This window comes from Anabaena sp. FACHB-595, from assembly GCF_048568275.1.
GTDB lineage: Bacteria > Cyanobacteriota > Cyanobacteriia > Cyanobacteriales > Nostocaceae > Trichormus.
This window is the reverse complement of record NZ_CP183473.1, coordinates 6,173,187-6,288,529: the sequence shown is the minus strand read 5'-3', so window position 1 is coordinate 6,288,529 and position 115,343 is coordinate 6,173,187. Positions and strand designations below refer to the sequence as shown.

Here is a 115,343-nt window from a genome sequence, read left to right as displayed (position 1 = left end):
GCAGTTCTTGAGAAAGTTTTCTGAGAAATTTGTTGGTCAGGCTTTCTCGCTGTTCTAATTTTTTCAGTCGTGCTTGGTTCGTTGCGTCTAACTTTGCTTGGCGAATGGCGATCGCACATAAATTTGCTAAAGTTTGTACTAGGCAGATTTCTGATTGACTGAGCATTTGTTGTATGGGTCGAATCAGCCACAAATTACCCAGCATCCCTTGAGCATCGAAAATGGGACAAGCCAGTTGGGTAATTACCAATAATTGAGGATGCCAACCTGGGACAATTTCTATGGTTTGGAAATGCTGTTTTTGCAATAGTGGTTGATAGATTTCGCTAAAGTCCGCAATTTGTCTAGTTAGTCCCTGGTATGTTGGTTGGTTAGCTGCATATTCACAAACTACACTAACTGCGGTGCAGTCGGTGTTATAAAGTTCGATATAGCAAGACTCTAGTTGGAATAAATTGGCTAATTCTTGAGTGACTGTTGCTAAAACTTGCGTTTCGTCGCTGTAATCACGGGTTTTCTCTGTAATATCTAAAACTAGTGCTTGAAATTTGTCTGACTGCTTTACTTGGGCTTGCTGCTCATGTTTGTGTGTTGCTAGCTTGGTTTGCAGTTGTTTTAGTTGCTGTTGTAGTTTCGTATTTTGAATGGCTATACCCAACTGTGTTGCTAGTTGCTTGAGTAAGTCAATTTCTATTTGCTGCCATTGGTGTGGTTCATCGCAGTATTGGGCAATTAATAGCCCCCACAAGTCTGATTTTAAGGCTATTGGCACAACTATATTAGCCCTCACCTGCATGGAGGCGAGGAAATCTCTTTGGCAAGGTTTCACTCCTGCTGCATAGATATCTTCAATAATTTCTAGACAACATCGCCCTTGACGTTCCTTGTATTTACCTGTGAAGCAAGGATCTCGGAAGTGTTTCCCCAAGAGGGAAACATTGGGCAATATAGTTGATTCGGCAACAATTGCACCATTATTATCAGATTTGATTTGATAAATCAGAATGCGATCGCATTTTAAACACTGTCGTAAATCTTTGGCGGTTTGATAAAGGATTGTTTCTAAATCCAAAGATTCCTGAATTCTTTGGGCAATTGCGCCTAAAATCTGCGCGCCTTCTGCTTGAATTTCTCTGGCTTGTGCTGTTTGTTTTACCGCCGTGATATTACTACTAGTGCCAATCAATCGATAAATTTTGGAATTAGTATCTCGTAGTGGCGTAAGCGTTGTACTCCACCAAGTGCTTACTCCCTGAAACTGCAAGCATTGTTCGTAGGAAATCGTTTTGCCAAAGCGTACACAGTCAGCATAATGCTGACGCACTTTAGCCGCGTCAACTGCTGTTAAAATATCTTCTGGTTTTTTGCCCCGCAAATCTTCTGACCTAATGCCTACCCATCTTTCATGGGTGGGATTGAGTGCTACATACTGAAAATCTCCATCTTGCAGAACATCCACCACAAATATAGATGTCTGCACAGAATCATACATACTCAGTAATAACTGTTCACCACTGTTTTGTTCATCTACCTCTGTCCCAAAAAGAATATGCGGATGCGACTGTTGCTTCAACTTGATGGCTGAATCTACTGGGTTGATATTCATGCGAGAGTCCCTGTCTGGTTTTACTGGCTCGTGTAGGCGCGTTCTCTCGGAATTTCATGGTAGAAAATGCTTTTTAGCGCCTAAAGTGAAATTTAGTTCGACTTTGCTTGTGATATTTTGCCCTATCTTTATTTCTTACCAGAAATCTAGAAAAGTAGATAGCAATAAGATTAAAAAATCCTGCTTGGTGAAGGTGAAAACGCATTTGCAGGCTAGTGTAATTTTACTGAAACTTATTATTAAGATTTAATTAAGATTGTTGCATAAGCTTAATGCAATTCAAACAGTAAATTAATTAACGTTATATTTCTTAATAAAGTCATGATTGCTTAACTTAAATAGGACTTATGCACCCATATTTTTTGTTAAGAGTGGGTGTAAGGGTGTGAGAGTTTTAAACCCCCATCCCCCTATACCCCTATACCCCTATCCAACCTGTAGGCGTTAATACCTGTGAGTATAGCGACTACGAGCCAAGTGATAGCTAATCCGGCGACTTCACCTAAAAACAAGTGCGTGAGGCGGCGGAGGATAAACCCTATAGTAGTACCTATGGGGATAGCGATCGCCCAACTAAAAGAATTAACTAATATCCATTGCCAAGTCCATGAAATTGGCTGACGAATTGCCAACCATTGGGCTATTCCCAATGACAGACCGCCAACAACACCAATTTTTGCCCCATACAGGAGACGTAGAGGGAGAAATTCACCAGAAGGTACAACCCAACCAATCGCGCCGATACCGATAGCTGTAATTATTACCCAAGCTGCCAAGGTGAAAGAAACCCACCTGAATATAAAAATATTTTCTCGAAGGATTAAACTTTGAGGTATGGCGATCGCTAATCCACCAATGGCAGCTTGTACAATGCCAATCTCTGACTGTTCCCCAACTTCCACCCAAAACAAACTACCCAAAAACCCGCCAAAAGTGGCTATAGTCCACAGCAAGATAAATTTTAACGGTGTTTTCATGGGGATAATTGGGGAGTAGGAATGAGGAAAGAGGCTTTTTATCCTTCACCCTGCCTTTTGCTTTCCCTCACTGGTGCTAACGGCCTAGCGGCTTTAGCCGTAAACATTTTTTGAAATACTTGACGGCGGTATGGGGGTGATTCTGGGGTGATGTAACCCCACAGACTTTCCCAGTAAAAGAAAGAGATACCAAAAAAAGAGCGATCGCGTACAGCTTGTACTTGTTCTCTAATTTGCTCAATCTTAACAGGACTTCGCAAGGTTCCTGTGGATATGCCAATAGCTACGGGAATTTGAGTACGGGCAAGCTTGACCGCAGGCTGTTCTAATTCGTACACAAAGCTACTTTTATCATTGCGATACACCTGCAAAATCAATTCATCCACTAAACCTGTCTTTATCCAATTTGCCCAATCTTGCAAATAATACTTGTAGGCGAAAGCTTGCGAATTGGGAGAAAGAGATACCTTAACACTGGGTTTAATCTCTTTCACTACTTGAGAGACTTGTGTCATGAAACGAGTAATCTTGTTAGCACGCCACTTCATCCATTCCGCATCCAAATGGTTGCGAGGGGGGCTTTTACCTTTATGTTCTTTTTGATAAAGTTCAGTTGTATATGGATCATAGCCAAACTGTACTGGCATTCCAAAATGATCATCAACTTGAATGCCATCGATATGATAATTAGTAACAACTTCTGAAATTAGCGATAGGATAAACTTCTGTACCTCTGGGTGTAAAGGGTTGAGCCAAACTAACTTATTTGTAGGGTCGTTGTCACTTTCTTCTGGTAGCATTTCACTAATAGTGATCACTCCGCCCTGACCATTTGTTAACCACTCAGGATGTCGCTTTGCTATCACTGAATCCGGTGGTGCCATAAAACCATATTCAAACCAGGGAATAACACTTAAATTTTTTGGTTTAGCAAGTGCAACTATCTTTGCCAAAACATCCTGTCCTCCGTGGACGAAGTTCAGCAAGGGTTGAGTATCAGAACCCGTAACAGATTTAGCTGTACTGCTTTTATAAAAGGTATAGCCTCGGTTCCAAACTACAGGATAAATTGTATTAAAGTTCAGTGCGGATAGTTGGTCAATAGCACGATTGATACCCCAAGGTACAAACAGTACACCACTAGCAACATTAGTCAGCCAAACTCCACGAATTTCTGTTGTAGTTGGTAGATTGCTTTTTTGTTCATAGTTAGAAAATGAAGGAACAGATAATCCTGTTAGATACAACAGCAGTTGCACAAACAGCAAGTAAGAAAAAAAAAGTTTAGCCAACCGATTCATTTGGAAGCTTGACTTCGCTCGGAAGAAGTAATGGGAGTTACGGAATAAGTTAGTATACCCCCGTAATATATAAAAATAACGTTATGTATGTATCAATAATCAAATTTATAAATAAAAAATCAGTATTTTAAGAACTGGTGATGGGTAATAGGTAATCGGTAATTGACTAAAATTTACTCCCAATTACCAATTACCAATTACCAAATCTTAAGAAAACATCTATTAAAACCTTTCCACTCCTTCCAACTGCTTATGATTAGCTACGTTAGCCGCTTCGCCACAAGTGCGCGGTGTGGGGAATATCTTTCCCGGATTAGCCAAACCTTGGGGGTTAAATACCTGCCGTACCCACTGCATTGTTTCTAAATCAGCATCACTAAACATATCAGGCATATAACATTTTTTATCTGCCCCAATCCCATGTTCTCCAGAAATGCTACCGCCGACTCTCACACAAAGTTTGAGAATTTCTCCTCCCAATTCCTCGACTTTCTCCAATGCACCAGGAATGGCATTATCAAACAAAATCAACGGATGCAGATTACCATCACCAGCATGAAAAACATTGGCAATTGGATAACCAAATTTTTGACTCAACACCTCAATTTCCTGCAACACATAAGGTAATTGAGTCCGAGGAATTACCCCATCCTGCACATAATAATCTGGGCTTAAATGACCAGCCGCAGCAAAAGCCGCCTTACGCCCTTTCCATAATTTCAATCTCATTTCTGGGTCACTAGCAGAAGTCACACTACGCGCCCCATTCTGTTTACAAATATCTATAACGCGTTGTTTATTCACCGCAACTTCAACTTCTAAACCATCAATTTCTACTAACAAAATTGCTGTTGCATCACGCGGATAACAATTAGTAGCAACAACATCTTCCACCGCGTTAATACTAACGTTATCCATCATTTCCATCCCACCAGGAATTATCCCCGCGCTGATGATGTCGGAAACGGTCGCCCCAGCCGCTTCCACACTGGTAAAGTCTGCTAATAACACACAAATCGATTCTGCACTTTTGAGAATCCGCAAGGTAATTTCTGTAGCAATCCCTAAAGTACCCTCCGAACCGACAAATATACCAGTTAAGTCATAACCAGGACTTTCGGGAATTTGTCCACCTAAATCAACTATTTCTCCTTCCGGCGTGACAATTTTCAAACCCAAAACGTGATTTGTTGTGACACCATACTTCAAACAATGCACCCCACCAGAGTTTTCCGCAACGTTACCCCCAATGGAACAGATAATCTGACTAGAAGGGTCTGGCGCATAATAAAATCCAGCACCACTAACAGTCTGTGTCACCCAACTGTTAATTACCCCTGGTTGTACAATAATACGCTGATTATCTAAGTCAACGCTCAGAATTTGTCGCATTAAAGAAGTAACAATTAAAACTGAATCTTCCGATGGTAAAGCACCACCAGATAAGCCAGTCCCAGAACCCCGTGCAATGAAGGGGACAGAATACTGATTACATATTTTCACTACCGCCGCCACTTGTTCCGTAGTTCTAGGTAAAACCGCTACAGCCGGACGTTGGCGATAGCTAGTTAAACCATCACACTCATAGGTGATAAGTTCCTCACGGCGTTGGACTACACCATTTTTACCCAGGACAGCCTCAAATGCTTTGATAATGGGTTTCCAGTTACGTTGTTTTTTATCTTGGTCTTGGATAAGCATAGATTTTTATTTAACTACTGAGTGGAGGAGCTTACTTACTATTGTTGCAAGAATAGCAGTTTCAAGGGGTGAAGAGGCGATCGCCTACAGTCAGTCTCAGACCATCACCCCAAGATATTCAACTGCCCACCAATCTATTAACCTAGAAATAACGCTCTTAGATAGTGGATAAATTTATGGTTGAGCAACTTCTCATAAATAATGATGATTTCTATGTGCCAGATGCCAACCTGCTAGTTACAGAAGATGATACACCTGTGGATAATTTCGCATCTGCCAAACAACAACGCCTATTAGTCGGCTCTCTTTATAGTTCTTTACAAAACCAACCTTTTTTGGCTGAAGCCAATGTCGGTATATATCACACAGATAAACAGCCGCCAATTGTACCCGATGTTTTCCTGAGTTTGGATGTCGAAATTCCTGACAATTGGTGGGAGAAACAAAATCGTTGTTATATGGTTTGGCGATTTGGTAAACCCCCAGAAGTTGTGATAGAAATTGTCTCCAATACAGAAGGTGAGGAACTTAGTAAAAAGTTGCAAATTTATGAACAAATGCGCGCAAGTTACTACATTGTTTATGATTCTACTCAGCAATTAGGAGAGAAAATACTGCGAGTCTATGAACTTAGGGGAAGACGTTATTTTGAAACTTCAGAAAGTTGGTTAGAACAAGTTGGTTTAGGTGTCACTTTCTGGGAAGGTGAGTTTGAAGGTCGGCAGGATACTTGGTTACGTTGGTGCTATCAAGATGGTAATGTTTTGTTGACAGGAGATGAACGTGCTGAACAAGAAAGACAACGTGCTGAACAGGAAAGACAACGTGCTGAACAAGCAGAAACACGCGCTCAATTATTGGCTGAAAGGTTAAGGGCTATGGGTATTGATCCTGATATTATATAGACGCATTTCGTGAATGTACGGTTTAATGGAGACGTTTCGTGAAACGTCTCTACGGTTGTTGTATGTGCTGGCAAACAATATCTAATAAATCAGGATGATCTGCATTAAACCACTCAATTTGGGGAGATGCTCTAAACCAGGTGCGTTGGCGTTTGGCAAATTGTCGTGTATGCAAAACAGTTAATTCTTTGGCTGCTTCTAAGGAAATTTCCCCAGTTAAATATTGCTTTATTTCTTGATAACCTAAAGTATTTAACAAGGGTAACTCAGCACCATATTTTTGGCAAAGATATTCAACTTCTCCAACTAAGCCATCTGTTATCATTTGCTCAGTGCGTTTGTGAATCCGCTCAGTCAGTCTTTCCATTTCACAATCTAACCCAATCTGTAAAATTGGGTAATCTGGCGGATTCTCTCCTTGCTGTGCCGATATGGGAATGCCAGTAATGTAAAAAACTTCTACTGCGCGTAAAGTTCGCACAGGGTCATTGGGATGAATTTTTTGGGCAGCAATGGGATCAACTTGTTGTAATATGCCGTAGAGTGTAGTTTGACCTAGAGAGGCGAGTTGCGATCGCAATTCATAATTCGGCGCAACCCTGGGGATCTTCATCCCTTGCACAATAGAACGTATATATAAACCTGTGCCTCCCACTAACAATAGCGGCGAGACTGGCAAAGAATTAATCAATGCTTGTGCCTGTTCTTGATAATCTGCAACTGTCATCGTCTCTCTAGGAGCGCAGATATCTATTAAATAATGAGGGACGGCTCTTTGTTCTGCTAGCGTTGGTTTCGCTGTACCAATATCAAATTCACGATACACTTGACGAGAATCAGCACTCAGAATCACAGAACCCAGCCGCATAGCTAAGTTCAAAGCCAAACCAGATTTACCTGTCGCCGTAGCACCACAAATTACGATTAATTTAGTCATTGGTCAGTTGTCAGTTGTCAATAGTTTTTCCCTACTCCCCTGCTCCCCATCAACACTTTTGTGCTAAGATTCTTAAGCATTTTGCTCTTTTTAGATTTTGAGCGATTTTACAGACGATAGATGAAATTGTGTTCGGAGACTAAACACTACAAAGTCTTAATCTCTTCTACTCAAAACTTGTTGAGTATGTTATAAATCGGTGAAATTTGCAATAGTAAGGCGATTAATTCAAAAAACTTATGGGGTTACATCCCCTATATAAACTTCTCACAAAAATGCCCTACAGTCGCCGTTAAGGCTTTTGTGTTAGAATTTTGGAGTGATTTGACTTTTTAGCCTTTGGGCGATTTCAACCCCACGCATCAGGAGAATATTCATGACGAGCAGTTACAGTGCCGATCAGATTCAAGTTCTGGAAGGTCTGGAAGCCGTCCGTAAACGACCGGGGATGTACATCGGTTCTACCGGGCCGCGAGGACTCCACCATCTAGTTTATGAGGTGGTAGACAACTCTATCGATGAAGCATTGGCAGGTTACTGCACTCATATAGAGGTGGAGATAAATGCCGATGGTTCCGTGGCTGTCACAGATGATGGGCGCGGTATTCCTATCGATACTCACTCGCGGACGGGGAAATCCGCTTTGGAAACCGTGATGACAGTACTACACGCCGGGGGTAAGTTTGGCGGTGGTGGTTACAAAGTTTCTGGAGGACTGCACGGGGTTGGTATTTCTGTAGTTAACGCCTTATCAGAAGTTGTAGAAGTTACAGTCTGGCGAGATAAAAAAGTTCATACCCAGCGCTACGAACGAGGTGTTCCGGTTACTGAACTCATCACAAATCCTTATAAAGAAGCGAGAACGGGAACATCTGTCACCTTCAAACCGGATACTCAAATCTTTACTAATAGTATTGAATTTGATTACATCACCCTATCAGGTCGCTTGCGTGAGTTGGCGTATCTGAATGCAGGAGTGAAGATTACTTTTACTGACAACCGTTTAGAACTGCTCAAAAGCGATACACCTAAAGTAGAAAGCTACGAATACAAGGGTGGTATCAAAGAGTATATTGCTTACATGAACCGTGATAAGCAACCACTACATGAAGAAATCATCTATGTGCAGGGAGAACGCAACAACGTACAGATAGAAGTCTCCTTGCAGTGGTGTACTGATGCTTATACAGATAACGTACTGGGTTTTGCCAATAATATCCGTACTATAGATGGCGGTACACACCTAGAAGGGTTGAAGGCTGTTCTGACTCGCACATTAAATACGATCGCCCGCAAGCGCAATAAAATTAAAGAACATGAACCCAACCTTAGTGGTGAACACGTCCGCGAAGGTTTAACCGCAGTCATTTCTGTTAAAGTCCCAGACCCAGAATTTGAAGGACAAACCAAAACCAAACTAGGTAACACTGAAGTCCGGGGTATTGTTGACTCTTTGGTAGGGGAAGTCCTCACCGAGTACTTAGAATTTCACCCTGGTATCGCTGACTCAATTTTAGATAAAGCCATCCAAGCTTTCAAAGCCGCAGAAGCAGCACGCCACGCACGGGAGTTAGTGCGACGTAAATCAGTACTAGAATCTTCCCCATTACCCGGTAAATTAGCAGATTGCAGTTCCCGCGACCCCAGCGAATCAGAAATTTACATTGTGGAAGGTGACTCAGCCGGTGGTAGCGCCAAACAAGGACGTGATCGCCGCACCCAAGCCATCCTCCCCCTACGTGGTAAAATCCTCAACATAGAAAAAACTGACGATTCCAAAATCTATAAAAATAATGAAATTCAGGCGTTAATTACCGCCCTGGGTTTAGGAGTCAAAGGTGAAGAATTCGACTCCACCCAACTACGCTATCACCGCATCATCATCATGACCGATGCTGACGTGGATGGGGCGCATATCCGCACATTAATATTGACCTTCTTTTATCGCTACCAGCGAGCGCTGATTGAACAAGGTTTCATCTACATTGCTTGCCCCCCACTATATAAAGTAGAACGGGGACGCAATTATGAGTATTGTTACAGTGAGCGTGAACTACAACAAGCGATCGCCAAATTCCCAGCAAATGCCAACTACACCATTCAACGCTTCAAAGGTTTGGGTGAAATGATGCCAGAACAACTCTGGACAACCACTATGAATCCGGAAACTCGCACCCTCAAGCGAGTGGAAATCGAAGACGCAGCAGAGGCCGATCGCATCTTTACAATTTTAATGGGCGATCGGGTTGCACCCAGACGCGAATTTATTGAAACCTACGGTTCTAAACTTAACCTCACGGATTTAGATATCTAATCGGTCACAAGTTTGAATATTTGAGATAACAATGGGTAATTGATTTTAAACAATTACCCATTCTCTTTACAAAACAAAATTCATACAAAACACACGCAGGGTGAGCATTGCCCACCGTATCTCAGTTTTGGTCAGCATTGCTCACCCTATAGATATTTAGATATTTATACGCAAGCACAGGCTATGCCAACAATAATCAAATCAGATGCCTATAGTTCTCAATCCCTAATGCTCAATCTCCAAACTACGCCATTAGGATGAGGGAACGCCACATAAATTCCAAGACTATTGTCATTAATTCTTTATCTAAATAAAGTCACAATAAAACCATGCCAGCAACTAACAGCTTGCTAGGAAAAAGTTTTTGCAATATTTTCGGTGCGATTAGTCTAACAGCGCTATCTGCCTGCGCTCAACCGACTACAGAAATCCCCACCGCCACAGTTCCCCCTGATGCGTCAACTCCCGTATCAACGGTTCCTCCTCTCACCCCAACTCCTAGCCCCACAACACCAAATAACACCACTGAGAATCGTAATCTAGCAGAACTCGCAAATTCGGCAGCAAATCAAGGACAGTTTGCAACATTAATACAGGCAGTAAAAGCCGCAGGTTTAACTGATCAGTTAGCCGCCCCAGGGCCTTATACCGTATTTGCTCCTACAGACGCTGCTTTCGCTGCTTTACCAAAAAACACCTTAAATAACCTTCTTCAACCAGCCAACAAACAGCAATTAGTGAAACTTTTGGCCTATCACGTCATTCCTGGCAGTTTTACTTCCAACCAACTCAAATCTGGACAAGTCAAAACAGTTGAAGGTAGCCCCGTTAACATCAACGTTGACCCTACCAATAACACTGTTACCGTCAACGGCGCTAGAGTAACTCAAGCAGATATACCAGCTAGTAACGGCATCGTTCATGTCGTAGACCAAGTTATTTTGCCCCCCAATGTTCCCAACAATGCCAACACAACACCGACACCACAATAGGTAATCAAGGGGCAGAGGTGGCAGAGGAAGTATAGAAATCAACTTTTATCAGTACACTGCTCATCGCCCTGCTACCTCTTTGAGCGCGACTATAACCCCAGGGCTTACAGCACTCATCACTTCCTACCAATCCTGTATAGAAAATTTTTTTGTCTTTTTATTAGTTCGAGAAAAATGTTTGATAGGATACATAAAGAATATTAAGCACAATCATCACTTTTTCTGCATACACCGATGCACAAAATTTACTCAATGCCAAGTATATTATACGATTATTGTAAGTTTTTTATCACTGATCTAAGTAATATAGATAAATATCAAGTTTGTGAGTTATGGGTTGATGCCAGCCACAGACCAAAAAAGTATTTGTTAAGCTTGTAGAACAAAGCTCAATCTCTTCTTGTTTGTAACGTGAGCCTGACTATGCTTAAGGATTGAATCTCACAAGATAATAAATCCTGTTGAGAACTAACGTAGTCTATTTCACACCTTCCTCATATCAAGTCAAACAGTTAAAAGTCTCCAATCTAATCATTTCACTTGACTTCTACTTACAATAGGACATTCCTCGCATTAGATAATATCCTGCTACTAGGCGGCTGCTATATTACTATTTCGTCTTTGAAAAGGTTACATATTTTGTCTGTATTCGATAAAGTTTTGCCTTAAGTAGACAAATATCTGTAATTTTAAATGTCAAAGTCCTTTTGAATTGATTAAAATATCGTTGGATACAATAACAAGAGTTTGTCAAGATTCAGAGGTTGAAAATCTCGGCGATACGCTAATGTGTGAATAAGACCAAATTTGTGAAATCTCAACCGCTAGTCCTTTGGATAGTATGCTCATAGCTTTTACTACGAGCTAGCGGTGATGAACACGTAAAAAGTTAAGTTTCTGAAAAGAAGGATCATCTCTCTGGCTATATGCACATTGTTGGAAGACCTATTCAATTCTCCGGACTAATTTATTTATGAAGGAAATGTAAAAATGGGTGCGTTCATAATTCTTGCCTCAGTTAACTTGAAGTACACTGTTTCTAAGTAATTTATGTTTCACACAATACCAGAAATTGTATGAAGGCAACTTTAATTTCCTGAAAATGTAAAGATAATGCCACAGCAATTGCAAGAAGCTTTAGAGAAAATTTAAGGGGATTACTACCATTTACAATATCTTTTTGATATTGGAGCCTTGACCCTACTTAATCAGTTCATGATTAACACACAAAAAGAGTGCAATTTCTGTGAAACAGGCTACAATCGGAAGAGTCTTTATAGGAAAATATGCCGACAGTCATAAATCATTTTTTATGAAGAGGTAAATTTTTTTATCAAGGCCAGTTTTTTTAGACAAGCCAGTTAAAAGTGATATGCGAAGGCAACACTTTTGGTTTGTACTCAAATGAGTAAGTCAGCATTTAATGTGACTTTTCACTCTCAGCCAGAAGTTTCTCTTTTATGAGGAACAAAACGTCCGAAAAAGATTAGGGAAATGAACTGAAAACCCTATCTTCGGTTGTTAACTAGCTCATTTTAAAAAGAGCAGTAAAACCATCTTGAGTAATTGATTCTGCAAGGAGCATGAGGAACGCGGCATGAACCAGGCTAACAACGTACTCGATAGCATTTATCAGCCTGACCTAGAAATAATGAATCAGCCTGAAATCGAGTTAGATGACCTCCTCATTGAAGAAGATGAGGATTTGTTGCTCGCTGATGATGGCGACATTGATGAGTTTTTAGAGCCTCAGACTGATGAGGACGACGCAAAGTCTGGAAAAGCCGCTAAGTCGCGTCGTCGGACACAAAGCAAGAAAAAGCACTACACAGAAGATTCTATTCGTCTGTATTTGCAAGAAATTGGTCGAATTCGTTTGTTGCGGGCAGATGAAGAAATTGAACTTGCTAGAAAAATCGCTGACTTATTAGAATTAGAACGGGTGCGGGAGCGACTGTCAGAAAAGTTAGAACGTGATCCCCGTGACAGTGAGTGGGCAGAAGCCGTACAATTACCCTTGCCAGCTTTTCGTTATCGCTTGCACATTGGCCGCAGAGCAAAAGATAAAATGGTGCAATCAAACTTGCGCCTTGTGGTTTCAATTGCCAAGAAGTATATGAATCGTGGTTTATCATTCCAGGATTTGATTCAGGAAGGTAGCCTTGGTTTGATTCGTGCGGCTGAGAAGTTCGACCATGAGAAAGGTTATAAATTCTCCACCTACGCTACTTGGTGGATTCGCCAGGCAATCACTAGAGCGATCGCCGACCAATCCCGCACTATCCGCCTACCAGTCCACCTCTACGAAACCATCTCCCGGATTAAGAAAACCACCAAGTTGCTGTCTCAAGAAATGGGACGCAAACCTACGGAAGAAGAAATCGCTACTCGCATGGAAATGACCATCGAGAAACTGCGGTTCATCGCTAAATCTGCTCAATTACCAATTTCATTAGAAACACCCATTGGTAAAGAAGAAGATTCCCGTTTAGGTGATTTTATCGAATCTGATGGCGAAACCCCAGAAGACCAAGTTTCTAAAAACCTGTTACGGGAAGATTTAGAAAAAGTCCTCGATAGCCTCAGCCCTCGTGAACGCGATGTTCTCCGTCTACGCTACGGTTTAGATGACGGGCGGATGAAGACCTTAGAGGAAATTGGACAAATCTTCAATGTCACCCGCGAACGGATTCGGCAAATTGAAGCCAAAGCTCTCCGTAAATTGCGCCACCCCAACCGCAACAGTGTTCTGAAAGAATATATTCGCTAGTCAGTTGTCAGTGTTCGGTTGTTTTTACTATTGACCACTGACAAATAACTTAAAAACCTGGAGGTACAAATGTACTGCCAGGTTTTTTGTTTATCTTTTATTATCTATATTTTCTAGGAATTACAGAATGCCCCAGAAATGTAGGAAGCCTTGGCCAGAGAACAGTTCGATTAATGTGGCTGCTAAAAAGCCAATCATTGCTAGGCGACCGTTCCAGATTTCAGCCTGGGGAGTAAAGCCCCAGCGCCAAGAATTGCGGTCTTCAACTACTGAAGCAGAGATTTTTGTTGTGTCTGTCATGGGTGGCACTCCAAATTAATTTTGATAAGGATTATTGCCGTATGTAAACTAATATAACAATATTTTTTAGAAATGCAACATTTATTTATAATTTTGTTGCCATAAGTTAATTACTATAGTTTTTTTCCTGAAAAATCCCTGACTACGCCTATCTAAAGATAGATGTACACCAGAATTACAACAAAATAGATGTTTACATAAACAATTGAGAGTATTTATCAATTATTTTAGCAGTAAAGTAGTTGTATTCCCATAAAATAGGTATTTACCTGGCTATGGACTTCTAATGAATAGTTAAGCTCTTAAGAAGATTTAGCAATAAATGCAGACATGAAAACTGGAGATTTTATAGTTACGAGAGCGATCGCTATTTTCAGCCACCAAAAAATCAGCGTTCATACAAAGTTTTAAACCATTTGACAAATGTCTGTGCTTTTGGATGCTGGGGATTTAAGATTTTATACGTTATAGCCTGATGTAGTTGTCTTCCTGGTTCTTCCTGCCATGTCAACCAAGTGTGAATTTTGGCTTTATTACTAAGAGCAGCTATAGGGCGATCGCTCACTCTACTCCACCAGGGGCAATTTTCCCTTGCGGCTCTGCAACCTCAAACTTATACCTTGTTATATAAATCCTGTAAGGTAATCTCAAAGGGTACCGTTACAAGTGCGATCGCTTCATCTTCTTCATTGTATTCACGCAGGTTCCATTGCTTTTTCCCAGTCTTAGAAAACTGCTCTACACGAATCTGGTTTTGGTCAATTAACAAATACTTTCCTCCTGCCTTCCTCGATAAATCGAATTAAGAATTAGGATTTATCCCCACAACCTTCTCCCCGCTTTGCCATTTAATCGATTGTGGGCATCTTCTAATAAAGAAGGAATATCTAAATTTTCTGGACACCGGGGTAAACAATCACCGCATTCTGTACAACGGTTAGCTTTCATACCTGGGAACCAATGACCAGCATTTTCAAACATTCCGTAACGGTATTGTCCGTAATCTGTCATGTTGTATGCCACTGCCAAATTCCGTAACCTAAGAACTTCAGGAATATTGATATTTTCTGGACAGGGTAAACAAGCATAGCACTGGCTACACTGTTGAGTTTCTAAAACTGATTTTTGATGATTTTGTAAGCGTTGAAAAACGGCAATTTCTGCTGATGTTAGCTCGCCATAATTATCAGCAACTTGTAAGGGTTCCACCAGTTCTTTTGGAGTCGCTGGCCCTACACTCAAGGTAGTAATCCGTTGATCACTTAGTAAAAATCTATAGTTTAATTCTAAAGGCGAAAAGGGCTGACACAAATCTTGGAGAGTTTGGGGTGCCGTGTACAGTTTTCCTCCCTTATCGGCTGGGGAGATAATAAAAATGCCCATATCTTTTTCAGATGCTAGCTTGATGGCTGGGGCATTTCTTTGAAAGAAATAGTAATAATGGAGGTTAACGAATTCAAAAAAATCTGTGTTAATTGCTGCTTGAATTACCTCTAATGATCCGTGGGTAGAGAAGCCAACGTGTCTAATTCGTCTGTCGTTAATCGCTTCCTCGACAGCTTTCATACAGCCACCTTTGGCTTGTACCCACTCCAGATGTTCCCAAGTATTTAAGCCGTGAATTCCTAAACAATCCAGATAATCTAAATTCAATCGTTCTAGGGATTCATCGATGTACCGACGCATACTTTCAGCATCAGATGTTGGTGGAATTTTGGTAGTTACGTAAAGTTGGGAACGAGCTACAGATAAACCGACTTTGATTGCTTGGCCAAAATACTCCTCACTTTTACCATAACCTCTGGCTGTTTCTATATGATTAATTCCTAGCGCTAAAGCTGTGGCAATAGTTTGCTGCACATTTTCGCTATCAGCCAAGTAGCGCATTGTCCCTAAAGAAAAAACCGAGAGGTACAGATTAGTTTTGCCAAAGCGTCGGTAGAGCATAGTTTGAGAGCAGTACAGCCCTGTGGGCATAGTGCGCTTAGATCGATATCGATAGCAGAATGTTCAGCTCGTTCTGATTCCTGAGTATTAGGTGATGAATCTTCTCTCTAAAAGAGTTAAGTACTAACAAAAATTAGTACCAGAAAATTGCCTTTTTATGCCAATTCTTGCGTCTTTTTTCCTGAATATTCCCCAATTTATGGCTCAACACTTTGTCTAACTGTCACCATTACCAAAGCGCTTAATTAAATCCTCAGGACGAAGATTGGAAATAAATTCCCGAAAGGCTTCTTGTTCTGCTTCATCAGCATCACGGTCTACAGGAATGGAAGCATCAGCTATTACTTCTTCCATAACCCAAATGGGGGTATTTGTACGGAGAGCAACGGCGATCGCATCACTGGGGCGTGCATCGATTTCTTTTTTGATTTCACCTTGCTGGACAATTAAGGCTGCATAAAATGTATCTTTTTGCAAGGAATGAATAATTACCTTTTCTAGAGTCATGTTCCACGTCTCCAGAATATTGACAATCAGGTCATGGGTTAAGGGACGGGGAGGCTTTTGATTCTCCAGTGCGCCCATAATAGCCCTGGCCTGTTCTTGACCAATATAAATTGGTAATGCTCGGCGATCAGAAGCGTCTTTCAACAAGACGATGGGGCTGCGGGTTATGGCATCTAATGCTATGCCAGCGACTTTCATTTCAATCATTGACTAAGCCTCTATCATCCTTTGAGTTATTAAGGCTAAGTGATAAATAATACCCATTATTGGGTAAGTAAAACCAGGAATAAACATAGTCATTGTTTTCTATAATTGCCTCTATTAAACTCCGAACTGGTTGTGAACACCAGAGTAATGGAAAATGGGTCTTTGTAGACAATAACCTTCTTAACCAAGTATGCCTTGTGAAAGATGTAATTGTGTTAATAACCTTATAATAAATAAAGTCAGAAAATATACTCAGAATTTTTGCCATTCTTGTGAGAATTACCAGTGGATTTTCGGCAAAATTAAGTAATAAATAAAGTTAGTTTTACAAAAAAGCCGTGTTTACAGGATTAGTACAAGCATTAGGAACAATCAAACCTTTAGGGGGCGATTCTTGGCAGATTACTTGTGTAAGTCAGTCATTATCAATTATGCAGGATCTGGCTTATGGTGACAGTGTTGCGGTAGATGGTGTTTGCCTAACAGTAGAAGAAATTTTAAAAGATGGGTTTATCGCCTCAGCTTCTCCCGAAACCCTGCGCCGCACCACTCTAGGAACTGAGCAAACACAACAAGGATACGTCAATCTAGAAACTTCCTTAAGAGTTGGTGGCAAAGTCGGCGGTCACTTTGTCATGGGTCATGTAGATGGCGTAGGTCAATTGCTAGGGTTTGAACAGACAGCCAGTTCTTGGGAAATGACCTTTACTGCACCGGAAGCGATCGCACGTTACATTGTCCCCAAGGGTAGCATTACTGTCAATGGCATTAGTCTCACTGTAGCTGCCTACGAGCCTGAATTATCTCAGTTTACCGTGGCAGTTATTCCTCTTACTTACGCTGAGACTAATCTTCGCTATCTTGTCCCTGGCAGCTTGGTAAATTTGGAAGGGGATATCTTAGGCAAGTACGTCGAGAAATTTCTCCAACCCGGTCAACGTCATGCCACAGATAAGGATATTACGCCTGCTTTTCTTTTAGAACATGGGTATTCGTAATTTGTAATTCACAGACTTGCAAGGACTGGGGTATGGGAGTATTAACTATCCCAGTCCCCAGTCCCCAGTCCCCAGTACCTAATCCCTAATAGCTCGCGCTGTACGTGAATTGTTGAGCAATTGGCTGAGGGCAATCTGTAGTTGTACACCAGGGTCAACAGCCACCCATCCGTTTTGTGTCAGGTGGCGCACTTCAAAGTGGAGGTGAGGGCCTGTGGAGTTACCAGTGCTACCGACTCGTCCAATTACGGTTCCTGGTTCTACCCATTGTCCTGGTTGGACTAGTAATTCTGACAAATGCCCGTAAAGGGTTTGTTGAGCAGAACCATGATTGAGGATGACGGTTAAACCATAACCACCAAGCCAATCAGAAGTGGCTACTTGACCTCTGGCGGCTGCTAAAACAGGTGTACCTGTAGGCGCACCTAAATCAGTGCCGGCGTGGAAGCGTTGATTACCTGTGATGGGGTGGATGCGCCAACCGAACATAGAAGTGATGGGAGAAGCTACAGCCAAAGGATAAACCATGCCTGTACCACGATAAGCGATGGTATTGGCGTAAGGAATTTGTGGTAATACCGATGCCAAGGGAATGTCGTAAGCTACGGTGCTGACGCGAGGAGCAAGGTTACCCTGTGCCATTGGTGGGGGTAGTGTGCCACCACTGGGAGCAATGGGAGTTGCGCTAACTGTTGTCGTGCTGACGAAATTGCCGGGGTTAGGAATAAAGCGATTGGGGCGATATGCCGCTTTAGTGGAGCCAGCAGCAGCGACCCCAGAATTGCCCCATCTAGCGTTGTTATTAGTAGCTAGTAGTCGCCGGGCTGGGGGTACAGTAGCTAACTGAGCATTTTGACTTTTTCTGAGCCAAGAGGGGGATGATTTGCCACTGGAATTGGCTACGCGCTGGTTATCCGCAGGCTTCGCACAGGCGTTACCAATTCCTTGTCCTGAAGACAGCACAGTACGACAACCACTGGAGCGTTCTGTAATGATTACAGAATTTGGCGCTTGATAAGTACCCGCAGTTTTATCACTGTAATCGTTTGGGTCAATGTAGGCGTTGTTAAAATCTCTGGTTTGCTCTGCCGTAACACCATTATTGGCAGGTTTGGCAAAGGCTGGAAGTTTATCTCTGAGGGAAGGTGTAGGAGCTGCTACTTCTGGGTCTTTGGTAGGGTTAACTCGTGGAGTTTCCGCAACCTTGGGTTTAACTTCTGGGTTTTTAGTGGGAGCAACGCGAGAAGTTTCTACCTGTGGTTGGGACTGTCTCACACTAAACACAGGTTCCGTAGACTCAGGTTTGGGTTGAGACCGTCTGGTTTCAGCTACTTCTGGCTTACGCAATCTTTGTTTGAGTGAGGCTCGCCGTTGGGAAAATTTGGGCTGAGTTGGTGATGCTTCCGGTATAACAATATCTTTTTTGACAGTAATTGTGCCTGCTGTGGGCTGGGCATTTTCAATAGTAGGAACAATGTTATCTATGGATGTTTCCGTTTGGGCAACTACTAATCCACCACTAAGAAGACTAACACTACTCAACAAACACAGACTTTTTGCTGGTAAGGTATAAGCTAGACGTTTTGTTGTCAAACCTTGTTGCTGTGGTTGGTGCAAATGGTTATGGGCAGAGTTATGGCGCTGCGTCATTTGTTCTCTCTTTTATGTTTAATTTTGCTAAACAGATGATGACAGTGGTTTGTCTAGCCCAAAGAGCGATTTTTTAAACAAACCTAATATGTACCTAAAGACCTACGATAACCCAAACTAATTGTACCGGGTTCTAAATAAAGTTCTGGTGCTTTGATGTCAGTTACGCAATCTGTTTCTAAAGACACGCGTAAATCTCCCTGCGGCGTAACTCCCACTACAATACCGGAAAGATCATTGACGTGTACGCGATCGCCCATATTCACCAATAATTCTGAATAGCGAGACAAGAGTATGCTAATTCCTTCTTGGAAAAGGCACGCCATACCGGACTCTATTCCTAGTAAAACCTTACTGGTGAGGGTTTCCAGACAAGATATAGGTTTATGTGTTTGGTCAGCCTGCCATGATTCTAAGTTAATTCCCGTCTCTGGTACTGCATTTGCCCAGTTAATACCCACACCAACCACCGCTTGGGAAATCTGACCTTGGCTGACTTTTGTTTCTGTTAAAATTCCCCCTAATTTACGTCCCTCCAAAACTAAATCATTCGGCCATTTAATCCCCACATTCACCCCAGATTCCCGTAATTGACAGGCAATCCCCCAAGCAGTAGCTAAAGTTATTTGATAACTGGCATTTGCGTCTACCTTGGGAGTGAGTGCGACAGAAACATATAATCCCCCAGTTGGCGAAACCCACTGACGGCCCCATTGTCCCCGTCCGGTTGTCTGTTGTGTGGCAATAACTACGGAACCTGTAACTGCACCTTGGTCGATTAATCCCCAAAGAGTTTTGTTAGTTGAGGCGACAGTAGAAAAAATATGCAGCGAAAATGGTAAATAGCCATACTTCCGCTCTGTTTGCAGCGCAGTTTCTAATTTTTGTTGATTAAATTCCCCAGCCATTAACCGAAATCCCGTTGATCAAGTTAGCATTAATTGGCTGATGAGTGATTTTCTGTTTAGGTTTGGTTCAAGATGCACACTTGGCACTGGCACAATTGGGAAGGACTACCTTACCTGAGTTGTAGTCTCTTAAAAGATTGGCAACACGGCTTTTTTACACAGCAATTTTGGCCGCGATCGCCCCATGAATTAACAAAGGTGCTGCACCCAGAAGCATTAGCATATCGCTTGAAGCAGGTGCATGGCAATACTGTTCTCACGCCGCAAGAAGTTGACAATCACAGTGATGGCAATACTGATGATTCGGCTTTAGCCTCTGCTGATGGTTTGGTGAGTCAGCAACCCTTACAAGCGATCTGGGTAGCCAGTGCCGATTGTACACCCGTGTTGATTGGAGACGTGGAAACTGGGCAAGTCGCCGCACTCCATGCCGGTTGGCGGGGTACAGCCCAGAAAATTGTCCCCCAGGCGATCGCCCGGATGCAAACACACGGCACTCAGTTAGCCGATTTACGCATTGCAATGGGGCCAGCCATCGCCGGTGAGGTTTACCAAGTTTCTGTCAATGTCGCCGCCGAAATTGGGGCTAGTATTACATCACATGAAGACGCTCACACAATCATCAACTCATTACATGAGCTACCCCATTCACCCTTGCTAGCTGACCCAGAACCAGGAAGGGTGAGGGTTGATGTCAGACGAGTCAATGCTTTGCAGCTAGAAAACTTAGGTATTAGCGTAGAGCAAATAGCGATCGCACCTTATTGTACATACCAAACCCCAGAGCATTTCTTCTCTTATCGTCGTGAAAAACAGAAAAAAGTGCAGTGGTCAGGGATTGTTAGTCATTAGTTTAGTGGTCAGTGGTCAGTGGTTAGTGGTCAGTGGTCAGTTGCTAATAGTTTTCTTTTCTCTCTCTCCTACCAATCCTTAACCCCTTTTAGACTTTACCAACTAAATGATTACTCACAGAATTAGTTGCGGATAACTTTCTACCATAGTAAATGGCGGCAAAAGCCGTGAGATTCATAAATAAGCTATAAATAGCCGCAGGAATCGCCATATCTTCGTTTTGTAGCAGTCCAGCCGTGATGGCGATCGCTAGTGTACCGTTTTGAATTCCCACTTCAATAGCGACACAAATTTGCTGAGGGATGTTGAGTTTGAAGAATTTACTCATACACCATCCCGACAACATGGCGAGGATATTCAAAATTACTACTCCCACACCCACTTGCACAATAAAGCCAGGGATACGGTTCCATTCACGAATTACAAGGATCAAAATAATTAAAGCCAAAAAGGCGATCGCCAAGCGATTAGTTGCTTTTTCTAAGCGCAAAGCTGTTGCGGGAAAGATGCGCTTGATATACATTCCCAACCCAATCGGCACAATTGTAATTAAAAATATTTGTAGCATTGTGGAACCAATGGGTAAGGCGATCGCTGCCGTTTGTCCCAAAAAATGCTGGAGTGCTAAATTGGCAAATATAGGAATGGTAAATATTGTAACCATACTGCTGACAACAGTCAGGGTCACCGACAATGCCACATCACCTTGAGCGAGGTAGGTAATCATATTCGATGAAGGGCCGCCTGGACACAAAGACAAGATGACCAATCCCACAGCAATTTCTGGCTGCATCGGCACAACTTTAGCAACTAAAAAGCCCATGATTGGTAAAAGAATTAGCTGAGTTGCCGAACCAATCGAGACTGCTTTAGGATATTTAGTGATACGTTTAAAGTCTTCTATTTGCAAAGATAGCCCCATTCCCAGCATGATAATCGCTAGGGCTAAAGGCAAAATCACATTAGTAAACACATTTGCCTGCATAAACCTGAATTTTCACCTTATAACTGCAATATTTGAGATACATCAGCAGTTTACAGTAGTTTGTAATCCAGGTATCTGGGAAAGGAAACAGGAATTTTTACTGTTGGCTAAAAATGAAAAATGCTGTTTGAAATAGTCCGACTATTAAGCCTAATATTCCACCTAAACTAACAATTGCCTGTAATTCGTTTTTCACAATTCCCTCAATTGCTGCCTCTAAATCAGCAGGTGAAGTTGATTTTACGCGGTCAACAATTACCTGATCTATAGACAAAATAGGAATTACCTGGGCAACAATAGCCTCTAAATCTTTTTCTAGGTATCGTTCTAAAATTAGAGCTAATTCCTGGCTGACGACTTCTAAAGAACTGATAACCACTGGTGAATTACTCAGACGATTTAACAGCAATTCGGCGATATTTTCCCAGTTGATAGAATCTGTTAATCCTTGTAGTAAGTCGCTACCACTGGTTTGAACATATTGACGAACAGTTTCTCTTGTGGTTTTTCGCAGTTGTCTGACTGTACCAATGGGTAAATTTTGCAATGTTAAATTCTGCAAGATTTTTCTGAAGCGATCGCGCATCTGCAAATCTTGAATTAATTCTGTTAAACGATTGTTAGTCGCTTCTTTTTCATCTAGACAAAAGGTACGTAACCTTGTAAGTGTGTTACGTAAACCAAACAGATTTGCTACTACCCAATAAGTACCACTGGTTTTTTCCCGGAAACTTTCGTCAATAATTTGAATTGTGCGATCGGTTAAGAAATCTACAATCGCTTGCCGGATAACATCTGGCGGCAAAACAACTTCTAAGAACCAATCGGCTAGTCTGCTGGCTTGTTCTTCACTGAGTTGTAATTCCAGGAGGATCTGATCAAAAATCTGATTAATTTGTGCTTCTAAAAAATCTTCTCTTCTTGCCAACACCTTGAGTAAGCGAGGCAATGATTCCCCTATCAAATCCCGCAAAATACCCGCTACAATTTTGGCGCTTTTCTTATCTGTATCGGTTTTAATTTGATCTATGGCAAGTTGCAACAACCAGAGAATAGCACCTTGTACACGCTCGGTTTTCAATAAACGCCGTGCCAGTTTTTGCAATTCATCGGGTGTCAGTAGTGACCCCATGATTGTATCGGAAATATTCTTTGCCAAACGTTCCTGGTTGCGAGGAATCAATCCGGGTGTGAATGGCACTCTTCGTCCCCCAATATAAATTGCTCGGTAGGGACGAAATAGCATTTTGATAGCTATATCATTCGTGAAATAGCCAATAATTCCACCCAATATTGGGGGAGATACATACAGCCAAAGATGTGACCAATTCACTGTTTTTTTTGGATTAGGAATGGGTATTGGGTATTGGGTACTGGGTACTTGGTTACTGGGTAATAGTTTGTCTAACCATTAATTACCAATTACCAATCACCAATTACCAATCACCCTTCAGGTTCGCCAGTTCCCTACGAAGGGAAACCCTTCTACAGGACTGGACTCACCAATTACCAATTACCAATTACCTATTTACTAATTATCAATACTCCCATCATACCGTTCGCAATGGGGTAGTGTGTGGCTGAGGTAAAACCAACTTTAAGGGCTATTTCTACTTGTTCTTTGCCAATGGGGAAGCGGTCTAAGCTGGGGCTGATATAAGCATATTCTTCTTTGACTCCCAGGCGATCGGCTAGTGGTACAACTATACTATCTAAGTACCACTGCTGAAAGGTACGGAATTGTTGATTGTTGGGGCGATGAAAATCTAAGATGGCTGCTTTTGCATTGGGTTTGAGTACGCGGTGTAGTTCTTGCAGGCTACGGGGAATATCTGTAACATTTCTTAAGCCGTAGCCCATTGTTGCCGCATCAAATTGATTATCCTTAAACGGTAAATCAAGGACATTGGCTTCTACCCAAGAGATATTAGGTTGGGGGTATTGTGATTGGGCGCGTTGTTTAGCAGTTTCTAGCAGGTTAGCAGAGAAATCCACACCAGATACTTGGCCTGTTGAGCCTACACGCCGTGCTAGACGTAGGGCTAAATCTCCACTCCCGCAACATAAATCTAAGCAAGTATCTCCTGGTTTAGCCCCAGTCCATTTAATCGCCATTTCTTTCCAGATGCGATGCTGTCCTAGACTTAGCCAATCATTCAACTGGTCGTAGACGGGGGCAATACGGTCAAAAATAGCACGAATTTTGTTTGTCATTAGTCAATGGTCATTAGTCCATAGTCATTAGTCAACAGTCAACCATAAGATGAGGTAGAATGCACGATAATTATGGATATCCCAATTAAGGGTAAATCGTTAGGAAAGACTAACGCCGACGCAGTTCGCAGCTACTTGATAATTGCGAACTGCGAACTGCGAATTGGCTTGACTATCTAGGGACTATAAACTACAGCGACTACTAGTCAGGGCGATCGCTACCAGTTGGGCTGATAGATGGATGAGTGTTAATTCATCTTCCCGTAAAGAGATTGGTTGTTGCCACTGGAGGGACAGTACACCTAACATCTCATTACGGTAAGTAATGGGGATGACTACATGGGACTGAATACCGTTATCTTGATATTGGCTGATGCTGGCTAATTTGGGGTCTTTGGCAATATTGGCAGCTACCTGAATTTGACCAGTAGCGATCGCTTCGTTTGTCAGTGGGTCTTGATTTAGCCAGTTATTGACAGTGCCTTGCTGACTGTAAAAGCCTTGTATTGTGCTTAAGGTTTGCCCTTCTAACATTTGTAAAATACAAGCATTGACGGCAAAACTTTCAGCAAATGCCGTGGCAATGGGTGTCAGAATTGCTTCTAAACTATTTGAGGCTTGTGTCACCTGTACCAAAACTGTTAACAGTGACATTTGGGCATTAGCACGGCGTAGTTCCTCTGTCCTTTGCTTGAGCAAATCATAGGTTTCTGCTGCCCTCTGGACAACTGCTTTAAGTTCACCAGGGTCCCAAGGCTTAGTAATATACTTGTAGACTTGCCCAGCATTAATCGCCTCTACCAAGTCTTCAATATCCGTAAAACCAGTCAGAATGATTCTCACTGTATCGGGGAACTGAGGCACAGTTTTACTCAAAAACTCAGTTCCTTTCATTTCTGGCATTCGCTGATCGGAGATAATAACCGCTACTTCTCCTTCTGCGGCCAATACTTCTAAGGCACTTAATCCGCTATCAGCTTTGAGGACATTAAAATCTCGGCGAAAAGTGCGATAAAGCAAATCTAAATTATCTGGCTCATCATCAACTACTAAAATTTTTAGTTTTTTTGCTCGTTCTAAAGTTGCCGATTGACGGCGACCAGTCTGGATTTCGGTAACAGCATCAGCCATAAGTTACTACCTGTAAATATTTTTATATTGTTATATTCCATACAAGCTTAGTAGATTATCCTTACCAAGCCTTGCGAGAATTTGCTGATATAGTTTTTTCCCTACCGTGATGAGTAATATTCATAACTCAAAAATATATTTAGCGGTAGAGTGTAGAGATAGTTAGCTGTTAAAGATTACAATAAGATTTACTGATGCAGTATAAAGTTAAGCTGATGAGCGTTTAAATTGTGTCCTATTCAAAATTTATAATCTCAGCACTGCTACCATTTATTCTCTACGAAACGCTACAAAAACATTTTGTTGAATCTTGAATTGCAATATGACTGAATTACCACCAAACGCTCCTAATCCTGAGAATGCTACCAATGAATTGGCGCAAGAATTGTTACGAAAATTAAGACAAAAACAAGGTAATTGGGTGGAATGGGGTCAGGCGATCGCCTCTCTACAAAAATCTGGTTACAATCCTCAAGATATTTTTGAAGCAACTGGATTTGAACCAGTACAACAAAATCAGGTAATTGTTGGCTCTCAAGTTTATAATTCTTTAGAAAAATCAGGCGCATCAGCAGCTACACTGGCGCACTATGCTACACGTGGAAGTGATGTTTTATATGAACTACGTTTGCTCACCCATGAAGAACGAGCGGCGGCGGGTGATTTGACGTTTACTCATAAAGTCGATGCAGATGAAGCGCGGGAAATAGCCAAAGCGATTAAAGATTTCTCTCGTTTCCGCATTTTACCAGAAGGATTCTCTAACCATCCTGGGGATGCAGTCGCCTATCAAGCTTGGAAATTAGCACGGCAATATTCAGATTTGCAAGAGCGATCGCGTCTTATTGCTAGAGGGTTACGTTTTGCTCACAGCGAAACAGCTAGGAAACAAATCGAGCAATTACTAGTAGATTTTACGGTTGTTTCCCAGCGTCCGGCTCCTATTCCGCCCTTTTTCCGCTTCGATACAGAAGATGAATTACCACGGATTGTTCCTGTAGTAGGTCAGTTACCTTTAAAAGCCGAAGAACTCAAAGCTGTTCCCTTAGTTGAGGAAATTGAGCCATTTCGCTTAGTGAAATTTTCTGGTGAACAAGCTTGGGTGGCTTTACCTGGTTGGCAAGTTTTATTAGCAGCAGAAGACCCAGTAACGATTTTAGCAACGAGCGATCGCTTTCCTAAACAGAATCAAACTGAGCCTGGGCCTGTATTAGTAGTGGTAGATCGTTCTCAACGAGAATGGAATGATTTTAGTTATTTCGTCGTAGATCACGACGGCGAATTAGATTTTCAGTGGTTTGAAACTAAACCAGAGTTTCCCATATTGGGAAAAGTGATTATTCTGGTTCGTCCTCGGAGAATTTTAGATGAAAACGTAACTAAAGACTCTTGGCAAATTGACGAGTAATGCAGGTGACAACGTAGCCGTTCTGAATTTCATCGAGACACAAAAATTTTTGCTCACTTTGATCAACGTCACGCCTAATAAGTTTGGCAACACAACCAGAACAATCTCCTTGTTTGCATCCTGATGGTAAGCGAATACCAACTTCTGCGGCTATATCCAGAATATATTGATCGTCTGGTACTGAGATAAGGCGATCGCATTAGATCGCAATATTCATAAATCGGACTTGATAAATTGTCATCTACCAAAAGTAATCTATTGCTTCACTGCTTTCATCGACAAACTAATTCGTCTTAATTTGGCGTTGACTTCCAGCACTCTCACCTTAACTACTTGTCCCACTTTGACAACTTTCTTCGGGTCATCAACAAATCTATCAGCCAGTTGGGAGATATGCACCAAACCATCTTGATGAACGCCAATATCGACGAATGCACCAAAGTTAGCAACATTGGTGACAATCCCTTCCAATTCCATTCCCTCTTGTAAGTCGGTGATTTCTGTAATCCCTTCCTTAAAGGTGGCGTACTTAAATTCGGCGCGGGGGTCTCTCCCTGGTTTTTCTAATTCGCTGAGAATGTCCCGCAGTGTCGGTTCACCAACTGTATCAGTGACATATTTCTGCAAGTTGGCTTTTTTGAGTTTTTCGGCAATTTGCGTCACCTGATTTAAAGTTACACTTAAGTCAGAGGCGATCGCTTCCACTACTGCATAACTTTCTGGATGCACTGCTGTATTATCTAAAGGGTTCTCACCGCCACGAATCCGCAGAAACCCAGCCGCCTGTTCAAAAGCTTTCGGCCCCAACTTGGGAACCTTCAGCAGTTGCCGGCGATTTTTAAATGCTCCATACTGGTTCCGGTAAGCCACAATATTATTAGCAACTGCTGGTGTAATTCCTGAAACAAAAGTTAACAGTTCTTTGGAAGCAGTATTTAAATCTACACCCACGTAGTTAACGCAACTTTCTACAGTCTCATCTAATTTCTTCTTCAACAACTTCTGATCTACATCGTGCTGGTATTGTCCCACACCAATCGATTTCGGATCAATTTTCACCAATTCCGCTAACGGGTCTTGCAAACGCCGACCAATACTAATTGCACCCCGCACCGTCACATCTAAATCAGGAAACTCTTCCAGTGCGACTTTACTAGCCGAATATATAGATGCACCAGACTCATTTACCATCACCTTGACAGGTTTACGGTCTAGTGTTTGTAATACCTGCATAACAAACTCATCTGTTTCGCGTGATGCTGTACCGTTACCGATAGCAATTAACTCAATTTTGTATTTTTCAATCAGATTTTTAAGAGTTTGCGCCGCTTTCGTCCGTTGTTCCGCAGCTTGGTGGGGAAACACTGCTTGATATTCCAAAAATTTCCCGGTTTGGTCAATGATTGCCACTTTACAGCCAGTTCTAAAACCAGGGTCAACTGCCATCGTTGGTTTCATCCCTGCTGGTGCTGATAGCAACAATTCCCGTAAATTGATTTCAAACGTCCGAATAGACTCAACATCCGCATAGGTTTTCTTCTCCGCAATGACTTCTCCAATCAGAGAATTTTTCATCAAGCGGTTGAAAGCATCTTTGAGCATCGCCTGATAAAAATCTCGAATATTCCGGACTTTTGTTTTAATCTCCTGCGATTCTAGATAAGACAGGATCAAATCTTCCTCAAAAGTCACCTCAAACTTTAATATTCCCTCACTTTCGCCCCGACACAACGCCAGCAAATTATGCGGGGCAATATTTTTTACCTTAATTTGATAGTTGCGGTACATTTCAAATTTTGTTGTACCTTCTGGATAATCATCTTTAATGCGGGAGACAAACACCCCATCTTCCAACAGATAATCTCTAATATAAGCCCGTAACTCTGCTTTCTCCGCCACTTCTTCCGCTAAAATATCAGCCGCACCCTTAAGCGCTTCATCGGCAGTAGTTACCCCCAGCGCTTCCGAAATATATTTTGCTGCTTCTTCTGGTAATGATGTAGAAATAGGGTTCTTAGTATTTAAAGATTTAATGAAGTCTGCAAGAGGTTGTAATCCCTTCTCTCTGGCGATAGTGGCACGAGTGCGGCGCTTTTGACGATAGGGTAAGTATAAATCCTCAAGTTCAGTTTTTTGTAAACAAGAGACGATTTTCTCTTTTAGTTCATCCGTCAGTTTATTCTGTTCGGTAATAGCTTTCAAAATTACCGACTTTCTTTCTTCTAATTCTGTTAAGTAAGTATACCTATCAGACAAATCACGCAACTGCACCTCATTCATCTCACCAGTGCGTTCTTTGCGATAACGGGAAATAAAAGGAATAGTCGCACCCTCCGCCAAAAGTTCCAGCGCATTTTGCACCTGAAAGGGTTTGAGTTCTAGTTCAGTTGCCAGTAGTTGAGGAATGTTCAGCATTGGGTAATTAATGTCAGATATCTATGAATAAAGGTACTATGCTAGATGCTTGTTCTAGCATTAGCGGCAAGTATTAAGTTACTTTACCAAATGATTACGTAACATTGAGAAAAATACGGTAATTTTAAGTAGAATACTGTAACTCCGCTTGCTAAAATAAGAGATTACCCGATATACAAAAATAGCTCTCACTTCGCTTTAGTAAAAGTTTACATTTATGTGGGAAGGTAAGTAAAAATGCCCATGTTTTTTTGGTTCCCCTCGTGGCTGGTTTAGCAACTGGCTACATATCCAAAAAATGCCAAGATGAAGAAGCTTATATTATTAGTACATTTACGGTGCTGAGTTTGATTGTGAGCCTAGTCCTAGCACCTTGGCAAATACAAACACTACTCCTGATTGCAGTATTTGTTAGCACCAACAGGTTTTTAAAAAGAAGTTAGGGACTTCCAGATCAAAAAATATCCAAATTGTAGGGTGTGCTACTGGCGAGAAAACCTAGCTATACCAAGAAGTTATTCATACTGACGCACCCTACCAATTAGACTCAATATGAAGTATGAATTTCAAAATATGATGCTTCTAACTGATGCACCCTATCCCTGTGCGTCGTGAGTACATCCCCATCTATAGTTAGATTCTATCAACAAGATAGACAACATACTCGGATATACCCAGACAATACATATTTTCTCTGACTATAATATAAAGATTATAAAGAACATCTGCACAGTAAAACCCAGTTTAGTTTTCGTAACTATTCTCTTCCTAATGAACGCATAACGTAGTTGATATTACCGAAAACTAAATCTTGGCAGTTTCTGCGTAGCTACAACGTTGTGAATGTTCTGGAGGCTCTGGGATGAAGAGTATGTCAAAAACAGACAATCATTGCAAATAAAGATTTCATGAAGCAAATTCAGTACATATTGTACTGGACATACTTTATGTGCGAGTGTATCTACACACCAGCTTTATTTAATAGATATCAACTAGCTTGATAGTAAAAATATTTTCTTTGTTTTACAAAAATACTTAGCCTTTATAAATTGTAGTTACTTAAATATAGGTACACCTTTTAAATAGCCTATCTATGTTGAGCTTACCTGCTTTACTGCAAGCTATGGCTATTAGAGCTAAGTGTATTCTTACAAAGATGAGATTTTTCTAATTAAGTACAGATATCTATCATAACTCTGGTAACTTTGCCACATACCAATCTTGGTCTGGTCAAAACCTATTTTCTTTAGAGGAAAAAACTTAATGGCAAATTTGAGCATACTTAAAAACGTCGCTGCTGTGGCTGTGGCTTCTGCGGTAGCGGTAATGGCTACCACAGGAAAAGCTTCAGCAGCTGTCACCTTCAACCTGGGTGGTTCTCCTACTGAGGTCGCACCGGACTTTGAATATGTCCAAGGTAGTATTTCCTTTCTAGCAACAGGAAGCGGTGCTATATCATTACCTTTCATAGGAACAAATAGAAACGTTTATCGTTCAACCGAAGGTTTGGGGGTAACAATTACTGGATCAACCCTTGAACGCAATCAAGTTGATGGGTTTGTAGCTCCCGAAACACTAAACTTCGCTTTTAACCAAACTGTAAGGCTGCTCTCGGTCGGCTTCACTAGAGTTGGTAGCGGACTTATCATAAATGATGATTTCACTTTCCTAAAAAATGGTATCGTAGTATCTACCCAGGATATTCCTGGGGGCAATTCAAATGATACTGGCACTGGTACATTCACTTTTAACCCTGTTCAAGTTGGTAACTCTTTTGGATTCAGAGCAGGTCAGCTCAATGATGACTTTTACGTCAGCAGTCTCACTGTTGAGACTGTTCCCGAACCAATCACTATGGCAGGACTCGCTCTAGGTTCTGGGTTTGGTGTACTACTCCGCAGAAAATACAAAAAGTCTGCAACTGTCTCTAACCAGTTGAGCAGTTAATTCTTCAGATGACAAGCGAAACATACAAGCTAAAGCCTTACTGCATAAGGTGAATCTAATGATTAAAAATTAGACTCCCTTCTTGTGGGCAATAGTCATAACGTAACCGCTTATTATCTACATCAAGAGTTCAGTTTCCATCGAACGGATGGTTTTTAAAGTTGTTCCCCTGACTCGCTTCATTCAATTATTCCCAAAGTTTTGTCGTAACCATTTAACACCTTCAACAAATAAGGTGTTATCAAAATATCACTCAACTTGTTCAAGATTCACCTATTTCCTTGAATAAGAAACATAAAAATGTTGTAAACCAATGATTTAAATACAATAATGATCGATACTTTTTACAGAAAGTATTAGGTAAGGGATTATACTAATTTTTAATCATTGTTAATTTTAAACTTGTGACTTGTAGTGACGCGGTATAAGTTGGGTTGTGGTGAAAACTGATGTCTATTTTCATATGAACGGAAAACACAACGCCAGTCATAAACTTATGATGGTGTGAGTAGTGTTCAGAATTCGCTCTTATAGTTTGTGAGAAATTATCATAAAGTTGTGAAAGAGGAAAAAAATTTTAAATTTACAAAAAGCGTAATTTATATCTCTAACTTAGTTCATGATATAAGACCATGCAAAATAGGATATCAACATCACTAAATAATGCTGAATTCTGGCTGTTGGGCATAGCAGCCTCATTAATAGTAATTAACTTAACACTAGTTTGGCGAAGAGATGACCCTACAAGTTTTTACATAAATTTTCTATTTTTTATTACAATATATTCTTTCCTTAAAGAAAAATACCACATCTTAAATTTACAAAGTGGAATTTTATCTAGTTTGTTAGGTATATTGTTGATTGCAGTAGTATTTACTAGTAGTTTATTTCAAGTAAATATTGGTATATTATTCTTACTTCTTCCTTTGATATCTGGCTTTGGTCTCGCGCTACTGGCTTCTGGTTACAAGGGGCTAAGGCAATACAAAAAAGAGTTTCTAGTCTTAGGTTTTCTTACCATACGTAATTTACTGGGGTTATATCAACCAGACATATCACTTCTAACTGCTAAATTATCTACAGCCATTCTTTGGTACACAGGATTTAAAGTGAAACGTTCTGGAATCATGATTCATCTGCCAACAGGAAGTATAGAAGTATATTCTGCCTGTTCTGGTATGGACGTTATCATAGATTTATTAAGCCTAGCAGTACTATTTATTTTCATGTTTGACATAAATTTGCTACAAAAGTTTATAGTACCAATAGTAGCGGCAGTAATAGCATTTGTTGTTAATGGTTTCAGAGTTTCCTTAATGGGGATTTTAGTAGCCCAAGGTAATAAACAAGCTTTTGAATATTGGCATACAGGTGATGGTTCTCTCGTATTTTCTATGATAGCTAGTCTATTTTTCTGTTGTTTTTGCTGGTTTTTATTAAGTCAAAATGAACAAGAAAATAAAACTAATTAAAAGTTTTTAAGGTGATGCACTGGAAAGAAATTCGCATTAAATTTTTAATCTTAATCTTTGGTACAGGAATATTGATTATAGGTAAATTATTTTTATTTCCTAATTTAAATAAACCGAAAATTAACGTTTCAGTTTTTCCTGAAAAAGTTCCATTAAATGAATGGCAATTCATAGTGACGAGTCACAATAATTTACCGACTACAAATGAAGATAACCAATATCAGCTATTAGAACAAAAACATTATCGATATGTTAAAAATAACTTACCCCTAGATATCAAAATACATTATCTGGAAAACTTATACTATGCAGATATTAGTGCATACATTAAAAAAAATCTTGACATACAGTCCTCTTCTGTTATGCGCCATCAAAAGGGAATAGGTTACTACGGCTTGGGTATAGACAAACAGAAAGCTTATTTAAGTACCTGTATTAATTCACGGGGAGGAAGTACCTTTACTCATGAACAATTCCGGCACAACCGCTTTTCTCAAGATATCCAATTAGAACGTATAATACCTATTCTATTAGGTAAGGAAATGCTTTTAGACAAACGTTGTCTGTGGGTGCATTTATCAATCCCAATACGGAATTCTTCACCAGAAGAAGCCTACCAAATATTAGAGAAAGCTTGGTTTTCTTGGTACCGTTGGTGGCAACCTCGATTTCCCAAACCCTAGATTTTTACCCCAGATTTTTTGTAATTACCTTTAACTAAACTTATGGCTGAAACTGAGATTCGTGAACCTAATATCCGCGAAACTGACAACCAAGAAAAAGATATCCGTGAATTTGTTGAACTAGAATTCACCAAATTAAGTAAATTAGTAGGGACTATACAGCCTCTAATAGAGATAATTAATCTTTGGCGATTACTTGGTTATGGAATGTTGGTGTTGGCCTTGCTAGACACTATTGAAATTTTTGTGCCACCAAGCGTCATGAATCCCACTTGGGAATTTCAAACGATGGGAAGATTGGTAAACCAAGTAGGTGTCCCATTGATTGCAATGTTATTCGTATTTTCGGGTAAATTAACAAAACGAGCCAAATGGGAACCACGTATATTAAGTTTCTTATCTCATTTAACCCTATTAGTGGCTTTATTATACTTGCTACTGATTCCTTTAGGAGTAGTTAATACAGTACGTTTGTATAATACCAACTTAGAGCAAATTAGGGCTGGCTATGAGCAAAGACTATCTCAAGCTAATCAGGCTGAAAAGCAGTTGAGCCAAACTTCACCAACAGAGATTGATAGTTTAATCAAGCGTCAAGGTGGCTCATTAAATGGTAGAAATCCTGAAGATGTAAAGAATCAAATTCTTTCAGAACTAACTCAAGCCAAGCAACAACTTAAAACACAGAAGGAAACAAATCAGTCGTCAGTAACTCTAAATTTATTTAAAAATTCTGTGAAATGGAATTTAGGAGCCTTAATATCTGCGGCTTTGTTTTTTACTATTTGGAAAGAAACACGCTGGGCAAGAAAAAAAGTAGTATAGCTTTTGATGGCTGCTGATATCTCCAGTTAGGTAATGAAAATTTGCAGACATACAAACTAAACCCGCTTGCGCGGGTTTAACATTTCTAGAATAGCTAAAAAACCTAAGTAGATTCCAGCACACAATTGCCTCAGTTTCATCATAGGATATCGCATACAAAAATCGTATATCAAACTTTGCACCAGCTAATCATATATGGTAGGCAAGTAATAATACTTACAATTATGCTCCTGTATAACCTGTAACAATCCAGAGAAGCGAGCGAAAAATATCTCGAAGAATGGGAAACATAGATTCTGGTTGAGTTGCCTTAGAGGGTACAGAAACGGGAGTAAAAGCAATACCTCGACTACCAAGAACCAAAATGGCGATCGCCTTAGCTCTGGGCATATGAGATTCTGAAGTGATTAGGAATAAGTGTTGTATGTGCTGTTTTTGAAAATCCCCGACTAGAGTAGTAAAGTTAGTTACAGTGTCTGTAGCCCGGTAATCAAAGTGAAGGCGACTATTAGGGATACCTGCATTCTGGAAGATTGCCCGTGCTTTGATATAACTTATACCGGAAGAAATCCAAATTTTTAAATCTGGATAAAATTGGGCAAATAGGGCAGTGAACTTTTCTCGATTTTCGTCACCGCCAAGTGTTAGGATAGCTTGTGGAGTGGGAGTTTGATAGTAGGCGATCGCTAGTTTTGTGGGAACACTCATTAGCATTACAGCAAATAACGCTGTTAAAGCTAAAATCATATTTTTCTTGCTTTTACGAAGACAATAATATTTCACTTTTTTATATTGCTTCATATGTACTATTATCTACTTTTCAAAGAGACTTATTGTTCAGTCCATGAACAATAAATTTTCGCCCATCCGCTCGGTTTTAATCCTATTTAACTTGAGTTTAAACTTAAGAATCACATTTACGAAATAGCCAAAATTTTAAAACAAAATTTTAAAATTATTTTTTATAAAATGAGGAATTTCTAATTCCATGTTTGATAATTTTACGAATTCCATTGCGTAAGGCTGCATCTCCTTGTAATAAAATATCTCTCAACTTTTGTTCTGGTCGTCCTCTAAAAGAAGTAACGTGAAAATAATCATGTTCTTCAGCAGGCTTGGGCGAGAAATAATAGTTAGAAACGCAGCAACGCCGACCTTGATAATCAACTTTACTAACCGAGTGCCAGGATTTTTTGTTAGTGATCATAATCACCAACCGATTAAATTTACTGTGAATAGTTTTATTGCTTTGCTTTAAGCCATTATTCCATAATTCCAGATTTCCACCATATTCTTCTTTCCAATCAGGCGTAACATAATACAATAAATTCATTACACGATAGTTTTTTCTGTCTTTATCATGTGAATTATCAAGATGCGGATTGAGAAAGCAGCCATAATCCATTAAGCTAATTCCTCCAGCATAAAGGTATTCATCTGGCAATAACTGCTCAAATCCAGTGATCTTAGATATAATTTCTACTACTTGGGAATCTTGAAAAGCATAGATAATTTCTTCAAGTATTGGATGGAAATTATTCATTTGCATTCCCACATACTTATATTCTCGTAAGTCTTTCAACAGTAATAACTTTTCTTTTGGTGGAAATGCTTCATATATTTCTTTGGCATCCTTTTCATCTAACAAATCATCTATATAACAACTATGTAATGAGTTGTTATTGAAAAGTTCTCTTCTCAGATCATCTTGATTTTGATCTAATTTGTTATAAATTTGTTGTGCGTAGTCGTGCCTTGTTTTATTAACTCTTGATAAGTTATTTGACATTATTCTTATTCCGTTATAAAATCCTTACGTTTGTTACAAAAATGTTGCGTTTGCCCCGGTAAAGATTTTGTAGATACTAACCATATTTTTAATATTCAAATGGTTTTGAAAAAATATTTAGTTTCAGAAAATTGTTTTGATACAAGTGACCAAGGTATTTTGGTTTGTAAAAAATTAAATTTGACCCCAGCTATTCAAGCAAACAGTTATTACTTTGGTCATCCAGAATGGGGAAAAAGTTATTTCGCAGCCTGTCATAGAGATGAAAAATTTATAGACTTGTGGCGAGCAGTCATTGGTAGTTGGCATGACAAAATTGTTGTAGATATTGGTTGTGGCCCTGGTAATGTATATGCGTCATTAAAAGAAATTTGTGGTGAACCTCAGCTATTAATTGGCGTAGATGTATCCTATGAAGCACTAAAAATGTCTCAGCACCTTGGTTACACCCCTATATTAGCAGATGCCCAAAATCTGCCATTGATTTCAGGTTTTGCAGACATTGTTATAGCTAATGCCTGTTTACATCATTGTGATGATATGGAGAAAACATTGAGAGAAGCCGCTAGGCTAGTTCGTCCTGGCGGATTTTTGATTACTGATCACGACCCCCAACTTACTGCATATCAATTTCGAGGTTTAGGTTTTATGCTTTGGAATGTGCGTCTATCTCTGTATCGACAAATAAAAAGGGGTGGACACTCTACAAAGGAAGAACAGCTTTGGGGTTTAGCAACGGAGGTTCATCATAAACCAGGTGATGGGGTAACGCCAGAACTATACTATAAAGTACTAAAACCATTAGGGTTTAAAGTTAAACTTTATCCTCACAATCATACAGTAGGAGCAGAGGTACTAAAGGGTAATTATGGGCAATCCAGTTGGAAGTGTCGTCTGGCCCAGATATTGTCGGGAATCAATCCTGAGTTACCAGAGGCAGCATTGTCTTTAATGTGTGTTGCCCAGCTTTAAACTTTTCAAAAGTAAGCGTAAGTTAATAATATATTTAACTTTTAAATTTTTCAATATATTTAACTTTTAAATTTTTCAGCTTCTATGAGTCGAATGCTCAAGAGTATTTCTGCTAGAAGGCGTTGAAAAGCATAATACCAACCATGCCAACCGTCCAGAACTCCGCCCTTGAGAATCAGACAATAAAATAAGATAACGAATGGGGCGAGCACTTTTTGTTTACGGATGCGATCGCCTAAACTAAGTTCAGTTGCAGGAGTTTCTTGCAATTTCTTTACTTCTAACAATGTATAGCGATCCTGCGCCCACAGCCAACGACTCAAGGGTTTGCGATCGTCATGATGAATATAGGCAGACAAGTTTGCAGAATTACCTTTCAGTTGCAGAAGTTGTGTGTGTCCATCATCAACATAAGTAGCATTAGTTTTACGAAAAAGAACCTGACGGGGTGGAAGTATAGTACTAAGCATCGGTTTACCAAACACACAATACTTAAATTTGGCGAAATAACCATCAATCTGTCCATCAACTAGCAAAGCAGAAATTTCTGAAATTAACTCATTAGTGAGTACATAGTCCGCATCTAGAGAAAGTACCCACGGTGATTCAACTTGCTCTAAGCCATAATTCCACTGTCTAGTATGGGTATCAAATTCTCTTTGCAATAGATGAACCTGTGGATAGGAATGGAGAATTTCTAAAGTTTTATCAGTACTATAGCTATCAATAACTATGATTTTGATCGCCCAACTGAGTTGCTGTAGAGTACGCTCAATATTTGGTGCTTCATTATAAGTAAGAATTACAGGAGTGATGTATTTTAACATAAAATAGTCAATATTTCAGGAGCAAGTCAATAGTTATAGGTTTTCATGGAAGAATATTTTTATAAACTTCTTGCAATTGTCCAGCAACTTTATCCCATGTGTATTTCTCACATATTAGTTGACGAGCGCGATCGCCCATTTCTTTTGCTTTCTGGGGATAATCTAGAGCCTGTTGTATGGAAGCAGCGATATAATTAACATCCAACTCGGTAACATAACCAAGATTTTGCTGTGTTACCAAATTAGCTAAAGCAACACCAGGCGTAACTAAAACAGGAACACCAGCAGATAAAGCTTCTAATACGGCTACTCCAAAGTTTTCCGAGTGAGAAGTGAGGGCAAATAAGTCTGCTCCTTGTAGTAATATATCTTTAATTTCTCCTTTAACAAATCCTGTAAAACAAGTGCGGTTTTGAATGCTATGAGATACTAGAAGTGATTTAACTTCAGTCTCGTAGTCTGGAGAACCACTACCTGCTAATACAAAAGTAAAGCGATAATTAGATATTTTTTCTAAAGCTGGAATCAGATAATCTAGACCTTTTTTAGGATGTAGACGAGATAAAAATAAAATTATTGGTTCGTCTTCTGGTAAATTAAAGTGTTGTCGCAAACGCTGACGAGCATCAGGAATAATATTTGTAATAGAAAGACCATGAGGCAGGATAAAGCTTGGGGAAGTAAGGTTTAATAAAGAAGTTTCTTGCTGTTCTTGCTCGGATGTGAAATGAATATATTTACTATTGTTAAGATTAGATTTTTCTATTAGTTGCAGATAGATTTGCTTTTTAATGGCGCTTTGCTGTAATGACCATTCACAGAGTTGTCCCAAAGGGCGAACGATGTAAGGAATTTTTCTCAGCCGAGCGATCGCCATTGCTGCTGTAGAAGCATAAGAAAAGATAGCGTGGATATGCAATAGGTCATAGTTATGAATATTCTTCCACAACCAAATAGTTAACTCTTTAGAAAAGGCAAACTCTCTCAGTGAGTTGATAGCAGGAGAAAAACGAGGAAAGAACCATACTGGAACTTCTTGATAGTGGGTGTATTGACCCAAAGGAACGTTCAAAAGTTCTTTACCATTATCGTTAGTTGTGGCGATTTCAGCCTCAATATTTGCATCTCTTAAGGCTTTTACCATCTCTAGAACTGCCTGACTCGGCCCACCTCTAATTGGCGCAATAGAGGGAATCACATGGAGGACATTCATATTGTAAGTATTTACTATGCGTATGTTAGTAATAACTAATTAAGATAAAGATATCAGCTTATTGATGTCTGATAAATATTTGATAAAATTTATCGTACGGACTATTTGATTGATTGCAGTCGTTTATCCAAATATTTAGCTAGCGTAGCCTGAAAACGCTCAAAACCAAAATAATCGATTACTTTTTGACGCAGGGCATCTGGTTGATACATTAATTGATTAGGATATATACCCTGTAAAATTTGAATTAGAGTTAGAGCAATTTCCTCTACATTATCAGGGTCAACGAGTGCGCCTAATTCACCATGACAAAGGGCATCATTAGCTCCATCCTGGTTGCCTCCTAACACGGGTTTACCACAAGCTAACGCTTCTAAATAGACAATACCAAACCCTTCCCTTTTACTAGGCATTGCAAATACATCACAAAGATTGTAATAATCGCAAAGTTGCTCATCAGGAACAAATCCAGCTAAAGTAACACAATTTTGTAGCCCTTGTTGTACAATCATACTCTCAATTCTATGTTTATCATTTCCCTTGCCAACAATGACATAGTGAACATTAGGGATTAATTGACGTATATGCGGTAATGCTTGCAGAATTTGATCATATCCTTTGTAGCGTTGAGCTTCAGCTAGTCTGGCCACAGTTAAGATAATTTGTTGTTCTGGCTTTAGTTGATATTTTCTCAGTAAATAGTTAGGTTTTGGTGCTGGTTTAAAGCGACTAGATGCAAATGTATTAGGTAAGATAGAAACTTTATCAGGATTGAGACGATGTTTTTCAATTATGCGATCGCGTGTATAGTGACTGACTGCTAAAATTTGGTCGGCATGATGTAGAGATTTTTTCACTTCAGCGTTTTTTAAATCCCAAGCTTCTACTCCATGAGCGATAGTCCAGTATGGTATTCCTGCAAAGCGATTGAGCTTGTTGGCAATCACAGTGAAGTTAAGGTGACTAGCAATCACTAAATTAGGACGTTGAGTGACTCCCCATGCCATTAACTGGGTAGCAAATAAAGGCGTTCTTAGTACTAATGGCACAATCCCAGCACAATGGAACTGGGTAATGTTTTTGTTAGTAAAATTAGCTGATGATCTGCGATCGTGCATAAGAAACACTCCGTAGTTAGCATCAGGATAAATATTTTGTATGGCTTGTAGTAAAAATGCAGAATAGGTTTGGATTCCACCTTTAAATTCAAAGATATTGGGAAACCAAAGATGAAATTTAGTTTTGGGCATATTAAAACTTACGCTGTCAGTAGCGATAGCACTTTGTTTGCTAAACGTTGTCGATATAAACCCCAGTTTAATTCTTCAGCTTTGCGTCGGGCGGCTCTTCCCATGTCTGCTAATTCTTTGGGATGTGAATAACACCATTGCAGTTTTTCTTTGAGTGCTTCTACATCTCGAATGGGAATAATGAACCCATCTACTCCATCAGTAATAATATCAGGGCCTGCTGTATTATAAGTTGTAATTACAGGAATTCCACAAGACATGGCTTCTAATAGAACTAGTCCAAACCCTTCAATTAAAGAAGGAAATACTAAAACGCTAGCACTGCCGTAATACTGGTTCAGAAGTAAATGGGGAACTGACGGAACATGACGGCAAATATATTTATACTGTTCTAACCAACCGGGAGGAAAAAGATTTTGTCCCACTATGACTAATTCGGCATCCTGTAGTTTTAAGTTTTGCCAAGCTTGTAGCAAGTAATGAACACCTTTACGAGGAGAAACGCGACCTACAAATAAAGCGCGGAAGCAATCATCCGTCTTTGCTTGAGGCTGAAAATACTCTACTGGAGCACCGTAGGGAATGACACTAATTTTTTCAGCTTTGACACCAATATCTAGCAATGATTGTTTTGTTACAGAAGAAGCTACAAAAATATGATCTGCCAGTTGAATTTCCTGCTCCTTACGGTGAAGCTTCCAGATAGGTTCACGAATAGTCTGAATTACTGGAGCTAACTCTGGGAAGAGTTCAGCTTCTTGACGCATGATATTACCAGTCATCCTATAATAGGGAATAGGCAAGTCATATAAACAAATAATTCCTTTTTCTTTAGCCTTCTTAAATGTAGTTGCAGCCATATCCTCATAGCTGTATATGGCATTTATCCCTTGAAGATGGTACTTAGCGACTTTATCATCTAAAAATATATCGACCCAGCTAACTAAATCTACATCTCTAAAAAATAGAGTTTTTACTAGTTTATTTCGGGATAAAAGTATTCGTATTATTTCTCGCCAGGGATAAGTTTTAATTCTTAATCTATTATCAGAAATCCAACTTCTTCTACTTAATTCAACAGTAATTAAAGACCTTAATTTTTTAGGCAACCAATTCAAATAACACCATACACTTGTTTTTGGATTGTAAACAAAAGTACTAATTACCTCTTTTAATAAATTGGTCTCTGCTAATGCCAAAGAAGCTTGTTGAGCATTGCTAGGGTTAATTTGATGTACCAAAGAAACGCTAGGTTCAGACATAGTGTTGTTGTACCTGATGTCTATATGATAAAGACTGCCTGTATTCCAACTCTGGAAGTAGGAATATAAATCCACTGAAAAACCAATAGTAAATTCCTAACGTGTTGTTAAAGACTAACTGATTGGTTAAATTAATAGCGTGTAACAAGAAAGCAGCAAGAGCCAAGTTACGTAGGAAGGGAGTCTTCAACTTTAAAAATACTCCTAATAGAGAAAAAATCAAAATTAAACGTAGTCCGTACCAAATGATAAATCCAATTGGCCCTATTTCAAGAACTATTCGTCCCATTTCTCCTTCAGATGGTGGAGGAGATTCACCAAGAGGTAGCTTTAAAGTTTTACGTAAAGTAGAGATAGCCTGATGAGTTGCTCCAATGCCATAACTATCAAATCCTTTGTGTTGCATCGCTTGCTGAGGAGCTGTAAAAGAAGAGAAGACACGATCAACAAATGTTGATGAATCAGAAGCAGTTGTTGCACGCTTGGAAAACGCTTGTATTGCTTTGTCGAAAAATAGAGGTACTACCGTTGATATCAAAAGTATAGGGACAACAAACTGTTTAGTAGCATTAAAAGCTTTAGAAGGTTTTGTCAACCAAAGGAGGCAGAAGTATCCCAATGTAAACAGTATTTCAAATAAAAGCAAACCCCGCGCACCTGTCATAAAAGAAGTACCAACAATTAATAAGATTTCTACCAATGTCAAAAAACTCCAAATTTTTTTGTGTGGTAGGGACATAAGCGGAATCAGTATAGTCCAACAAATAGATAGATAAGTAGAATAGCCAGCAATATAGGGAAATGTACCTGTTACTCTGGGGTTTCCATCAACAACAGCGTTAGCTTCGACACCACCACCGTATACATTTATAGGGCTACTGGCAGGACTGTAGAATTGTGCGATAGCTAAAATAGAAACTGGAATTAGTAATAGTAAATAAGCGCGTAAAAATTTATATAATTCTTCCTCTGAATCAAAGAGACTAGGTAGCATCCACATCAAAGGAACATAAAACAAGTAGGCTTTTAAACCAAAGATTCCAACTATAAGTGAGCCTAAGTTAGGGTTTACGACTTGGAATATACACCAGCCTAATGACATTAATAAAGCAATATTGAAAAAAGTTAGTTTCAAAGGATATTTTGGTTCAGGACTTAGATAATACCTCAGATATGCTCCCAGAAGGATTAAATCTTTAAGAAAGTAAATCATGTCACTTGCTTGAGGTAGCACCCATTTCCGTAAAACTCCTTCTAAAACTACAACGAACAATACAGTTTTAACAGCACGCCGCCAGTTTAGAAAGGATAAACTAACAATAGCCACTACTCCTACTAAAGCGACAAGTAAAATCATTTAACTGCTGCCTCCAGGACTTTCATATATTCCTTGGCAATCGCTTTACTTGTATGACGGGCTAAATGTAATTCGGCATTGTCTCTATAGAATTTCATTTGTTCAGGATGAGTCAGTAAATTAAACAAGATATTTGTCAATTGCTCTACATTGCCGTTAGGAAATGTCAAACCACAGGAACCGATGGCATCTTTTAAGCCTCCGCCTTCTGAACCAACAACAACACAACCGCAAGCAATACCTTCTAGTGCTACCACGCCAAAAGGTTCATCATAAAGAGAAGGAATAACCATAATCTGGTGTTCATTTAGAAGACTGACTAATTCTTCTCCTACTTTAGATCCAACAAAAACAACTCGTTGATGAATGCCCAATTTTTTAGATTTTAGTTCTAGTTTCGCTTTCTCTGGCCCATCTCCAACTATAGTTAGCAGTGGACTTAATCTATACTCTGCCAGGCTTGCTAAAGATTCCAGTAATATATCTACTCCTTTTTCTGAAACCAATCGTCCAAGAAAAACAATTTCTTTATTTCTGTTAGCTTCGGGAATTATACGGAATAAATAGTCACGATATGGATTTGGTATAACAAAGGAAGGACAATTTAAATGCTCTGCGATGGCTTCACTAATGGCAATTGATACAGCGAACTGATTTATCCAACGCTTGATTTTGACAATCCAATCATTAGGATTACCACCAATTCTATTGACACTACCATCAATACGTCTTATCCACACTTGATGGCGGATGACCCAAGGTTTGTTGAAAATTAATAATGGCCAAGCTGCCCTCACACTGATGCCATTATGAAAATAAACATCACACCATTTGACAAGCTTTACTAATTTCATCCAATGAGGATTGCGGATTACTTCGAAAGGAAATGGTAAGCCATTGGCATCAAGATTATTTCCAATCGTCTGGGTAACTACTATTACTTTATGTCCCATTTGGCTAAATTGACGGGCTAATATCTCAGCATTAGTTTCACTACCACCTAAGCTTGGATAAAAGAACATAGATAATAATAGGATATTCACGATATTTTTTCGTATTTGCTTAGAATACTAAGTTAATTATCTATTCTACCAGATAAAGATTTCCATCCCCATTCGTCAAAAAGCTTAATGGCTCGTTTAGGGTCAAGAGTAGCAAGATAATTGGGAGGTTCCCATTCATGAATTAAGGTTTTTGTTGGGGATAATAGTATTGGTTTCCAAAACCCTTTCCAGATTCGGAATATTCTGTAGCCATTTTTTTCTAAAAACTCGGTTAATTGACTAGGATAACCATGATGTTCTTCAAATAAAATATCACGTATGGTTTGATGAGAAATGAAATTACCAGCCCCTTGTAAAACTTGCAATTCATGGCCTTCTACATCTATTTTTAGAATATTGATAAGTTTATATTTATCCCCTAAAACTTTTTCTAATCGTTCTAAGTATACTGGAATTTTTATGATATTGATATTGCTTTTCATATCATTATTAAAATCAACATCAATAAATGCTTCACCTCTATTTTTAGAAACTATGTTTAAATTTCAAATAGCAGAATGATTTGAAAGAGCTATATTATAGCTATTAATATTATTTATATTGTCATTTGTTCCCAAAACTCTATATTATCACTCAATTCTTTATATACTTCTGGGTTAGGTTCAAAACATAAAACTTTTCCTTTTTGACCAACTTTCATAGCCATAATGCTTGTCATATAGCCAATATTAGCACCAATGTCTATGGCTGTTTCCCCTGGACTAGTCAATCGCCAAAGTGCCTCTGTTAAACTCAAGTCATAGATTCCATATTTTGAAATTGCTTTACTAACGACATCATTGGTATCTGTTGTGATTTTAATTTTCACGTTCCAAGGTAGATGAGCTTCTTTAAAAAGATTATTTGAATTGTCCTGTAAGTTAAAAATCTTTTTAAAGATTTGAACAGGCCTAAAAATATATTCTGGTCTATTAATGTACGACTTTATTTTTTGAATATTCATATTATTCCAATATCAGACGTAATTTGTAAAGAAAATCTAAAGAGCCTTTGAGTTAGATGGACTAGACTTTAATCTAGAGACTCTCAGTCGGTGAAGACAATGGAAAAAAAGGGGAGGTCTACGGTTTCGATGGTGGCAAAAAGGTTAAAGGGAATCGTTTAACTTGAAACATCATCTGTCTGGCCCAATCAATCAGTTTTTTATGCCGAAGTTTATACTGCTGGCTGCAACGTTCTGATGGTGCAAGCACTGTTAAGAAAGGTAATGCCCAGACACGCCCAGCCCAAGAAATTTCAACTAACAGCATCATTGATAGCCATCGTAAGCCACTCGCCTTCACAACTTGACTGTTACTTGAACGTATTGGGTCTTGATATATTCCTTTCGCCTTAATTTTCTTTCCTTTACGAGGTTCAATCGTATCATCTATTCCCATGATGATTAGCCCACTCGGTAAAAACACTTTTACCATGACCATTAATAAAATTCGGCTTGCTTCTAAACTTGGCCAGACTGCACGGTTTAAGACGCGATGATAATTTTGAAAGTGTTGCTCTTGATTCATTCCCATTACTACCAGTACCGAAGTGACGGTACATTTACCTGTTGTTAAAATCGCTCCCATTAGCAAAGTTTGGACATGACACCAGACTGGCTTGGTAAAAGCTGCCGCAAACGGCAGTAGGACACTGGCGATTTCAACTGGTATTGTTGTATTCATGGGACGATACACACAATTGTCTTGCAATCTCAGTGTATTGCGCGATTCACCAGTATTTACCAAGACTGTATTTAAATGTTATGTATGCAGTAAAACCCTCATTTTTTCGTGATCGCATAACCTTGTGATAACCCGAAAGCAAAAATGGATAAAGTCGAGCTTAGGCGATTGGCTATTTAATAAATATTTACTTTACGAATCATCTCTCATAAAGATGATTTACTATTACTTAAAAATCAGCCGATTTTGATGCAGTTACTATCAAATTATCACTATAACGAACACCCCTTAGAATACCAAAAGAAAATTTTTGATAGTTTAAATGAGTTAATTTAGGAATTCTACCGAAATCTGTATATTTGAATTCTAGGTTACAAAAACCGGCTTCATTAAGAATACGCTCAATATCTTTTCTTAATAATGCTGTGATATGTGCAGGATAACAACTATCACCAAAAGCTACAAAATGTCCTTGCATTAATAATGCAAGCAAAGAACGCCAGCTTTCATTATTTGGTGTACTCAACATAAGTATTCCACCAGGACGAAGTAATCTAAACAATTCTCGTGCTACAGCCCTGGGGTTTTCTAGATGTTCGATTACTTCAACAGATACAATAACATCAAATTTCTGGCTAATTATATCTAGTGAATCATTGAGATCCCAGGTTAACCAATTTATTGAACTATCTAGTTCAATAGGAGGCTCCATGATGTCAACAGCAGTTATAGATTTAAAGCGGTTTAAACTGTGAATTCTTTGGCTTAAGTTACCAATCCCTGCTCCAAAATCTAGACAATCACCCTTGAGATTTAATTCTTCAATCAAGTGCAAGAATTTACTATATATTGGTTGACTACTAATACCACCACTGGCTAAGGCTGCACTGTGTCGTTGCTGTTTAATATTTATTCTCATCTCAATATCCTGTTAAAAATGTAATATCTTAATTAATTAAGATTTCAGCAAATGTTTTGGCTTGGATGATTAAGCTATGATTCGAGTACCAATAATAAGCATTATCAGCGATCGCTTGACTATTAAAATGTTCTTCTAATTCTTCAGATTTAGTGCTAGGAACCCAATAGTGCTTACTTGCTTCTATTCCGTCAACTATTAAGGTCTTATATTTAGAGTTGATAGGTAAAAGTCTGTGGGAACAGTAAGCCGCAAAAATACTAGATTTAGCTAAATAATCTGGATTATAGTCCGAAAAACCAGCTAGGGAGTGTTTGAGAATCTTACTAACCTTTTGAGCTGGTTGTTCTCCTACTTCTACAATTGGTACTTTGCCAATAGATGAAGGAGTAATTCCAGTTGGAACTCCAACATCCGAAATTTCCTGAATATTTAATTTCTGGCAAACATAATTCAATGTTTTTTGACAGTTTCTATAAACTCTCGCTCGTTTAGAAATGCCTCCGAAAATAACTAATCGAGGTTGACGTTTTGATAAATCAAGAGGGAATGTATCTGGTTCACCAATACTAGAGAAAACTGGTAAGAATAATACTTGATTATGTTTTCCTTTGCTAATATCAATAATTATTTCGGCATAGAGCTTTTTACTGGTAACACAGCGATCGCCCATTTGTGCCAAACGTGCTGCTAAACTTCTCTGTAAGGATGATAGCCAAAAAGCACTCGTCCAAGGCGGGCCTGAAGCAGAAATTTCGTGGAACATGGTAACGAGCGATCGCTTGGGAAATAAACTTTTACAACGCTGTAACCCATCGACTAACCAAACTGGACAGCCTCGTTGAGCATAGCCATAGCCTACATAATGTAAAAGAATGCTGGATGAGCGATTGGTTGATAATAAATCTAGCAGTGCATTAGGAGAGCGATCGCTAATTTTACTAACAGAAAAACCTTCAATTTCTGCTGCACCATTCCATATGGGATCACATACAATAAAATGAGTTTGAATCTGAAAATCTTGGCGAAGCTGACGAGCTAAATTGAGGGCATAATCCCCTACACCATCAATTGCGGGAGGAAGTCTGGTAACTATTGAAATTACAGAAGCAAAATTACTCATAATTTTTCATTTAGATAAATTTGCGTACCATTCTCCTTTACCTAAGCTCACAACAGTATATCCATAGTCTTTAAGGATTTTTTGTGCTTCTCCAGGCTCTATACCAAGTTTTGCCATCCGTACAGTATTTTCTTCAAAAAAGATGTGGTGGATACGACGCGATCGCAATAACTCTTTTGCACCTTGAAGCACCCAGGTATCTGCCCCTTCTGTATCTATTTTAAGTAGATTTATATCCGGGTAATCAGTCTTGAGAAACATCTCATCTAAAGAAATTACAGGTACTTGAATTGCATCTAACTGTTCATTAAGCAAAAGCCCTCCCCATCCACTTTGTTTTTGTGGTCCCAAATCGAAGAATAGATGACCTTTTTCTTTGCCTACAGCTATTTCGTATACTTCTACTTGACTTATAAGTTCATTGTTGGACAAATTGAGTTTCAATGCTTGTGAGTTCCTGGGTGATGCTTCAAATGCAATGACTTTATTATTGGTTCCATTGGCAGCCCAAAGGCATGAATAGTAGCCGTAGTTAGCACCTACATCTATCATCAAACCACCAGTTTTTGCTAGCTTGACAATATGCTGAGATACAGGCAATTCATAGAAGCCACAAAATGCGAGCATTTTGTGGCTTACGTCTGTTGGTATCAGATTCATTGAAATATGAGACGCAAACTCTAATTTAGCACTTGTAAATAATGGTAAATATTCATCTATTTTGTCATCCATTTTTTTGGAATAAAGCTTCCAGTATATCTTCTCTCTCAACCATAGTGGTTGAATTTTGAGCAAGTAAGGTCGATATTGAGATTTTACTGTATTCATAAATGTTTCCCTTAAAGAGTGAAGATGTCTCCTATTCACGCAATGTAAGTAGGTGGGTGGGAAAAGTCCCAAGTATGTAACGAAACATTAAGTAATAGAATTAGAGTTAAATTTAACACGTTGCGTACTGTAGTTACCTTTTTTACCCCTAGCTTCAACACCATTAATTACCGCATAAGCAAGGTCTAATTCATCATCAAATGTTTGCCCTCTGAGTTCATCTTTTTTAAGATGCTGCCATTCCAATTCAATGGGATTCATTTCCGAGCAATATTTGGGTAAAAAGAAAATGTACAAACCCATACTCTCCCATTTAGGCCAGAGTTCTTGTACCTGATGACATCGGTGTATCGGCCCGTTATCTTGGACAATTACGCGAATATGTCCGGTTTTCTGAGCATCAGCTGCTTCAATCTCCATCATCTGGATATAAGACTTCCGGTTAACGCCCCCAATGACTAAACCATAAACAAAACTGATCAAAGGTTGAAGAAATCCGATGATGCTGAGTCGGCGACCACGACGAAGAGTTTGTTCCAAACGTTTTTGTTCACCGCGAAAGTAATAGGTGTAGCCTGGTTCACTCCACAAGCAAAACCCTGATTCATCCAAATACTTGAGGTCTATTTCTCCCGTCGCTGCAAATAATTCGAGCATTTCTAGGTCAGGTTGTTTGTACTCTCGAACGGTGGGGTCTTGTTTTCTTTTGTGGCTTTTTCTGGCTCGCTTCCAATCGATCCCCTTTTTTTGAGTACCCGTCTAATTCTGTCGGGACTCAGTTTAATCGCACGTTCAGTTTCTAATTTTTGTGCCAACTGATGACTGTTGTATGTTCTTGGTTCTTTTTTCAGGCATTCTTCCAAAAATACTATGTCCTCTTCCTGCCATTTTGCTTTCCCTCCTCTGCCTGGTTGTTCCCATAGCCCTTGTAGACCATGTTTTTCCCATTTATGCAAAACTTCTCTAACTGTCTGTGAAGTCCAATTTACATGAGCCGCTATTTTTTCCACATACCAACCGTGTGCATTTAACCTAATTACTTCTGCTCGGTCTTTGACTTTCTGTGGTACATCTGCTGTTCTCAGGTTGAACAAGGTTCTATCTTCCTCAAGACTCAGGAATACTCTTAAACGAGCGCCCATATATATTAGTTACCTCGGCAGATTTATTCTCCGTCTTTACTTATCTTCACATAGTTTGGTTTTTTCGTGCCTACCTACTTATGCAAATGTTTTATAAATTGTCCAAGGTGCGCCTGAAGCAGAAACTTCGTGGAACATTTTTGCTATTATTAATTAGCTATAAAACGCCCTAAAAAACTTGATATCTTCAATTCAATTTTTCTTATAATGAATTCTAATTTAGAATATAATTTTATGGGCTTTAGAGTGTATTTCCAATACTCTTTTTCCGCCTGACGAGGCTTTTTACCTTTTATTACTTGAAAAATGGTTGAACCTTTCCAGGGCTTTTTTGCGCCTAAAGCATGAGACATCGTAAATCCTCCATATATGATGTCCATCGCCTCTTTTCCCATCAAACTGATTGGAAGGTTGTTGGACATCAAAGTAATGTTTAGAGCATCTTGATCTGTTTTATTAAACATAAATGTTCTATCTTTAATATTTGCATTATTTAAGCCTCCAATTGAGGAAGACATCAAACCTTGTATTTTGCACCAATTTTCTAAAAATTCTTTTTCAGAATTTTTAACACCGATAAATCCGCCGTTAACATAGATATCCACAGATGAATTAAAAATATATCCATATAGTTCATAAAAGTTACGCCACGCCATTCGTAAAGGGTGACTATTAGGAACAGGTGAATTTACATCCTCACACAAAGCAACACCATAAGTAACCCACTCTTCAAAGTAAGACCAACGGCATTTAATTACAATATCAGGATCAAAGTAGAATAAAGCTTCAATGTCAGGACAAAATTCCTTCCATAATCTCAACATCAGGTTAGGTTTATAATTAGTGAAGTGATCATCAGTTTCTAATTTAATAAAGCGAATCATGCAACTGTCGGCCACAAAATACTCATGATAATTTCCATATTTGTTTATGGGTTGCGCCCAAGGTGGTAATTCGCCACGATAGCCTACCCAAATAATTCCGCGAAACCCGTGATAATATAAAGAGTTTGCCAAGGCTCCTACACCGTAGTGGTAGTTACCCTCAAACAAAGTACAGACTGCTGACTGCATATTATATTTTTAGTACCATCATAATTTGCTTTAGTCTAAGTAGCTCTGTGTTAAAAGTTGTCGCTATGACAAGGCAGAGGACAGAAGGAAAGAGGTTTTCAAGCAAATTTACTTTTCGTTACATAGTTCGGTTTATTTGCATGGATCTACTTAGTATTATCTGGATTATAAATTTATATTTTTATCCTAAAAACGTCTACTTGTAAATATTATTTTTATTTTTATGCTGGTTTTGTATAAAACTCTGTCTTCAACTATTTCTTTCGTATAGACCTTTATATGCCATATAAAAATTGATAAAGAATGCAGGTATTTGAGAAAAGATATTAAAAAATATTACGCCAGTAACGGTAGAAAATCTAAAGAAAAGTATAAGTAGGACTTGAATAAGAATTGTGTTTGGAATAAATAGCCATGCTTTCTCTATCCAACCCTTTGAGGCATTAATAGACCACAGTATGTTGGCAAAAGTTTGGAGCATAGCAGCAAAAAGAAAAAAAACTACTTCTTTATGTAGATGAGAGTATTTATTGCCCAAAATCCATAGTAACTCGTCCGTGAATAAAAGAGATAGTCCCAAAATAATTAAACATAATAGGATATAATAACCCAAAATTTGCCAGTATTTATTAATTAGAATTCTATAATTCTGGCATCGTGCAAAGCTTGGCAAGACAATACTTGTCATTATTGAACTAATTAGAGAAAAAATTAATCCTAATCTACCTAAAGCACCTACTTCGGCAATACTCTGTACATTACCAAAAATACTAATTAACCAAATTGTTATCTGTCCTTGTAAACAGTAAAAAATAGTGTTTGGAGCTTGAGTTTTAATCAGTTTTATGATTTCTAATTTATCTTCTTCATTTATGGGTGCTTCAATAGCAACACTATCTTTAACATAAGACCATAAAATTAAGTTTTTTAACCATGAAGCAATAGTCGAAGAAAAGGCTGCTGTTGCAGCATTTAGAAAAGTTAGTATCCCGCCTATTAATAATATTAATCTTGAGCCGGCAGAGAGCAGATCTAAACGCTGAATTTGACCAATTTGTGAATGAAGTCTAGGTACAGTTATCAGCACTCCAATACTTAAATAAAAATAAAGCTCAATTAAAATTCCAATGATTAGTAAGATCGTATAGCTAATTGATGCTCCATTCCGGAGTAGCATCCAAAACAGAATAGGTGTGACTACTGCTGTGGCAATTATAGCTAAATATCGACGTAACGTCATTGCCGTATTAATCAGTTGCCCAAAACGATGTGGATCTTGCCAAACCCTACCGCCGATAGCAGATAATGCCGAACTAATTCCACTATCTGCCAATAAATTCATTGTCCCTTGCATCGCATTAGCTAAGGTAAGATAAGCATATTCTTCCTTGCTTAAAGTACGTACTACTAGTATGCCACTGCTTAAATTTAACGCTTGGACTATGAGTTGGACTGAAACAAATTTACTGAGTAATCTAATCCAATAAAAAGTCTTAGCAAATCTTTGTGACATTAGAAATTAACCTACCAAACCATGCAGAGTTTGTATTGGAAATACAGGTGGCAATATTCTTATGTATCTTCAGTTACGCTGAATCTGGATATTGCCTAAATAGCACTATGTAGTTTGATGGGGATACCCAAAAACCGAATAGCTTGCACTGAATTTAGAGTACAAGTGGCTAAACTTTGCCTTACGAAATTATAGATTTCATCTGACTGGTTTTTCGTCAGTACTTATAATACACTGCGAAAATCATTGAGAGCCATTGACTCTAATTTCACCTGGTCTTTAATACCTAAGTAAACTAAATTTCGGAACGGGGAGATTTGAGCATCTCGTGAAGCACTAATAACGGTGTGCTATTTATTCAAAAGGAATCGGGCTAAGTAAGCTCCATCCTGCCCTGATATTCCGTAAATGAGAGCTTTCTTCATTTAGATTATCTTATAGTTAAGAAAAAATTAAATTTGAAGATTTAACTCAGAAACTGGAAACCAGCAAGACCTTGATAATTGACATCTCTAGCACTTCTTCTAGTAAACTCACTGATAGAAGGGTTTCCCTGAGAATCAATTACTCCTGTTACCTGCTGCCATATTTCCCTCGGTGCTAAGGAAATTTCATAGGTGCGATCGCCTGACTTACAAACGTGATACCATTTGGTTTCTTGGCACTCTTCACACCAAAAAGCTTCTAGCCATTCTCCTTCTATAGCAACTGTTGTTTGATTTGCTACTAACATTAAGGCATTGCGCCGACTCATACCTCTTTGCTGTAACTGACCTGCTTGGTCAGCGAATATTCTGTATTTCTGGCTGACGCTATCAAGATAGCAGCCATGAATCGGACAATAAATCGCCCTACGTTTAGAACGTTTCCGATTTCGGTCACACCTTCTCTGCAATTCCACCTCCTGTATAGAAAAAACTATGAACAAGGAAGGCTATCTTGGAGGGACTGAGATCAATAAGACCATCAAAGCCCAACTCCTAAAAACACTGCCGAAATATTCAATTAAAATGATGAGTTTGTTGCTATTATTTTACAACTCTGGTGATCTCACAAATTAGTTTCTCTACTAGATAAAGAACTTATTAATATTGAAATAAATTCTATTTCAACCAAGCTCTTAATCTTGTATTTATCTCATGATACTTTTATACCATGTAATTAAACATTTGTGGCTTTATTTATTTCCTGTTTCTGGGGAATTATAGAACTTTAATAACCCCAATATGCCTACTTTACATTGCTTCGAGACACATGAACTACCTCATGAGAAAATAATGCCTGCTGCAACACTCGCAAGTATTGTTGAGATATAACTTTGGGTGTGAAGTGCGATCGCATATACTGACGACCTGCCTTGCCCATATCCTCACCTATTTGGGTATCACGGCTAAGAAAACGGATAAACTGTGCAAGACCTTGACTGTCGCCATTCTCAAATGAGCCACCACATTTAGCTTCAGCCATCATTTCCCTCAGATATGAAGATTGGGAGCAGATAACAGCAATTGGTCGTCCAGAAGCTAAGGCTGAGTAAAGTTTGCTAGGTACAACTAAACCCTCTGTAGTTGCATCTACACTCACCAATGATAAATCACAGGCTGTTAAGGAATAGGGCAACACTTGCTTATCTTGATAGGGCAAGAATGTAAAATTATTTAACCCTAACTTATCTACCTCCCTGATTAATTCTTCACGTTTGGCACCACCACCAATGCAAACAAACTGAATTGGTTCATTCTGCAATAGCTTGGCCGCTTCCAACATGGTGTCAATATCATGACAACGACCCATGTTCCCAGAGTAAAGCACGGTAAACTTATTAACTAAACCGTACTCGTGGGCAAACCAGTTTTCTGACTTAGGAATCGGTACGATCGCTTCCGGATTAGCCCAGCTATGTATCACCGAAATTTTGTCAGTCACCTCTGGACAATGTGCCACTATCTTTTGCTTCATCGCCGGGCTGAGTACCACAATACCTTTGGCATTCAGCCAAACCTGTCTGTTCATTGCATTCCACAAACGCACGACCAAGCTACGTTTGGAAACTACCCCCAACGCGATCGCAATATCTGGGTATAAGTCGTAGAGTACGCAGACATAAGGTAACCGGAATAGCAAGTAAGCCAAATATCCTATAATTGGCAAAAAAGGTGGGGCTGTAGTGACTAATAATATATTGTTACGCCGCCAAGCTTTGAGAATATGTAGTAAGGCACGTAGTGTATACAAAACACCATTGACAGCTTTACCACGAATTCTACCTGACCAAAGTTGAGCAGTGCGCGATCGCTGGATTCTTATCCTATCCAACCATTCAACTGCTGGAGCCGTCTGAGATTGAAAGGCATAACCAGGCTGACTGGTAAATACCTCAACATTCACTCCCTGTTGTCCTAACTGTTTCACGAGTTCCTCGATCAACTGCCCTGTAGGAGCATAATCTGGAGGAAAAAACTGAGTCATTACAGATAACTTGATGGACTTTTGAGTCTTTGGCGTTGACGTATTTTCAGCTTCTATAGGAGTAGAAATGGATTGTATAAATTTGTTATTAATCCATTCGTTTAGTCTCATCGGCTGTGTCCTATTTGGGAAGTTATAAACTTTACTGATGACACTACCGAACTGCTCAAGCCATTAATTGCAAGCATAAGAATTTAATCTGGTTTTATGACATGGAAACATCTTTGGTTTATACTTTTCCAAGTCTATAATGTGTTGATTATATACAATCTAAACAATCCAAACTTCACACATATATCCCATCAAACAGTCCATGCTACATAACCAATAATCATGAATAAAATGCTTTTTCTGCACAGGGGGAACACAAATAAAAATTACAAAAGCATTACTAATCATTCATATTCGCTACATGAAGAAGGTATTTCACTTAGTAGTTAACTATTTAGTATTGTTAAATAACTATGTCGCTAACTTCTCAGTCAATAAGGTATATAACAGGCACTATGTTTCTAGTAGAATTGACGAAAATATAGGATCATACAATGTACCGATTTTGGTTGTTATGAACCTGTTTGTATCTGCTCCAACTTTAATTTTTACTGTATTGGGGGATCTTCAGATCAATTATTTAATCTCCTTCGCGTTTTCTTGCTTAATCTAAGTGTAATCACGAGGTATACGATACCATGTTTTAAAGATGCCTGGCATCCTTCATAAAAAGTTCATCTTACTAGGATGTTTTTTAGGTGTTTCTTCATAAAAGGTATATTTTATTAAGTTGTATTAAACTTACATAGTAATCAAGTGTAGTTAAATCTTCTTAAGCGTAATCGCCTTAATTGTTTGGTAAACAACAAATAATCACCTCTTAATTCCCAGTTTTCAAGGTTGCAACTACCTTAAATAGACCAATGATGTTAACCGAATACTTATCTCTCAATGACTGATTGATTTACAATTGAAGTGTATCCAAATTAACATTCTACACGGATGATATATACTTAGAATCATTAAAACTTTATAATACGGAGTTGATATCTCAGTTAGGATATTTCCAGTGAAAGTAGTTTATTTAGATTCAGGATATCAACGTAAATAATTAGTGCAACTTAACACAGAAAATTTGTGCAGTCCGTGATTTAATGATTGGCCAAAAGTAAATATTCATATATATAACTTTACACTCGTGTAGGAAAGTAGAAAACATTTATACTACATCTTAGCCATTTTATTTCCAGATAGTTAGAACACAATGAATAAGCAATCTTACCAAACTTTAAACTCTGAACAAAATGGCAACTCTAAATCTTTCTTGCCTCAACCACAACCTGTTGCTGTTCCCTGGGGTGAAGAAAAAGACGAAAGCTTTAGCATAAGAGATTGGCTGAGTATAGTAAAACGTCGGTCGAGAGTTATCGCAGGAGTATCTATAGTAGTCATGACTATTGTGGCTGTAAACGTGATATTCCGTAAGCAGCCCATAGAATATGAAAGCAATTTTTTCATGCTAGTGGAACCAGTTAACGATGATAGCGAAGCAATAAATATAGTTAAAGAAACAAGTTCTAGTACATCGAAACTAGATTATGACAGCCAAATTTTAGTTCTTAAAAGTCCTGAAATCATGAGAAACACCCTTCAGGCGTTGAGAATTTCTTATCCAGACATCACTTACCCATCGTTGCTAGAATCTCTTACTATTAATCGGGTAGGAGAAACGAAAATCATAGAAACTCGCTATCGAGCTAATGATCCCAATGAAGTTAGCAAAGTATTAGAGCTAATTTCCAAAGATTATTTAGAATACAGCCAAGAAAGGCGACAAACTAAGTTACGTCAGGGGATTCAATTTATTGACAAACAGTTACCATCTATCCAAAAGCGAGTTGATCAAATTCAACAAGAACTGCAATTTTTTCGCCAAAAATATGATTTTAGCTCTCCAGAAAGCAAAGGAAATGCACTTGATGCACAAGCCAGTACGCTAGCTGGAACACAGCAAAGTATTAAATTACAATTGACACAAGTCCGCGACCAACTAAATCTTCTTCAAACAGAAAAAGGAAAAACAACAGTACTGAATAATGCGTCTTTGTATCAACAACTGGTGAGTCAGCTAATGCAATTAGATACTCAAATTGCTACAGAGTCAACGCTATTAGAAAGTAACAATCCTAGATTACAAACTTTGAAGGAAAAACGAGCTAGCCTCCTCCCTGTTTTACAGCAGGAAGAAAAGCGCTTTTTAGATGTGAGAGCAGCAGAATTAAGAACCCAACTGCAATCGCTAGAGTTACAAAGTGCAGAAATTGCTAAGATATCGCACCAACTTGAACAGCAACGCAAGCAAGTACCAATTTTAGCAAGACAATACACAGAAATACAGCGTAGGTTACAGTTCGCCAATGACAGTTTGAATCGTTTTTTATCAACCCGCGAAACCTTACAGATTCAAATATCCCAAACAGAACTAGGTTGGCAGTTAATTCAACCACCTTCTGAGCCAAAACTGGTGAATTCCTCTAGTAGATTACGCAGTTTAACTATAGGTCTATTCGCCAGTATAGCAGCAGGTATTGCAGTTGCTTTACTACTAGAAAAAATATCTAACACCTACAATAGCGTACTAAAACTGAAAAATAATATAAATTTTCCCTTGCTGGGAAATGTGCCTTTTGATAATGAAGTAAAAGCTCTGCAAGCTCGTACTTCTAAATCAAAGTTAGCTCGATTTAAAATATTCAATTCCTTACTAGAAGGTAGTCAAGATTCAGATGTGGCAATTACTCAAGAATATAGTAGTTATTCAACAGAATTTTTAGACGCTTTAAGGTTTCTTTATACAAATATTCAACAAATTAAACCCAAGTCCCAACTACGATCTTTAGTTGTTAGCTCGGTTATGGCTGGTGACGGAAAATCTATTGTTGCCTTTTATCTGGCTCAAACAGCCACAGCAATGGGACTGCGAGTATTACTGGTAGATGTGAACCTCCGCCAACCTATGATTCACAACTTAGCGAATTTAAAAAATTTATGGGGTTTAAGTAGTTTATTATCTACAAATTTACCAGTAAGTGAAGTTATCCATAAACTACCTTCTATGGAACAGCTATCTCTAATCACGGCTGGCCCAGTACCTGAAGACCCCATAAAACTACTGGCTTCTGAGAAAATGAGGCAATTAATGGTAGATTTTGAAAATAATTATGACCTAGTAATTTACGATGCTCCCCATTTCTTTGGGCTATCTGATGTGAGTGTCATCTCACCCTATACGGATGGGGTATTGATGGTAGTGAGAATAGGTAAAACCGATGCTTCAGTGATAGAGCAAGCTTTAGATTATTTGAAGATTTTGCCATTGAATATATTGGGTGTGGTTAGTAACAGTTAAAAATGAGGTTTATAGTTATTTTCGTTTCTACAAATTACTCAACTAAAAAAACATCTATGTCAGTGAGAGTAATTTACTTTAAGGCTTAAACACTAAAATATAGTGTTCCTAATCTGCTGAGGCATTAATAATATCGCTAATAGAATTGGGCAATACTCGGCGTTTCCCTGCGCTTCCCTTCCGGTTACTCTGAGTTTTAAAACATCGACACACCTCACTTAAATGAAAATCTCTATAAAGAATCATTAAATATCAAAAAAATTAAATATTTTTATTTGATGAATATTTGATGAAGTTGGTATCTATATCAGTTGATTCACTGGCAACAAGACTGTATGTTTATTACACACTTTTCATTCGGTTTTTGATTCTTATGAAGATCACGTCTGTTTTTTCTGCTTTATTAGCAGGATCGGGTATTGCCCTGGCTGTAAGTTCTATTAACCCTGCGGCTGCTATTACTACTACCTTCGGTTTTCAGAATATCATTGAAGGTCAACCCCCGAATGGTATTGATGGTACTGTTGCCACATCTGGAAATACTGCTGGTGATGCCTATGTCGGCAACTTCGATTTTGATGTAGTCAGTGGTAGCGGAACTGTAGATTTTAAGTTTAACAACAAATTCATAAATAGTAGCACAAAGGTTGATCAGATTGCTTTTTCCGGTACAAGTAGTCTTTTCTCTACTTATACTCCTAATGTTGGCAATTCTGGAACTGTAAGCTTTTTACCTATAACTACAGGAACTTTCCCACAGGGTAATAATATTGATCAACCTTGGACTATTGTCTTCCGTCTTAGTGCCGATGGCCCAACTAATGCGATAGATCCAAATGAAACGTTTGGTATTCGTTTCACGCTTGCAAATCCCAATACTTACCAAAGCGTTATTGAGGCTATTACTGTTGGTACGCTCAAAACAGCTATCCGCGTTCAAGCATTTTCCGGAGATGGCAGTGATGCCTTTGTTAACTCCTCTACACCTGTTCCCGAACCCATCACCATGCTTGGTCTTGGTGTAGGTACTGCTGGTTTGGGTGCATTAAAGCGCAAGTACGGCAACAAAGAAGCCAAAGCAAAAGTAGTAGTTTAATCTAGAACCAAATAGTTTTGATTAAGCCAATAACAAGGCTAGATTCTCTCAAAAGTGTGTAATTTTCTTCATAGACATCTTAATAATTAAGCCATGTCAAACTAGATAAAAACACGACTTTTAAAATTTTAGTGTATTCCCTATTTTTCTTAAACAAATTAAATATTCTTTCAAACTTAATGAATTACGCAATTAAATAATATGGCTCTTCCAGAGTGGTTATGATAAATTAATAATAAAAACAGGCCAAGACTCCTGCTATAGCAAGGTTATAGTAATACAAAATTAAAGATTTAATAAAAATACGCTTTATTTATTTGAATTCCATGCTATGTAATAATTTAAGCTGGTATTAAGTATTAATTTAACATAGCTAGTCTAGGAGAGCCAATAATATTAATCTTCGTTATTTTTTCAATGAAATCCACTTGCTCATAAATTTCAGTTAGTGAAATTTGCCAGCCAACACTTTGGATTAATAAATTAGCTGACTCACCTTCCACTTCATTCAACAACAATTTACCCGCATCTGTCTTCACATACTGCATCACACGATATTCATACTGGTCAACTAAAATATATTCTTGAAACTCTGCAATTGAGCGATAGTAAAGAAATTTATCTCCTTGGTCATAATTAATTGTAGAGTTAGATAAAACCTCCACAATTACAGAAAGATTCATCACCGTAGTGGTGTTTGCTTACATATAAACTGACTGACCTTAAATTAACATCACATCAGGATAAGTATACTGGCGATAGCGAGGTATCCATAAACAGCCCTTAATATTCTCAGCACTAAAGTGCTTACTACAAACATAACAAAACATACCAAGTAGGGAAACCAGCACCGCCTATCTGCCACCTGCGGCTTACACCGATTTGTTAGACTGTTGACACCAGGATTTTTCAGTCAAATCTCTGATAACGCCAGCAGACGAGGCTATTCATGCTTACAAGTACCCTACTTCTCTCAAACCAACTCCCTAACCTGCAATATTCTTCTACACCAGAGCGATTCGATGAAACCTGGGAAGCCCCCTTGGCAACCCTCCTGGGTTTAGGAAGAGCAGCTGGTGCTGATTTTGTTGAACTTTTTCTAGAGCGTCGCAACTATATTAGTAGTTTGGCAGAAGACGATACAATTACTAGTATTTCGCCCAGTCTAGCCACAGGTGCAGGAGTCAGAGTGTTTCGTGGCAAAGCAGATTGCTATGTCAGCACCAACGATTTATCCTTCTCTGGCTTGAAAGCAGCTTTAGAAAAAGGTCTATCTATTTTAGGCTTACAATTACCAGCACCTAACGCTTTTATCCCAGAAATTAACCTAGAACTACTCAGAGACTATGCCACCAAACGGGGTAAAGACGCTTGGCTACCTCTGTGTAGTTCTATCCGCGAAATGGGAGAAATCCTCCTTGATGGTACAGCCTACCTAAAGCAAAAAGCTAACCACATACAATCACGCCGTGCGAGCTATTTTCGGGATTGGCAAGAAGTATTAGTTGCAGCCAGTGATGGTACTTTTGCCCGTGATATTCGCTTAACTCAATCGGTGGGATTTAACCTACTGTGTGCTGATGGTGCGAACCGTGCTTCCATTGGCGAACGTGCAGGTAATACCAGCGATGCTAACTTCCTGAGGACTTGGGATTATCAACAAGCTGCCGAGCAAATCTCGGAATCTGCGGGAAAAATGCTCTACGCAGATTTTGTGGAATCAGGTACTTACCCCATCATCATGGCGAATCACTTTGGTGGTGTAATTTTCCATGAAGCTTGTGGACATTTGCTAGAAACTACACAAATCGAACGTAACACCACACCTTTTGCTGATAAGAAAGGTGAGAAAATCGCTCATGAGAGCCTAACAGCTTGGGATGAAGGACGCGCTGATAATGCCTTCGGCACAATTGACATGGATGACGAAGGTATGCCGGCCCAAAGAACTCTATTAATTGAAAAAGGTGTTTTGAAAAACTTTTTGGCAGATAGAACAGGCTCTTCCCGCACCGGACATCCCAGAACTGGTAGTGGCCGCCGCCAAAATTATACTTTTGCAGCTGCTAGCCGGATGCGTAATACTTACATCGCTACTGGTGACTACACAGTTGAAGAATTATTCGCCTCTGTAGATAAAGGTATTTACTGTAAAAAAATGGGTGGCGGTAGTGTTGGTGCTACTGGTCAATTTAACTTTAGTGTTGATGAAGCCTATTTAATTGAAAACGGTAAAATCACAAAACCGTTAAAAGGCGCAACCCTAATCGGCGAAGCTAAGGAAATTATGAATAAAATTTCCATGTGTTCCCAAGATTTGGAACTTGCGCCTGGTTTCTGCGGTTCCGTCAGTGGCAGTATTTACACCACTGTAGGACAACCCCATATCAAAGTTGATTCCATCACAGTAGGTGGACGCTAAGAATTTTAGATTTTAAATTTTGGATTTTGGGTTGTGAATAAGCAGGAGTTTAAAGCCAGTATCTGTAGGGTGGGCATTGCCCACCGTAACATGATTTTGGTGGGCAATGCCCACCCTACTAGCGCAGCAAGCTTAATTTATTGGGTCGAGTAATCATAAAATAGTTTTGTTTGGTACTAGCTAGGTTTTTTGATGCCAATGTTTTTAGGCTGATGCGCTACTACGTATATTTTTTAGGCGAAAAACTTACATCATAATATCCAAAAATCCAAAGTTTAATCTACTTATCAAAATACAAAATCTAAAATCAAAAATTCACTATGCCGAATATTAATGAAATCGCTACTTATGCCCAAGATAATGCTCAAAAGCTGGGCATCCAAAAATTTGACATTTATGGCTCAACTGTAGATGAAACTAGTGTACAAGTTGACCAAGGTGAGCCAAAACAAGTCAAGGCTTCAAATCGCTCTGGTGTAACTGTACGCGTCTGGAATGAAGACAATACCATAGGTATTACTAGCACCACAGATGTAGATCCCAAAGGATTGGAATTAGCTTTAAAAACGGCTTATGAAGCTAGTTTTTTTGGTGTGAAGGAAAATGTTCCTGATTTTAGTCCAGAGGCTACTGTTCCTCTCGCTAATACGTTAAATGAGAAAGCCCCTCAAGCTCCTGTTTCGCAGCTCATAGAAAAATTGCTAGTAGCTGAAAAAGAACTGCTGTCAGCTCATCCGGCTATCAAAGGTGTACCTTATAACGGCTTGGCACAAAGAGATATTGATCGATTTTATCTCAATAGCCAAGGTGCTTTAAGAACTGAGTCTGTTTCTTTGTCATCAGTTTATCTGTACAGCAAAACTGAAGAGGAAGGGAAAAAACCACGCAGTGCAGGTGCTTACAGAATCAACCGTAGTTTAGAAAATTTGGATATCAATGGATGTATCCGAGAAACTGCTGAGAAAACCATTAGTCATCTCAACTACGATAAAATTAAAACTGGTAAGTATCGAGTTGTTTTTTCACCGGAAGCTTTTTTAAGTTTGCTAGGGGCTTTTTCTAATTTATTTAATGCCCAAAATATCCTTGATAAACAAAGCTTATCTACTCCTGATGATTTAGGTAAGCAAATTGCTTCGCCTTTATTATCTGTTTATGATGATGCTCTACATCCTGCCAACATAGGTGCAGAAAGTTTTGATGGTGAAGGTACACCTACTCGCAAGGTGGCATTAATAGAAAATGGAATCTTAACAGGCTTTCTTCACAGTGCAGGGACTGCAAAAAGGTTAAATACTCAACCGACAGGTAATGCTAGTATTGGGGCAAAAGTTAGTGTTAGTCCTAACTTTTATCATGTGTTTAGCTCTGGGGATTCTGAGCAGAAACTTAACTTAGAAACAGCAGAAAATGTGATTTTGATCGATGATTTACACGCTCTGCACGCTGGTGTGAAATCTTTGCAAGGATCTTTTTCTCTGCCCTTTGATGGTTGGTTGATTAACAAAGGTGTCAAAACAAGTATTGAATCAGCAACAGTTGCTGGTGATTTCTTGGAACTTTTGAAATCAATTATTTACGTAGAGCCAGAAGTGGCTTTAACACCTGGTGGTGTGGCTCCAAGAATTTGGGTAGAGGAATTATCAATCACTGGCGAATAAAAGTTAGAAGTGATTTTGAGTTAATTAGTGGGGTATTTTCAACCCCACTAATTTTTTTTACAATGGCGCGTTAGGAGAACACCAAAAAATAAATTATCCCAAATTGACGGTTAGTAGTTAGTAGAGTGCGTCAGTATGATTATTTTCTTGGTACAGCTAGGTTTTCTTGCACTGACGCACCCTACATTTTGGATATTTTTTTATCTGGAAGTCCCTAGCTTGCGGTATAACACACCTTATTGGACTGACACGACTAAAATAGGACATTAGACGTAGGTTGGGTGAAGCGCAGCGCAAGCCAACATATATCATGGTGTTGGGTTACGCAAAGGCTCCACCCAACCTACATTTTCTGCTACATTTTAGCCTTGCCACCCAAGTAGTGGCGTGATCAGGCTAACTCTGTTCTTGAGGAATTTGTCCGATTTGGGCTGTGAGTTTTTCTTTATCCAATCGGCGCTTTTTAGCGTAAAGCTGAATGGTGACTGCCATAAAGATAATCAGGGCAAAAATTAGCCAAGCGGTGAGATCCGTAGGCAAGTTATTCTTAAACACAGCCAGCATCACGATAACTACTAACATCACTGTTGGTGCTTCATTCAGCGCCCGTAACTGCTGACTACTCCAGCGACATTCATCGGCGGCTAACTTCTTCATTAACCGACCGCAGTAATGATGATAACCAAGTAATAAAGCAACACACAGCAGCTTAAAGTGTAACCAACCCTGCTTTAAGACTTCTGGTTCTGTACTTACTAAACCGATCGCCATTGCTACCGTCACCAACATTCCTGGTGTAGTGATAATGTTGTAGAGGCGCTTCTCCATAATTTGATACTGATTTTTCAGTATCGTCCGTGCTGGTTCTGGTTCCTGGTTAGCCTCCACATGATAAATGAATAACCGTACCAAGTAGAACAACCCAGCGAACCAAACCACAATCCCTATAATGTGAAATGCTTTAAACCAGGAATATGCCATGAACGCAACCTGCCTTTATCTATCTGTTGTTGAATGATTGCAATTACCTTCATTATCAGGTTACGGCAAAACTCCATCCGGCATCTTGGATAGATAAAGAACTTAGGAATGGAGAGATTCAATTCCAAATTCAAACACTGCTGGGGAGTGGGGATTGTGAAATTTTCTCCTCTGCCCCTTGCCTCCTAATCAGCTTTTTGCGTATCTGCCACCTTATTTTTCGTCGGCACGACTAGCACTTTGTCAACGCGGTTGCCATCCATGTCCATGACCTCAATTCGCATACCTTGCCATTCAAAATGATCGGCGGCGGCGGGAATGCGGCCGAGATGGGTAATGACAAAACCACCAAGGGTTTGATAGCTACCTCGTTCTTCAAAGTCCCACTCCTCCAGTCCAAACAGTTCAAAAAATTCTTCCACGGCTAACATTCCATCGAGTAGCCAGGAACCGTCCTCCCGTTGCACGGCTTGAGGATCTTCTTCTCCATCAGCCGAAGGTACATCGCCAACAATTTCGCTCATGATGTCGTTTAGGGTAACTAATCCCTGAATTACGCCGTATTCATCGACGACTAGCGCCATGTGAGTGATAGTTTGCTTAAATAACTCCAAAACTTTTAAGCCACGTGTGCTTTCAGGAACAAATACAGGCTGACGCAATCCCACTGTTAAATCTAGGGAATCGCCTCTGAGACTTCTGGCGAGTAAGTCGGTGACGGGAATAATGCCTAGTACATTGTCCAATCCTCCCTGGCATACCGGATAACGGGAATAACCATTTTCACTCATTTTTTGGCGATTTTCTTCGGTTGTGTCTTCCAAATCCAGCCAGACGATATCAGGACGGGGTGTCATAAAGGAACTGACAGGGCGATCGCCTAAACGAAAAACTCGCTCTACCATGTCCTGTTCTGCTTCCTCAAAGGTTCCCGCTTCCGTACCTTGTTCTATGAGGATTTTAATTTCTTCTTCCGTGACTTGTGGTTCTAGAGAAGGTGTAATACCCATAATTCGCAGTACCATGTCGGTAGATGCACTCAACAAATGCACCGCCGGAGAAGCCAAAGTTGCTAAAGCACGCATGGGAATAGCGACAATGGCAGCAATACGTTCAGGACTGTTTAAGGCCAGACGCTTCGGCACAAGTTCACCAATAATCAGCGATAAGTAGGTAATAATTAAAACTACTATGCCGAAGGAAACTGGCTCACTGTATGGTGTTAAAAACGGTACGAGCCGCACGTAAACTGCTAGCCGGCTGGCAATTGTAGCTCCTCCAAAAGCACCAGTCAGAATACCAATCAGAGAAATACCTATTTGTACGGTAGAAAGGAAATTATTCGGGGATTCTGCCAATTTCAGCGCAGCTTTGGCCTTGGGATCTCCTTGATTCGCCAGTTGCTGTAGCCTTACCTTCCGCGCTGAGACGATCGCCATCTCCGACATGGAAAAAATGCCGTTAGCAACAATTAGTACCAAAATAATTAAAATTTCAACAGTGATGGAAGACATGATGATGAATTGCCGCTATATAGAGCGAACTTAGCTCAATCCTTAGTATCTAGTATTAAAGGTTTTCTCATAAATTCTTTAACTATACACAAAGTAGTAGGTTTTTTTTCAAGAAGGTAGAGGAGGCAGGGGAGCGGGGAGAGAATATCTTACTCAGTAATCAGCATTTTTCATGGATTCCTCAATTTGTTGAGTATTATTGTTCCACAGAAATATTAAGAGGAGTGTTTAACACTTTTAAAATAGTTGACATAGGCTACCTCTAGATTTTCTGTTCTGCAACGACTTCCTAACTTATGGCTTTTTCTTCTATTGTGCGTGCCTTGGCGCGATCGCCACTCACCACTGAATTAATTTCTAAGCTCAATCGCCAGCAAGATTTGCGATTAAATGGCATTTCCCGCCTACCAAAGGGCTTGGTGACTTCCGCTTTGGCGCAAAATTCTGGCAATAACTTATTTGTGGTTTGTGCCACTTTAGAAGAAGCCGGGCGCGCTTACGCACAGTTGGAAGCGATGGGATGGCAAACAGTACATTTTTATCCCACTTCAGAAGCCTCTCCCTACGAACCATTTGACCCGGAAACGGAAATGACTTGGGGTCAGATGCAAGTCCTTGCTGATTTGGTTAAGAGTCAACAGTCAACAGTCAACAGTCAACAGTCAACAGTCAACAGTCAACAGTCAACGGTCAACGGTCAACAGTCAACAGTCAACGGTCAACAAAATAAAATAGCCGTCGTTGCTACTGTTGGAGCCTTGCAACCCCATTTACCACCACCAGATGCTTTTATTCCTTTTTCCCTGACTCTCACGCGGGGGCTGGAATTTGATTTAGATACCTTCAGTGAGAAAATTACTATTTTGGGATATGAGCGTGTTCCCCTGGTGGAAACAGAGGGACAGTGGAGCCGCCGGGGGGATATTGTCGATGTGTTTCCAGTTTCCTCAGAGTTGCCGGTACGGTTGGAATGGTTTGGGGATGAAATTGAGCAAATCCGGGAATTTGACCCCAATACTCAACGTTCGGCGCTTGACAAAATAACGCAAATTGTGCTTACGCCTACAAGTTTTGCTCCTATTATTACGACTGCACTTGAGAATAGTGCTGAATACCAAGTGCTAAGTTCTGAGTTAAGCTCTGACTCAACACTCACAGAAGGTAGCCGGCGCTTTTTGGGGTTGGCTTTTGAGCGACCTGCATCTGTTTTGGATTATTTGTCAGAAAATACTTTAATTGCGATTGATGAGCCAGAACAGTGTCATGCTCATAGCGATCGCTGGGTGGAAAATGCAGAGGAACAATGGTCACTGGGAACGGGAGAAGCGGATTTGGGAAGTGTACAATTGCCCAAAATTCATCGGTCTTTTGAGGAATGTTTGGCTGATGTGACTCGATTTAAAACCTTATATTTATCAGAACTATCTGAAGAAAATAGCGGGGTAAATTTAGCTAGTCGGTCTGTGCCGGTGACACCCCACCAATTTGCTAAACTGGCAGACACATTAAGACAAGAGCGCGATCGCAATTTCTCGATTTGGTTAATTTCGGCTCAACCTTCCCGTTCTGTTTCTCTACTACAAGAACACGATTGTCCGGCGCAGTTTATCCCCAATCCCCGCGATTACCAAGCGATTGACAAGCTGCAAATCAACCACACCCCTGTAGCTTTGAAATATTCTGGTTTGGCGGAACTGGAAGGTTTTATTCTCCCTACCTATCGCCTAGTAGTCATCACCGACCGCGAATTTTATGGTCAACACTCCCTCGCTACACCGAGCTTTGTCCGTAAGCGTCGTCAGGCGGCTTCTAAGCAAGTTGACCCTAATAAGCTGCGTCAAGGGGATTATGTAGTTCACAGAAGTCATGGGATTGGCAAGTTTGTCAAGCTGGAGAGTCTGACAATTAATGATGAAACTCGTGATTATATTGTGGTGCAGTATGCTGACGGTCTGTTGAGGGTTGCGGCTGATCAAGTAGGTTCCTTGTCTCGGTTCCGCACGACGGGAGATAAAGCGCCGGAACTGCATAAAATGACGGGGAAAGCTTGGGACAATACCAAAAATCGTGTCCGTAAGGCGATTAAAAAATTAGCAGTAGACTTGCTGAAATTATATGCAGCGCGATCGCAACAGCAAGGTTTCGCCTATCCCCAAGATATGCCTTGGCAAGAGGAAATGGAAGATTCTTTTCCCTACCAAGCGACAACCGACCAGCTAAAAGCCGTCCAAGATGTAAAACGGGATATGGAAAGCGATCGCCCAATGGATCGTTTAGTATGTGGTGATGTGGGTTTCGGGAAAACGGAAGTGGCGATTCGCGCTATTTTCAAAGCGGTGACTTCCGGTAAACAAGTCGCCCTCCTCGCACCGACAACCATTCTCACCCAGCAACATTACCACACCCTCAAAGAACGCTTTTCCCCATACCCTGTGAATGTTGGGTTACTGAATCGTTTCCGCACAGCCGAAGAACGGCGGAATATTCAAAAGCGATTGGCGACTGGTGAGTTAGATATTGTGGTAGGGACGCACCAACTTTTAGGTAAAAGTGTCAGTTTCAAAGATTTAGGACTGTTGGTCATAGATGAGGAACAACGATTTGGGGTGAACCAGAAGGAGAAAATTAAGTCCTTGAAAACCCAAGTTGACGTATTGACTCTCTCCGCTACTCCCATTCCCCGCACCTTGTATATGTCCTTGTCTGGGATTCGGGAAATGAGTTTAATCACCACACCACCCCCTACCAGACGACCAATTAAAACCCATCTTTCCCCCAGAAACCCGGAAAGTGTACGCAGCGCTATTCGTCAAGAACTTGACCGGGGTGGGCAGGTATTTTATGTAGTTCCACGGGTTGATGGCATCGAAGAGATTACCGCCAATTTGCGAGAGATGGTTCCCGGAGCCAGATTTGCGATCGCCCACGGGCAAATGGATGAGAGCGAGTTAGAATCAACCATGCTCACTTTCAGCAATGGTGACGCAGATATTTTGGTATGTACCACAATTATTGAATCTGGCTTAGATATTCCCCGTGTCAACACCATCCTGATTGAAGATGCTCACCGCTTTGGTTTATCCCAACTTTACCAGTTACGGGGACGGGTGGGACGTGCAGGGATTCAAGCCCACGCCTGGTTATTTTACCCCAAGCAAAGAGAGTTATCTGACGCAGCCCGGCAACGATTACGAGCGATTCAGGAATTTACTCAACTTGGTTCCGGCTATCAATTAGCCATGCGCGACATGGAAATCCGGGGGGTGGGTAACTTGCTTGGTGCAGAACAATCCGGTCAAATGGAAGCAATCGGGTTTGATTTATACATGGAAATGTTGGAAGAATCAATTCGAGAAATTCGCGGTCAAGAAATTCCCAAAGTTGACGATACTCAAATTGACCTCAACCTCACCGCCTTTATCCCCGCCGATTACATTACCGACATCGACCAAAAAATGAGTGCATATCGTGCGGTAGCGGCTGCTAAGTCCAAAGACGAGTTAACCCAGATTGCAGCCGAGTGGAGCGATCGCTATGGTACTTTACCAGTCAGCGCCAATCAACTCTTGCGGGTAATGGAACTGAAACAACTAGCCAAAAAATTAGGATTTAGCCGCATCAAGCCAGAAAGTAAACAGCACGTGGTTTTAGAAACCCCAATGGAAGAACCTGCATGGAATTTACTGGCGGCGAACTTACCAGAACATCTCAAAACCCGCTTTGTTTACTCTCCTGGTAAAGTCACCGTCAGAGGTTTAGCAGTCCTCAAAGCAGATCAACAATTGCAAAGCTTGATTGATGCGTTAGGGAGAATGCAGGGAGCGATCGCAGATACAGCAGACTATACAGCTTAAATTTTTTCCTAGACTGTATCGCTAGTGTAGCTTTAAATGCGGGATGATTCCTATGGCTAAAGTCAATATTGCTAAAGGTGAAGCGGAATAAGCTACTCCCTATTTTCTAGATCGATTTTCGTCTTTCTTATTTTTTCATCACAATCTCCAAATACTTTTGTATCACCCCTACTAGGAGAGAAAGGAGGGGTGTACTGACACTAAGTAGATACCGCCGAAAAGTTTGTACATCAAAAGGCCAGATAGGGAATTCGTCAGTCATAGTGTAGAAATTACGTAGTTCTCGGACTTTTTCAGTTCTTTTTTTTAGTGTTTCTGCATCTTCTGTGAGACTACTATGAATTTGTGAATAATCTATTTGGAACTGATGAGCAATCTCGTGTAAAACTTCCTCCTTAGCCTTTTTCATGCCTCTATGAGCAGTCAGTAAAGGGCCAAAAAAACACGCTAATGATAGAAAAATATACAATATTACAATAAAATAAATATACCAGTAATCTTGCTTACTACCTTGTGTGATAGTTTGATAGCTAATGATGCTAACCCAGAAACCTAAAAGAGTGATGAGGTAGGCAGTTTTGAGTGAATAATCACTTAGGGATCGAAGACCGCCACAGCGATCCGGATGAAGGGGGTTCACATTCAGCTTTTTGTTTTTGAGAGTACTATGGAGAATCTGGATATTATTAATTAGATTCAGAATCAGCATCGTACCCATATATACAACTATCAGAGTTGCGATTGTGATGCTCAAATTTGGTAGCAATCCTGTGCTTGTCCAGCTTTTTATCAATTTTGGCTGAGTGACAAATACATAAATACTGATACTAATAGCACTAATGATTGCAAGTAAATTACGAAATTTTTTGTTATAGAGAGTTGAAGATATACGCTCAATCTTTAATCTATCAATTTCTATTACTACATTGGATTCGTCCAAATTTTTAATTACACTGCTAATTGCTTGAAAACTCCACAAATAATATCCAACTACTACTGGATTGATGAGTATCGCTGCTATCCAGGGTATGGGGTCTTGAAGTAATCCTCTAGATCCGGTTAGAGTGTTGCTTGCTATTGCAGTCAGCAGATCAAACATGACAACAATCGCCAGTGACCACAGGCCGGCACTCAGAGGAAATAAATGGAGCTTTTCTAACAGTAAATATGCAATAGCATCAGAACGACAAAGGTTGTTTGCTTCTTGGGTACGATTCATTACTTTCAGAGTCGATTGATGATTTAAATATTTTCCCGATATTATACATACTTTTTACGTATAACCACTAAAAAAGATTGAGGATAAATCTGAAATATTATCCTTTACAGACAGAATCAAAAAAATAAAATTGTTTTTCAATTGATTGCATAATTTCCTCAAAAACATCCGATAAATCCACATATTACTTTGATGTTCCAGTTAATTATGACTGCTCTATTTACCAGTTATTAACTGGGTGATGACCTCTTAGTTTTGCATTCTTCCCTAATAATCACTCACAACTTCAGAAACAAAAACTATGTTTAAACATGGCATATTAGCTTCAGTGGCAGGAAGCATAGTATTGAGCTTACTGACGACTGTTGCTGAATCGGCACAGGCATCTACTCTCGTCTTTAGTGGATCGGGAGCAACAACAACTACAGCCTTCACGGATTTTCAAACAGCGATCGGTGGTGGTAGCCGTATTGGTTGGGATGGTGTCCGTCTCGACGGTACTGATGCTAACCCTGAGACTCAAGTAATTGATCCTGGGAAGACAGTGGTGATTCCCGTCAATCGCTTCTTGGGAGCAGGTGCGCTGTTTTCTGATCCTTATGCCGTCAGTGGCGATGGGTTTGCCAGTGTCAATCCAGGTACAGCAGGGGAGTTTCCCGCCTTTAGTCCGCAAAATACGTTTGTGATGTTTGATTTTAATAACGGTCAGTTCGAGGATCGCTTTATTGAACAGAGCTTCGTGTTGCCTGGCACAACAACTGCTGCTGGGACACGAGGTTTTGGTGCCATCTTCCTTGATGTGGAAGATGCAGCTAGCAGTAGTATCGAATACTTTGGTACAACGACCAAAGGCGATAAGGTCAGTCTTGGTAAGTATTTCGTTCCTGTTGGCGCATCAGGAGAGGCTCAGTTTTTGGGAGTTCTCTTTGACCAACCGATAGTAACTGAGGTGCAACTGACAGTCGGGACAAATGCACTATTTAGCTTTGATGGCACCACTATTCAATCTTTTGGTGGTGAGGATTTAGCTAATGGTGTTGATCTCGTTAATACTGACGATTTCCTCTTTGCAACGCCAACGGCGGCAACTTTAATCTCAGTTCCAGAGCCAACCCCGCTTTCTGGATTGAGTTTAGCTATCCTGGGGATGGTGGGTTTTGTGACAAGAAAGCTAGCTAAAAGGTAAGTATTCTATCAACTCAACAATGATTCATTTCTCCGGGTAGGTAGAAACCTCAACCCTTGTGGGTGGCTACATTTAATTTTGAATTTTGTTGGCGCAGCCTTTCCGGCGGAACGCTACCGCGTTACCCGCCGGGTATTTTGAATACCGTCAAAATCCTCTGCTATGACCATCTTCGCCTATTCTTCGTCAGTAGCCGTAACAGCATAATCAGCCATTGCTTGACTACGACGACGGCTCATTTTTTGTTCGTAAGCATCGTAGGCAATGCACATCCAAATTAAGGTCATGAAGAGAATGTTTTTGTTAAAGCTCTCTGCACCATTGGGAAATAGGCTACCTGCGGGAACAATACCAAATGCGAGAATGATGCTAAATGTCATGAGAATTAATAATAAACCTGTCCACCGCACCCAATAGTTGAGGGCAAACAAGACTCCCAGGACGATTTCTGCTAAAGGTAACGACCAAGCATAAGGAACCGCTATTAACCAAGGTAGCGGCCCTACACCTTCCCATCCTGGGGGAATTCCAGGGCCAATTATTTGCAGTTTTTGAGTTATGACTGTTTGGTAGAAACCGTTAGGAACACTGAAATTTAAGTAGTTGGCAATACCGGAGAGGAAGAAGAACAAGCCGATGGTGATGCGATTGACGGTAACGGCTGTGTGGAGGTTGAGTAGGTATTTCTTCATGAATTTAGCGGCTGGGTGTTAGGTAATTGAGTAAGGTGGGAACGCCTGTCCAACTCAGGTTTTGCTGAAATTGGGCAGGTTGGGCTACTCGCCAAACTAGGGGGGTGGCAAAAATTAGTGCAGCTACGGTGGTGGCGACTCCAGACAACCAAGGTGTTTGTCCCAGCTGCATGGGGGTAACAGCACGGTGACGCTGAAATAATTCGTCTGTTAGCCACTCGGTTGTAACTTTCAGGTTGTGAGCAGAGTTGGGTAGTAGTTGTAAATATGTTCCTTCTCGAATCAAATGGCCTGCTTGTCCTTTGATTTGCACTTTGTTGAATAAGTTGGCAACACCTTCGTTGAGTCCTAGTTTCATCAAAGTGCCGCGCAGTTGGACTTGTACGGGAATGGTTGGTTTGTTTTGGCTGATTCGTTGGAGATTTTGAGCGATCGCAATTCCTTGTTGATAGGCTACTTGGGCTGTGGGTGGTTGGGGATGATCGCTATCTGTGGCACAGTCACCCGCCGCGAAGATTTCGGGAAAATTGGACAGTTGCAATGTAGGTTTTACCAGTAACCGCCCTCGATTTTGAGAAACGGGTAATTCCATTAATAAAGGATGAGGTGCAGTACCAGCAGTCCAAGCGATCGTTCCTGCCTGTAACATCTGTATTTGCCCATGTCGCCGACACTCTACACCGTCAGGGGTAATTTTCGTGACAGCAGCATCAAATAAAAAGTCCACGGGAATGAGGCGATTTTTCATGGCGCGTTCGACAGTGCAGCGCAAATGGCTATTAACATCGCCTTTGAGAATTTCCCGACTGCGGTTGACGAGGACAACATGAATTTCACTACCATCACCGCCCAACTCGTCGTACCAAATGGGGAGTAAATCGGCTAATGTACAGGCCAATTCAATACCAGATGGCCCAGCACCAATGATGGCCACAGTTAACAGTAGGCGACGACGTTCTGAGTCGGATGTTTGAATGGCTTGATATAACTTATGACGCAAGTGTTGGCGGAGTGCGATCGCCTGTTCCCCAGAAGTAAAGGGCATTGCATATTCTGCCGCTCCGGGAGTAGCAAAATAAGTTGTTTTGCTACCGAGTGCTAATATCAAGTTGCTGTAGTGGAAGGCTTGACCAGAGACGGTATCAACTCTCTGCTGATGTATATCAATCGATTGCACCGTGTCTTGGACAAACTTAACTTTGCTACCAGCTAACAGCTCTTGATAACGAGGATATACTTGTTGACTATGCAGTTCGCCGCTCAGTAATTCATACAATAATGGTTTGAAGCTAAAGCGATCGCGCTGTTCTATTAAAATAATTGGATAGGAGTAATTTTGCTGGCTTAAGTGCAGAGCCGTAAACAGTCCAGCAAAGCCACCACCCAGGATGACTGTGGGATGAGATGCTTGCTGCATAAGTGTTAACAGTTACTTTAGTGTACTGCTCTTAGTATCAGGGTATTCACTCAGTCTTAAGTGATGCAGTCCTAAAGCTTGGCTGAGAAATTCAAGGGAATTTGCAGCATATTTTTTATCACTTTCTCAGCAATAATTTAGATTGCCCAATTACTTTAGGAGTTTTATATAAAATTGATTTTCGTCAAGTATTGATCTTCCTTGAAACAAAACCTCATATTTGATAACAATAAGGAGGGTGACTTTTGAGATTGCCCAAATATGATGAATTTTGTTCTATTACTACATTAAGAAAAAATTAGCATCTAACCAAAAGAAGTTTTTTTATCTGATACGATAATCTATCTGAAGACGAGTACCTAAAACTTGCAAACTAGCTTAGGTTAAGTATAAGCTCTGCAACAAGTATTAGTTGTCGCAAGTCATTTTCATGCCTAATATTCCTATTTCTGCATTACTACGTTTTGGAATTGTCATATTTTCTGTCGCACTGGCTTGTGCGCTGATGCTATTGTTAGACCCTTGGCTAGGGATGACCAGGACTCCTTTTTTATTATTCTTTAGCGCTGTCATGCTCAGTGCTTGGTATGGGGGTTTTTGGTCAGGAATGTTAGGAACTTTCTTATCTGTAATACTCAGTAATTACTTCTTTTTTCACCCAAGATATACTCTATCTATTGATACTTATAATGTAGTTAGAATAGGGCTATTTGCTGTACAAGGATGGTTTTTCAGTTTCATCTGTGAAACCTTGAGAAATACTAAAAAGCAAGATGTAGTTAATTTACAGAAACTTAGGCAGAGCGAGGAGCGATTTCGATTAGCGTTGAGCAATTCGGATATCGTGGTTTTTCAACAGGATCGGGATTTGCGGTATCGATGGATTCATAATTATCGGGGTGTAGCCTCTGCGGAAGAAATCATTGGCAAGTCAGACAATGAATTGTTCCCCACCTCAGTGGCAGAAAAACTAACAGCAATTAAGCAAAAAGTATTAGAGAAAGATATCTCCGTCCATGAGGAAGTATCTGTAATTTTTCACGGAGAAGTAGTTTACTATGATTTGTTAGCCGAACCCCTGACCATTAATGGTCAAATTCAGGGTATTACCTGTGCAGCCGTAGACATTACTGAACGCAAGCGCTCAGAGCTAGAGAAGGCTAAATTACAGCGTAAACTCCAAAAAGCTATTCAGCAACAAGATGAATATCTGGCATTATTGAATGCTTGGCTGGCCAGCTCACCTGTAGCCCTAGCTTTTTTAGATACAAAACTACGTTACGTTTATACTAATGAAGCTCTGGCAGCAATTAACGGTATACCCCAAAGTCAACACATTGGGCGCACCTTGAGGGAAGTATTGCCAGAATGGGCAACACAACTGGAGCCTATTCTCCAACAAGTAATGGCAACCAAGGAACCACTCATAAATCAAGAAGTATGTGGTGTAACCTATCCATCGGGAGTACATCGCTGTAGCTTGGTTAACTACTATCCAGTGTGTTTACCAGATGGGAAACTGCTGGGAGTTGGGGTAACTGGTCTTGATATTACAGAACGAAAGCAAGCTGAGGATGCGCTGAGGTACATTGCTCAAACTAGTAACATACTCTCTAGTTCTTTGGATTACGAGCAAACTTTGGCAAAGATTGCGAAAATATCAGTCCCTCAACTAGCAGACTGGTGCAGTATTGATATTATCAACCAAGATGGCTCGATTCGCCGCTTACCTATTGCTCATGTAGACCCAGCAAAAGCAGAATTGGCAAGGTTGTTTCAGGAATATGCGCCAAAATCAGGGAGCGCGAGTTTAGTTGCTAAAGTATTACAAACTGGGGAACCCTTATTAGTTGCAGACATACCAGATTCTCTTTTAGCAGCAGCAACGCAAAATGAGGAACATCTGGACTTGGTGCGGCAGATAGGAATTAAATCGCTCATGTTTTTACCTTTAATAGCACATGAGCAAGTGCTGGGATGTATAACCTTTGTCAGTGCTGAATCGGGTCGTAGCTACAATCAATCCGACTTAACTTTAGCCAAAGATATTGCCTATCGTGCTGCCCTAGCGATAGAGAATGCTCAACTATATCGAGATGCTCACCAAGCTTTAAAACATTACGCTGAATCTTTGGCGCTTTTAGATGCCTTGTTGGCAGGCGCACCTGTGGCGGTCTGTTTTCTGGATAAGGAATTACGATATATCCGCATTAATCAAGTATTAGCTGATGTCAATGGCTTGAGTATAGAGGAACATCTGGGACGGAAATTTCGGGATGTTCTACCCAAGATGGCAGAGCAATTTGAAGCGCAATTACAACAAGTATTGGAGACGGGACAACCTCTGTTGAATTTGGAGGTTAGTGGTGAGGCGCTGGGAAGACCCGAAATAAATAGTTATTGGTTGGGTAATTATTACCCAGTCTACGACAGCATGGGCAAAACGGTCGGCATTGGAATTATCCTGGCAGAGGTAACAGCTACTAAGCAAGTAGAAATTGCTTTGCGAGAAAGTGAAGAACGCTTCCGAGCAATGTTTGATCAAGCAGCTGTGGGTATTACATTAGTTACGTTAGATGGTCAATTTCTGCAAAATAATCAGGCTTTATGTGACATTACCGGTTATAGTTCTGAAGAGTTAAGTCAGATGAAGTTTTCCGACATTACCCACCCTGATGATGTGGAAGCTGATTGGGTATACGCCAAGCAAGTATTAGCCAGGGAAATTAATGGTTACTCTTTAGAAAAGCGTTATCTCCGCAAAGATGGCACAACTGTTTGGGTGAATCTGACTGCATCAGCCGTGTGGAATGAGCAGGGAGAACCTAAATATGCGTTGGGTATTATTGAAGATATTAATGAGCGCAAACAAGCAGAAGCCGCACAAAACTTTTTAGTTGAAGCCAGCACTCTTTTAGCTGCTTCTTTAGATTATGAGGTTGCCCTGAATAATGTGGCTCATTTGGCAGTACCTACCATTGCTGATTGGTGTACTGTAGATATTCTCCAAGCCGACTGGTCAATTAAGCGTGTAGCGATCGCCTGTATTGACTCTGCAAAACTGGATACTATAGAAGAAATTCGCTATTCATATCCACCGGGAACCAAAGGCGAACACCCGTTTCGGGATAAACTCCTCAAAGGAGAATCTGCTTTTTATCCTGAACTGCCAAACTCGATTTTGGTAGAGATGGCAAAGGATGAACGACATCTACAATTATTGCAAAACTTGGAAATGCGATCGCTGATGGTGGTTCCCCTTTACTCACGGGAGCAAATATTTGGAGTCATTTCCTTTGTTACTAGTATTTCAGGCAGGCAATTCAAACAAACAGATTTGGCATTGGCAGAAGATATTGCCCGACGAGCAGCTACAGCCATTGAGAATGCCAGACTGTATCAGGAAACTCAGCAGGCGAAACAAGCCGCCGAGTTAGCAATGAGCCGGATGGTACGTTTACAAAGCATCACGGCATCTCTGTCCGAAGCCCTCACTCCCCAACAAGTTGCTGATGTGGTAGTAAATCAAGGATTGGCAGCTTTGGGAGCATCTGCTGGTTCTGTGGTTCTGTTAACTGAAGGCGGTACTACCCTGAAAATCATCCAAGCCATTGGCTACCCAGAATCGGTACAAGATGCGTGGGAAACTTTCCCTCTGACTGCAACTGTACCAATTGCGGAAACAGCTAGGACAGGGGAAGCGATTTTTTTAGCCAACATCGAAGAATTTGCCGCCAAATATCCGCAAATTGCTAACGTCCCTTCACTTACGGGTAATTGCGCCTTTGCTTGTATTCCTCTCATTGTCGAACAGCAGACAATTGGGGTGATGGCATTGAGCTTTGCCACAGCCCAAAAATTTAACGAAGAACAGCAAAAATTTATGTTGACATTGGGTCAACAATGCGCTCAGGCGATCGCTCGCTCTCAACTGTATGAAGCAGAAAAAAATGCCAGAGCTATAGCCGAATCCACTAACCGGATTAAAGATGAATTTTTGGCGGTTCTGTCCCATGAATTGCGTACCCCCCTCAATCCCATCATGGGTTGGGCTAAGTTACTCCGCACGCGCACATATAAGGAAGAGACGATCAAGCAAGGTTTGGAAACAATCGAGCGTAACGCCAAGTTACAAACTCAACTCATTGACGACTTATTAGATGTTTCCCGTATCTTACGCGGTAAGCTGAATTTGAATGTTTGTCTAGTAGATTTGAGAAACACAGTTCAAGCTGGGTTAGAAACAGTCCGTTTAGCCGCCGAAGCAAAATCAATAGAAATCCACACCATCTTGAGTGATGAACCTGTACAGGTGATGGGTGATGGCGATCGCTTGCAACAGGTAATCTGGAATTTAGTCTCGAATGCTGTCAAGTTTACACCCTCGGAAGGACGGGTGGATGTGCGTTTAGAACAGGTAGGTCGAGATGCCCAAATTCAAGTAATCGACACAGGTAAAGGCATTACACCAGAATTTTTACCTTATGTCTTTGAATACTTCCGTCAAGCAGATGCCAAGACAACCAGGGTATTCGGTGGCTTGGGCTTGGGATTGGCCATTGTCCACCATCTTGTAGAATTACACGGTGGTACAGTGGTCGCTGAGAGTGCCGGAGAAGACCAGGGAGCAACTTTTACTGTCAAGTTACCCTTGCATAAAAGTGCTGATTACCAAGTGCAGAGTGCTAAGTCTGCGGTTACAGAACTAGAGAATCAAGACTCACTATTGGTTGGTGTGCAGATTCTTTTAGTTGATGATCAGGAAGATGTGCGGGAATTTTTTAGCTTTGCTCTAGAACAGTGTGGTGCAAGTGTGACGGCGGTAGCATCGGCGATAGAGGCATTGGAAGCTCTAGCTCGCTCAAAGCCAGATGTACTGTTAAGTGATATTGGGATGCCACAAATTGATGGTTATATGTTGTTGCGGCAAATTAGAAAATGGTCGCCAGAACAAGGCGGACAAATTCCAGCGATCGCTCTGACTGCCTATGCTGGAGAAATTGATCAAAGACAAGCCATTGCCGCAGGCTTTCAAAAGCATATACCCAAACCAGCCGACCCAGTAGAGTTAGCTGAGGCGATCGCCCAACTCCTTAGACGCAAATAAACCTTACCGGATATTTTATTGTTCTTTGAGTTGCAAGCCTGCTTTTAGGAGATCAAAATTTTCGGGAAAATGAGTATTGCGATCGCAATCAGCTTTTTCTAATTTTGCACCCTGGAGGTTAGCTTGGCGGAGATTGGCAGACATTAATAATGCGCCTCGCAAATCAGCATCTTGCAAATCAGCTTGACTTAAATCAGCAAAGCTTAAGTCAGTTCCCCTCAGGTTGGCTCCTCTAAGATTAGCTGTACTTAAATCAGCGTAGCTAAGGTCAGAGCCTTTGATATCTACATTTTGTAAATTAGCATCACCCAATTCAGCGCGGTTAAAATCACGCCTTCCCGCAGTGTACATCTCGATGAGAGTAGCTACTGTACTAATGGGCTGTTGATAATTGACTTCAGACATAAAACAGCCGTCTTTGTTAAATCACATCAATTTATCATAGAGCTGCTGATGTGCAGAATGTTGGCAAACATGACATAAGTATTATTTATCAAGCTCATGCAGTGCGTCTCACTCAATCAACAACCTGCTCTCGCTTCTGTTAAAGGTCAAATCAAAGCCAATATACTTGCGAAAACTTCTGTGTCTGTTACAGTTCAACCAGTAGCAAAAGTTCAAGATATTAATCAAGATGTTTATTTGTAATTCTGATTAAAAAACGCAGAGCTTCATTTACTGCTTCCTCAGTAGGAAAAATTTCTGCAACATCAGGCTGTAAACCAACGGTAATCTTTTCTATCTTCTTGTGTCCATGTTCCTCTTTCCTGATAGCGTCTGACGGATGTTTCTGCTCCAAGAAACACTCTTGCAAAGACGGTTCATTTAATTTGTTAGCCAGAGCTTCCCAACTATTGACTTTCAAATTAAAGTGACCTTTGGCTTCACGTAATGTTTTAAACTGTTGTTTCAGAATATCAACGTTATAAATCTGGCTTTCTTGCTCAAGGTCTTCTTCAACCATCTCAACTACTTCGTTAATTAGTCGCTCATGATTTTGCGAAATTTGAGCAGCAGCGTCTAAAATACGGGAGGTTGCTTTTATTTGTACCTCAGTTTCTTGTTTGAGGCGATCGGCAATACTACGAATTTGATTTCCCAATGTTGCTTTGCTTTGTGTGACTGGTACTGATTTTTTACCCATAAGGATACAGCTTTACCTTATTCGGAGAGAAGGCTCCCGCCATAATCTTTGATTTGGCGGCGAGATGAATCGTTCGCGTAGCGTGTCGTAGACAGGGCAAAAAACGAGACGTTCTCCGACCATGACTGGCTACAAGCCAGTAAGGGAGAGGGAACCGTTGAGTTTTTTGCAAATCTACGTCATAATTTACATTAGCAAATGCGACGTAAATATGCTGGTATTTGAGGCAAAACTTGAGGGACTGGATGAGCAGTATCAATCGCTAGATGAGGCGATTAGAACTGCTCGTTTTGTTCGTAATAGCTGTCTGAGATACTGGATGGACAATAAAGATATAGGCAGATATGAGCTTTCCGCATATTGTGCTGTGTTAGCACAACAGTTTGAGTTTGCGAAAAATCTCAACTCGATGGCTCGTCAAGCCAGTGCAGAAAGAGCGTGGTCTGCTATTGCTCGGTTTTTTGATAACTGCAAGAAAAAGAAACCAGGAAAAAAGGGATTCCCAAAGTTCAAGAAAGAGCAAACGCACGGTTCTGTAGAGTACAAAACTTGTGGATGGCGACTTTCTGATGACCGCAGGTACATCACTTTCTCCGATGGATTTAAAGCAGGAACTTTCAAGCTTTGGGGAACCCGTGACCTGCATTTCTACCAACTTAAACAGTTTAAAAGGGTGCGGGTTGTGCGTCGTGCGGATGGCTATTATTGCCGGTTTTGCATTGACCATGAACGAGTAGAAAAGCGAAAACCAACGGGTAAAACTATTGGCATTGATGTGGGATTGAACCACTTTTATACAGATAGTAACGGGGAAACAGTCGCCAATCCTAGACATCTTCGCAAAAGTGAAAAGTCTTTGAGACGATTGCAACGCCGGATGTCTAAGACCAAAAAGGGTTCTCAAAACAGAATTAAGTTTAGAAATAAACTTGCTCGTAAGCATCTCAAAGTAAGTCGCCAGCGTAAAGACTTTGCTGTCAAGACAGCAAGGTGCGTAGTGAAGTCTAACGACCTTGTGGCGTATGAGGATTTGCAGGTGCGGAATATGGTGAAAAATCACCGCTTGGCTAAGTCGATTAGTGATGTGTCGTGGTCGCTGTTCCGGGAGTGGGTTGAGTATTTTGGTAAGGTTTTTGGCGTGGTAACTGTTGCAGTTCTGCCTCACTACACTTCGCAAAATTGCTCTAATTGTGGCGAGATTGTCAAAAAGACTCTTAGCACTAGAACCCATGTTTGTCCTCGTTGTGGGCATACCCAAGACCGGGACTGGAACGCGGCGCGGAACATATTAGAAAAAGCATTAAGTACGGCGGGTCACGTCGGAACCAACGCCTCTGGAGAGACTGATCAATACTTGAGTGAGAAAACTCCTTCAAGCAAATCAACTCGTGGAAAGAGGAAGCCCAAAGAGCGATCTTTGGAATCCCCCGCTATATCAGGTACTCCTGATTAGCGGTGGGAGGATGTGTGCGGTTCGTTTCTATGAAACATAGCGAAAGCTGTGGGGAATAGAGTCCTTGCACCGCCTTGGTCAATTAGAAATAATTTAACCTCAAAGAAAGCAAGGATAACTTCAGTATAGTGTGAGTGCGTCGCAGGACAAGTCTCACCCGTTAGGAAAGACGTGAAGCCAAAATTTGCCCACATGGACAGAGAACAAACTCTGAAAATGAAGCTGGGAGCAAAACGAGGATAACAAACCTGAGATGGGGGTAACTCGTACAGGCAGGTAGTCATGGTTAAACAGCAGTTGAACTCTCAGAAAAAGCGTCCAACCCGCATCGTCTGAACTCAAAGACGAACAACGACACAAGATAGCACCAAAAGTGTGAAAATACCCGCATCATCTTACATTCGATAGATGCTTTTCTGGGAAATCGTGGGCGAAGTGAGAGAACCTAAAACTACAAACCAACTAAACTGAGGAACGAATAAAACGGCTCTTTCAACCTCCAGCAATTAAGCTGTGGAACCCTTAAATAAGGTTTAGCGGGTAGAGTTGGTAAGATGTACTCGAAAATCTAAGAAATAAGGACTCTTAGACGACTGGGTGCGGTTTGTACAGAAAATATTCAAAGGCGTAGAGAACGTTATGACAACGGAGTTAAATCCAGTTGATAAATGGAAATCGATACCGTGGCGCAAGCTGCGGAAAATCGTATTTCGCCTACAAGTGAGAATATTCAAGGCTCAAAAGAACGGTAACACGCGCCTAGTACGCAAACTTCAGAAACTTTTATTAAGCTCTAAAGCAGCTAAATTACTCGCTATCCGGCAGGTAACGCAGCTAAATACTGGACGGAAAACCGCAGGGGTGGACGGAAAGAAAGCCCTCGAACCCTCTCAAAGATTGGCACTCTACGAAGTGCTAGTCAAGAACTGGAAACAATGGAAGCACCAGCCCTTAAAGCGAGTGTACATTCCCAAGGCAGACGGAACTAGAAGGGGATTAGGGATACCAACCATCAGCGATAGAGCATATCAATGTCTAATCAAATATGCCTTGGAACCAGCAGCAGAAGCTATGTTCAATGCCCGTTCATACGGGTTTAGACCTGGCAGAAGTTGCCACGATGTACAAAAATTATTATTCAGCAACTTAAACGGTGGGCAAGCCAACGGATTAAGTAAAAGAATATTAGAACTGGATATCGAAAGGTGTTTCGACAAGATTGACCATAAATTTTTAATGCAATCTGTCCAACTACCAAAGGCAGCAAAACAGGGAATATTTTGGGCTATTAAAGCCGGAGTCAGGGGGGAATTTCCTTCATCAGAATCCGGCACACCGCAAGGCGGCGTAATCAGTCCGTTACTGGCAAATATAGTTCTACACGGACTAGAAAATGTTGGTCACGAACTAAGATACAAAGTTAGAAGTGGGGGCAGACAAATAGACACCATCAAGGGATTCCGTTATGCGGATGATGTGGTGTTCTTACTGAAACCTGAAGACAACCCAGAAGCTCTCAGACAAAATATTGATACCTTCTTGGAAGCAAGAGGATTAAAAGTCAAAGAAGCCAAAACTAAAATTGTACATAGTACAGATAGTTTCGACTTCCTTGGGTGGAACTTTGTAGTTAAACCCAATGGTAAATTCATTTCAACACCAAGTCAAAAGGCTACAAGTAGCATCAAGGCAAAAGTCAAAGAAGTGATGAAAGACAGTTGTTTCACTCTAGAGGAACGTATCGACAAATGCGGTGCGATAGTTCGAGGGTGGAGAAACTATCATCGATTCTGTGATATGAGCCAACATAACCTATGGGCTATAGCCTATTGGACATGGAAGTTCATTCGCAAACAAGGAAGATACAACCGCGACCAAACCAATCAGGTTATACATAGAGCATTTCCCGCCGTAAAATGGGCAGCTTGCAGATTCAATAACGTAACGGAGGATAAATCCCCATACGATGGCGACTTTGTTTACTGGTCAAAACGGGAAAATGTAAACTACGACGGGGTAACGGCAAGACTTCTCAAGAAACAGAATCATAAATGTACAGAATGTAACCTATCGTTCATCTCTGGGGATATTGCAGAATTACACCACATTGATGGCAACCATGATAATTGGAAGCCTAACAATCTGGAAGTTCTACACCGAGAATGTCACCAGCATCAGACTATTCATGGTCAGGTGAGAGTCCGAACGGTGGGTTAACCCCAACCTAGTAGGTATCAAACTAGGAGCCGTGTGCAGTGAAAGTTGCACGCACGGTTCTGAAGGAGAGGTGTCCTAGAGTAATTTAGGTATCGACTCTAATCAATCAGAAAGTATCTCTTTAATAGCAAGCCAGATGCGTCTAAATTTTTGTACCAGGCCTACAGGATTGCTTGTTGTTTCTTCATCAGCCAAATCAACTAAAGATTGAATCCGATCCATACGCTCTGCTACAACGTAGAGGCTGTTGACAGCTTCTTCCTTACCAGCCAAAGATTCACGCAATAGCACAACCATTTCAGCGATTTCTCGCTTTAGTTTTTCGTTCTCGGCTTTACGACGAGTTTCCCATCCTTTAATACTAGCTTTAGAACGTCGCTCATACTTGAGTTCCGCTTTGGCTTCATTGTATAGAGTCAAATACATTTCTCGTTCAGAGTTTGTTGTCTCATATTGGGTAAATAATTCATTTGCTCTAATTTTTTCTTCGTTGTAGAGGCAGAGAGTCTGCTGATATCTTTGTTGTTCGTCGAGATAAAGCTGGTAATTTTGGGTCACGCGCTCTTTGAGATCATTAGCTTCAACTTGATAGGTTTGAAGTGTTTGCTGAACATGAACCAGTTGAGATGCTGCTTCCTCATTTTGTTTAGCAATTTCTTGCCATTCATCACGTTGGGCGCGAACCGTCATCAGTAGCTGCTTAAGCTCATGGGGTGGAGCTGGTTCTTTTCGAGGTGTGCGAGGATTATTAACTGAATTGTCATGATTAGAATCTCGACGATCCGCTCTCCGCATTCCCATAACTCAGCTTCCCAATTGAGTATTTTTATAGATAATCTTAAGAGTTAAGTATAGCTGGTATTAACTAATTCAGTATGTGATCAGGATCATCTGCTCAGAAATATTTGTGACTGCATACTTCACAGACGTTCTCTCAGCCATTTCTCATGTAGATAGCCAAAAATGTTGAAAGCTGATACAAAATTTTACATAGTTAGTTACACTAACTCCATTAAGCCCAAAATATTCAACATAACATCATCTCTTCAAACCAATGAAAATAACTGATTTTCTGACACATACAGGATTGTAAATAGCGGAATTTATCTAAAAAAGTTTTACGCTCTGGATGACCCAGCACCCATAACAACTTACTAGTTAATGTAATAACTGTGGAATCAATCGAGTATATTGCATATTTATTATGGAGTTTATTCTCAGCTTTATTTTGGACTAATTTATTTAATTTTTGGTAAATTGCTTGAAAGGGTTTTTGGCTTCGATGCAAATTTGCTTTAGAAAAAGTAGAAATATCTAACTCAAATCCTGTATTATTTAGCCTGGCAAATAAACCTCGCATACTTGTTAAGCTATTATCCAAGACGTAAGATAGCCAGAACTCAAATAACAGACGACTGTTCAATACTGGATAATCATTTTTTGGCAATCCTTTCAGGATATCTTTGACAATTTTGGGAAATTAATTTATAATCACTGTGAAATCAAAATATTGTAATATCTAGCCCAAAATTAACATATTTTGGGCTATTTTTCTCATCTTTTTCTTAACATTCAACACTTCTGCAGCAAATAGTATCCTAATATTTAATGCACCTCCAGGTAATTTTATTTTATAAATCTTATCTCCAGGTTATCAAACCTGGGTAAATTCTTTAACTGATGATATTTCTTTCTTAATAATTGGTAATTCGAGTTTGCGTTGTGGGAGCATTTCTGTATACCTATCGGTCAGAAAACGGTTGAGTTTTCTATCTAGGTTTTTCAGAAATCTTTTTAATGGCTTATTTTCATTCCCAAAGCTAACTTGACGTACAAAAGGTTTAATAATTGTTGCTACTCGTCTCACACCCAATTTTTTGTATTTAGTTTGAAAATAACCATCCTCAGATAAATTCCATTTAGCACGGATACGTTGTAAACTGGCTAAAGTCCAAGCATCACTCCAACGCAGCATATAAAAATGTAAATCGCTCCATTCTAAAGGAGGCCCTGGTACATAAGTAACTAAACTATCAGGTTCAAAATAAACTTTACCGCCTGCTTGTATGACATTCATGCAAAAATCTAGATGTTCTTTGGTGTTGAGCATTTCTTCATCTAAATAGCCAATTTGCTCAAATATTTCCCTCCGTATTAGGGTACAATGAAACTCTGCTAATTCTGTCTCAGTTTGCTGGAGTTGAGAACGCAATTCTGATACTTGATGACCTTGTTTGTACATTTTTTCTCGTAGATGTCGTCTGCCTTTGACATCAATCACGATGTGGCTTTCTCCACCTGCAAAGTGGATTCTTTCGTGTATGGGTTCTTTTTCACACATCAAAGGCCCGACTACAGTTGCACCTGTTGTTTCTGCACAATTTACTAAAGCTTGTAACCAACCAGGGGAAACTATAACGTCGTTATCAAGGAATACTAAATATTTAGTATCAACGTGACTCAAGCCAATATTCCGGGCGTGGTTGGGAGAAAGATAGTAATCTGTCCGAATTAGTTGAAAGTTCTTTTCTTGGGCTTGTTTTTGCAGATATTTTCGGACTTTAGTTGGAGAATTACCATCTACATAAATTAGCTTAAAAGGTATCTTCGTATGTTCGTAAATACTTTCTAATGATGCTTGAGTACAGCTAAAGCGTTCACGGGGAACAACGACAATTGTCACAATTGCTTCTGACATGGTTGATAATTCCTATTAGTTATAGCTGTTGACGGTTGACGGTTGACAGAATGGAAAGCCCTGAGTTGTCGGGGTTTTATCTTAGCTTGATGTCCTAATATATCTGGCTAGGGCTACTTAAATAGCCGTCAATTCTTTTGGTAGATGTTGAAAATCTTGTTGGGGTGATGCTGAATTGAGCATTTGTTGATAAATTTCCACCAATTCATCATTTAGCTTGTTCATGTCGTATTTTTCTTCAACACGTCCACGTCCAGCTTTACCCATTTTTTTCCACAATTCTGGATGTTCTATGAGATAGGTTAACTTATGAGCGATCGCCTCTGCATCTCGTTCAGGGACTAAAAACCCAGAAACCCCGTCTGTGACTAATTCAGGAATCCCCCCGTGTCTGGTACTAATCACAGGTAAACCCATCGCCATCGCTTCTTTTAAGGTGTTGACTGGTGCATCTTGATTACCATCTTTACCAGTTACACTAGGAGCCACAAAAATATGACATTTATCCAAAATATCAACAATCTCTTTTTGTTGTTTCCAGCCTAATAATTTCACATTTTGACTAAGATTTAATTCAAAAATTAGTTTTTCAAAATGTGTTTTCAGTTCTCCATCACCAATAATGTTATACTCAATATCGGGATAATTTTTTATGACTTGAGCAACAGCTTTAATTACATACTCAATCCCTTTTTTCTCTACCAAACGCCCAGTAGTAGCAATGCGGATAATACCATCATGAGGATAAGAGCGTTCTTGAAAAAAGAAACTGTTACTATCAATTCCTGAACCGTGGACATGAATTTTATCAGCATCACATCCCAACGCCACGGCTTTATCTTTAAAAAATTCGCAGTTAGCTAAGAAAAAGTCTGTTTCCTGGAATAGTTCTTGATAAACCTGTTCTCCCCATTTGGGTAAAAATTTACTAATATCTGAACCCCGGAAGGTGGAAATTAATTTACCCTCAATTAAACCAAGTTGGCGAAACCACACACCGAACACGCCCAAGGTGCTAAATTGACAGTGGATAATATCGTAAGATTTTGTTTTTAAAAATGGTAATGCTCGATAAAGCATTTTCAAGGATTTCGCCTGACTAACATAGCACGAAGTATTGAGTAATTGCAGACAGACGCTAGGGTTTTTATGAAAATTGATTAACAGTAGACTCAAGCCTTTTATCCAACGCCATAACTCATTATCTGGTCTAGTGGGAGCGTAAATTGTGCGTTCCATGAGGTGATATTGTTCGACCAAGGGATGCAATTTAGATGTATCTTGGGGAATACCATCAAGGGAGTAGATATCAACTTCATGTCCGCGTTCTATCGTACCGACAATTTGATTTAAAATGAAGGGTTCAGATAGCACAGGAAAATGGGCAACAAAAAATGCTACTTTCATATTTCGTAGTTAAATAGCGGTTAATTCTTTTGGTAGATGCTGCAAATCTTGTTGGGGTGATGCTGACTTGAGCATTTGTTGATAAATTTCCACCAATTCATCATTTAGCTTGTTCATGTCGTATTTTTCTGCAACACGTCCACGTCCAGCTTTACCCATTTCTTCCCACAATTCTGGATGCTCTATAAGATAGGTTAACTTATGAGCGATCGCCTCTGCATCTCGTTCAGGGACTAAAAACCCAGAAACCCCGTCTGTGACTAATTCAGGAATCCCCCCATGTCTGGTACTAATCACAGGTAAACCCATCGCCATCGCTTCTTTTAAGGTGTTGACTGGTGCATCTTGATTACCATCCGCAGCCGTCACACTAGGCGCGATAAAAATGTGGGTATTTTCCAGAATCTCCACAATTTCTTTTTGCTGCTTCCATCCCAATAATTTGACGATATGACCAATATTCAATTCTGTGATTAATTGTTCTAAATCTTCCTTTAAATCGCCATCGCCGATAACTTGATACTCAATATTGGGGTAAAGTTCAGCTACTTTAGCAACTGCACGAATAGCGTATTCAATCCCCTTTTTTTCTACCAATCTTCCTGTGGTCGCCACTTGTACTTTCCCATCAGCAGGAAAATAGCGAGGTTTGAAGGTGAACTTATTACAATCTAAACCAGAACCATGAATTATCAGTTTATCAGGATTGCAGCCTAAATTAATCGCGCGATCGCCAAAAAATTGACAATTTGCCAAGAAAAACTCCCCTTCCTGAAAGAGTTGCTCATAAACATCAATGCCATTTTCCTCGACATATTTACTAATATCAATCCCGCGAAAAGTCGTGATTAATTTACCAGAAATTATCCCCACTTCCCGATAGGCTAAAGCAATAGGCGCTAAAGTTCCGAATTGACAGTGAATAATATCATAAGAGCCATCTTTCAGTAACCCTACAATTCTGTAGAATGTTTTTAAAGTAGCTACTTCCTTGCCATATCTTCCCGGAATAAAAAATCGCCAAGTTTTGCAAGAACCCTGATGAATATTCCTAATGAATAAGCCAACACCTTTAAAAAAGCGCCAAATAAGATTGTTAGGAACATGAGGAGGGAAACATACACGTTCCATCAGCCGATATTCTTCCACAACCGGATGTAACTTCCCTGTATAATCCTTCGGTAAACCATTCACAGGATGAATACAAACTTCATGCCCCCTATCAATTAAACCCGTAATTTGGTTAAGAATAAAAGCCTCAGATAAAACCGGAAACCGCCAAACAATAAAAGCCACCTTCATAGTAAAACCTCCGCGTCACTCCGCGTAAACCTCCGCGATACTTTGCGTTTAAAAATTTTGCCTTTCTTCTCATTTCTCAAAAAATCCAAATGATAATTCAAATTCATCACCTCTAACTGCCCCGAAGCCAAATAACCATCAGGAAAATTAAGAATACTAATCCCACAATTTGACTGTTGAAGAGAATGATAAAACTCAGGACTTATCCCCAAAGCAGTCCCAATCAAAGCCCGATTTGTCCCCCCATGTGCAACTACCAACACAGTTTTACCTACGTTGTTTGGTAGTACTTCTCGCCAAAATTGTTGTACCCGTTGATATAAATTCAGCGCCGGATAAAACCGTGTTTTATTATCTATCTGCATCCAAAATTCATGCGGGCGCTGTTTCCAAAGTTGATATGCTTCAGGGAATATTTCCCGCACATATTGAAATGCTAATCCTTCCCAAGCAGGCATATCATTTTCTCTTAATTTTTCATCGATAAAAACTGCATTTTGGGGAAAATTAATTACCTCTAAAATTTCCTTAGCGGTTTCCTGCGCCCGCTTGAGTGAACTAACATAAACAGCATCAAAACATATTCCCTGGAGAAATTCCCCTGTAATTCGCGCATCCCTACGCCCAACTTCTGTTAATACTGACTCATCACTACTACCTTGATATAATCCCAAAGCATTAAACGTACTCTCTCCGTGGCGTAACAAAATCACGCGAGTTCCTACAGATTCTTCAAGCCTCAACTGCATAGATATCTCCTTCTGGTTCGACAATGCCTTGTATTTGATATAAAGTGGCGTAGTAACCACCCAAACGCATCAATTCTGGGTGAGTACCCTGTTCTAAAATGCTTCCACCCTCGACGTAGAGAATTATGTCTGCGTTTTCTACCGCTTTGAGGTTGTGGGAAATAATAAACGTTGTCCGCCCCTCGGTTAATTTGGCGAGTGCAGAATTGACTATATATTCACTCTTTTTATCTAAACCTGTGGTGGGTTCATCAAGAATGACTATCGGTGCTTGTCGTATTGCAGCACGAGCGATCGCAATTCTTTGTCTTTGTCCTCCTGATAGTGTACCACCGCGATCGCCCAAAATAGTATCGTAACCTTGGGGCAAATTCATGATAAATTCGTGGGCATTAGCCAGACGTGCAGCTTTTTCCACTTCCTTATCAGTAGCGCCCAATTTCCCATAGGCGATATTTTCCCTGACACTAACTGCAAATAACACACTCTCTTGTAAAACCACGCTGATTTGCTGGCGTAGAGAATTGAGAGTATATTCGCGGATGTCTTGACCATCGATTAAAATCCGCCCAGCTTCTGGGTCATAAAGCCGTAATATTAAACTGAGAAGCGTTGATTTACCGCCACCGGAAGCCCCTACTAAAGCAATTTGCTGTCCCGGTTGCACAGTCAAGCTAATATTTTTTAAAATATCTTTCCCTGTATCATAGCCAAAGAAAACATTTTCAAACCGCACTGCACCGAAGAAAGGATGGGCTGGTTTTGCCCCTGGTAAATCTTGTACATTGGGTTCATAATCCAGAATTTCTACTACTCGTTCACCGGAAGCGGTGGCTTTAGCGATTTGGCCGATTTGATTGGAGAGTTTCCGCATCGGTTCAAAAGCGTTTCGCAGATATGTCATAAATACCAACAGTTCCCCTGGTGTAAGTTCCTTGTGTAGCACCACATAAGAACCACGCCACAACACCACAGCAATGATAATTGCCATTAAAATTTGTACAGCCCTTTCTAGTGCGGCTGAAAGTCTCAGAGATTCGATGGCTTCATCTAAACTCTTTTGATTTTGAGTTGAGAAAACGCTGTGTAGCATTTCCTGAAGAGATAAGACTTGTACCACCTTAATAGCACCCATAGTTTCGCCAGTGGTTGCGGCTAAAACACCTTCAGAATCACGATGTTTTTTGGCAAACTTACGAATGCGGCTAATCATCTGACTAGTCAACAAAAATAACAATGGGAAAATCGCCGTCACGACTAACGCCAGTTCCCAATTTAGCCAAAACATAATCCCCAACATCCCCACCAACGAGAATGTATTGGTAAATAAAGGTAAGGCTGTTTTCACCGTTACAGTCCGCATCTTTTCAATATCGGCGGTGACACGGGTGATTAAATCCCCACTCTTAGATTTTTGGTGAAAAGATAAAGAAAGATGCTGTAAATGATGAAAAACATTAGCCCGTACTGTGGACAACACCCGCACCACAGCCAAAGACATTCCATAGGTGCTGATATATGCAGCAATGCTACCCACCCCAGAAATAACTACAATAGCCACAGTTGAGATAGTTAATAATACAACTGGACTCAATCCATAACTGTGAGTAAGATTTGTATTGTTATTGTGAGCAGGGATAAGGATGTAATCAAAAACATATTTTAAAGGCCAAGGTTCAAGCAAACGTAAGCCAGTTTCCAATAAGAGTGCCAAAAAAGAACCAGCTATTAAAAGTTTTTGTTGACGAATATAAGGCAAGAATTTATCTAATATCCGCAAGATTCCCGGAATAACACCCTTTAATTCCTTTTCTTTGGCTCGCTGACCCATTAATTATCTCTCTCCTTGGTTAACAAAATTTAGGGGGTTTAAATCCCCAGCTTCTATCAAGCTGCAAATTTGTGGCTTTTTCGTTTGTTTTTAAAAAGTTTTGAGATAATTAGCAGTGGCTTCTGCACCATTCAGGTTAAATTGAGATTGATGTACAGGTCTATTTTTGTTTAAACAGATGATGATTCTTTCAGCTAAATTAGATGCTGTTAAATTTTGTGGAAGAATAGAATCAACAATTCCTAGTTTCTCTAATTTTTGAGTCCGCAATAACTGTTCTTTATCTTGGTGTTCATGCCCAATGGGAACAACAATGGCACGCACACCTGTACTCAGAATATTCATGGTGGTGTTATAGCCACTTAAGCTTAAAGAAATATCTGCCGTTTTCATGTATTCCAACAATTGTAACGTATATGTAGCGATGTGAATATGACCGCGATCGCCTGCTATTTGTCTTAATTGATTTACCTGTGCTTCTGGCATAAAAGGGCCAGTAAATATTTTGATGATATGCGGTCTTAATGGAGCTAAAATTGAGCTTGCTGCTATCGCTGTTTCTAAAAGCTCATAGCCAATTCTGCCACCACCAACGCTGACTATAATTTTTGCTGTTTCTACGTTTACGTCACCCCATAATTGATGGGCATCATTGATATTAACTGTTGGGGATTGGGTGACAAATCCCGTATGAACAACTTCGCTTTTGATATATTGATAGTCACTAAAGCTCTCAGAAAATTTTTGGAAATTAGGGTCAGCATGGAATAGCAACAGATCAAAATAACGATTCATTAAATGGCAAATAACTGCCGTTTCTTCCGTATCACCCTCCTTACCAATCACATCACGTAAACTAGAAATGAGTTTCGTTCTGGGACTGGTAGTTTTGATATGCTCCATTAAAGGCAGTAATTCAAACAATAACTTATGTCTACCAAAGGGAAAAAATTCAGTGATTAAATAATCTGGTTTAATTCTATCAAATTCAGAAATCAAGAGATTTTTTCGCTTCTCCTTAACTGCTGCCACATCATTACAAGTATCCTCAACTCTAAAATTACCATCTTCTAACCAAAGTGCAGGTAATCTAATTAACTCTACTTGTAGCGGCATTTCAAAATCGGTAATTACAGGCCCACCATTAATGAAATAAACCTGAAAATCCTTAACTAAACTCCTCACTATTTCTGTGCTTCTGACTAAATGCCCAATACCGCTAAGGTACTGGCAATAAAACATGATCTTTTTCATAGTTAAATAGCCGTTCACAACTTGTTTGAGTTAACAGCAAAGCAATGTAAGATTTGAGTTTATCCAAACCCTCCATATTCAGTTTGACTGGAGACACAGGTAAATGATTAACGAGAGCTTTTTGCAATGTTGATGGCTGTAAATTCTCTGGAGTAATTACTGAAAACAAATCTAACTCAGCCATGCGTTGAGCGCGAATTAACTGCTCCTTAGATGGGTGCGAACGGGGGATGATGACCGCAGGTTTATTGGCACATATAATCTCGCAAACTGTGTTATAACCAGCCATCGAAACTATAGTATCTGCTGCTTGGATATAACTCATTAAATCGTCTGTAAATTCTCTCACCTGCACTTGAGGATTCTTTTCTGCTACATCAAGAATCTGTTGTTTTTGAGTGATAGGCATTTCGGGGCCAGAAATAATCAAACTTTTGTAGCGATTTGCTTCTGCTAATAAGTTAATAGCAGCAAGATAAGTAGCAACTAATTCATAGCCATCTTCACCGCCACCGGGAGTTACTAAAATCAACTTCTCCTCTGGTGATACTTGCAATTCGTCTCGAATCTGTTTAGGTGATTTTAGTCCTGGTTTACGTCCCATATAGCCGCAATAACGAGTTTTGCGGTTGATGACATGACAGAACTGATATTCTGTTACCGGATCAAAAACTTCTGGTGTTCCAACTATTAAAACTTGATGGTAAAATCTTTCTATAGCTGTATAGTAGCCGTTTTTGCGCCAATCAGCGATGGTTACTTCTGGTGAGTCGAGAATATCGCGCAGTAAAAGCACCAGCTTGCTTTGAGGAAGTTTGTGATGGAAATAATGAATCGTGTCAGCTAATTCATTTTTAAGACCATAAGGTTTCTTATCTACCAGGAATAAGTCTGGTTGAAAGTTAATCGCCGCAGAGAGAATCAATTGCGATCGCAATCTTACCGTCTCTTCCACCCCCATCCCCAAATACTTTACCGCAACTTCACCACTTGAGCCTCTATTCAAACAAGGCAATTTGATATAATCTAGACCTTTAGGTAAGCGAAATCCCTGTAACATGGGTGAACCTGAAAGCAATAAAATTGAGAGTTCAGGAATTTCTTGCAGCAAATGTTCGCAAATAGCTAACATTCTGCGGATATTACCAAGCCCGTATGCGTCATGGGAATACACCAGCATTCGCATAATTGTTACCAATTAAGTTGGGATATGTATGGCAGAAACATTTGTTTGATGTTTCCTTGCTAATACACATAATTACTGAATTATATTAATCCCTTATGAAATTTTCATGAGAAGGTTCTCATCAAGCTGTTAGGCTGATACGCAAGTATTTTTACCGCCCAGATAAGGCATATATCAATATTTTTAGATGAAACGAACAGGCAATATTTGAAATCCACAGATGTTTTCATAAGAATTTTCTCATCTTTTATTCATTAAGATTTCATAAACTGCGGGTTAAACTAACATTAATTCAAGGTTAAGTACGACTCAGTAGGAATTTACTTATGTAGAGAAACCAGCCAATTTAAAGAGCAGAAAGATCAGGAATCAAGTAGTTTGTAGGCAGAGATAAATCTACCAATATTCTACTTGCAATTCATCGAGATTTGTTATATTTCTGCTCCCCAAGCTGATTGGCAAATAAATTATTGTTAGTACTATTTTTAACTTGTTAAACTAGTACCTCAGTATCTCTACTTAATGGCTGACTTTTTATATGTATAAGGGTAGTTGACTGTCCTCAATGTCATCTATGTAGTGTGTTCCCATGAATCATTGCGGATTGCTAGATAAAAACTAGATTAGATACCGTGTTAAAAATTAGTCAGGAGTACAAATGAACAAATTGTTACCCCACTCTAGAATCATCGCCAGAACATCGGCTAGAATCACGTCTCATGAGGCTTGCAAATGCCGTATTGCGTTGTATTCCCACGACACAATGGGTTTAGGACACAAACGCCGTAATTTATTGATTGCCCAAACTTTAGGATTTTCACCCCTACAAACTGATATTTTAATGATTAGTGGCATTCCAGATGCCAGCAATTTACCAACACCACCAGGGGTAGATTGTTTGACTCTTCCATCTCTGCATAAAAACATTGATGGGCAATATCAAGCCAGGAAACTGGATCTATCATTGCAGGAAATTATTGCATTGCGATCGCAAGTTATCCTCGCAACGATAAAAACCTTTAAACCGGATATCTTGATTGTGGATAATGTCCCACGGGGCGCAGTCAGAGAACTAGATCCCACCTTAGAATACTTGCGTAGGGAAGGTAGAACCCATTGCATACTGGGTTTGCGCGATATCTTAGATGAACCCGCTTCCGTGCGTCGAGATTGGAAACGAGCAGCCAATGAAGAAGCGATTCAAACCTATTATGATCAAGTTTGGGTGTATGGCGATCGCAACATCTATGACCTAGCCAAAGAATATCACTTCCAGCCAAAAACCGCCGCCAAATTCCGCTACACAGGCTATCTTGACCAACGCAACCGCCTCAAATATCTAAATTTAGACACCGTTCAATCATTTAAATCCCTCAATCTACCATCTGAACGCCTAGTATTATGCCTAGTAGGTGGTGGACAAGACGGAGCGCAGTTAGCAGAAACCTTTGCCCATGCGGAACTACCACCAGGGATGAATGGTATAATCCTAACAGGCCCCTTCATGCCGCGAGAAGTCAGGCAAAAACTCCAGAACTATGCAGCGCAACGTGATAATTTGCGCGTGTTGGAATATTTAGCCGAGCCGACAATGTTACTCCATCAAGCCGAACGCGTGATTGCAATGGGTGGTTACAATACCACTTGTGAATTGTTGTCATTTGGTAAGCGATCGCTTATTTTACCCCGCGTCAAACCCCGAAAAGAACAATTAATTCGGGCTGAACGATTAAAAAAACTAGGCTTAATTGATTTTCTACACCCAGATAAATTAACATCGGCTGCATTAACCGACTGGCTAAAGCTTGACATTGAACCACCACCAGTCCGTAAATACGTCGATCTCAAAGGACTAACCCGCATTCCCCAATTCGTCCATGAAATCCTCATGTCTGCTCATCAAGAACCCCCACACGCAAAAGCTTCTTAAATAATCAACAGTCATAAGTCAACAGTTAACAAATATGCCCATGTCCGTCGCTTACGTCCTCAAACGTTATCCCCGCTATTCTGAAACCTTTGTCGTCAATGAAATTTTAGCTCATGAAGCGGCTGGCTTAGATATAAAAATTTTCGCTTTAAGACCACCATCAGACACACACTTTCAAAATATTATTTCCCAAGTGCGCGCACCTGTCACTTACATTCGCAAGCCACTCCAAGGACGGGTGAGCGATTCCCTCAATAGTCTTGCACCAACAGCCGCTAGTTATTTCTGGGCAGAATTACAAGAAGCCAGTAAAGCTATCCCTGATTTTTGGTCAAAATTGGCATTTGCTCAAGGGGAAAAAGCCAGCACTGTCTACCAAGCCGCATGGTTAGCACGAGAAGTCAAGCTCAAAGGTATCACCCATTTACACGCTCATTTTGGCACTGTAGCCACTAGTGTAGCTCGCCTAGCATCGCACTTTACAGGCGTTCCCTATACTTTCACTGCTCACGCTAAAGATATCTTTCATGAAAGCGTGGAATTTGCGGACATGGAACGTAAGCTAAAAGATGCGGCTAGTGTGGTGACTGTCAGTAACTACAATGTCAAATATCTGCAAAAAACATATAACCTAGCTGCAAACCAAGTCCAACGCATCTATAACGGTTTAGATTTACGACAATTACAATATTCTTCTCCGGCGGAACGTCCACCATTAATTATTTCAGTTGGTCGGTTAATTGAGAAGAAAGGGCTATCTGTTCTCATTGATGCTTGTGCAATTCTCAAGCAGAGAAATTATGAGTTTCAGTGTCAAATTGTGGGTACTGGTTCTTTAGAGTTTCCCTTGCGTCGGCAAATTATAGATTTGGGATTGCAATCTTGTGTGGAAATTATCGGCCCTCGTCCTCAAAATGAGGTGTTTCAATTAGTACAACAATCGGCTGTGTTTGCTGCGCCTTATGTGATTGGGAAAGATGGTAATCGGGATGGATTACCTACGGTTTTACTGGAAGCGATGGCTCTGGGAACTCCCTGTGTAAGTACGGTGGTGACGGGTATCCCTGAAGTTGTGTGTGATGGGGAAACTGGGTTGATTGTCCCACAATATGATGCGGAAGAATTAGCCACTGCGCTTGGAAAACTTCTGAAAGATCCAGCTTTGCGAGTGAGGTTGTCTACTCAGGCTAGGAGTTTGATTGAGTCTGAGTTTGATATTTGTCGTAATACGCGAGTTTTGAGGGAGTTATTTCTCACGCAGAGGAGGACACTTGCGTGGGCGGGTCTCCCGACTTGAGCAAAGTGTCCGTCGCGCAAAGACGCAAAGGAAAAGGCAAAGGTTTATACCAGTTGAAAAAAGAATGCTATCGATACACGTCCTCAAACCCTTGTGATATCAGGCTGCTTAAATTTTGAATTTTGTTCGCCCTTGGCGTTCCCGTAGGGTATTTTGAATTGATTTTAGGAGGTGTGAAGGGTGAGAGTTGCTTATATTTGTGCTGATGCGGGGATTCCTGTTTTTGGGCAGAAGGGTTGCTCTATTCATGTGCAGGAGGTGATCCGGGCTTTAAAAGGACAAGGTGGACAAGTTACACTGTTTGCTACTCGGATTGGGGGAGAGTTACCGGCGGATTTGGCTGATGTGGTGGTGCATCAACTTCCACCTGTTCCTAAGTTAGAACGATCGCAGCGAGAGCAGGTTGCTTTGGGAATGAATCCTGATTTACGGTTGAGTTTGGAGAAGTTTGGCTCTTTTGATTTGATTTATGAGCGTTATTCTCTTTGGAGTTATGGCGCGATGGAATATGCCCAAGATAGGGGAATTCCTGGTTTGTTGGAGGTGAATTCGCCTCTGATTATCGAACAGGCACAGCATCGGGGTTTAATTGATCGTGAAGGCGCGGAAGCGGTGGCGCGTCGGGTGTTTTCCGCCGCTACAGGATTGATTGCTGTTTCCGATGCGGTGAAAAGTTACTTGCTGGATTATGTGGATGGTAGCAAGGTTCATGTGATTCCTAATGGTGTGAATCCTCACCGCTTTTCTCATCGGCGTTCTGCAAGTCAATCAGATAGTTTTACGGTGGGTTTTGTCGGTACTCTGAAACCTTGGCATGGATTGCCCATCCTGACGGAAGCTTTTAGTTTACTGCATCAACGTGTTCCCCATGCCAAACTTTTGATCGTTGGTGATGGCCCTGAACGGGAAAATCTGGAAGCTGAATTAGCTGCACGGGGACTAGATGCTCATACTCAATTCACTGGTGCGGTGAATCCTGATGAAATTCCTCAGTTATTAGCTGCAATGGATGTGGCTGTTGCACCCTACGCCGCACAATCTGATTTTTACTTCTCGCCGTTGAAGGTGTATGAATATATGGCGGCTGGTTTACCTGTAGTTGTTAGTCAGATTGGACAATTGGCAGACTTAATTGATCCGGGGGTGAATGGTATGCTTTGCCCTCCTGGTGATGCGATCGCCTTAGCTGACACATTAGAACAATTATGGCGATCGCCTAATCTGCGTCACAGTTTAGGACAAGCGGCGCGAGAAACCGTGATAGCTCATCATACTTGGGATGCGATCGCAGGGCAAATTCTGCATCTAGCGTCTCCATTACCAGTGGAGGTGAAACTATAAATGCTAAAACCCAAAAAATCAGCTGTTCCCGGTTTGTGGGGAGTGCTGGCTTATTTCTGGCCTGATATTCGTCCCCAGTATGGATTACTTTTAGTTTCGGCGATCGCTTTAATTGCAGATGTCGGACTGAGAGTATTAGAACCTTGGCCACTCAAGTTTGTCTTTGATTACGTTCTGCTGCGCGGCGAAAGGCTCAATACTGTTCCCCTCATAGCTAATCTAGAACCAATCACATTACTGACATTCTCAGCCGTTGCAGTCTTAATTATTACAGGCTTACGCGCCCTGGCTGCCTATGGGAGTACTGTAGGATTAGCTATAGTCGGTAGCCGAGTCATGGCGAAGGTGCGGAATCGTTTATATTGTCATCTGCAAAATTTATCTTTGGCTTATCACACCAAAGCCCGTAGCGGTGATTTAATTATCCGTGTCAGTAGCGATGCTAGTCGTCTTCAAGAAATCATGATTACGGCAGCATTACCGCTAGTAGTCAGCATTCTCTCTCTATTTGGCATGATTGGGGTGATGTTCTGGATGAATCGTAGCCTCACCCTGCTGTCATTAATCACACTACCGTTCTTTTGGTTAGTCACTAACCGACTCAGCCAGCGCATCAAAGATTCCTCATTAAAGCAACGTCAACAAGAGGGGGCTGTAGCAGCAACGGCGGCTGAATCGATTGCGGCGATTAAATTAGTCAAAGCCCTCTCCCTACAGGATGCTTTTGCGCGAGTATTTGCTCAACAAAATCAAAGTAGTCTGAAAGAAAGCGTCAAAACCCAACGGCTGGCGGCTCACTTGGAACGTACTGTAGATGGGGTGATTGCAATGGGAACAGCAATTATTTTATGGTATGGCTCTTGGTTGGCTCTGCGAGATGCTTTAACCCCTGGGGATGTGCTGGTATTCCTTACCTACCTCAAGAACGCCTTTAAGCCAGTGCAGAACTTGGCTAAATACACGGGACGACTCGCTAAAGCGGCGGCTTCTGGTGAGCGTATCTTAGATGTGTTAAATCAGAAACCAGATATCAGTGATTCACCTGAAGCCTTCCCCGCCCCAATTTTCCGGGGTGCGGTGCGTTTTGATCGCGTCCACTTTGCATATAACTCAGGACGAGTGCTACTAGAAGACATCAATTTAAACATTCAATCGGGACAGCAAGTAGCGATAGTAGGGACTTCTGGTGGTGGTAAATCGACGTTAGTCAGTCTTTTATTACGGCTTTATGATCCCACATCTGGGCGGGTGATGATTGATGGGCGGGATATTCGAGAGTATACATTGGCATCATTCCGTTCCCAAATTAGTGTAGTTTTGCAAGATAGTCTCTTGTTTGCTGCCAGTATTAAAGAAAATATTGCCTACGGGATTGCTGGGGTGTCTGATGCGGAAATTGAAGAGGCGGCGCGTTTAGCTCATGCTCATGATTTTATCCAAGCTTTACCGCAAGGATATGACACCCTGGTGGGGGAAAGAGGCTCGACTCTTTCTGGGGGACAAAGACAACGGATTGCGATCGCTCGTGCGGCGATTCGTCAAGCTCCTATCTTGATTTTAGATGAACCTACTACGGGGTTAGATAAGGAAAGTGAGAAGGCTGTAATTGATGCTTTGCAAAGGTTGTCAGCAAATCGCACGACTTTTTTGATTACTCATGATCTTGATTTTGCTACTCGCGCAGATATGATTATTTATCTGGAAAATGGGCGGATAGCTGAACAAGGTTCTCATCTGGAGTTGATGCGGAAACATGGGCGTTATGCGGCTTTGTATGAGGTGCAGGCTTCTTTGAGGGTTTAGAGAGAGTTTTTTAACGCGGAGGGGCGCGGAGGTATGCGCGGAGGTACGCTGAGTATGGATTTTAGTGATGGGAAGATGCCTTTTTTGGCGGATGTGGTTGATCGGGTGCGGGTGGAGGAGTGTTTTGAGGGGTGTTTGGTAATAGCTAAAAATTGTCGTGTGCAGAATGTCCGGGTGATTCGTCATAAGTTGGGGCGGCGTTGTTTGATTGAATATGAGTTGATTGATGATGCTGGGGAAATCATTACCTTAATTGGGAAGGTGAGGGCTAAGGGAACTGATTTCCATAGTTATGAGTTACAGAAATCTCTCTGGGAATCTGGATTTGGTGATGATAGTCCTGATGGGATTTCTGTCCCTGAACCTGTAGGGATAATTCCTGAATGGCAAATGTGGTTACAGCGTAAGGTTGAGGGGGTGACTGCTACTCAACTGCTTTCACAAACTAACGGTATTTTACCTGCAAAACTTATTGCTGAAGCTGCTCATAAATTGCACCAAGCTAATATTATTCCTCGTCGTTCTCATAGGATGTCAGATGAATTACGAATTTTGCATGAACGGATTCCATTAGTTATGGAACAATATCCACAATGGCAATCACGTTTAGAACGCATATTAGCAGCAAGTGATGATTTAGGAGCAAACACACCAGAACCAAAACCCTGTGGTATCCATCGTGATTTTTATCCTGATCAAGTGATTATTAATAATTCCCGTTTGTATCTGATTGATCTGGATTTATATTGTGCAGGTAATCCGGCAGTTGATATCGGTAATTTCATCGCTCATCTACAAGAATATAGCTTACGTAATTTTGGTAATAGCCAAGCATTGCAAGAGTATGAAAATATTCTCACGAAAAGATTTCTTCAGCTTACAGGTAACGAATTTTTCCCCGCAATTCAAGCCTATACTACCCTAACTTTAGTCCGCCATATTCACATCAGCACCCTATTTCCAGAACGTCGTCTTTTTACCGAACCATTATTAAATCTCTGCGAACAGCAACTCAATATAACTCGTAATTCGTAATTATATAGCGTTTCTTAATCTGCTGAGGTACTTACTACACCACTAATAGACCTCTTGCATAAATATTTTTTTGTTTCGCGCATTCGCCCTTGGCGTTCCGCTTGCGGTAGGCGCAAAGACGCAAAGAAGGACGCTGTAATTATAACTTTTGCAAGAGGTCTAATAAAATTGGGCAACCTCCGCGCCCCTCTGCGTTTTCCTCTGCGCCCCTCTGCGTTTAATTTTCAGGAGATATAATTAATGGGTTCAATTTTTGGTCAGGAAATACGCCTGATTAGTCTAATCATTTTATTTGTTTTGAGTAGCATAGCTAAAGTTAGTGCAACAAATATTCCAGTAGAAGAAAATAGTAAATTAAATAAAATTATATCAGTTTCTCAATTAGCGGATATTACCCATGATAGTTGGGCATTTCAGGCACTACAAGCATTAACTGAGCAATATGATTGTGTTAGTCAGGAGACTACTGACAATCAAACCATGACTAGATATGAATTTGCCACTAAATTAAATGCTTGTATTCTCAAGATAAATAATAGTAACTTTGAAAATTTTAATCGAGAAACATTAACTACAATCCAAAAACTACAAACAGAATTTTCTGCGGAATTAGCAACTTTTCACAACCGCGTCGATTTATTAGAACAAAAGGTAGCTACATTAGAAACACAACAGTTTTCGCCCCAAGTTGAGTTAGCGGGAGAAGTTATCTTTGCTGTAACTGGAGTTGCTGGCGGGAAAAAAGCCAACAGTAGAACTAAGCCAATCAATGATAATTTTGTTTTGAGCGATCGCCTCCGTCTCAGCTTAGAAGCAAGTTTTACTGGTGAGGACAAATTACAAATCCGTCTACAAGGACGCAACACACCAGAATTAGCAGATGTTACCGGCACTAAAATGGCTAATTTGGGCTTTGATGGTGACGATGACAATGAGGTGGAAGTAGATGAGTTAGATTATAGATTCCGTCTGGGTAAACAAACTCGCGTCACTTTGTACGCTTTGGGAGGAGGATTAGGGGATTTTGTTCCTAGTGTCAATCCTCTTTTTAGTGGTAGTGGAGACGGTTCAATTTCCACATTTGGGCGAGAAAATCCGATTCGCCGACAAGGTGGCGGTGCAGGTATCGGGATTTCTCATAATTTCAATGATTCTCTCAATTTTTCATTAGGATACGTCACCAACAATGCAGCTAATCCAGAGAAGGGTATTTTTGCTAGTCCCTATGGCGCGATCGCTCAATTCACCCTTGAACCCACCAAAAATACAGCACTTAGCGTCACCTATATCCACTCTTACAATAATGTAAATACCGGCACTGGCAGCGAATTAACCAACAACCCCTTTAATAATCAAGCAGATGCAATTACAGCTAATTCCTTTGGTGCAGAAGCTTCTTGGCAAATTAACCCAACTATTACTCTCGGTGGACGAGTTGGTTTAATTCATGCAACAGCAGAAGACTTACCCGCAACTCCAAATGCTACTATTTCCACATGGGCGTTACTACTAACTCTCAACGATATTGGTAAAGAAAATAGCTTTGCGGGCTTTGTGGTAGGTCAACCGCCTAAAATAACTCATAATAGTTTTGGTGATGCCTTTGAAGATCAGGATACATCTTTACATTTAGAAGCTTTTTATCACCTGCAAATTACAGATAATCTGGCGATAACTCCGGGGTTATTTCTGATCACCAACCCAGAGCATAATAATAATAACGACAAAATTTATATTGGCACAGTTCGAACAACTTTTACCTTCTAATAGCAATTTTATATGAGGTTGCACATAATAGAAAATCTGTTGATTTATCCGCGTTTATCTGTCTTGAAAAGTTGAGCCACTTGCTTGCGGGGGTTCCCCCCGTTGTGCAAAGTGGCGTTCCTACGGAGGGAAACCCTCCTACAGAACTTTTCGCTGCGTGCATCTGCGTTCAACTATTCTATACAGCTTCATATTAATTTGGTATAAGTATCGGTAAGTAGAAGAAGTCCGGGGAGTCGAGATAGATCACTCATCACTCCCATTAATCCTCATATAAATCAGTTTGCAGGTTCCCCTGACTATCAAGATATAATTCTTCCTCAAGTTCTCCGTCAGTAATATCTACCTCATAAAACATACCATTAGGCGTAATTTCAATTTCATATTTTGTGATGATATATCCAGGACGTTCTTGATTGATACGTTTTAATACAATAGGAGGGAAATCTTTTTCTGTCACATAGTATTCAGTCTCTAGCCATTCCCCGCTATCTGAAAATTCCGCCTCATATTGAATATTATTTTGAGTAAAAACTGCCTCATAACCGTAATCATGTCTTTGCCAGGTATGAGGAATATCAGGATATTTAGCTTGGAAAGCTGCTTTAACGGAGGGGGGAACTATGACACTTTGTTTCTGATTGGGGGGATGATAACAAGCCAATAACAATGCTATTAGATATGCACCACTAACCACAAACAAGATTGATGCAATTGGTATACTTTTCACCTATTTACATAATTAGTTTTGAATGAATGTTGCTTCTTGGGGTGGTTCCAAAGGTAGGATAATCGTGAATACAGATCCTTCCCCTAGTTCACTTTGTAAGGTAACTCGTCCTTTGTGGGCTTCTGCAATGGCTTGGACAATAGATAAACCTAGTCCAGCACCTTCAGAAAGACGGCGACTGTTTGTCGCACGAGCAAAACGTTGGAAAATTCTGTATTGGTCAGCTGATGCAATACCTGTACCTGTGTCACGTACCCAAAAGCTGATTTTATCTCTGTGAATCATTGAACCCAGAGCAATTGTATCGGTGTTGTTTGTATGTTGAGTGGCATTTTGAGCCAAATTCATCACAGCCTGAGTTAGACGTTGACGATCGCCAACAATTTTACCTCTAGCAACCGCTTCTAGTTGCCAGACGCGATCGCCAAGACCTTTGACTTTAGCAAATAATTCCTCGGTGAAAGTGCAAACATCAAATGTTTCTAGCAGCAGAAAATCTGGACGCTCCGCCTTTGCTAGTAACATCAAATCATTGACAAAACGGTTCATTCGTTCTAACTCATCTATCACTATAGTCAGAGTTTCTTGTATTTCTTTTGGGTCATTACCCATCAATTCTAAATGACCACGAATAATGGTAATAGGTGTTCGCAGTTCGTGTCCAGCATCATTAATAAAGTTGCGTTGACTGATAAACGCATTTTGTAATCTATCCATCATGTCATTAAAAGTAGTGCCTAATTCTGCTAGTTCTCCATTACCATCTATAGTGATGCGTTGATTTAAATCAGTCTCACTAATTTTACGAGCCGTTTGAGTTAGTAAGCGCAAAGGAGCCAAAATTTTTCCCGAAGCAAGCCAAGCCAAAACTAAAGCAAATATTAAAACAAATGTACTCACCTGAACAATCACGGCTAAAGTTTCCAAAACTTCTCCACGTTCCCCAGCAGTGGTGTGAGCAATGACTATAACTCCCATGATTTCGCCCTGAATTTCCACAGGTCGAGCTAGATAAACGATGCTATCAACCTGACTATTAGGTATTACAACTTCTTCTTGCTTTGGTTGTGTTAATTTGGCCCAATCTCGAATAAGTTTTGCATCTCTATCCATTTCTTTTGGTCTAGCTCTGGGACTTGATTTATAAAATTTTTCGTCCATCAGGGCAATCAAAAAAGTATCATCTTCTGGCAGTTGATTACCTAAGAAAGCATCAAAAAACTCTCTTAGCTGTTGCTTCGTAGTTGGTGGCTTTAGTAGACGGTTATCAGTTTGTTTAAGTTTATCAATAGCTTCAATACTTTCTTCATCTAATTGATGCTTAGGAATGTTACTTGTGCCAAGTAGTTGCTCAAATATTTCTATCTTTTCTATTGCTTCCTCATTTACACGTTGATTAACTCGTGCATACAAAGCCTGACGAATCGTCGGAATAAAAACCAGAAAAATAAAAAATAAAATTATCCCATACCAGGATAAAATCCTTGTACGCGTAGACCAAAAGAAGCCTCGACGATGCTTGAGAAATGTTCCAGCTATGGTATTTTGCTGGTTCTTCACTGATTTCTGAGTATCGGGATGAAATAGAATAACTTGAGATTTCTCTTTCTTGGCTTGTTGCCCCATATAACTATAAATTTTTATGTATGATAACTGCTAAAGTTTTGAACTTTGGATCTAACATCCAAAATCCAAAACCCTGCATCCAAAATTCCGGTCACATAGGGAACACAAGCATCTTGCGACAGTATTTATCTTCTGTCGGTAAAGAAGAAAGGCTGTAATCGAAACCTATGTTGATTAGTTTCTAACTCTCCGATGAAAGAATCATGAAGTTTTGATGAGAAGATTCTCATGTTCGCAGACGATAACCCATGCCTCGGACAGTTTCAATTAAGTCATTACCTAATTTTTTGCGTAAATAACCAACGTAAACATCAACAATATTCGAGCCTGGGTCATAGTCGTAACCCCATACCCTATCTAATAATTGCTCACGACTCAAAACTTGCCCAGGATGGCGAAAGAAAGTTTCTGCGAGAGTAAATTCCCTGGCTGGGAGTTCTATCGTGTCTTGACCGATTTTAACCTTGCGCGATCGCAAATCTAAAACTATATTTCCCGACTTAATTACCGTCTCTTCCATTGCCTGGCTACCACCACTCTGACGCAGCCTAGCTTTTACCCGTACTAACAATTCTTCAAATCGGAACGGCTTGGTTAAATAGTCATCTGCTCCTGCTTCAAACCCTGCAACCTTATCTTGAATGTCATCACGAGCAGTCAAAATAATCACTGGGATATTTTCCCCTTGTCCCCGTAATTCTTCTAACACATCCAAGCCATCTTTACCAGGAAGCCCTAAATCCAAAATCATCAAATCAAAACCGCTACTTAATGCCATGTTAGTCGCCGAGTAGGCATCAGTAGCCACAGCCGTTGTAAAACCTTGAGAACGCAGTCCCTTCTCAATAAAAGCCGCTATGCGGGGTTCATCTTCAGCTATGAGAATGCGATTCATCCGATGCAACCTCTTTCGGTATTTCTAAGGATAGAGACAACTGTAAAAGTAGAGTCTGTTCCCAGAATACCTTTTCTTCATGATTTACACCTAAAAAGGGATGCTTAATTTTGTCAGTGGTCGTTAACATTCACTATTGAGTATTTTAAATTTTGAATTGATTCATTCCGCATCCTGACTCTTGATAATTCCCTCTGTTACCACCTTTTGAGATAAAGCTTTTTGAGCAATTTTAGTGATATATACAGTCACACCCACAGTTGCCATCAATCCCAATCCTTGCATTATCCACTGCCAAATTTGTGTTTCCGGCGTAACTGGTTGATGATTCGTACCCGCCAGAGCCAAATCCCCTGCTAAAGAACCAATATAAACATACATTATAGTCCCAGGGATAATGCCCAAAGAACCTAATATATAGTCTTTTAAAGATATACAGGTGACACCAAAAGCATAGTTTAATAAATTAAAAGGAAAAACCGGCGAAAGTCGAGTTAAAAGCACGATTTTCCATCCTTCCTTTGCCACAGACTGATCAATCATTTTAAACTTTGGATACTTATCTATCTGCCGCACAACCCAATCCCGTGACAGATAGCGTCCGATAAAGAAAGCTAATATTGCGCCCACAGTTGCTGCTATTAGTACATAAACTGAACCCCAAAATACACCAAATAAACAACCACTTTTTAAGGTCAATATAGAGCCGGGAATAAATAATAATGTCGCCAGATTGTAAATAATCATGTAGGCGATCGGCCCAAAAAATCCCAGGCTTTGCACCCATAATATTAATGTTTGTAAAAGTGCCTGAATATTAAATTGTCGTGCCACAATTATCAAAATGGCTATTGTCAAACCTATAAGTAATAGTCTATGTTTCCTATTGAATCTAGTCTGCTCTTTGGGAATCATTAAATTACCTCAGTTTTCAGCGTTACTTTAAGTAGTTAAGGATAATGTCATACAACAGCCAAAAGGCAAAAGATTCCTGATCTTGCTTTTATCATCACTTTTCATCAGACCTGATTTTGAATTGCGAATTTTGTAGCTTGCTTACAATAGAATAATTCCCATTGCTGAGAGAGGTTACACCCAATGTCCAATTCAGAATTAGATAGAGTCATCGTCCGCCCAGTGGATGAGTATAATCAGAAATTGGTGGCTTATGTGCATCCGCCCGATTGGGTGAACCCCCAACCGGCTGATAATTATGACTTGGTGGTCATTGGTGCGGGGACTGCTGGCTTAGTCGTGGCGGCGGGTGCGGCTGGTCTGGGTTTGGGTTTAAAAGTGGCGCTAATCGAAAAGCATCTCATGGGTGGAGATTGCTTGAATGTGGGTTGTGTACCTTCTAAAACTATTATTCGGTCTTCGCGGGTGGTGGGGGAAATCTGGAATGGGAAAAATTTGGGGGTGAATATTCCCAGCCAGATTGATATTGATTTTCCCGCAGTTATGGCACGAATGCGACGAGTGAGGGCAGGAATTAGCCACAATGATTCGGCGGAACGCTTTGCATCCCTGGGAGTTGATGTATTTTTAGGTAGTGGTAGATTTGCTAGCAGCAACACCGTAGAAGTAGCTGGTAAAACCCTTAAATTTAAAAAAGCGGTGATTGCTACTGGTGCTAGGGCTACAAAACCAGCAATTATCGGCATTGAACAAGCTGGATATCTCACCAATGAGACGGTTTTTTCCTTAATTCAAAGACCGGAAAAGTTAGCAGTAATTGGTGGTGGCCCCATTGGTTGCGAATTAGCCCAAGCCTTCCGACGTTTGGGGAGTGAGGTGGTGCTGATTCATAGCGGTTCCCATGTCCTCAACAAAGAAGATAACGACGCGGCGCAAATTGTCCAACAGACTTTAATTAAAGAAGGGATTCGCTTAGTTTTAAATGCCAAGGTAGAAGAAGTAGTGACGGTAACCGAGGGTAAACGGTTGTATTTTTCTACCAACGGTCATCGTGATTCGGTGACGGTAGATGAAATATTAGTGGGTGCAGGGCGATCGCCTAATGTGGAAGGGTTGAATTTAGAAGCTGTCGGGGTAAAATACGACAAGCGTCGGGGTGTGGAAGTGAATGATTACCTACAAACCACCAACCCCAAGATTTATGCTGCTGGCGATATCTGCATGGACTGGAAATTTACCCACGCCGCCGATGCAGCCGCGCGCATTGTGATTAAAAATACCCTGTTTTCTCCCTTTGGTTTAGGCAGGTCGAGACTAAGTAGCTTAGTCATGCCTTGGGTGACTTATACTGACCCAGAAGTTGCCCATGTGGGACTGTACGAAAGTCAAGACGTAGAGACAATTAAAATCCCTTTTAGTAGTGTAGACCGAGCGATCGCCGACGGACAAGAAGATGGTTTTCTGAAAATTCACCACAAAAAAGGCTCAGATGAAATTGTCGGTGCAACCATTGTGGCAAGTCACGCCGGCGAGATGATTTCGGAAGTCACAACAGCGATAGTCAATAAAATCGGTTTAAACAAACTCAGTAACGTGATTCATCCCTACCCCACCCAAGCCGAAGCCATCAAAAAAGCCGCAGATACCTATCGCCGCACCCTTCTCACACCAAGAACAAAAAAACTATTGGGATTTTTAACCAAATTTTCTTAAGAAAAAACTGACAACTGTCAACTGACAACTGACAACACATCAAAGCAGAAAAAATCACGGTAAGTTTAACCTTACACCTTCCGCTATCCCTTAGACTAGGGGCAGCAACCTTGTTCAGACTGGTCGAGGAAAGTGGAAAGTGACAGAGACGAACAATTTAAACTCTACCCTTCAGGATGTGTCACGTAGGGAATTGCGTGACTTAGTGCGGACACAGATGCGAATGCTATTGGAAGCAGGAGATTTACAGGGAGCAAAAGCCATTCTTGTACCTGTACAGCCTGCGGACATAGCCGAAGCGATTGAAGGTTTGCCCGAAACAATGCACGCTTTAGCTTTTCGCTTGCTTTCTAAAGATGAAGCCATTGAAGTTTATGAATATCTTGATTACAGTGTTCAAGAAAGATTAATTGAAGAACTGAAAAGCCAGGAAGTCCGCGATATCGTTGATCAAATGTCTTCGGATGACCGAGCTAGATTATTTGATGAATTGCCTGCCAAAGTTGTCAATCACCTGCTAGAACAACTCAGCCCGACAGAACGCCAAGCCACAGCCCTAATGTTGGGTTATGAAGCTGATACAGCCGGGCGCATCATGACTCTAGAGTTTATTGCCCTGAAAGAAAATATGACCATAGGGCAAGCTTTAGAACGGATTCGCAGCCTCGCTAATGCTAGTGAGATGATCTACTATCTTTATGTCACAGATCAAGCCAGACGCTTAACCGGCATTGTCTCACTGCGTGAGTTGGTGACATCCCAGCCAGAACAGACGATTGGTGAGGTGATGACCCGTGACGTGATTTTTGTCAATACAGATACTCACCAGGAAGAAGTAGCCAGATTAATTCAAAGGTATGATTTCCTGGCTGTGCCGGTGGTAGATAGACAACAGCTTTTAGTGGGGATTGTCACTGTTGATGACGTGATTGATATTCTGGAAGAGGAAACCACCAAAGATATCTACGCTTTAGGTGGTGGTGTGCAGTCCAGTGGCGACAATTACTTTCAAATGGATTTATGGGAAGTAGCTCGCAAGCGGGTTTTATGGTTATTTGTTCTCTTAATCACCAATACCGTCACCGGCACAATTATTAAGTCCCAAGAAGATATCTTGACAAAAGTAGTCACCCTTACTGCTTTTATCCCCTTGTTGACTGGTACTGGTGGTAACGTAGGCGCTCAGTCTTCCACAGTCGTGATTCGCGGGATGAATACAGACGAAATTCGCTCACTCGGCCCATTGCAGGTAATTGGACGAGAAGCGATCGCCGGTGCATTGTTAGGAGGTATGTTAGGTAGTATCGCCACTATATGGGCTTACTTTCTCCAAGGTAGGATAGAAGTGGCGATCGCTGTTGGTGCTAGTTTAATCGCTATCTCTGTTCTGGCTTCTATATCTGGTTCAGCACTGCCATTTTTGTTTCGCTACCTACGTTTAGACCCAGCTTTAATGTCAGCACCTTTTATTACTACAGCCGTTGACGTACTTGGAGTTCTAATTTACTTCAATTTGGCAAGAGTAATTTTAAGATTGTGAATTATTGATATTTACAATTCCGACGCTGTATCAGGTGCAATAATTTCCCCAGTTCCCAAGTTAAGAATCATATCTTGGTCGGTAATCAATTCATTCAATTCTTTAACTTGCAAATTCATTTCCTCACACGCTTTTCTCAGTTCTCCTGCAAATCTATTCAAATCATCACCATAGCCACATTGGTAAGCAGCAGTTTCAATTCCCTGCTTGGCATTTGCTCTAGCACAATCTACTAATTCTGTGCCTTGCAATGGTTTTAGGGATGACATAAGCTATCTTTTTTCTTTAAATGTTCCTTACTAGATATAGCAACTGCTGAGGACGCAATCATCTCTCCGTTGGCAGACATCAAAGAAAATTCAGAATAAATCAGATATCATCTATTCTGAACTCCCCCCATTATCGTCAATTCAAGGGTTTAAGACCCCTATGTCTACAAGTAGTATCAGTTGAGATGGGGTTTAAATCCCCATCTCTAACTGTTTTGGATTTTGAATTTTGAATTGTTATTTAGCCATTAACTACTTCCCCACCATTGGGATGTAAAACTTGACCAGACATATAAGATGAGTCATCAGAAGCTAGAAACACATAACTAGGTGCAACTTCTTCTGGTTGTCCGGCTCGTTGCATGGGTACTTGTTTACCAAAGGTTTCTACTTTTTCTGCGGGAAATGTTGAGGGAATTAAAGGTGTCCAAATTGGCCCAGGTGCCACAGCATTAACCCGGATACCTTTACTAATTAAGTTTTGTGATAAGGAACGAGTAAAGGCAACAATTGCACCTTTAGTTGAAGAATAATCAAGTAACTGTGGACTACCTTTATAAGCTGTAACTGAAGTAGTATTGATAATGGCGCTACCTTTTTTCAGGTGTTTGATTGCTGCTTTGGTCAAGTAAAACATTGAAAAAATATTCGTGCGGAATGTCCGTTCTAACTGTTCTTTAGTAATATCTTCAATGCTTTCTTGGGGATGTTGTTCAGCCGCATTATTGATGAGAATATCCAATTTACCGAACTCATCTACTGTTTGTTGAATCGCACGCTGACAAAAAGCCTCATCAGTTATATCGCCGGCAATAGATACAGCACGTCTTCCTTGTTCTTCTACCAAATTTTTGGTTTCTTCCGCATCGTCGTGTTCACTCAGGTAAACAAAGGCTACATCTGCACCTTCTTTAGCATAGGCGATCGCCACAGCCCGACCAATCCCACTATCCCCACCAGTAATCAAGGCAACTTTATCTTTTAATTTACCGCTACCTCGATACTGAGCATCATCAGCTTGAGGTTTTGGCTGCATTTTTGATTCTGTACCCGGTGGTTGCTGTTGCTGTGGTGGTTGTAATGTTTGCTTTTCTGCCATATATTTCTCCTGGTAATAGATAAACAATTTCTCGATAAAAAACTTAGTTTTTCATCCGCACAATTAAACCTTGGATCGACAGATCAACCCAAGGTTTAATTGTGCTTTTGCTCCCACTTGCAAATAGCAAGCTTACGCATTTTCACCCCGGATGTTAGCCAAACGTACTAATTGTTGGCCAATGTACGTGACTGACATAATTTCTCCTCACACCTGACACAATTAATCTGACCACGGAAAACAAGTACACAACTCTCTTTCGATGAAGGATTTATCCTATTCATCTGCCTTAAAATTAACTACTATATACTTAATATTTATCGGTCTTGAGGTGGAAACAAAACTCAGATTTTCTCACCCTAGAGAGAGAAAAAAGACCAAGAAATTGTTTTCTCAGACTTCGTTAAGAAATATTGTAGTAGGGGCAGTAATCCTATAACTTGGAAGCATCAGCTATCAGAACTCTTGCAATTCTTCCAGTAGCATTTGAGCATCCTTCCACATATCAAGGTGTCCATCACGATATATTTTGGCAATGAATGGAGCAGGATGTTTACTAACGAATCTTTTCATAGGGACAATTGCTTGTAGTAAGATGCCAGCCATCTCTTCACCTGATAAACTCTGAGAGGCGAAGGTAAACATCTTGATTTGAGCGCGTGCAACGGCTATTCGTTCTAAACGGTTATTACTGATCTTCCCATCTTTGGTAAGAACAACCCAACCCCTTTTCCCAACTTCCGGTAACCACTCCACATCTTGAGCATCTTTACCAAAGTATTCATCATGGATTGCGATGGTCAACCCCGCGCCTTTGAGTGTTTATGCAATACGCTTATTGCCTAAGCATCTATCAATAAAAAAGGTAATGGATTGGCTCTGAGTCATGCAGCAGTAGGTAGTTCACACCGAATAGCTTCTTCGATCATCAGGCGATCGCAATCATAATCATAAGCAAGTTCGTCAATCGATTCACCTGCTTGGTAACGTTCTGCTAACACGCGGGTAGAAATTCCCGTACCAACAATAACAAGGCGACCAAAGGCGATTCGAGGATCTACAACAACGAAACGAGGGTTGTCTTCCTCATGAGAACGAGTAAAGGGATACAGTTTAATTGCCAATCCAGTGTCGTCGGGTTCAATTCGTTCCAGATGAGCATTAAAAGCGTCTTTCAATTCCGTTTTCACGCTTTTAGAAGCATTAATTAAAGAGCCATATCGCTCAATGAACAGATCCACTCCATCGGTAAGGAAACGCTCACGCGCTAAGGGATGAGAGATTTGAAATTGCTCATCAATGAAATCAAGGGCATCTCGCACCTTACCTAAATCAATTTGGTGATGTTTGCGAATTGCCCTGAGAACATGAACTTCGACTAAATTAGTAAATGAAAGTAGTCGTGGTTTAAGATTACAAATTTGTATCAGGGGTCTAAAGAAGTTAGAACCGTTTGAGATTGGGTAGTGTCGCCCAACTGTCCAAGAACGAATAGTGCCTGCTGGAATGCGTAAATAACGAGCAGCATCGCTAATGGAGTATGAGGGAATGTCTCTGGGATCGGTTGCCCCATAAAGCTCAGTCATAAGCGTACCTGCCAGAGATATCTATATTTTATTATTGAGTATATTCATCTTATATTCAAGTAAATGAAAAGTGACTCTTCTACGTTAGCTACGTAAATTTACTATTTAATCGCAAATTTACAAATTAATCTTATGACGACTCGCACTCTGGGAATCACCCCAAATTTATATGATTATTTACTATCTGTTTCTTTGCGGGAACCGGAAATACTCGCTCAACTACGACAAGAAACAGCCTTGCAACCTATGGGAAGAATGCAAATTGCCCCAGAACAGGGACAATTTATGGCGTTATTAGTACAATTGCTGGGGGCAAAAAAAACTCTAGAAGTGGGGGTATTTACAGGCTACAGTTCCTTGATTGTGGCACTAGCTCTACCTGCGGAAGGAAAACTGGTAGCCTGCGATATTAATGAAGAGTTTACCGCGATCGCTCAACGTTATTGGCAAAAAGCCGGAGTAGACCACAAAATTGACCTCTATCTCGCTCCAGCCTTGGAAACATTAGATAAGCTACTAGTAGCAGGTGAAGCCGAAACCTTTGATTTTGCCTTTATTGACGCAGATAAGAGCAACTATGACAATTATTATGAGCGATCGCTGCAATTAATTCGTTCAGGAGGTGTGATAGCGATCGATAATGTTCTCTGGTCTGGTAAAGTTGCCGATCCTGAAATTCAAGATAATCGCACCCAAAAAATCCGCGCCTTCAACCACAAGCTATTACAAGACCAGCGCATCACCTTGAGTTTAATTCCCATCGGCGACGGATTAACTTTAGTACGGAAAAATTAATTGTATGTTTTGTTAACAGTTGACGGTTAAATGTCAACCATCAACTGTCAATTAGGCCAAATTCTCTCAACAACTGACAACTGACTAATGACCCTTAAGGCAAAATAAACCCGTATTTTCTTAATACAGCTTTCACTTGGCTACTAGTAGTTAAGTATTGGGTAAAATCCTTCGCCGCGTTAACATTTCTGCTACTTTTCACTACAGCTAAGGGATAAATAATGGGAGAGTGGTATTTTTCATCAGCCGCAACTACAACTTTCACTTTGTCAGAAATTTTGGCATCAGTGGCGTAAACCAAACCTGCATCAGCATTGCCACTTTCTACAGATGCTAAAACTTGACGTACATTATTAGCGTAGACTAATTTTGACTTGACACTAGGCAACAACTTTAACTGCTGCAAAACTTGTTCTGCATATTGTCCAGCCGGCACACTTCTAGGTTCACCAATAGCAATTCGCTTAATTTGGTCATTTCTTAAACTAAAGAAACTGGTAACACCAGTTGCATTCTTCGGCACAACTAAGACCAGGCGGTTTTTTGCTAAAACACCTCTTGTACCTGGGACGAGGAGTCTTTTCTGCTCTAAAGTATCTACTTGTCTTTTAGCTGCTGAAATAAAAATATCGGCTGGCGCACCGTTTTCAATTTGCTGCTGCAAAGCGCCAGATGCACCAAAATTATAGCTAATGTTGACATTTGGTTTACTCTGTTGATACAGGGGCTTAATTTCTTCCAGTGCGTCTTTCAAACTTGCAGCCGCAGACACAAGCAAATTAACGTTTGATTGCG

The 115,343-nt window shown here is 40.4% G+C and carries 89 protein-coding genes and 5 pseudogenes (2 of these 94 cut by a window edge); 31 read left to right on the top strand and 63 right to left on the bottom strand.

Annotated elements, in window-relative coordinates:
• The 4 genes from ACN222_RS26300 to glcD form a co-directional block, all read right to left on the bottom strand.
• Nucleotides 1-1,606 carry the 5' portion of a GAF domain-containing protein gene (locus ACN222_RS26300; protein ID WP_010999396.1) on the bottom strand. Its footprint begins 650 nt before the window's first position, so the window shows 1,606 of its 2,256 coding nt (coding positions 1-1,606); its start codon is at nucleotides 1,604-1,606; its stop codon lies off the left edge, out of view.
• Between the two features lie 410 nt (nucleotides 1,607-2,016).
• The gene (locus ACN222_RS26295) at nucleotides 2,017-2,583 is read right to left on the bottom strand and encodes a hypothetical protein (protein WP_010999395.1); all 567 of its coding nucleotides are present in this window, start codon (nucleotides 2,581-2,583) and stop codon (nucleotides 2,017-2,019) included.
• Between the two features lie 38 nt (nucleotides 2,584-2,621).
• Nucleotides 2,622-3,884: a glycoside hydrolase family 10 protein gene (locus tag ACN222_RS26290; RefSeq protein ID WP_010999394.1), complete on the bottom strand. Its 1,263-nt coding sequence runs from the start codon at nucleotides 3,882-3,884 to the stop codon at nucleotides 2,622-2,624.
• 222 nt (nucleotides 3,885-4,106) lie between these two features.
• Nucleotides 4,107-5,585: a glycolate oxidase subunit GlcD gene (gene glcD, locus ACN222_RS26285; protein ID WP_044522577.1), complete on the bottom strand. Its 1,479-nt coding sequence runs from the start codon at nucleotides 5,583-5,585 to the stop codon at nucleotides 4,107-4,109.
• A 176-nt stretch (nucleotides 5,586-5,761) separates the two neighbouring features.
• Between glcD and ACN222_RS26280 the strand changes: the two genes are divergently transcribed.
• Complete coding sequence (locus tag ACN222_RS26280; protein ID WP_010999391.1) at nucleotides 5,762-6,490, top strand: Uma2 family endonuclease; 729 nt, start codon at nucleotides 5,762-5,764, stop codon at nucleotides 6,488-6,490.
• A gap of 49 nt (nucleotides 6,491-6,539) precedes the next feature.
• On the opposite strand, the gene miaA is transcribed toward ACN222_RS26280, so the two are convergent.
• A complete protein-coding gene (gene miaA / locus ACN222_RS26275) occupies nucleotides 6,540-7,427 on the bottom strand; it encodes a tRNA (adenosine(37)-N6)-dimethylallyltransferase MiaA (protein ID WP_010999390.1) in 888 nt (295 codons plus the stop codon).
• Nucleotides 7,428-7,803: 376 nt separating this feature from the next.
• On the opposite strand from miaA, the gene gyrB reads away from it, so the two are divergent.
• From gyrB to rpoD, 3 genes are all read left to right on the top strand, one after another.
• The gene (gyrB, locus tag ACN222_RS26270; RefSeq protein WP_010999389.1) at nucleotides 7,804-9,741 is read left to right on the top strand and encodes a DNA topoisomerase (ATP-hydrolyzing) subunit B; all 1,938 of its coding nucleotides are present in this window, start codon (nucleotides 7,804-7,806) and stop codon (nucleotides 9,739-9,741) included.
• 329 nt (nucleotides 9,742-10,070) lie between these two features.
• Nucleotides 10,071-10,733: a fasciclin domain-containing protein gene (locus tag ACN222_RS26265; RefSeq protein ID WP_010999388.1), complete on the top strand. Its 663-nt coding sequence runs from the start codon at nucleotides 10,071-10,073 to the stop codon at nucleotides 10,731-10,733.
• 1,597 nt (nucleotides 10,734-12,330) lie between these two features.
• Nucleotides 12,331-13,503 (top strand): RNA polymerase sigma factor RpoD, encoded by a 1,173-nt coding sequence (gene rpoD, locus ACN222_RS26260; protein ID WP_010999387.1) that lies wholly within the window; start codon nucleotides 12,331-12,333, stop codon nucleotides 13,501-13,503.
• Nucleotides 13,504-13,623: 120 nt separating this feature from the next.
• On the opposite strand, the gene ACN222_RS26255 is transcribed toward rpoD, so the two are convergent.
• From ACN222_RS26255 to ACN222_RS26235, 5 genes and pseudogenes are all read right to left on the bottom strand, one after another.
• Entirely contained in the window at nucleotides 13,624-13,803 is a 180-nt protein-coding gene (locus ACN222_RS26255; protein WP_010999386.1) for a chlorophyll a/b-binding protein, read from the bottom strand.
• Nucleotides 13,804-14,191: 388 nt separating this feature from the next.
• Nucleotides 14,192-14,368: a DUF3226 domain-containing protein gene (locus tag ACN222_RS26250; protein WP_158629509.1), complete on the bottom strand. Its 177-nt coding sequence runs from the start codon at nucleotides 14,366-14,368 to the stop codon at nucleotides 14,192-14,194.
• Nucleotides 14,365-14,578, bottom strand: a pseudogene (locus ACN222_RS26245) (Uma2 family endonuclease); the annotation flags it as partial. The pseudogene ACN222_RS26245 and the gene ACN222_RS26250, both read right to left, overlap by 4 nt.
• Before the next feature lie 41 nt (nucleotides 14,579-14,619).
• Nucleotides 14,620-15,750, bottom strand: a complete 1,131-nt coding sequence (locus ACN222_RS26240) for an aldo/keto reductase (RefSeq protein ID WP_044523373.1) — start codon at nucleotides 15,748-15,750, stop codon at nucleotides 14,620-14,622.
• A 216-nt stretch (nucleotides 15,751-15,966) separates the two neighbouring features.
• Nucleotides 15,967-16,464, bottom strand: a complete 498-nt coding sequence (locus ACN222_RS26235) for a bifunctional nuclease family protein (protein WP_010999383.1) — start codon at nucleotides 16,462-16,464, stop codon at nucleotides 15,967-15,969.
• A gap of 338 nt (nucleotides 16,465-16,802) precedes the next feature.
• On the opposite strand from ACN222_RS26235, the gene ACN222_RS26230 reads away from it, so the two are divergent.
• Entirely contained in the window at nucleotides 16,803-17,462 is a 660-nt protein-coding gene (locus tag ACN222_RS26230; protein ID WP_010999382.1) for a riboflavin synthase, read from the top strand.
• A gap of 78 nt (nucleotides 17,463-17,540) precedes the next feature.
• Here the strand turns inward: ACN222_RS26230 and ACN222_RS26225 are convergent, their stop codons facing one another.
• Together ACN222_RS26225 and ACN222_RS26220 are read right to left on the bottom strand one after the other, a co-directional pair.
• Complete coding sequence (locus tag ACN222_RS26225) at nucleotides 17,541-19,112, bottom strand: peptidoglycan DD-metalloendopeptidase family protein (RefSeq protein WP_044522575.1); 1,572 nt, start codon at nucleotides 19,110-19,112, stop codon at nucleotides 17,541-17,543.
• 83 nt (nucleotides 19,113-19,195) lie between these two features.
• Nucleotides 19,196-20,020, bottom strand: coding sequence for a biotin--[acetyl-CoA-carboxylase] ligase (locus tag ACN222_RS26220; protein ID WP_010999380.1), 825 nt, complete (start codon nucleotides 20,018-20,020; stop codon nucleotides 19,196-19,198).
• 72 nt (nucleotides 20,021-20,092) lie between these two features.
• On the opposite strand from ACN222_RS26220, the gene pgeF reads away from it, so the two are divergent.
• The gene (gene pgeF / locus ACN222_RS26215) at nucleotides 20,093-20,872 is read left to right on the top strand and encodes a peptidoglycan editing factor PgeF (protein WP_010999379.1); all 780 of its coding nucleotides are present in this window, start codon (nucleotides 20,093-20,095) and stop codon (nucleotides 20,870-20,872) included.
• Between the two features lie 88 nt (nucleotides 20,873-20,960).
• Here pgeF and ACN222_RS26210 read toward each other — a convergent pair whose 3' ends face one another.
• The 4 genes from ACN222_RS26210 to ACN222_RS26195 all read right to left on the bottom strand — a co-directional run bounded on the left by ACN222_RS26210 (nucleotide 20,961) and on the right by ACN222_RS26195 (nucleotide 25,202).
• Nucleotides 20,961-21,857, bottom strand: coding sequence for a bile acid:sodium symporter family protein (locus ACN222_RS26210; RefSeq protein ID WP_010999378.1), 897 nt, complete (start codon nucleotides 21,855-21,857; stop codon nucleotides 20,961-20,963).
• Between the two features lie 97 nt (nucleotides 21,858-21,954).
• Nucleotides 21,955-23,190, bottom strand: coding sequence for a DUF445 domain-containing protein (locus ACN222_RS26205; protein ID WP_044522572.1), 1,236 nt, complete (start codon nucleotides 23,188-23,190; stop codon nucleotides 21,955-21,957).
• Between the two features lie 191 nt (nucleotides 23,191-23,381).
• Nucleotides 23,382-24,071 carry a bifunctional demethylmenaquinone methyltransferase/2-methoxy-6-polyprenyl-1,4-benzoquinol methylase UbiE gene (gene ubiE, locus ACN222_RS26200; protein WP_010999376.1) on the bottom strand — a complete coding sequence of 230 codons (690 nt, stop codon included), beginning with the start codon at nucleotides 24,069-24,071 and terminating at the stop codon, nucleotides 23,382-23,384.
• 183 nt (nucleotides 24,072-24,254) lie between these two features.
• Nucleotides 24,255-25,202: a response regulator gene (locus ACN222_RS26195; protein ID WP_010999375.1), complete on the bottom strand. Its 948-nt coding sequence runs from the start codon at nucleotides 25,200-25,202 to the stop codon at nucleotides 24,255-24,257.
• Nucleotides 25,203-25,524: 322 nt separating this feature from the next.
• Here ACN222_RS26195 and ACN222_RS26190 point away from each other — a divergent pair, with 322 nt between their 5' ends.
• Entirely contained in the window at nucleotides 25,525-26,610 is a 1,086-nt protein-coding gene (locus ACN222_RS26190) for a RuBisCO accumulation factor 1 (protein WP_010999374.1), read from the top strand.
• Here the strand turns inward: ACN222_RS26190 and ACN222_RS26185 are convergent.
• Nucleotides 26,606-26,797: pseudogene (locus tag ACN222_RS26185) on the bottom strand (2Fe-2S iron-sulfur cluster-binding protein); the annotation flags it as partial. The gene ACN222_RS26190 and the pseudogene ACN222_RS26185 sit on opposite strands and share 5 nt — an antisense overlap.
• A 68-nt stretch (nucleotides 26,798-26,865) precedes the next feature.
• The gene (locus ACN222_RS26180) at nucleotides 26,866-29,025 is read right to left on the bottom strand and encodes a Tex family protein (protein WP_096637220.1); all 2,160 of its coding nucleotides are present in this window, start codon (nucleotides 29,023-29,025) and stop codon (nucleotides 26,866-26,868) included.
• 1,263 nt (nucleotides 29,026-30,288) lie between these two features.
• On the opposite strand from ACN222_RS26180, the gene ACN222_RS26175 reads away from it, so the two are divergent.
• The 4 genes from ACN222_RS26175 (at nucleotide 30,289) to ACN222_RS26160 (ending at nucleotide 33,952) form a co-directional block, all read left to right on the top strand.
• Nucleotides 30,289-30,972 carry a PEP-CTERM sorting domain-containing protein gene (locus tag ACN222_RS26175; protein ID WP_044522569.1) on the top strand — a complete coding sequence of 228 codons (684 nt, stop codon included), beginning with the start codon at nucleotides 30,289-30,291 and terminating at the stop codon, nucleotides 30,970-30,972.
• A gap of 632 nt (nucleotides 30,973-31,604) precedes the next feature.
• Nucleotides 31,605-32,444 (top strand): cyanoexosortase A, encoded by an 840-nt coding sequence (gene crtA / locus ACN222_RS26170; protein ID WP_010999370.1) that lies wholly within the window; start codon nucleotides 31,605-31,607, stop codon nucleotides 32,442-32,444.
• Between the two features lie 14 nt (nucleotides 32,445-32,458).
• Nucleotides 32,459-33,127: a cyanoexosortase A system-associated protein gene (locus tag ACN222_RS26165; protein WP_044522568.1), complete on the top strand. Its 669-nt coding sequence runs from the start codon at nucleotides 32,459-32,461 to the stop codon at nucleotides 33,125-33,127.
• 42 nt (nucleotides 33,128-33,169) lie between these two features.
• Nucleotides 33,170-33,952 carry an HpsJ family protein gene (locus ACN222_RS26160; RefSeq protein WP_010999368.1) on the top strand — a complete coding sequence of 261 codons (783 nt, stop codon included), beginning with the start codon at nucleotides 33,170-33,172 and terminating at the stop codon, nucleotides 33,950-33,952.
• Nucleotides 33,953-34,174: 222 nt separating this feature from the next.
• Here ACN222_RS26160 and ACN222_RS26155 read toward each other — a convergent pair whose 3' ends face one another.
• The gene (locus tag ACN222_RS26155) at nucleotides 34,175-34,699 is read right to left on the bottom strand and encodes a YdcF family protein (protein WP_190449672.1); all 525 of its coding nucleotides are present in this window, start codon (nucleotides 34,697-34,699) and stop codon (nucleotides 34,175-34,177) included.
• Between the two features lie 208 nt (nucleotides 34,700-34,907).
• Entirely contained in the window at nucleotides 34,908-35,741 is an 834-nt protein-coding gene (locus tag ACN222_RS26150; RefSeq protein WP_010999366.1) for a 2OG-Fe(II) oxygenase, read from the bottom strand.
• 99 nt (nucleotides 35,742-35,840) lie between these two features.
• Between ACN222_RS26150 and ACN222_RS26145 the strand changes: the two genes are divergently transcribed.
• Nucleotides 35,841-36,713: a class I SAM-dependent methyltransferase gene (locus tag ACN222_RS26145; RefSeq protein ID WP_010999365.1), complete on the top strand. Its 873-nt coding sequence runs from the start codon at nucleotides 35,841-35,843 to the stop codon at nucleotides 36,711-36,713.
• Between the two features lie 59 nt (nucleotides 36,714-36,772).
• On the opposite strand, the gene ACN222_RS26140 is transcribed toward ACN222_RS26145, so the two are convergent.
• From ACN222_RS26140 to ACN222_RS26105, 8 genes are all read right to left on the bottom strand, one after another.
• On the bottom strand, nucleotides 36,773-37,540 hold the full coding sequence (locus ACN222_RS26140; protein WP_010999364.1) for a glycosyltransferase family 2 protein: 768 nt from the start codon (nucleotides 37,538-37,540) through the stop codon (nucleotides 36,773-36,775).
• A 43-nt stretch (nucleotides 37,541-37,583) separates the two neighbouring features.
• Nucleotides 37,584-38,753: a glycosyltransferase gene (locus ACN222_RS26135; RefSeq protein ID WP_010999363.1), complete on the bottom strand. Its 1,170-nt coding sequence runs from the start codon at nucleotides 38,751-38,753 to the stop codon at nucleotides 37,584-37,586.
• A 101-nt stretch (nucleotides 38,754-38,854) separates the two neighbouring features.
• On the bottom strand, nucleotides 38,855-40,003 hold the full coding sequence (locus ACN222_RS26130) for a glycosyltransferase (protein WP_010999362.1): 1,149 nt from the start codon (nucleotides 40,001-40,003) through the stop codon (nucleotides 38,855-38,857).
• An 8-nt stretch (nucleotides 40,004-40,011) separates the two neighbouring features.
• Nucleotides 40,012-41,265: a glycosyltransferase family 4 protein gene (locus ACN222_RS26125; RefSeq protein ID WP_010999361.1), complete on the bottom strand. Its 1,254-nt coding sequence runs from the start codon at nucleotides 41,263-41,265 to the stop codon at nucleotides 40,012-40,014.
• Entirely contained in the window at nucleotides 41,258-42,622 is a 1,365-nt protein-coding gene (locus ACN222_RS26120; RefSeq protein ID WP_010999360.1) for a hypothetical protein, read from the bottom strand. The genes ACN222_RS26125 and ACN222_RS26120 overlap by 8 nt, the downstream gene beginning before the upstream one ends.
• Nucleotides 42,619-43,665, bottom strand: a complete 1,047-nt coding sequence (locus ACN222_RS26115) for a glycosyltransferase family 4 protein (protein WP_010999359.1) — start codon at nucleotides 43,663-43,665, stop codon at nucleotides 42,619-42,621. The genes ACN222_RS26120 and ACN222_RS26115 overlap by 4 nt, the downstream gene beginning before the upstream one ends.
• 32 nt (nucleotides 43,666-43,697) lie before the next feature.
• On the bottom strand, nucleotides 43,698-44,132 hold the full coding sequence (locus tag ACN222_RS26110; protein ID WP_395939890.1) for an FkbM family methyltransferase: 435 nt from the start codon (nucleotides 44,130-44,132) through the stop codon (nucleotides 43,698-43,700).
• An 89-nt stretch (nucleotides 44,133-44,221) separates the two neighbouring features.
• Nucleotides 44,222-44,629: an FkbM family methyltransferase gene (locus ACN222_RS26105; RefSeq protein ID WP_010999357.1), complete on the bottom strand. Its 408-nt coding sequence runs from the start codon at nucleotides 44,627-44,629 to the stop codon at nucleotides 44,222-44,224.
• Nucleotides 44,630-44,707: 78 nt separating this feature from the next.
• Between ACN222_RS26105 and ACN222_RS26100 the strand changes: the two are divergent.
• Nucleotides 44,708-44,787, top strand: a pseudogene (locus ACN222_RS26100) (IS5/IS1182 family transposase); the annotation flags it as partial.
• Between the two features lie 56 nt (nucleotides 44,788-44,843).
• Here ACN222_RS26100 and ACN222_RS26095 read toward each other — a convergent pair.
• From ACN222_RS26095 to ACN222_RS26055, 9 genes and pseudogenes are all read right to left on the bottom strand, one after another.
• Nucleotides 44,844-45,254, bottom strand: a pseudogene (locus ACN222_RS26095) (transposase); the annotation flags it as partial.
• Nucleotides 45,255-45,579: 325 nt separating this feature from the next.
• Entirely contained in the window at nucleotides 45,580-46,269 is a 690-nt protein-coding gene (locus ACN222_RS26090) for a class I SAM-dependent methyltransferase (protein ID WP_010999355.1), read from the bottom strand.
• A gap of 28 nt (nucleotides 46,270-46,297) precedes the next feature.
• Complete coding sequence (locus tag ACN222_RS26085) at nucleotides 46,298-47,392, bottom strand: hypothetical protein (RefSeq protein WP_010999354.1); 1,095 nt, start codon at nucleotides 47,390-47,392, stop codon at nucleotides 46,298-46,300.
• A 6-nt stretch (nucleotides 47,393-47,398) separates the two neighbouring features.
• Nucleotides 47,399-48,220 carry an FkbM family methyltransferase gene (locus ACN222_RS26080; RefSeq protein ID WP_044522562.1) on the bottom strand — a complete coding sequence of 274 codons (822 nt, stop codon included), beginning with the start codon at nucleotides 48,218-48,220 and terminating at the stop codon, nucleotides 47,399-47,401.
• An 87-nt stretch (nucleotides 48,221-48,307) separates the two neighbouring features.
• Nucleotides 48,308-49,362, bottom strand: a protein-coding gene (locus ACN222_RS26075) for an IS630 family transposase (RefSeq protein WP_168370998.1) whose coding sequence is annotated in 2 segments (ribosomal slippage) — nucleotides 48,308-48,967 and nucleotides 48,970-49,362 — 1,053 coding nt in all. Because the reading frame shifts where the segments join, the coding sequence is not laid out codon by codon here.
• A gap of 149 nt (nucleotides 49,363-49,511) precedes the next feature.
• On the bottom strand, nucleotides 49,512-50,435 hold the full coding sequence (locus ACN222_RS26070) for a hypothetical protein (RefSeq protein WP_010999350.1): 924 nt from the start codon (nucleotides 50,433-50,435) through the stop codon (nucleotides 49,512-49,514).
• A gap of 250 nt (nucleotides 50,436-50,685) precedes the next feature.
• On the bottom strand, nucleotides 50,686-51,948 hold the full coding sequence (locus ACN222_RS26065) for a polysaccharide biosynthesis protein (RefSeq protein ID WP_096637218.1): 1,263 nt from the start codon (nucleotides 51,946-51,948) through the stop codon (nucleotides 50,686-50,688).
• 466 nt (nucleotides 51,949-52,414) lie between these two features.
• On the bottom strand, nucleotides 52,415-52,843 hold the full coding sequence (locus ACN222_RS26060) for a hypothetical protein (protein ID WP_190449673.1): 429 nt from the start codon (nucleotides 52,841-52,843) through the stop codon (nucleotides 52,415-52,417).
• A gap of 335 nt (nucleotides 52,844-53,178) precedes the next feature.
• A complete protein-coding gene (locus ACN222_RS26055) occupies nucleotides 53,179-54,528 on the bottom strand; it encodes a glycosyltransferase family 4 protein (protein WP_010999347.1) in 1,350 nt (449 codons plus the stop codon).
• A 1,144-nt stretch (nucleotides 54,529-55,672) separates the two neighbouring features.
• Here ACN222_RS26055 and ACN222_RS26050 point away from each other — a divergent pair.
• Nucleotides 55,673-57,817 carry a GumC family protein gene (locus ACN222_RS26050; protein ID WP_010999346.1) on the top strand — a complete coding sequence of 715 codons (2,145 nt, stop codon included), beginning with the start codon at nucleotides 55,673-55,675 and terminating at the stop codon, nucleotides 57,815-57,817.
• Between the two features lie 373 nt (nucleotides 57,818-58,190).
• Nucleotides 58,191-58,913 carry a PEP-CTERM sorting domain-containing protein gene (locus tag ACN222_RS26045; RefSeq protein ID WP_158303728.1) on the top strand — a complete coding sequence of 241 codons (723 nt, stop codon included), beginning with the start codon at nucleotides 58,191-58,193 and terminating at the stop codon, nucleotides 58,911-58,913.
• Between the two features lie 359 nt (nucleotides 58,914-59,272).
• Here the strand turns inward: ACN222_RS26045 and ACN222_RS26040 are convergent, their stop codons facing one another.
• Nucleotides 59,273-59,596: a Uma2 family endonuclease gene (locus ACN222_RS26040; protein WP_049942517.1), complete on the bottom strand. Its 324-nt coding sequence runs from the start codon at nucleotides 59,594-59,596 to the stop codon at nucleotides 59,273-59,275.
• A gap of 266 nt (nucleotides 59,597-59,862) precedes the next feature.
• Between ACN222_RS26040 and ACN222_RS26035 the strand changes: the two genes are divergently transcribed.
• Nucleotides 59,863-61,335, top strand: coding sequence for a TldD/PmbA family protein (locus tag ACN222_RS26035; protein ID WP_010999343.1), 1,473 nt, complete (start codon nucleotides 59,863-59,865; stop codon nucleotides 61,333-61,335).
• Nucleotides 61,336-61,655: 320 nt separating this feature from the next.
• Entirely contained in the window at nucleotides 61,656-62,996 is a 1,341-nt protein-coding gene (locus ACN222_RS26030) for a TldD/PmbA family protein (protein WP_010999342.1), read from the top strand.
• A 396-nt stretch (nucleotides 62,997-63,392) separates the two neighbouring features.
• On the opposite strand, the gene hemJ is transcribed toward ACN222_RS26030, so the two are convergent.
• Nucleotides 63,393-63,977: a protoporphyrinogen oxidase HemJ gene (hemJ, locus tag ACN222_RS26025; RefSeq protein ID WP_011319519.1), complete on the bottom strand. Its 585-nt coding sequence runs from the start codon at nucleotides 63,975-63,977 to the stop codon at nucleotides 63,393-63,395.
• Between the two features lie 185 nt (nucleotides 63,978-64,162).
• Nucleotides 64,163-65,491: a hemolysin family protein gene (locus ACN222_RS26020; RefSeq protein WP_010999340.1), complete on the bottom strand. Its 1,329-nt coding sequence runs from the start codon at nucleotides 65,489-65,491 to the stop codon at nucleotides 64,163-64,165.
• A 296-nt stretch (nucleotides 65,492-65,787) separates the two neighbouring features.
• Between ACN222_RS26020 and mfd the strand changes: the two genes are divergently transcribed.
• A complete protein-coding gene (mfd, locus tag ACN222_RS26015; protein WP_010999339.1) occupies nucleotides 65,788-69,345 on the top strand; it encodes a transcription-repair coupling factor in 3,558 nt (1,185 codons plus the stop codon).
• A 127-nt stretch (nucleotides 69,346-69,472) separates the two neighbouring features.
• Here the strand turns inward: mfd and ACN222_RS26010 are convergent, their stop codons facing one another.
• Nucleotides 69,473-70,564 (bottom strand): hypothetical protein, encoded by a 1,092-nt coding sequence (locus ACN222_RS26010; RefSeq protein WP_010999338.1) that lies wholly within the window; start codon nucleotides 70,562-70,564, stop codon nucleotides 69,473-69,475.
• 301 nt (nucleotides 70,565-70,865) lie between these two features.
• Between ACN222_RS26010 and ACN222_RS26005 the strand changes: the two genes are divergently transcribed.
• Nucleotides 70,866-71,750, top strand: coding sequence for a hypothetical protein (locus ACN222_RS26005; RefSeq protein ID WP_010999337.1), 885 nt, complete (start codon nucleotides 70,866-70,868; stop codon nucleotides 71,748-71,750).
• A 176-nt stretch (nucleotides 71,751-71,926) separates the two neighbouring features.
• On the opposite strand, the gene ACN222_RS26000 is transcribed toward ACN222_RS26005, so the two are convergent.
• Together ACN222_RS26000 and ACN222_RS25995 are read right to left on the bottom strand one after the other, a co-directional pair.
• Nucleotides 71,927-72,442, bottom strand: coding sequence for a DoxX family membrane protein (locus ACN222_RS26000; RefSeq protein ID WP_010999336.1), 516 nt, complete (start codon nucleotides 72,440-72,442; stop codon nucleotides 71,927-71,929).
• Nucleotides 72,443-72,446: 4 nt separating this feature from the next.
• Nucleotides 72,447-73,859 carry an NAD(P)/FAD-dependent oxidoreductase gene (locus ACN222_RS25995; protein ID WP_010999335.1) on the bottom strand — a complete coding sequence of 471 codons (1,413 nt, stop codon included), beginning with the start codon at nucleotides 73,857-73,859 and terminating at the stop codon, nucleotides 72,447-72,449.
• 430 nt (nucleotides 73,860-74,289) lie between these two features.
• Here ACN222_RS25995 and ACN222_RS25990 point away from each other — a divergent pair, with 430 nt between their 5' ends.
• Entirely contained in the window at nucleotides 74,290-78,966 is a 4,677-nt protein-coding gene (locus ACN222_RS25990; RefSeq protein ID WP_010999334.1) for a PAS domain-containing protein, read from the top strand.
• A 15-nt stretch (nucleotides 78,967-78,981) separates the two neighbouring features.
• Here the strand turns inward: ACN222_RS25990 and ACN222_RS25985 are convergent, their stop codons facing one another.
• Entirely contained in the window at nucleotides 78,982-79,371 is a 390-nt protein-coding gene (locus tag ACN222_RS25985) for a pentapeptide repeat-containing protein (RefSeq protein ID WP_010999333.1), read from the bottom strand.
• A 220-nt stretch (nucleotides 79,372-79,591) separates the two neighbouring features.
• Entirely contained in the window at nucleotides 79,592-80,110 is a 519-nt protein-coding gene (locus ACN222_RS25980) for a hypothetical protein (protein WP_010999332.1), read from the bottom strand.
• 211 nt (nucleotides 80,111-80,321) lie between these two features.
• Here ACN222_RS25980 and ACN222_RS25975 point away from each other — a divergent pair, with 211 nt between their 5' ends.
• Together ACN222_RS25975 and ltrA are read left to right on the top strand one after the other, a co-directional pair.
• Nucleotides 80,322-81,563, top strand: a complete 1,242-nt coding sequence (locus ACN222_RS25975; RefSeq protein ID WP_010999331.1) for an RNA-guided endonuclease InsQ/TnpB family protein — start codon at nucleotides 80,322-80,324, stop codon at nucleotides 81,561-81,563.
• Nucleotides 81,564-82,202: 639 nt separating this feature from the next.
• Entirely contained in the window at nucleotides 82,203-83,780 is a 1,578-nt protein-coding gene (ltrA, locus tag ACN222_RS25970) for a group II intron reverse transcriptase/maturase (RefSeq protein ID WP_044523368.1), read from the top strand.
• A gap of 102 nt (nucleotides 83,781-83,882) precedes the next feature.
• On the opposite strand, the gene ACN222_RS25965 is transcribed toward ltrA, so the two are convergent.
• From ACN222_RS25965 to ACN222_RS25925, 9 genes and pseudogenes are all read right to left on the bottom strand, one after another.
• Nucleotides 83,883-84,575: a hypothetical protein gene (locus ACN222_RS25965; RefSeq protein ID WP_231865498.1), complete on the bottom strand. Its 693-nt coding sequence runs from the start codon at nucleotides 84,573-84,575 to the stop codon at nucleotides 83,883-83,885.
• Between the two features lie 316 nt (nucleotides 84,576-84,891).
• Nucleotides 84,892-85,251 (bottom strand): annotated as a pseudogene (locus ACN222_RS25960) (IS4 family transposase); the annotation flags it as partial.
• A gap of 183 nt (nucleotides 85,252-85,434) precedes the next feature.
• Complete coding sequence (locus ACN222_RS25955) at nucleotides 85,435-86,478, bottom strand: glycosyltransferase family 2 protein (RefSeq protein WP_010999327.1); 1,044 nt, start codon at nucleotides 86,476-86,478, stop codon at nucleotides 85,435-85,437.
• Between the two features lie 117 nt (nucleotides 86,479-86,595).
• A complete protein-coding gene (locus tag ACN222_RS25950) occupies nucleotides 86,596-87,885 on the bottom strand; it encodes a glycosyltransferase (RefSeq protein ID WP_010999326.1) in 1,290 nt (429 codons plus the stop codon).
• Nucleotides 87,886-87,894: 9 nt separating this feature from the next.
• Complete coding sequence (locus ACN222_RS25945) at nucleotides 87,895-89,187, bottom strand: colanic acid biosynthesis glycosyltransferase WcaL (RefSeq protein WP_010999325.1); 1,293 nt, start codon at nucleotides 89,185-89,187, stop codon at nucleotides 87,895-87,897.
• Nucleotides 89,184-89,936 (bottom strand): histidine phosphatase family protein, encoded by a 753-nt coding sequence (locus tag ACN222_RS25940; RefSeq protein ID WP_049942516.1) that lies wholly within the window; start codon nucleotides 89,934-89,936, stop codon nucleotides 89,184-89,186. The genes ACN222_RS25945 and ACN222_RS25940 overlap by 4 nt, the downstream gene beginning before the upstream one ends.
• Nucleotides 89,920-91,767: an ABC transporter ATP-binding protein gene (locus ACN222_RS25935; RefSeq protein ID WP_010999323.1), complete on the bottom strand. Its 1,848-nt coding sequence runs from the start codon at nucleotides 91,765-91,767 to the stop codon at nucleotides 89,920-89,922. The genes ACN222_RS25940 and ACN222_RS25935 overlap by 17 nt, the downstream gene beginning before the upstream one ends.
• A gap of 90 nt (nucleotides 91,768-91,857) precedes the next feature.
• Complete coding sequence (locus tag ACN222_RS25930) at nucleotides 91,858-93,009, bottom strand: glycosyltransferase family protein (protein WP_231865497.1); 1,152 nt, start codon at nucleotides 93,007-93,009, stop codon at nucleotides 91,858-91,860.
• Nucleotides 92,987-94,207, bottom strand: a complete 1,221-nt coding sequence (locus tag ACN222_RS25925; protein ID WP_010999321.1) for a glycosyltransferase family protein — start codon at nucleotides 94,205-94,207, stop codon at nucleotides 92,987-92,989. Before ACN222_RS25925 ends, ACN222_RS25930 begins: the two co-directional genes overlap by 23 nt.
• Nucleotides 94,208-94,865: 658 nt before the next feature.
• Between ACN222_RS25925 and ACN222_RS25920 the strand changes: the two genes are divergently transcribed.
• The 6 genes from ACN222_RS25920 to ACN222_RS25895 all read left to right on the top strand — a co-directional run bounded on the left by ACN222_RS25920 (nucleotide 94,866) and on the right by ACN222_RS25895 (nucleotide 103,380).
• Nucleotides 94,866-96,137: a glycosyltransferase family protein gene (locus tag ACN222_RS25920; protein WP_010999320.1), complete on the top strand. Its 1,272-nt coding sequence runs from the start codon at nucleotides 94,866-94,868 to the stop codon at nucleotides 96,135-96,137.
• A 34-nt stretch (nucleotides 96,138-96,171) separates the two neighbouring features.
• On the top strand, nucleotides 96,172-97,434 hold the full coding sequence (locus ACN222_RS25915) for a glycosyltransferase (RefSeq protein WP_044522546.1): 1,263 nt from the start codon (nucleotides 96,172-96,174) through the stop codon (nucleotides 97,432-97,434).
• 180 nt (nucleotides 97,435-97,614) lie between these two features.
• A complete protein-coding gene (locus ACN222_RS25910; protein WP_010999318.1) occupies nucleotides 97,615-98,775 on the top strand; it encodes a glycosyltransferase family 4 protein in 1,161 nt (386 codons plus the stop codon).
• Nucleotides 98,776-100,578: an ABC transporter ATP-binding protein gene (locus tag ACN222_RS25905; protein WP_010999317.1), complete on the top strand. Its 1,803-nt coding sequence runs from the start codon at nucleotides 98,776-98,778 to the stop codon at nucleotides 100,576-100,578.
• Nucleotides 100,579-100,611: 33 nt separating this feature from the next.
• The gene (locus tag ACN222_RS25900; protein WP_010999316.1) at nucleotides 100,612-101,613 is read left to right on the top strand and encodes a phosphotransferase family protein; all 1,002 of its coding nucleotides are present in this window, start codon (nucleotides 100,612-100,614) and stop codon (nucleotides 101,611-101,613) included.
• A gap of 240 nt (nucleotides 101,614-101,853) precedes the next feature.
• A complete protein-coding gene (locus ACN222_RS25895) occupies nucleotides 101,854-103,380 on the top strand; it encodes an iron uptake porin (protein WP_010999315.1) in 1,527 nt (508 codons plus the stop codon).
• A 262-nt stretch (nucleotides 103,381-103,642) separates the two neighbouring features.
• Here the strand turns inward: ACN222_RS25895 and ACN222_RS25890 are convergent, their stop codons facing one another.
• The 4 genes from ACN222_RS25890 to ACN222_RS25875 form a co-directional block, all read right to left on the bottom strand.
• Entirely contained in the window at nucleotides 103,643-104,110 is a 468-nt protein-coding gene (locus ACN222_RS25890; RefSeq protein WP_010999314.1) for a PepSY-like domain-containing protein, read from the bottom strand.
• 12 nt (nucleotides 104,111-104,122) lie between these two features.
• Entirely contained in the window at nucleotides 104,123-105,736 is a 1,614-nt protein-coding gene (locus ACN222_RS25885) for a sensor histidine kinase (RefSeq protein WP_010999313.1), read from the bottom strand.
• A 226-nt stretch (nucleotides 105,737-105,962) separates the two neighbouring features.
• A complete protein-coding gene (locus tag ACN222_RS25880) occupies nucleotides 105,963-106,631 on the bottom strand; it encodes a response regulator transcription factor (RefSeq protein ID WP_010999312.1) in 669 nt (222 codons plus the stop codon).
• Nucleotides 106,632-106,793: 162 nt separating this feature from the next.
• The gene (locus ACN222_RS25875) at nucleotides 106,794-107,546 is read right to left on the bottom strand and encodes a TVP38/TMEM64 family protein (RefSeq protein ID WP_010999310.1); all 753 of its coding nucleotides are present in this window, start codon (nucleotides 107,544-107,546) and stop codon (nucleotides 106,794-106,796) included.
• A 183-nt stretch (nucleotides 107,547-107,729) separates the two neighbouring features.
• Between ACN222_RS25875 and ACN222_RS25870 the strand changes: the two genes are divergently transcribed.
• Both ACN222_RS25870 and mgtE read left to right on the top strand, forming a co-directional pair.
• Nucleotides 107,730-109,259, top strand: coding sequence for a mercuric reductase (locus ACN222_RS25870; protein WP_010999309.1), 1,530 nt, complete (start codon nucleotides 107,730-107,732; stop codon nucleotides 109,257-109,259).
• A 139-nt stretch (nucleotides 109,260-109,398) separates the two neighbouring features.
• On the top strand, nucleotides 109,399-110,799 hold the full coding sequence (gene mgtE / locus ACN222_RS25865) for a magnesium transporter (protein WP_010999308.1): 1,401 nt from the start codon (nucleotides 109,399-109,401) through the stop codon (nucleotides 110,797-110,799).
• An 11-nt stretch (nucleotides 110,800-110,810) separates the two neighbouring features.
• On the opposite strand, the gene ACN222_RS25860 is transcribed toward mgtE, so the two are convergent.
• The 4 genes from ACN222_RS25860 to ACN222_RS25845 form a co-directional block, all read right to left on the bottom strand.
• Nucleotides 110,811-111,068 carry a hypothetical protein gene (locus ACN222_RS25860; protein ID WP_010999307.1) on the bottom strand — a complete coding sequence of 86 codons (258 nt, stop codon included), beginning with the start codon at nucleotides 111,066-111,068 and terminating at the stop codon, nucleotides 110,811-110,813.
• Nucleotides 111,069-111,309: 241 nt separating this feature from the next.
• Nucleotides 111,310-112,167, bottom strand: coding sequence for an SDR family oxidoreductase (locus ACN222_RS25855; RefSeq protein ID WP_010999306.1), 858 nt, complete (start codon nucleotides 112,165-112,167; stop codon nucleotides 111,310-111,312).
• A gap of 456 nt (nucleotides 112,168-112,623) precedes the next feature.
• Nucleotides 112,624-112,971 carry a hypothetical protein gene (locus ACN222_RS25850; RefSeq protein ID WP_197535802.1) on the bottom strand — a complete coding sequence of 116 codons (348 nt, stop codon included), beginning with the start codon at nucleotides 112,969-112,971 and terminating at the stop codon, nucleotides 112,624-112,626.
• Nucleotides 112,972-113,051: 80 nt separating this feature from the next.
• Nucleotides 113,052-113,753, bottom strand: a complete 702-nt coding sequence (locus ACN222_RS25845) for a DUF433 domain-containing protein (protein WP_010999304.1) — start codon at nucleotides 113,751-113,753, stop codon at nucleotides 113,052-113,054.
• Between the two features lie 132 nt (nucleotides 113,754-113,885).
• Here ACN222_RS25845 and ACN222_RS25840 point away from each other — a divergent pair, with 132 nt between their 5' ends.
• Entirely contained in the window at nucleotides 113,886-114,548 is a 663-nt protein-coding gene (locus ACN222_RS25840) for a class I SAM-dependent methyltransferase (protein ID WP_010999303.1), read from the top strand.
• A gap of 94 nt (nucleotides 114,549-114,642) precedes the next feature.
• Here ACN222_RS25840 and modA read toward each other — a convergent pair whose 3' ends face one another.
• A protein-coding gene (modA, locus tag ACN222_RS25835) for a molybdate ABC transporter substrate-binding protein (protein WP_010999302.1) crosses the window boundary here: on the bottom strand, nucleotides 114,643-115,343 show its 3' portion. It continues 97 nt past the right edge of the window; the window shows 701 of its 798 coding nt (coding positions 98-798); its start codon lies off the right edge, out of view; its stop codon occupies nucleotides 114,643-114,645.

Excerpts from the sequence above, each read along its gene's own strand:
- ACN222_RS26045 (WP_158303728.1), top strand. The coding sequence starts at position 58,191 with ATGAAGATCACGTCTGTTTTTTCTGCTTTATTAGCAGGATCGGGTATT.
- hemJ (WP_011319519.1), bottom strand. The coding sequence starts at position 63,977 with ATGGCATATTCCTGGTTTAAAGCATTTCACATTATAGGGATTGTGGTT.
- ACN222_RS26265 (WP_010999388.1), top strand. The coding sequence starts at position 10,071 with ATGCCAGCAACTAACAGCTTGCTAGGAAAAAGTTTTTGCAATATTTTC.
- ACN222_RS25845 (WP_010999304.1), bottom strand. The coding sequence starts at position 113,753 with ATGACTGAGCTTTATGGGGCAACCGATCCCAGAGACATTCCCTCATAC.
- ACN222_RS26195 (WP_010999375.1), bottom strand. The coding sequence starts at position 25,202 with ATGGCTGATGCTGTTACCGAAATCCAGACTGGTCGCCGTCAATCGGCA.
- ACN222_RS26080 (WP_044522562.1), bottom strand. The coding sequence starts at position 48,220 with ATGAATACAGTAAAATCTCAATATCGACCTTACTTGCTCAAAATTCAA.
- ACN222_RS26030 (WP_010999342.1), top strand. The coding sequence starts at position 61,656 with ATGCCGAATATTAATGAAATCGCTACTTATGCCCAAGATAATGCTCAA.
- ACN222_RS26105 (WP_010999357.1), bottom strand. The coding sequence starts at position 44,629 with ATGAATATTCAAAAAATAAAGTCGTACATTAATAGACCAGAATATATT.
- ACN222_RS26000 (WP_010999336.1), bottom strand. The coding sequence starts at position 72,442 with ATGAAGAAATACCTACTCAACCTCCACACAGCCGTTACCGTCAATCGC.
- ACN222_RS25995 (WP_010999335.1), bottom strand. The coding sequence starts at position 73,859 with ATGCAGCAAGCATCTCATCCCACAGTCATCCTGGGTGGTGGCTTTGCT.
- ACN222_RS26290 (WP_010999394.1), bottom strand. The coding sequence starts at position 3,884 with ATGAATCGGTTGGCTAAACTTTTTTTTTCTTACTTGCTGTTTGTGCAA.
- ACN222_RS25935 (WP_010999323.1), bottom strand. The coding sequence starts at position 91,767 with ATGGGTCAGCGAGCCAAAGAAAAGGAATTAAAGGGTGTTATTCCGGGA.
- ACN222_RS25980 (WP_010999332.1), bottom strand. The coding sequence starts at position 80,110 with ATGGGTAAAAAATCAGTACCAGTCACACAAAGCAAAGCAACATTGGGA.
- ACN222_RS25840 (WP_010999303.1), top strand. The coding sequence starts at position 113,886 with ATGACGACTCGCACTCTGGGAATCACCCCAAATTTATATGATTATTTA.
- ACN222_RS25975 (WP_010999331.1), top strand. The coding sequence starts at position 80,322 with ATGCTGGTATTTGAGGCAAAACTTGAGGGACTGGATGAGCAGTATCAA.
- ACN222_RS26040 (WP_049942517.1), bottom strand. The coding sequence starts at position 59,596 with ATGAATCTTTCTGTAATTGTGGAGGTTTTATCTAACTCTACAATTAAT.
- ACN222_RS25915 (WP_044522546.1), top strand. The coding sequence starts at position 96,172 with ATGCCCATGTCCGTCGCTTACGTCCTCAAACGTTATCCCCGCTATTCT.
- ACN222_RS26220 (WP_010999380.1), bottom strand. The coding sequence starts at position 20,020 with ATGGCTGGGGAATTTAATCAACAAAAATTAGAAACTGCGCTGCAAACA.
- ACN222_RS25940 (WP_049942516.1), bottom strand. The coding sequence starts at position 89,936 with ATGCAGTTGAGGCTTGAAGAATCTGTAGGAACTCGCGTGATTTTGTTA.
- miaA (WP_010999390.1), bottom strand. The coding sequence starts at position 7,427 with ATGACTAAATTAATCGTAATTTGTGGTGCTACGGCGACAGGTAAATCT.
- ACN222_RS26155 (WP_190449672.1), bottom strand. The coding sequence starts at position 34,699 with ATGATTTTAGCTTTAACAGCGTTATTTGCTGTAATGCTAATGAGTGTT.
- ACN222_RS25905 (WP_010999317.1), top strand. The coding sequence starts at position 98,776 with ATGCTAAAACCCAAAAAATCAGCTGTTCCCGGTTTGTGGGGAGTGCTG.
- ACN222_RS26005 (WP_010999337.1), top strand. The coding sequence starts at position 70,866 with ATGTTTAAACATGGCATATTAGCTTCAGTGGCAGGAAGCATAGTATTG.
- ACN222_RS26090 (WP_010999355.1), bottom strand. The coding sequence starts at position 46,269 with ATGAGAATAAATATTAAACAGCAACGACACAGTGCAGCCTTAGCCAGT.
- ACN222_RS25950 (WP_010999326.1), bottom strand. The coding sequence starts at position 87,885 with ATGAAAGTAGCATTTTTTGTTGCCCATTTTCCTGTGCTATCTGAACCC.
- ACN222_RS26010 (WP_010999338.1), bottom strand. The coding sequence starts at position 70,564 with ATGAATCGTACCCAAGAAGCAAACAACCTTTGTCGTTCTGATGCTATT.
- ACN222_RS25945 (WP_010999325.1), bottom strand. The coding sequence starts at position 89,187 with ATGAAGGTGGCTTTTATTGTTTGGCGGTTTCCGGTTTTATCTGAGGCT.
- ACN222_RS26210 (WP_010999378.1), bottom strand. The coding sequence starts at position 21,857 with ATGCAGGCAAATGTGTTTACTAATGTGATTTTGCCTTTAGCCCTAGCG.
- ACN222_RS26065 (WP_096637218.1), bottom strand. The coding sequence starts at position 51,948 with ATGTCACAAAGATTTGCTAAGACTTTTTATTGGATTAGATTACTCAGT.
- ACN222_RS26150 (WP_010999366.1), bottom strand. The coding sequence starts at position 35,741 with ATGTCAAATAACTTATCAAGAGTTAATAAAACAAGGCACGACTACGCA.
- ACN222_RS26180 (WP_096637220.1), bottom strand. The coding sequence starts at position 29,025 with ATGCTGAACATTCCTCAACTACTGGCAACTGAACTAGAACTCAAACCC.
- ubiE (WP_010999376.1), bottom strand. The coding sequence starts at position 24,071 with ATGACAAACAAAATTCGTGCTATTTTTGACCGTATTGCCCCCGTCTAC.
- ACN222_RS26135 (WP_010999363.1), bottom strand. The coding sequence starts at position 38,753 with ATGAATGTCCTCCATGTGATTCCCTCTATTGCGCCAATTAGAGGTGGG.
- ACN222_RS26165 (WP_044522568.1), top strand. The coding sequence starts at position 32,459 with ATGCACTGGAAAGAAATTCGCATTAAATTTTTAATCTTAATCTTTGGT.
- ACN222_RS26070 (WP_010999350.1), bottom strand. The coding sequence starts at position 50,435 with ATGCAGTCAGCAGTCTGTACTTTGTTTGAGGGTAACTACCACTACGGT.
- ACN222_RS26120 (WP_010999360.1), bottom strand. The coding sequence starts at position 42,622 with ATGATTTTACTTGTCGCTTTAGTAGGAGTAGTGGCTATTGTTAGTTTA.
- pgeF (WP_010999379.1), top strand. The coding sequence starts at position 20,093 with ATGCACACTTGGCACTGGCACAATTGGGAAGGACTACCTTACCTGAGT.
- ACN222_RS25965 (WP_231865498.1), bottom strand. The coding sequence starts at position 84,575 with ATGCGGAGAGCGGATCGTCGAGATTCTAATCATGACAATTCAGTTAAT.
- ACN222_RS26085 (WP_010999354.1), bottom strand. The coding sequence starts at position 47,392 with ATGAGTAATTTTGCTTCTGTAATTTCAATAGTTACCAGACTTCCTCCC.
- ACN222_RS25925 (WP_010999321.1), bottom strand. The coding sequence starts at position 94,207 with ATGCGAATGCTGGTGTATTCCCATGACGCATACGGGCTTGGTAATATC.
- ACN222_RS26225 (WP_044522575.1), bottom strand. The coding sequence starts at position 19,112 with ATGACGCAGCGCCATAACTCTGCCCATAACCATTTGCACCAACCACAG.
- ACN222_RS25955 (WP_010999327.1), bottom strand. The coding sequence starts at position 86,478 with ATGTCAGAAGCAATTGTGACAATTGTCGTTGTTCCCCGTGAACGCTTT.
- ACN222_RS26145 (WP_010999365.1), top strand. The coding sequence starts at position 35,841 with ATGGTTTTGAAAAAATATTTAGTTTCAGAAAATTGTTTTGATACAAGT.
- ACN222_RS25930 (WP_231865497.1), bottom strand. The coding sequence starts at position 93,009 with ATGTTTTATTGCCAGTACCTTAGCGGTATTGGGCATTTAGTCAGAAGC.
- ACN222_RS26035 (WP_010999343.1), top strand. The coding sequence starts at position 59,863 with ATGCTTACAAGTACCCTACTTCTCTCAAACCAACTCCCTAACCTGCAA.
- ACN222_RS25895 (WP_010999315.1), top strand. The coding sequence starts at position 101,854 with ATGGGTTCAATTTTTGGTCAGGAAATACGCCTGATTAGTCTAATCATT.
- ACN222_RS25900 (WP_010999316.1), top strand. The coding sequence starts at position 100,612 with ATGCGCGGAGGTACGCTGAGTATGGATTTTAGTGATGGGAAGATGCCT.
- crtA (WP_010999370.1), top strand. The coding sequence starts at position 31,605 with ATGCAAAATAGGATATCAACATCACTAAATAATGCTGAATTCTGGCTG.
- ACN222_RS26055 (WP_010999347.1), bottom strand. The coding sequence starts at position 54,528 with ATGAGACTAAACGAATGGATTAATAACAAATTTATACAATCCATTTCT.
- ACN222_RS26140 (WP_010999364.1), bottom strand. The coding sequence starts at position 37,540 with ATGTTAAAATACATCACTCCTGTAATTCTTACTTATAATGAAGCACCA.
- ACN222_RS26280 (WP_010999391.1), top strand. The coding sequence starts at position 5,762 with ATGGTTGAGCAACTTCTCATAAATAATGATGATTTCTATGTGCCAGAT.
- ACN222_RS25885 (WP_010999313.1), bottom strand. The coding sequence starts at position 105,736 with ATGGGGCAACAAGCCAAGAAAGAGAAATCTCAAGTTATTCTATTTCAT.
- ACN222_RS25855 (WP_010999306.1), bottom strand. The coding sequence starts at position 112,167 with ATGGCAGAAAAGCAAACATTACAACCACCACAGCAACAGCAACCACCG.
- ACN222_RS25985 (WP_010999333.1), bottom strand. The coding sequence starts at position 79,371 with ATGTCTGAAGTCAATTATCAACAGCCCATTAGTACAGTAGCTACTCTC.
- ACN222_RS26160 (WP_010999368.1), top strand. The coding sequence starts at position 33,170 with ATGGCTGAAACTGAGATTCGTGAACCTAATATCCGCGAAACTGACAAC.
- ACN222_RS25860 (WP_010999307.1), bottom strand. The coding sequence starts at position 111,068 with ATGTCATCCCTAAAACCATTGCAAGGCACAGAATTAGTAGATTGTGCT.
- ACN222_RS26190 (WP_010999374.1), top strand. The coding sequence starts at position 25,525 with ATGACTGAATTACCACCAAACGCTCCTAATCCTGAGAATGCTACCAAT.
- ACN222_RS26295 (WP_010999395.1), bottom strand. The coding sequence starts at position 2,583 with ATGAAAACACCGTTAAAATTTATCTTGCTGTGGACTATAGCCACTTTT.
- gyrB (WP_010999389.1), top strand. The coding sequence starts at position 7,804 with ATGACGAGCAGTTACAGTGCCGATCAGATTCAAGTTCTGGAAGGTCTG.
- ACN222_RS26240 (WP_044523373.1), bottom strand. The coding sequence starts at position 15,750 with ATGCTCTACCGACGCTTTGGCAAAACTAATCTGTACCTCTCGGTTTTT.
- ltrA (WP_044523368.1), top strand. The coding sequence starts at position 82,203 with ATGACAACGGAGTTAAATCCAGTTGATAAATGGAAATCGATACCGTGG.
- glcD (WP_044522577.1), bottom strand. The coding sequence starts at position 5,585 with ATGCTTATCCAAGACCAAGATAAAAAACAACGTAACTGGAAACCCATT.
- ACN222_RS26175 (WP_044522569.1), top strand. The coding sequence starts at position 30,289 with ATGGCAAATTTGAGCATACTTAAAAACGTCGCTGCTGTGGCTGTGGCT.
- ACN222_RS26235 (WP_010999383.1), bottom strand. The coding sequence starts at position 16,464 with ATGATTGAAATGAAAGTCGCTGGCATAGCATTAGATGCCATAACCCGC.
- ACN222_RS26130 (WP_010999362.1), bottom strand. The coding sequence starts at position 40,003 with ATGCCCAAAACTAAATTTCATCTTTGGTTTCCCAATATCTTTGAATTT.
- ACN222_RS25920 (WP_010999320.1), top strand. The coding sequence starts at position 94,866 with ATGAACAAATTGTTACCCCACTCTAGAATCATCGCCAGAACATCGGCT.
- rpoD (WP_010999387.1), top strand. The coding sequence starts at position 12,331 with ATGAACCAGGCTAACAACGTACTCGATAGCATTTATCAGCCTGACCTA.
- ACN222_RS25990 (WP_010999334.1), top strand. The coding sequence starts at position 74,290 with ATGCCTAATATTCCTATTTCTGCATTACTACGTTTTGGAATTGTCATA.
- ACN222_RS25875 (WP_010999310.1), bottom strand. The coding sequence starts at position 107,546 with ATGATTCCCAAAGAGCAGACTAGATTCAATAGGAAACATAGACTATTA.
- ACN222_RS26125 (WP_010999361.1), bottom strand. The coding sequence starts at position 41,265 with ATGTCTGAACCTAGCGTTTCTTTGGTACATCAAATTAACCCTAGCAAT.
- ACN222_RS26050 (WP_010999346.1), top strand. The coding sequence starts at position 55,673 with ATGAATAAGCAATCTTACCAAACTTTAAACTCTGAACAAAATGGCAAC.
- ACN222_RS25870 (WP_010999309.1), top strand. The coding sequence starts at position 107,730 with ATGTCCAATTCAGAATTAGATAGAGTCATCGTCCGCCCAGTGGATGAG.
- mfd (WP_010999339.1), top strand. The coding sequence starts at position 65,788 with ATGGCTTTTTCTTCTATTGTGCGTGCCTTGGCGCGATCGCCACTCACC.
- ACN222_RS26255 (WP_010999386.1), bottom strand. The coding sequence starts at position 13,803 with ATGACAGACACAACAAAAATCTCTGCTTCAGTAGTTGAAGACCGCAAT.
- ACN222_RS26020 (WP_010999340.1), bottom strand. The coding sequence starts at position 65,491 with ATGTCTTCCATCACTGTTGAAATTTTAATTATTTTGGTACTAATTGTT.
- ACN222_RS25880 (WP_010999312.1), bottom strand. The coding sequence starts at position 106,631 with ATGAATCGCATTCTCATAGCTGAAGATGAACCCCGCATAGCGGCTTTT.